This is a genomic window from Pseudomonas sp. KB_15 (assembly GCF_052114525.1).
GTDB lineage: Bacteria > Pseudomonadota > Gammaproteobacteria > Pseudomonadales > Pseudomonadaceae > Aquipseudomonas.
Window position 1 is genome coordinate 1 of sequence record NZ_JBFREX010000019.1, and the last position, 94,284, is coordinate 94,284.

82 protein-coding genes are annotated in these 94,284 nt (G+C 59.8%); 40 read left to right on the forward strand and 42 right to left on the reverse strand.

Features of this window, described 5'->3' with window-relative positions; translation table 11 throughout:
• Window positions 1-484 precede the first annotated feature (484 nt).
• On the reverse strand, window positions 485-1,453 hold the full coding sequence (locus tag AB4Z35_RS16870; RefSeq protein ID WP_007972623.1) for a LysR family transcriptional regulator: 969 nt from the start codon (window positions 1,451-1,453) through the stop codon (window positions 485-487).
• Window positions 1,454-1,784: 331 nt separating this feature from the next.
• Between AB4Z35_RS16870 and AB4Z35_RS16875 the strand changes: the two genes are divergently transcribed.
• The 4 genes from AB4Z35_RS16875 to AB4Z35_RS16890 all read left to right on the forward strand — a co-directional run bounded on the left by AB4Z35_RS16875 (window position 1,785) and on the right by AB4Z35_RS16890 (window position 6,693).
• Window positions 1,785-3,284, forward strand: coding sequence for an efflux transporter outer membrane subunit (locus AB4Z35_RS16875; protein WP_442098219.1), 1,500 nt, complete (start codon window positions 1,785-1,787; stop codon window positions 3,282-3,284).
• A 138-nt stretch (window positions 3,285-3,422) separates the two neighbouring features.
• Window positions 3,423-5,615 carry an FUSC family protein gene (locus tag AB4Z35_RS16880; RefSeq protein WP_442098220.1) on the forward strand — a complete coding sequence of 731 codons (2,193 nt, stop codon included), beginning with the start codon at window positions 3,423-3,425 and terminating at the stop codon, window positions 5,613-5,615.
• Window positions 5,605-5,805 carry a DUF1656 domain-containing protein gene (locus AB4Z35_RS16885; protein WP_442098221.1) on the forward strand — a complete coding sequence of 67 codons (201 nt, stop codon included), beginning with the start codon at window positions 5,605-5,607 and terminating at the stop codon, window positions 5,803-5,805. The genes AB4Z35_RS16880 and AB4Z35_RS16885 overlap by 11 nt, the downstream gene beginning before the upstream one ends.
• A 24-nt stretch (window positions 5,806-5,829) precedes the next feature.
• Complete coding sequence (locus AB4Z35_RS16890) at window positions 5,830-6,693, forward strand: efflux RND transporter periplasmic adaptor subunit (protein ID WP_442098222.1); 864 nt, start codon at window positions 5,830-5,832, stop codon at window positions 6,691-6,693.
• Window positions 6,694-6,888: 195 nt separating this feature from the next.
• Here AB4Z35_RS16890 and AB4Z35_RS16895 read toward each other — a convergent pair whose 3' ends face one another.
• The 16 genes from AB4Z35_RS16895 to yaaA form a co-directional block, all read right to left on the reverse strand.
• Entirely contained in the window at window positions 6,889-7,278 is a 390-nt protein-coding gene (locus tag AB4Z35_RS16895) for a DUF4440 domain-containing protein (RefSeq protein WP_442098223.1), read from the reverse strand.
• A 147-nt stretch (window positions 7,279-7,425) separates the two neighbouring features.
• Window positions 7,426-8,250, reverse strand: a complete 825-nt coding sequence (locus tag AB4Z35_RS16900) for an SDR family oxidoreductase (protein WP_442098225.1) — start codon at window positions 8,248-8,250, stop codon at window positions 7,426-7,428.
• A gap of 33 nt (window positions 8,251-8,283) precedes the next feature.
• Window positions 8,284-8,748, reverse strand: a complete 465-nt coding sequence (locus tag AB4Z35_RS16905) for a hypothetical protein (RefSeq protein WP_007998302.1) — start codon at window positions 8,746-8,748, stop codon at window positions 8,284-8,286.
• A 295-nt stretch (window positions 8,749-9,043) separates the two neighbouring features.
• Window positions 9,044-10,495: a mannose-1-phosphate guanylyltransferase/mannose-6-phosphate isomerase gene (locus tag AB4Z35_RS16910; RefSeq protein ID WP_007998306.1), complete on the reverse strand. Its 1,452-nt coding sequence runs from the start codon at window positions 10,493-10,495 to the stop codon at window positions 9,044-9,046.
• Window positions 10,496-10,730: 235 nt separating this feature from the next.
• Window positions 10,731-11,393, reverse strand: a complete 663-nt coding sequence (locus AB4Z35_RS16915) for an alginate O-acetyltransferase AlgF (protein WP_442098226.1) — start codon at window positions 11,391-11,393, stop codon at window positions 10,731-10,733.
• Between the two features lie 14 nt (window positions 11,394-11,407).
• Window positions 11,408-12,583, reverse strand: a complete 1,176-nt coding sequence (locus AB4Z35_RS16920) for an alginate O-acetyltransferase (RefSeq protein WP_442098227.1) — start codon at window positions 12,581-12,583, stop codon at window positions 11,408-11,410.
• 11 nt (window positions 12,584-12,594) lie between these two features.
• On the reverse strand, window positions 12,595-14,160 hold the full coding sequence (locus AB4Z35_RS16925; protein ID WP_442098228.1) for an MBOAT family O-acyltransferase: 1,566 nt from the start codon (window positions 14,158-14,160) through the stop codon (window positions 12,595-12,597).
• 217 nt (window positions 14,161-14,377) lie between these two features.
• A complete protein-coding gene (locus AB4Z35_RS16930) occupies window positions 14,378-15,499 on the reverse strand; it encodes a mannuronate-specific alginate lyase (protein ID WP_442098229.1) in 1,122 nt (373 codons plus the stop codon).
• An 8-nt stretch (window positions 15,500-15,507) separates the two neighbouring features.
• The gene (locus tag AB4Z35_RS16935; protein WP_007994054.1) at window positions 15,508-16,956 is read right to left on the reverse strand and encodes an alginate O-acetyltransferase; all 1,449 of its coding nucleotides are present in this window, start codon (window positions 16,954-16,956) and stop codon (window positions 15,508-15,510) included.
• Between the two features lie 10 nt (window positions 16,957-16,966).
• Window positions 16,967-18,556: a mannuronan 5-epimerase AlgG gene (gene algG, locus AB4Z35_RS16940; RefSeq protein ID WP_442098231.1), complete on the reverse strand. Its 1,590-nt coding sequence runs from the start codon at window positions 18,554-18,556 to the stop codon at window positions 16,967-16,969.
• Between the two features lie 26 nt (window positions 18,557-18,582).
• Entirely contained in the window at window positions 18,583-20,070 is a 1,488-nt protein-coding gene (locus AB4Z35_RS16945; protein WP_442098233.1) for an alginate export family protein, read from the reverse strand.
• Window positions 20,067-21,512 carry an alginate biosynthesis TPR repeat lipoprotein AlgK gene (gene algK, locus AB4Z35_RS16950; RefSeq protein ID WP_442098234.1) on the reverse strand — a complete coding sequence of 482 codons (1,446 nt, stop codon included), beginning with the start codon at window positions 21,510-21,512 and terminating at the stop codon, window positions 20,067-20,069. Before algK ends, AB4Z35_RS16945 begins: the two co-directional genes overlap by 4 nt.
• The gene (locus AB4Z35_RS16955) at window positions 21,503-22,633 is read right to left on the reverse strand and encodes a PilZ domain-containing protein (protein ID WP_442098235.1); all 1,131 of its coding nucleotides are present in this window, start codon (window positions 22,631-22,633) and stop codon (window positions 21,503-21,505) included. The genes algK and AB4Z35_RS16955 overlap by 10 nt, the downstream gene beginning before the upstream one ends.
• A gap of 36 nt (window positions 22,634-22,669) precedes the next feature.
• Window positions 22,670-24,151 (reverse strand): mannuronan synthase, encoded by a 1,482-nt coding sequence (gene alg8, locus AB4Z35_RS16960; protein ID WP_007989947.1) that lies wholly within the window; start codon window positions 24,149-24,151, stop codon window positions 22,670-22,672.
• Window positions 24,152-24,246: 95 nt separating this feature from the next.
• A complete protein-coding gene (locus tag AB4Z35_RS16965; protein ID WP_442098237.1) occupies window positions 24,247-25,563 on the reverse strand; it encodes a nucleotide sugar dehydrogenase in 1,317 nt (438 codons plus the stop codon).
• An 812-nt stretch (window positions 25,564-26,375) separates the two neighbouring features.
• Window positions 26,376-27,155 (reverse strand): peroxide stress protein YaaA, encoded by a 780-nt coding sequence (gene yaaA / locus AB4Z35_RS16970; protein WP_007994043.1) that lies wholly within the window; start codon window positions 27,153-27,155, stop codon window positions 26,376-26,378.
• A 269-nt stretch (window positions 27,156-27,424) separates the two neighbouring features.
• On the opposite strand from yaaA, the gene AB4Z35_RS16975 reads away from it, so the two are divergent.
• The 6 genes from AB4Z35_RS16975 (at window position 27,425) to AB4Z35_RS17000 (ending at window position 32,757) form a co-directional block, all read left to right on the forward strand.
• Window positions 27,425-28,549, forward strand: a complete 1,125-nt coding sequence (locus AB4Z35_RS16975; protein WP_442098238.1) for a polysaccharide deacetylase family protein — start codon at window positions 27,425-27,427, stop codon at window positions 28,547-28,549.
• A gap of 337 nt (window positions 28,550-28,886) precedes the next feature.
• Complete coding sequence (locus AB4Z35_RS16980; protein WP_007972659.1) at window positions 28,887-30,281, forward strand: PhoH family protein; 1,395 nt, start codon at window positions 28,887-28,889, stop codon at window positions 30,279-30,281.
• A 245-nt stretch (window positions 30,282-30,526) separates the two neighbouring features.
• The gene (gene moaC, locus AB4Z35_RS16985; RefSeq protein WP_007972660.1) at window positions 30,527-31,000 is read left to right on the forward strand and encodes a cyclic pyranopterin monophosphate synthase MoaC; all 474 of its coding nucleotides are present in this window, start codon (window positions 30,527-30,529) and stop codon (window positions 30,998-31,000) included.
• Entirely contained in the window at window positions 30,997-31,239 is a 243-nt protein-coding gene (gene moaD, locus AB4Z35_RS16990; RefSeq protein WP_007989957.1) for a molybdopterin converting factor subunit 1, read from the forward strand. Before moaC ends, moaD begins: the two co-directional genes overlap by 4 nt.
• A gap of 3 nt (window positions 31,240-31,242) precedes the next feature.
• Complete coding sequence (gene moaE, locus AB4Z35_RS16995) at window positions 31,243-31,695, forward strand: molybdopterin synthase catalytic subunit MoaE (protein ID WP_007989960.1); 453 nt, start codon at window positions 31,243-31,245, stop codon at window positions 31,693-31,695.
• Between the two features lie 285 nt (window positions 31,696-31,980).
• Entirely contained in the window at window positions 31,981-32,757 is a 777-nt protein-coding gene (locus AB4Z35_RS17000; RefSeq protein ID WP_442098240.1) for an ABC transporter substrate-binding protein, read from the forward strand.
• Window positions 32,758-32,870: 113 nt separating this feature from the next.
• Here AB4Z35_RS17000 and AB4Z35_RS17005 read toward each other — a convergent pair whose 3' ends face one another.
• The 5 genes from AB4Z35_RS17005 to AB4Z35_RS17025 form a co-directional block, all read right to left on the reverse strand.
• Complete coding sequence (locus AB4Z35_RS17005) at window positions 32,871-33,512, reverse strand: helix-turn-helix transcriptional regulator (RefSeq protein WP_108228525.1); 642 nt, start codon at window positions 33,510-33,512, stop codon at window positions 32,871-32,873.
• A gap of 90 nt (window positions 33,513-33,602) precedes the next feature.
• Window positions 33,603-34,730: an NAD(P)/FAD-dependent oxidoreductase gene (locus AB4Z35_RS17010; RefSeq protein ID WP_442098241.1), complete on the reverse strand. Its 1,128-nt coding sequence runs from the start codon at window positions 34,728-34,730 to the stop codon at window positions 33,603-33,605.
• 148 nt (window positions 34,731-34,878) lie between these two features.
• Entirely contained in the window at window positions 34,879-35,823 is a 945-nt protein-coding gene (locus AB4Z35_RS17015) for an ornithine cyclodeaminase family protein (RefSeq protein WP_442098242.1), read from the reverse strand.
• A gap of 137 nt (window positions 35,824-35,960) precedes the next feature.
• Complete coding sequence (gene rhlB, locus AB4Z35_RS17020; RefSeq protein WP_442098243.1) at window positions 35,961-37,451, reverse strand: ATP-dependent RNA helicase RhlB; 1,491 nt, start codon at window positions 37,449-37,451, stop codon at window positions 35,961-35,963.
• Window positions 37,452-37,549: 98 nt separating this feature from the next.
• Complete coding sequence (locus AB4Z35_RS17025; protein WP_442098244.1) at window positions 37,550-38,206, reverse strand: alpha/beta hydrolase; 657 nt, start codon at window positions 38,204-38,206, stop codon at window positions 37,550-37,552.
• 467 nt (window positions 38,207-38,673) lie between these two features.
• On the opposite strand from AB4Z35_RS17025, the gene AB4Z35_RS17030 reads away from it, so the two are divergent.
• From AB4Z35_RS17030 to AB4Z35_RS17055, 6 genes are all read left to right on the forward strand, one after another.
• Window positions 38,674-39,705: an amino acid ABC transporter substrate-binding protein gene (locus AB4Z35_RS17030; RefSeq protein WP_007998584.1), complete on the forward strand. Its 1,032-nt coding sequence runs from the start codon at window positions 38,674-38,676 to the stop codon at window positions 39,703-39,705.
• Window positions 39,706-39,770: 65 nt separating this feature from the next.
• The gene (locus tag AB4Z35_RS17035; protein ID WP_442098245.1) at window positions 39,771-40,952 is read left to right on the forward strand and encodes an amino acid ABC transporter permease; all 1,182 of its coding nucleotides are present in this window, start codon (window positions 39,771-39,773) and stop codon (window positions 40,950-40,952) included.
• Between the two features lie 10 nt (window positions 40,953-40,962).
• The gene (locus AB4Z35_RS17040) at window positions 40,963-42,060 is read left to right on the forward strand and encodes an amino acid ABC transporter permease (RefSeq protein WP_442098246.1); all 1,098 of its coding nucleotides are present in this window, start codon (window positions 40,963-40,965) and stop codon (window positions 42,058-42,060) included.
• A gap of 28 nt (window positions 42,061-42,088) precedes the next feature.
• Window positions 42,089-42,853, forward strand: coding sequence for an amino acid ABC transporter ATP-binding protein (locus AB4Z35_RS17045; protein ID WP_442098247.1), 765 nt, complete (start codon window positions 42,089-42,091; stop codon window positions 42,851-42,853).
• 276 nt (window positions 42,854-43,129) lie between these two features.
• Entirely contained in the window at window positions 43,130-43,789 is a 660-nt protein-coding gene (locus AB4Z35_RS17050) for a FadR/GntR family transcriptional regulator (RefSeq protein ID WP_007998576.1), read from the forward strand.
• Complete coding sequence (locus AB4Z35_RS17055; RefSeq protein ID WP_442098248.1) at window positions 43,779-45,080, forward strand: CynX/NimT family MFS transporter; 1,302 nt, start codon at window positions 43,779-43,781, stop codon at window positions 45,078-45,080. Before AB4Z35_RS17050 ends, AB4Z35_RS17055 begins: the two co-directional genes overlap by 11 nt.
• A gap of 14 nt (window positions 45,081-45,094) precedes the next feature.
• Here AB4Z35_RS17055 and AB4Z35_RS17060 read toward each other — a convergent pair whose 3' ends face one another.
• From AB4Z35_RS17060 to AB4Z35_RS17080, 5 genes are all read right to left on the reverse strand, one after another.
• Window positions 45,095-45,745, reverse strand: a complete 651-nt coding sequence (locus AB4Z35_RS17060; protein ID WP_442098249.1) for a DUF1120 domain-containing protein — start codon at window positions 45,743-45,745, stop codon at window positions 45,095-45,097.
• An 85-nt stretch (window positions 45,746-45,830) separates the two neighbouring features.
• Window positions 45,831-46,442: a DUF1120 domain-containing protein gene (locus AB4Z35_RS17065; protein ID WP_442098250.1), complete on the reverse strand. Its 612-nt coding sequence runs from the start codon at window positions 46,440-46,442 to the stop codon at window positions 45,831-45,833.
• A gap of 81 nt (window positions 46,443-46,523) precedes the next feature.
• Window positions 46,524-47,666, reverse strand: a complete 1,143-nt coding sequence (locus AB4Z35_RS17070; protein WP_442098251.1) for a DUF1120 domain-containing protein — start codon at window positions 47,664-47,666, stop codon at window positions 46,524-46,526.
• 10 nt (window positions 47,667-47,676) lie between these two features.
• On the reverse strand, window positions 47,677-50,160 hold the full coding sequence (locus tag AB4Z35_RS17075) for a fimbria/pilus outer membrane usher protein (RefSeq protein ID WP_442098252.1): 2,484 nt from the start codon (window positions 50,158-50,160) through the stop codon (window positions 47,677-47,679).
• Window positions 50,161-50,294: 134 nt separating this feature from the next.
• Entirely contained in the window at window positions 50,295-51,029 is a 735-nt protein-coding gene (locus AB4Z35_RS17080) for a fimbria/pilus chaperone family protein (protein ID WP_442098254.1), read from the reverse strand.
• A 458-nt stretch (window positions 51,030-51,487) separates the two neighbouring features.
• On the opposite strand from AB4Z35_RS17080, the gene AB4Z35_RS17085 reads away from it, so the two are divergent.
• The 4 genes from AB4Z35_RS17085 (at window position 51,488) to AB4Z35_RS17100 (ending at window position 54,081) form a co-directional block, all read left to right on the forward strand.
• Entirely contained in the window at window positions 51,488-52,114 is a 627-nt protein-coding gene (locus AB4Z35_RS17085) for a response regulator (protein ID WP_442098255.1), read from the forward strand.
• Window positions 52,115-52,234: 120 nt separating this feature from the next.
• Window positions 52,235-52,705 carry a nuclear transport factor 2 family protein gene (locus tag AB4Z35_RS17090; RefSeq protein WP_442098256.1) on the forward strand — a complete coding sequence of 157 codons (471 nt, stop codon included), beginning with the start codon at window positions 52,235-52,237 and terminating at the stop codon, window positions 52,703-52,705.
• Window positions 52,706-52,745: 40 nt separating this feature from the next.
• On the forward strand, window positions 52,746-53,057 hold the full coding sequence (locus AB4Z35_RS17095; RefSeq protein ID WP_442098257.1) for a GIY-YIG nuclease family protein: 312 nt from the start codon (window positions 52,746-52,748) through the stop codon (window positions 53,055-53,057).
• Between the two features lie 88 nt (window positions 53,058-53,145).
• Window positions 53,146-54,081: a glutathione S-transferase family protein gene (locus tag AB4Z35_RS17100; protein WP_442098258.1), complete on the forward strand. Its 936-nt coding sequence runs from the start codon at window positions 53,146-53,148 to the stop codon at window positions 54,079-54,081.
• A 107-nt stretch (window positions 54,082-54,188) separates the two neighbouring features.
• Here the strand turns inward: AB4Z35_RS17100 and AB4Z35_RS17105 are convergent, their stop codons facing one another.
• Together AB4Z35_RS17105 and yejK are read right to left on the reverse strand one after the other, a co-directional pair.
• Entirely contained in the window at window positions 54,189-54,539 is a 351-nt protein-coding gene (locus AB4Z35_RS17105) for a glutaredoxin family protein (protein WP_108228542.1), read from the reverse strand.
• The gene (gene yejK, locus AB4Z35_RS17110) at window positions 54,539-55,543 is read right to left on the reverse strand and encodes a nucleoid-associated protein YejK (protein ID WP_442098259.1); all 1,005 of its coding nucleotides are present in this window, start codon (window positions 55,541-55,543) and stop codon (window positions 54,539-54,541) included. The genes AB4Z35_RS17105 and yejK overlap by 1 nt, the downstream gene beginning before the upstream one ends.
• A 396-nt stretch (window positions 55,544-55,939) precedes the next feature.
• Here yejK and AB4Z35_RS17115 point away from each other — a divergent pair, with 396 nt between their 5' ends.
• Together AB4Z35_RS17115 and AB4Z35_RS17120 are read left to right on the forward strand one after the other, a co-directional pair.
• A complete protein-coding gene (locus AB4Z35_RS17115) occupies window positions 55,940-56,221 on the forward strand; it encodes an HU family DNA-binding protein (RefSeq protein ID WP_007905514.1) in 282 nt (93 codons plus the stop codon).
• A gap of 333 nt (window positions 56,222-56,554) precedes the next feature.
• A complete protein-coding gene (locus tag AB4Z35_RS17120) occupies window positions 56,555-56,992 on the forward strand; it encodes a DUF3757 domain-containing protein (protein WP_442098261.1) in 438 nt (145 codons plus the stop codon).
• Window positions 56,993-57,159: 167 nt separating this feature from the next.
• Here AB4Z35_RS17120 and rlmF read toward each other — a convergent pair whose 3' ends face one another.
• The 5 genes from rlmF to AB4Z35_RS17145 form a co-directional block, all read right to left on the reverse strand.
• Window positions 57,160-58,191 (reverse strand): 23S rRNA (adenine(1618)-N(6))-methyltransferase RlmF, encoded by a 1,032-nt coding sequence (gene rlmF, locus AB4Z35_RS17125; protein WP_442098262.1) that lies wholly within the window; start codon window positions 58,189-58,191, stop codon window positions 57,160-57,162.
• A gap of 246 nt (window positions 58,192-58,437) precedes the next feature.
• A complete protein-coding gene (locus AB4Z35_RS17130; RefSeq protein WP_442098263.1) occupies window positions 58,438-61,284 on the reverse strand; it encodes a valine--tRNA ligase in 2,847 nt (948 codons plus the stop codon).
• A 244-nt stretch (window positions 61,285-61,528) separates the two neighbouring features.
• On the reverse strand, window positions 61,529-62,845 hold the full coding sequence (locus AB4Z35_RS17135; RefSeq protein ID WP_442098264.1) for an MFS transporter: 1,317 nt from the start codon (window positions 62,843-62,845) through the stop codon (window positions 61,529-61,531).
• Between the two features lie 220 nt (window positions 62,846-63,065).
• The gene (locus tag AB4Z35_RS17140) at window positions 63,066-64,298 is read right to left on the reverse strand and encodes a transporter associated domain-containing protein (RefSeq protein ID WP_442098265.1); all 1,233 of its coding nucleotides are present in this window, start codon (window positions 64,296-64,298) and stop codon (window positions 63,066-63,068) included.
• Between the two features lie 12 nt (window positions 64,299-64,310).
• On the reverse strand, window positions 64,311-65,123 hold the full coding sequence (locus tag AB4Z35_RS17145; protein ID WP_007998538.1) for a cytochrome C assembly family protein: 813 nt from the start codon (window positions 65,121-65,123) through the stop codon (window positions 64,311-64,313).
• Between the two features lie 210 nt (window positions 65,124-65,333).
• Here AB4Z35_RS17145 and ffh point away from each other — a divergent pair, with 210 nt between their 5' ends.
• The 11 genes from ffh to AB4Z35_RS17200 all read left to right on the forward strand — a co-directional run bounded on the left by ffh (window position 65,334) and on the right by AB4Z35_RS17200 (window position 75,852).
• Window positions 65,334-66,710, forward strand: a complete 1,377-nt coding sequence (ffh, locus tag AB4Z35_RS17150) for a signal recognition particle protein (protein ID WP_442098266.1) — start codon at window positions 65,334-65,336, stop codon at window positions 66,708-66,710.
• A 250-nt stretch (window positions 66,711-66,960) separates the two neighbouring features.
• Complete coding sequence (gene rpsP / locus AB4Z35_RS17155; RefSeq protein WP_442098268.1) at window positions 66,961-67,212, forward strand: 30S ribosomal protein S16; 252 nt, start codon at window positions 66,961-66,963, stop codon at window positions 67,210-67,212.
• Between the two features lie 5 nt (window positions 67,213-67,217).
• Window positions 67,218-67,754 (forward strand): ribosome maturation factor RimM, encoded by a 537-nt coding sequence (gene rimM / locus AB4Z35_RS17160; protein WP_442098269.1) that lies wholly within the window; start codon window positions 67,218-67,220, stop codon window positions 67,752-67,754.
• Between the two features lie 2 nt (window positions 67,755-67,756).
• Window positions 67,757-68,509 (forward strand): tRNA (guanosine(37)-N1)-methyltransferase TrmD, encoded by a 753-nt coding sequence (gene trmD, locus AB4Z35_RS17165; protein WP_007998533.1) that lies wholly within the window; start codon window positions 67,757-67,759, stop codon window positions 68,507-68,509.
• 45 nt (window positions 68,510-68,554) lie between these two features.
• A complete protein-coding gene (gene rplS, locus AB4Z35_RS17170; RefSeq protein ID WP_003440273.1) occupies window positions 68,555-68,905 on the forward strand; it encodes a 50S ribosomal protein L19 in 351 nt (116 codons plus the stop codon).
• Between the two features lie 133 nt (window positions 68,906-69,038).
• The gene (gene xerD / locus AB4Z35_RS17175) at window positions 69,039-69,935 is read left to right on the forward strand and encodes a site-specific tyrosine recombinase XerD (RefSeq protein WP_007998531.1); all 897 of its coding nucleotides are present in this window, start codon (window positions 69,039-69,041) and stop codon (window positions 69,933-69,935) included.
• A 306-nt stretch (window positions 69,936-70,241) separates the two neighbouring features.
• Window positions 70,242-70,973: a bifunctional protein-disulfide isomerase/oxidoreductase DsbC gene (gene dsbC / locus AB4Z35_RS17180; RefSeq protein ID WP_007990033.1), complete on the forward strand. Its 732-nt coding sequence runs from the start codon at window positions 70,242-70,244 to the stop codon at window positions 70,971-70,973.
• A gap of 132 nt (window positions 70,974-71,105) precedes the next feature.
• Entirely contained in the window at window positions 71,106-72,410 is a 1,305-nt protein-coding gene (locus AB4Z35_RS17185) for a homoserine dehydrogenase (RefSeq protein ID WP_007998527.1), read from the forward strand.
• 109 nt (window positions 72,411-72,519) lie between these two features.
• Window positions 72,520-73,929: a threonine synthase gene (gene thrC / locus AB4Z35_RS17190; protein ID WP_442098270.1), complete on the forward strand. Its 1,410-nt coding sequence runs from the start codon at window positions 72,520-72,522 to the stop codon at window positions 73,927-73,929.
• A gap of 119 nt (window positions 73,930-74,048) precedes the next feature.
• A complete protein-coding gene (locus AB4Z35_RS17195; protein ID WP_442098272.1) occupies window positions 74,049-75,404 on the forward strand; it encodes a transporter substrate-binding domain-containing protein in 1,356 nt (451 codons plus the stop codon).
• 160 nt (window positions 75,405-75,564) lie between these two features.
• A complete protein-coding gene (locus AB4Z35_RS17200) occupies window positions 75,565-75,852 on the forward strand; it encodes a DUF3509 domain-containing protein (RefSeq protein WP_007998520.1) in 288 nt (95 codons plus the stop codon).
• A gap of 170 nt (window positions 75,853-76,022) precedes the next feature.
• On the opposite strand, the gene AB4Z35_RS17205 is transcribed toward AB4Z35_RS17200, so the two are convergent.
• The gene (locus AB4Z35_RS17205; RefSeq protein WP_442098273.1) at window positions 76,023-76,979 is read right to left on the reverse strand and encodes a TIGR02285 family protein; all 957 of its coding nucleotides are present in this window, start codon (window positions 76,977-76,979) and stop codon (window positions 76,023-76,025) included.
• Window positions 76,933-78,132, reverse strand: coding sequence for a CaiB/BaiF CoA transferase family protein (locus AB4Z35_RS17210; RefSeq protein ID WP_442098274.1), 1,200 nt, complete (start codon window positions 78,130-78,132; stop codon window positions 76,933-76,935). The genes AB4Z35_RS17205 and AB4Z35_RS17210 overlap by 47 nt, the downstream gene beginning before the upstream one ends.
• Window positions 78,133-78,280: 148 nt before the next feature.
• Here AB4Z35_RS17210 and AB4Z35_RS17215 point away from each other — a divergent pair, with 148 nt between their 5' ends.
• The 3 genes from AB4Z35_RS17215 to AB4Z35_RS17225 all read left to right on the forward strand — a co-directional run bounded on the left by AB4Z35_RS17215 (window position 78,281) and on the right by AB4Z35_RS17225 (window position 82,010).
• Window positions 78,281-78,823 carry a YaeQ family protein gene (locus tag AB4Z35_RS17215; RefSeq protein WP_108228554.1) on the forward strand — a complete coding sequence of 181 codons (543 nt, stop codon included), beginning with the start codon at window positions 78,281-78,283 and terminating at the stop codon, window positions 78,821-78,823.
• Between the two features lie 55 nt (window positions 78,824-78,878).
• The gene (gene recJ / locus AB4Z35_RS17220) at window positions 78,879-80,588 is read left to right on the forward strand and encodes a single-stranded-DNA-specific exonuclease RecJ (protein ID WP_007998513.1); all 1,710 of its coding nucleotides are present in this window, start codon (window positions 78,879-78,881) and stop codon (window positions 80,586-80,588) included.
• A gap of 315 nt (window positions 80,589-80,903) precedes the next feature.
• Complete coding sequence (locus tag AB4Z35_RS17225; RefSeq protein ID WP_442098276.1) at window positions 80,904-82,010, forward strand: NADH:flavin oxidoreductase/NADH oxidase; 1,107 nt, start codon at window positions 80,904-80,906, stop codon at window positions 82,008-82,010.
• A 67-nt stretch (window positions 82,011-82,077) separates the two neighbouring features.
• Here AB4Z35_RS17225 and glpD read toward each other — a convergent pair whose 3' ends face one another.
• The 4 genes from glpD to AB4Z35_RS17245 all read right to left on the reverse strand — a co-directional run bounded on the left by glpD (window position 82,078) and on the right by AB4Z35_RS17245 (window position 87,225).
• Window positions 82,078-83,616: a glycerol-3-phosphate dehydrogenase gene (gene glpD / locus AB4Z35_RS17230; protein WP_442098277.1), complete on the reverse strand. Its 1,539-nt coding sequence runs from the start codon at window positions 83,614-83,616 to the stop codon at window positions 82,078-82,080.
• Window positions 83,617-83,942: 326 nt separating this feature from the next.
• Complete coding sequence (locus tag AB4Z35_RS17235) at window positions 83,943-84,698, reverse strand: DeoR/GlpR family transcriptional regulator (protein ID WP_007971301.1); 756 nt, start codon at window positions 84,696-84,698, stop codon at window positions 83,943-83,945.
• A gap of 95 nt (window positions 84,699-84,793) precedes the next feature.
• The gene (glpK, locus tag AB4Z35_RS17240) at window positions 84,794-86,299 is read right to left on the reverse strand and encodes a glycerol kinase GlpK (RefSeq protein ID WP_442098278.1); all 1,506 of its coding nucleotides are present in this window, start codon (window positions 86,297-86,299) and stop codon (window positions 84,794-84,796) included.
• A 74-nt stretch (window positions 86,300-86,373) separates the two neighbouring features.
• Complete coding sequence (locus AB4Z35_RS17245) at window positions 86,374-87,225, reverse strand: MIP/aquaporin family protein (RefSeq protein WP_442098279.1); 852 nt, start codon at window positions 87,223-87,225, stop codon at window positions 86,374-86,376.
• A gap of 348 nt (window positions 87,226-87,573) precedes the next feature.
• Here AB4Z35_RS17245 and ybaK point away from each other — a divergent pair, with 348 nt between their 5' ends.
• Both ybaK and AB4Z35_RS17255 read left to right on the forward strand, forming a co-directional pair.
• Complete coding sequence (ybaK, locus tag AB4Z35_RS17250; protein WP_310054135.1) at window positions 87,574-88,044, forward strand: Cys-tRNA(Pro) deacylase; 471 nt, start codon at window positions 87,574-87,576, stop codon at window positions 88,042-88,044.
• A gap of 106 nt (window positions 88,045-88,150) precedes the next feature.
• Complete coding sequence (locus AB4Z35_RS17255; protein WP_310054137.1) at window positions 88,151-88,933, forward strand: PhzF family phenazine biosynthesis protein; 783 nt, start codon at window positions 88,151-88,153, stop codon at window positions 88,931-88,933.
• Between the two features lie 114 nt (window positions 88,934-89,047).
• On the opposite strand, the gene AB4Z35_RS17260 is transcribed toward AB4Z35_RS17255, so the two are convergent.
• Entirely contained in the window at window positions 89,048-90,157 is a 1,110-nt protein-coding gene (locus tag AB4Z35_RS17260; protein ID WP_442098281.1) for an ABC transporter ATP-binding protein, read from the reverse strand.
• Window positions 90,154-91,074, reverse strand: a complete 921-nt coding sequence (gene argF, locus AB4Z35_RS17265) for an ornithine carbamoyltransferase (protein ID WP_033063257.1) — start codon at window positions 91,072-91,074, stop codon at window positions 90,154-90,156. Before argF ends, AB4Z35_RS17260 begins: the two co-directional genes overlap by 4 nt.
• 576 nt (window positions 91,075-91,650) lie before the next feature.
• Here argF and AB4Z35_RS17270 point away from each other — a divergent pair.
• Together AB4Z35_RS17270 and grxD are read left to right on the forward strand one after the other, a co-directional pair.
• Window positions 91,651-93,759: a molybdopterin oxidoreductase family protein gene (locus AB4Z35_RS17270; RefSeq protein ID WP_442098283.1), complete on the forward strand. Its 2,109-nt coding sequence runs from the start codon at window positions 91,651-91,653 to the stop codon at window positions 93,757-93,759.
• A 97-nt stretch (window positions 93,760-93,856) separates the two neighbouring features.
• Window positions 93,857-94,198, forward strand: a complete 342-nt coding sequence (gene grxD, locus AB4Z35_RS17275) for a Grx4 family monothiol glutaredoxin (protein ID WP_007985871.1) — start codon at window positions 93,857-93,859, stop codon at window positions 94,196-94,198.
• Window positions 94,199-94,284 lie beyond the last annotated feature (86 nt).

A 94,284-nucleotide genomic window follows, 5' to 3' on the forward strand; every position in this document is an offset into this window, starting at 1 on the left:
TTTACAAGCGCCTAAAAAAAGTAAGCAAAAAAACGCTCGCCCCTTACGTACGGCCCCTCGCTTAGGCTCGGGGTTCCTTCGCTCCGGCATTCATCCGGGGGCATCGCCTCCGGTCGGCTTCGCTCGACCTCCTCTCGATGTGTTCGGCTGCGCCGAACGGCGCTACGCGCCCACCCCCGGTTGAACGCCTCCACTCAGCCTGCCGAGGGGGCGGGTGGATCAAGATCAAGAGCTGCAGGCGAGCTAACGCTCGGCCTGATGAGTGGTGAAGAGCGAAGGTGTACGCCGACCCATTGTAGGAGCGAGCCTGCTCGCGATGGCGGCCTGCCAGCCGACCAATTTCTGGCAGATTTATGCAAATCCAATTGTGGGAGCGAGCTTGCTCGCGAAAGCGGTGTATCTGCTCACAGTGATGTTGAAGGTGAGAGCGCCATCGCGAGCAAGCTCGCTCCCACAAAGGATCAATCTGTGAACTGAGAGATTTTCAGTTCGCCACCCGAACCCCGCCCAGGCTCCCGCTCAATTCATACGCCGCCAACTCCGCCTGATGAGCCGCCAGCAATTCCGGCAACGATCCGCGCAAGTACTCGACCCAGGTCTTGATCTTCGCATCCAGGTACTGGCGCGAAGGGTAGATCGCATACAGGTTCAGTTCCTGCGAGCGGTATTTGGGCATCACCCTCACTAAGGTGCCATTGCGCAGGCCTTCTATCGCGGCGTACAGCGGCAGGACACCAACGCCCATGCCACTGATGATCGCGGATTTCATCGCGTCGGCAGAGTTCACCAGAAACGGCGAGCTGTTGATGGTGACCATTTCCTGGCCATCAGGGCCGTCGAACGCCCATTTTTCCAGCGGAATCACCGGGCTGACCAGGCGCAGGCAGGCGTGGTTGAGCAGGTCGCTGGGTTTTTGTGCGCAGCCGTTGGCTTTGACGTAGGCCGGCGAGGCGCAAACGATGCTGTAGGTGATGCCCAGGCGCTGGGAGACGAAGCCCGAGTCCGGCAGTTCGCGGGCGAGGACGATGGACACGTCGTAGCCTTCGTCGAGCAGGTCCGGCACGCGGTTGGCCATGGTCAGGTCGAAGGTCACGTCCGGGTGCGTCTTGCGGTAGCGGGCGATGGCGTCGATCACGAAGTGCTGGCCGATGCCGGTCATGGTGTGCACTTTCAGTTGCCCGGCCGGGCGTGCGTGGGCGTCGCTGGCCTCGGCTTCGGCTTCTTCGACGTAGGCCAGGATCTGTTCGCAGCGCAACAGGTAGCGCTTGCCGGCTTCGGTCAGGGCGATGCGACGGGTCGTTCGGTTGAGCAGGCGGGTTTGCAGGTGGGCTTCCAGGTTGGAGACCGCGCGCGAAACGTTGGCCGTGGTGGTGTCCAGTTGCACGGCGGCGGCGGTGAAGCTGCCGGCCTCGGCCACGTAACTGAAGGCGCGCATGTTTTGCAAAGTGTCCATGGGGTGCTCTCGGGTGCGATGGCAAATTGTGACACGAAGTTTCGGGGGCGGTGACCCCTACCTACGGATTATCTCGTTAACGGTAACAAAGATTCACAGGAATCCCAGCTTATCGCCCTTCTGGCTGCCCCATAGAATTGCGCAACTTGGGCAACCGGGGCTCGACCCACCGCATAACCTGTGGGAGCGGGCTTGCTCGCGAAGAGGGAATCACATTCAACAGAGATGTTGACTGACAGACCGCTTTCGCGAGCAAGCCCGCTCCCACAAAAGCGGATCTCCGGTTTCCAGAAAATCTCATGCCTTCCCCCTATTTCAGGAAATCGCAGCAGTGCCGCGTCGCATCAGCAGAGCGCTTCAGCCGCTCAGTGTTTTGGCTTTAACCCTGGCAATCAGCGGCTGCATCGGAACCGGAGGTATTGCCCCGCAGGACAAGGCGCTGGAGGCCAATTCACTGGCCACCGACGAAGCGATCCAGAGCGCCGCGCATGATGCGCACTGGCCCACCGCGCAATGGTGGCAAGCCTATGGCGACCCGCAGCTGAATCGCTGGATCGACCTCGCCCTGCAAGGCAGCCCGACCCTGGCCATGGCCGCCGCCCGGGTGCGTCAGGCCAGGTCCATGGCCGGCGTGGCCGAAGCAGCCGAGTCGCTGCAGATCAATGGTGATGCCACCCTCAAGCGCCACAACTGGCCCACCGACCAGTTCTACGGGCCGGGTGAGTTGGCCAACTCCACGACCTGGGACAACAACGCCGCGCTGGGTTTCAGTTATGCCCTCGACCTCTGGGGCCGCGAAAGCAATGCCACCGAGCGTGCGGTGGACATGGCACACATGACGGTCGCCGAAGCGCGTCAGGCCCAGCTCGAATTGCAGGACAACATCGTGCGTGTCTACATCGAGTTGTCGTTGCATTACGCCCAGCGGGACATCGTCGAAGCGACCTTGAAGCAGCAACAGCAGATTCTCGAGCTGGCGCAGAAGCGCCTGAACGGTGGCATCGGCACCCATTTCGAAGTCAGCCAGGCCGAGACGCCGCTGCCGGAAACCCATCGCCAGATCGATGCCCTCGACGAAGAAATCGCCTTGAGCCGCAATCAGCTCGCGGCCCTCGCCGGTAAGGGCCCGGGGGAAGGCGCACAGTTGCAGCGGCCAACGCTGTCGCTGGGTGCGCCACTGAAACTGCCGTCTTCGCTGCCGGCGCAATTGCTCGGTCAACGCCCGGACGTGGTCGCCAGTCGCTGGCAAGTGGCGGCGCAGGCGCGGGGTATCGAGGTTGCCCATGCCGGTTTCTACCCGAACGTCGATCTGGTCGGCAGCCTCGGCTACATGGCCACCGGCGGCGGGGCCCTGGAGTTCCTGACCGGCAAGAAACTCAACTACAGCGTAGGTCCGGCAATTTCGTTGCCGATCTTCGATGGCGGACGTTTGCGCTCGGAACTGGGTGAAGCCTCGGCCGGCTATGACATCGCCGTGGCCAAGTACAACCAGACCCTGGTCAACGCCCTGAAAAACATCTCCGACCAGTTGATCCGCCGCGAGTCCATGGACAAGCAACAGGCGTTCGCCGCCGAGTCGGTGGCCACCGCGCAGAAGACCTACGACATCGCGATGATCGCCTACCAGCGTGGCCTGACCGACTACCTCAACGTGCTCAACGCCCAGACCTTGCTGTTCAAGCAGCAGCAAGTGCAGCAGCAGGTACAGGCGGCGCGTTTGAGCGCCCATGCCGAACTGGTGACGGCGTTGGGCGGTGGCCTCGGTGCCGGCAACGACGTGCCGAAAGACAGCCAGACCCAGGCGCCGAAAACCCCGAGTCTTTTGCGTTGAACACAACACCTGTGGGAGCAGGCTTGCTCGCGATGAGGGCGTGTCAGTCAGCAATCATGTCGCCTGACACACCGCTATCGCGAGCAAGCTCGCTCCCACAGGTTCCGGTTTTCACTGGAATTTATTGAGCAGGATTTGATGACTCCCTTGCCCGCACCCTTGCGCTGGCTGTACTCCCTTGAATGGCGCCGGGGTTTCTTCGACTGGGCACGCAGCGATGGCGTGACCTGGGTCTACATTTTCAAGGTGTTGTTCGCGGCATTCCTGACGCTATGGCTGGCCATGCGCCTGGAGCTGCCGCAACCACGCACGGCGATGATCACCGTGTTCATTGTCATGCAACCGCAAAGCGGCCAGGTGTTCGCCAAGAGTTTCTATCGTTTTCTCGGCACCTTGGCCGGGTCGTCGGTGATGGTCGCGTTGATTGCGCTGTTTGCACAAAACACTGAACTGTTCCTCGGTTCGCTGGCGATCTGGGTCGGTATCTGCACCGCCGGTGCCGCCCGCTGCCGCAACTTTCGCGCCTACGGTTTCGTACTCGCCGGATACACCGCAGCGATGGTCGGCTTGCCCGCGCTGGCTCATCCGGATGGTGCGTTCATGGCCGCGGTCTGGCGGGTGCTGGAAATCTCGTTGGGCATTCTTTGCTCGACACTGATCAGTGCCGCCATCCTCCCGCAATCGGCCAGCGCGGCGATGCGCAATGCGTTGTATCAGCGCTTTGGCGTGTTCGCCTTGTTCGTCACCGACGGTTTGCGCGGCCGCAGTCAGCGAGAGGCGTTCGAGGCCGGCAACGTGCGTTTCATCGCTGAAGCGGTGGGCCTGGAAGGCTTGCGCAGCGTCACGGTTTTTGAAGACCCGCACATGCGTCGGCGCAATGGCCGGCTCAGTCGCTTGAACAGCGAGTTCATGAGCATCACCACGCGCTTCAACGCCTTGCATCAATTGCTCGAACGCTTGCGCAGCAGCGCGGCGGACCAGGTGGTGGCGGCGATCAAGCCGGGCTTGCAGGACCTCGCCGAGTTGCTCGACGGCTTCAGCGGTCGAGCCCTGACCAGCGCCGATGCGGCGCGTCTGGTCGCGGTGCTTACCGCCTACAAGGAAGGTCTGCCGGCGCGGGTGCGCAGTCTTCGGGCGACGTTCCAGCAGAGCAATCCGGGCGATGCCGAGCAACTGGATTTCCACACCGCGTACGAGCTGCTCTATCGCTTCGTCGACGACCTGCACGGTTATGCGCAGACCCACGCGTCCCTGGCCGATCACAGTCACGAACGGGAGCGCTGGGACGAGCCGTACACCCCGCAAACCAACTGGCTGGCCGCTGCGGCGTCGGGCATTCGTGCGTCATTCATTCTGGTGGTGCTGGGCAGCTATTGGGTGGCCACGGCCTGGCCGAGCGGGGCGACCATGACCTTGATTGCCGCCGCTACCGTTGGCCTGGCCGCGGCGACACCGAACCCGAAACGCATGGCATTCCAGATGGCTTGCGGGACGCTGCTCGGGGCATTGATCGGCTTCGTCGAGATGTTCTTCATCTATCCGTGGATCGACGGTTTCCCATTGCTGTGCATGGTGTTGGCCCCGGTGATCGTGCTCGGTTCGTTCCTCAGTTCACGGCCACAATACGCCGGGGTTGGCCTGGGGCTGCTGATCTTCTTCAGCACCGGTTCGGTGCCGGACAACCTTACGGTCTACAACCCCTACACCTTCATCAACGACTACATCGCGATGGTGATGGGCATGCTGGTGTGCGCAGCGGCCGGGGCGATCATTCTGCCGCCCAACAGTCGCTGGCTGTGGCGCCGGCTGGAGCAGGATTTGCGCGGTCAGGTGGTGTACGCCATCAGCGGCAAGCTCAAGGGGCTGGCGTCGGGTTTCGAAAGCCGTACCCGCGATCTGGTGCACCAGGCCTACGGCTTTGCGGCGGGTCAACCGCAAGTGCAGCGGGACTTGTTGCGCTGGATGTTCGTGGTGCTGGAAGTAGGCCACGCGATCATCGAGTTGCGCAAGGAACAGGCGATTCTGCCGGTTCATCCGGCCTATGCCGAATCCCGGCCGTGGCGCCAGGCGATCCGGGTGATGGGACGCGCACTGGTGCGGTTGTTCCTGCAACCGAACAGCAGCAACCTCGAACGCGCACTGATCGCCGTCGATCACGCGATCAGCCGTGTGCAGTCCACCGACGAACCCTTCGCCCCGCATTTCGATACCTCGGCGTTGCGCCGGGTGAAGAGCTACCTGCACTTCATCCGCACCTCTCTGCTCGATCCGCAATCACCGCTCGCCGCCTTCGTAAGCAGCCAGCCCCAAGGACTTGAACATGCCTCGTGAAATCGCCTTCCACGGCGTGTACATGCCGACCATGACCCTGATGTTTTTCATTGCGGCTCTGCTTGCCTGGGCGCTGGACCGGTTCCTGTCCGGGTTCGACCTGTACCGCTTCTTCTGGCACCCGGCGTTACTGCGCCTGAGTCTGTTTGCCTGTCTGTTCGGCGCCATGGCGCTGACTGTCTACCGTTGACTCTCTATCACTGAGAATGCCCCGATGAAAAAGTTTTTCAGCCTGCTCGCGACCTTGCTGGTGCTGGCCCTCGCGCTGTGGATCGGCCGCTCCTTGTGGGAGCACTACATGAACACGCCGTGGACCCGTGACGGTCGCGTGCGGGCCGACATCATCAACGTCGCCGCCGACGTCACCGGCGAAGTGGTGGACGTGCCGGTGCGCGACAACCAACTGGTGAAGAAGGGCGATTTGCTGATGCGGATCGACCCCGAGCACTACCGCCTGGCGGTGAAACAGGCACAAAGCCTGGTTGCCTCGCGCAAGGCGACGTGGGAGATGCGCAAGGTCAACGCCCATCGTCGTGCCGATATGGACAACCTGGTGATCTCCAGGGAAAACCGCGACGACGCCAGCAACCTCGCTGACTCTGCCCTGGCCGATTACCAGCAGGCCCAGGCGCAACTGGAAGCCGCCGAACTCAACCTCAAACGCACTGAAGTCCGTGCGGCGGTGGACGGTTATGTGACCAACCTCAACGTGCATCGTGGCGACTACGCGCGCATCGGCGAGGCGAAAATGGCCGTGGTCGACATGAACTCGTTCTGGGTCTACGGCTTCTTCGAAGAAACCAAACTGCCCCATGTGCGCGTCGGCGATAAGGCCGACATGCAACTGATGAGCGGTGAAGTGCTCAAGGGGCACGTGGAAAGTATCTCGCGCGGCATCTACGACCGCGACAACCCGGAGAGCCGCGAATTGATCGCCGACGTCAACCCGACCTTCAACTGGGTGCGCCTGGCGCAGCGGGTGCCGGTGCGCATTCACATCGATGAAGTGCCGGAGGGTGTGGTGTTGGCGGCCGGGATTACTTGTACGGTGGTGGTGAAGCAGGATAGTGGGGCATAGCCGGTAGACCGAGTCGTCTGCTTCGCGAGCAAGTCGGATCGCCGCACCGCCGCTCCCACATTTTGGAATGCATCCCCCTGTAGGAGCGAGCCTGCTCGCGATGAACCAGAGCGCGCCGCGTGTATTCAGAATGCACGCGTTATCGTTGACGTCCATCGCGAGCAGGCTCGCTMCTACAGTTGATCGTCGTCGTGTTCAGCAGAAGGTCTCTTGCAGATGCCGCCAAAGAATTCTGCCTTCCACCTTCTCGAACACCACGGTTGAGCGACGATCCGAGTGCAGTCCGGTCGCATCGGTCTGTTGCTCGCGGTAACTCACGATCGCGCCGCCGTCGTACAACGCAATACCACGCAACTCGCTGAGCTCGATCCGGAACCCGAGCTTCTTGCCGCCCGCCAACGTGAACAACTCGTTCAGCGCGTCAAAATCCAGCACCCGACCGAGCGGCGAGATCATGGAAAACCGCGGCGAAAAACGGGTGAGCAGTTTTTCGAGTTCGGATACGTCCTGTTCTTCGGCCAGCCATTGTTCGATGGCCACGTGGGCCTGGATCACTTCGTCGAAGTACTCGGTGTAGTCGGTCATCAACTCATTCCTGAAATTTGCAGTGTCTGTTCCGGCGCCATCGCGAGCAGGCTCGCTCCCACAGGGTTCTGCTGGATGGCATAAATAGCATTCACACCAAAAATCCTTGTGGGAGCGAGCTTGCTCGCGATTGCAGGCGAYGCGGTGTCAGAGCTGCCCACGCAACCCGAACCGCCTCATCAGCCCGGATTCGAGCAAACCCTTGGGCAACAAACTTGCCATCAGCGGCAACGCACGGCTGCCATTGCCCAGGCGTATCAATCGTGGCGGTTTGGCTTGCTGCACGGCCTTGAGCAATCCGGCGGCAAACTCACTGGCCGGGGTCGGTTTGTCCTGGGAAGCCTTGGCCCGGGCGCGAATGCCTTCACGCAGCGGAAACCACGGCGATTGCTCGCTGATCAATTGCTCGGCTTCGTGCCCGGCATTCTTGGCAAAACTGGAAGCGATGGCCCCCGGCTGGACTTCCATGACCCGCACGCCGAACGGCGCCAGTTCCATGCGCAAGGCATCGCTCAAGGCATGCACGGCGGCTTTTGAAGCGCAGTAGGCACCCGCAAAAGGCGTGACCAACACCCCGGAAACGCTGCCGATATTCACCACCATCCCTTTGGCCCGACGCAGCACCGGGAAAAAGGCGCGGGTGACGCCGACGATGGCGAACACGTTGGTTTCGAACTGGCGTTGCATGGCCGGTACACCACCATCAAGCAGTGGCCCCATGGCGCCATATCCTGCGTTGTTGATCAGCACATCGAGGCCGCCGGTTTGTTGGTTGATTCGCTCGCTCAAGGCTTCGAGCGCAGCTGCGTCGTTCACATCCAGTTGCACGGCGGTGAACCCCGCGGCGGTGAGTGCCGCGACATCGTCCGGCTTGCGCGCACTGGCCCAGACTTCATAGCCGGCACCCTTGAACGCATCGGCAAGGGCGCGGCCAATGCCGCTGGAACAACCGGTAATCAACGCGACGGGCATGGCGCATTCCTTGTGCAAAAAATGGAGGAGGGATCAGTCGGAAAAACTACCCTGCAATCGCTCGGCGCGAAACTCCAGGGTTTCCGGACGGTAGCCAGGGCGCAGTGGTGGCAGCGGCAAGCAATCTTCCCAGTTGCCACCGGCCTGCAATTCGCCGGGGCCACGATAGCGCGGGGCGGTGTATTGATTGTCGGCCAGGTTCACCGTATCGCCCGGCGCATAGGCCGCGACCCGCCAGCGCAGCTCGGTCAGCGGCACGTCATTGCCATTGTTCAGGGTCAACTGCAGTGGCCGGTCGGCGGGACACTGCTGCGGCGCGTAACTGATGCGCAACTCCAGGCGTTGCAGCTGCTTCAGTTCGCGGTGGTCCATCCAGATAACCCAGGTGGCGACGATGCCCAGCCCCACGGCAGCGGCCATGGAAACGGGCAAGGCCTTGGCCGGATAGCGCAACAACAGGATCAGCCAGGTGATGACCAGCAGGACGCCGATGAACATGACGCGCAAACCTCGGGAACAGAGAAGAGCATCCTACCTAAGCGTAGGTGCGATTGGCGATGGGAGAGATTTCCGCGATGACTGTGGGGGCCCCTTCGCGGGCAAGCCCGCTCGCACAGGTTTTTTGGTTGTTCACGAATGTTGCATTCCACCCGGTCCTCTGTGGGAGCGGGCTTGCCTGCGAAGAGGCCAGTCGAGGCACTACAAAAAACTCAGTACAAAAAAAAGCCCGCGAACCACCCACTGCGGATAGGGAACGCAGCGGGTGGCTCGCGGGCTTAGGATTTACAGATGCTTACTGCGCGATTGTCTTCACCGCAACCCCACGCTCAACCGGCGTAGACCGACCATAGATATCTTCAAACCGCTCGATATCGTCCTCACCCAGATAGCTCCCCGACTGCACCTCAATGATCTCCAACGGAATCTTCCCCGGGTTACGCAGGCGATGCACCGAAGCAATCGGAATGTAGGTCGACTGGTTCTCGGTCAGCAGGAACACGTTTTCATCGCAAGTCACCTCGGCGGTGCCGCTGACCACGATCCAGTGCTCGGCGCGGTGGTGGTGCATCTGCAGCGACAGGCATGCGCCCGGTTTGACCGAGATGTGCTTGACCTGGAAGCGGCCGCCCATGTCCACCGAGTCGTAGGAGCCCCACGGACGGTAGACCTCGCAGTGGTTCTGGGTTTCGCTGCGGCCCTGTTCGTTGAGGGTGTTGACCATCTGTTTCACGCCTTGGACCTTGTCCTTGTGGGCGATCATCATGGCGTCCTTGGTTTCGACCACGACGATGTTTTCCAGGCCGATCACCGACACCAGCTTGCCGTTGCCGTGGATCATGCAGTTTTTGCTGTCCTGGATCACCACGTCGCCCTTGGTGACGTTGCCGTTGGCGTCTTTTGCATTCACTTCCCACAGCGACGACCAGCAGCCGACATCGCTCCAGCCGGCGGTCAGCGGCACGACGCAGGCGCGTTGGGTTTTTTCCATCACCGAGTAGTCGATGGAATTGTCCGGGCAGCAGGCGAAGGTGGCTTCGTCGAAGGTGATGGTATCGGCATCCTGCTTGCTGCGTTCCAGAGTCAGCAGGCAGGTGTCGTAGATGTCCGGATCGTGCTTTTTCAACTCTTCCAGGAAGCGGCTGGCGCGGAACAGGAACATGCCGCTGTTCCAGAAGTAACCACCGGACTGGACGAACTCGGTGGCGCGCTTCACGTCGGGTTTTTCGACGAAGTGCGAGACGCGGCTGACGCCTTCCGGCAGCAGCGAGTCGTTGGTCGACTTGATGTAGCCATAACCGGTTTCCGGCTTGGTGGCCGGTACGCCGAACAGCACCATTTCACCGTTTTCGGCGGCGACGGTGGCCAGGGCCAGCGCGCGTTGAAGGGCTTTCTGGTCTTCCAGGACGTGGTCGGCCGGCAGTACCAGCATCAGTTCATCGCGACCTTCGTTGACCAGCATCATCGCAGTCAGGGCCACGGCCGGCGCGGTGTTGCGACCGAACGGTTCCATCAGGATGCGTTGGGTTTCCAGTTTGCGCGCGGCCAACTGCTCGTTGACGATGAAACGGTGGTCCTTGTTGCAGACCACGATGGGCGTGTCCATACCTTCGAACACCAAGCGTTCCAGGGTTTGCTGGAAGAGAGTGTGTTCGCCGGTCAGGGCCAGGAACTGCTTAGGGAACTGTTTACGGGAAAGCGGCCAAAGACGTGAGCCACTACCACCTGACAAGATCACCGGAATCATGTTGTTACTCCTTTAATATCGATTGGTTAGAGCTACTGCGTTCTGTCGTTTCACTCTTGTTTTTGTTTCGTAGCCAGATCGGGTCACCTGTAGCAGCTGCCGAGCCTGCGAGGCTGCGTTCGGCGGCGGAGCCGTCGTCAATCCAGACAAGAAGGCGCCTGGATTGACGACTGCTGCGCAGCCGGACGCAGGCTTCGCCAGCTGCTACAGGGGCATCATCGACCTGACGAATTCATCAGCGCGTCGATACCGGGCGTTTCACCCAGACCGGCGACAGGCTGCTGCCGCTGCCGCTGCCGGTGACGTACAGCACTGCGGCTTCACCGCGTTCCAGGGCGACCGGTTTCACGTCGCCGACTTTGGTGGCGCCGTCATAGAGGGCCAGGCTGACTTTCACCGGGTTGATTTCACGCTCGCCGCGACCCTTGGGCGCAACGTTCGGGACCACGTCGGTCTTGCCGTCGGCGGTCTTCAGGGTCAGCGCCTTGTCGCTCAGGTTTTGCACGCGTACCAGGGACTTCTGCTTGTTCTTGAACGGCGGCTCCTCGATCAGTTGCGGTGCGCCGCTGGCGTTGTTGACCAGGGTGTAATAGTGGTCGCCGGCCAGTTTCACCGGCAGGGACTGGCTACCGACCTTGGCGCTGTAGTCGCCGCCCGGCATGAAGCTGAAGTCACTGCTGGACAGTGGCGCGACATCGCTCAGGTTGGTGCTGCCAACGGTGGCGCTGACTTCGGCGTTGCTGGCGTTGTAGATACGCACGAAGGTCGAGCCTTTCGGTGCGGTCGGGCCGTACAGGGCGGCGTCGCCAGCGGCGAAAGCCTGCACCGACATCACGCTGAGGCCGGCAACCAGGGCAAAGCGTTTAGCGAGACGACGCGGAGTTGTAGTGAAAGTCATGGTGTACCTCTCTTTCAGTTTTGCGCCCGGTCGGGCGTCTCGGATTTGTTGTTGATGGCTACGTTTTGTTGGCGCGCGCCGGCTTGTTTAAGCTCTGCGACCCACTGCGGGTCGGCGTCGCCGATTTCGTTGTTCACAGGCAGATATCGTTCAGGGAACTCCCAGATCAGCACCTGTGGCGGGCTGTTCTTGAAGGCGTCGCTTTTGAGGTAACTGAGCATCGGCAGAATCGGGCCGTGGCCGTCTTCGGCGTAATTGACCACGTCGCTGTGCAGCGCTTGCTTGAGCGCACCGACGAAGTTCCAGTTGGGGTTGGCGCTGTAACTGGTGCCGATCAGGGCCACCGGCACTTCGGTGTTGGCGAACAGGGCGTCGTCACCGGCCGGCTGGTCGTCCGCCGCCACGGTGTTGCGCTTTTGCAGTGGCTCTTGCGCCGGCATCAGGTTTTCGAACAGTGGGTCGAGCGGCAGGAACAACTGCAGATCACCCTTGTGTGTCACGGTTTCCGCAGGTTCAGTCACAAAGCGCTGCGGCTCGCCGCTCAGCGGGTACTTGTCGGCGATGGTTTTGGCCAGGCGGTCGGCGGCAATCTCGGCGCCTTCCGGGGTCCAGTGGGTGTCGGTGCGCAGGAACACTTGCTGGCCGTTCTGTTTGGCCTGTTGCAGCGGGCCGAGCAGGTCCGGGGCCGGAATCCGGTCGGCGGCCAGGCGCTGGTGGAAGTCCTTGTAGAGGTTGGCATGGATGCTCGCCGGTTTCACTTCACCCAAGTGCTCCGGGTACAGGCGCACCTTGGCCGGGACCACCGCCATCACCAGTTGCACGCCTTTTTCTTTCAGGGTCTGGCGCACGCCTTCGACCAGCGCGTAGTTACCTTGCAGGTTCAGTTCTTCGTTGACCACCGGATGGAACTCTTCATCGCTGTACAACCACTGGTCGCGACCGAGCACTACACCCGGACGACCTTCGTTGAACAGTTTGAAATCCAGTGCGGCCCAAAGATTGGTGCCCAGGCGCTTGATCGGAAACTCGTCGTCGTAGTGGGTTTCCACGGCCTTGGTCCAGCGGCCGTTGAGTACCGTCGCATCGGCGTTGGTGCTGAAGCCGAAGAAGCTGCGCACCGACCACAGACCGAGCACCAGCAGGGTCACCAGGAACAGCGCGATGTAGAAGATACGTAATGAGCGGGTCATGGTCAGATCCCTCAGAACTGGAAGTAAAGGAACGGCGAGAAGCTTTGCGCCGAGAGTTTGAGAATCGAGGCGATGAACAACAGCAGCACCAGTGCACGCATCACGTAGCGCGACCAGTCAGCAGTCCAATAAGCTGGTTGCACCTGGGCTTCGACGCCGACGGTGTAGCCAGGCTGATGGATGCTCGCCGGGTTATCCCCAGGCACGGCCTTGATCGTTCCGGTTGTCGCGGCGGCCGGGCCGTCGGCGTCGACGTTCACTGCAGGCTTGGTCTTGACCGGAGGCTGATTGGTGTAGAAGTCGCGCAGGCCGAAGAACGCCAGGGTCACGTAAGCCACGATCAGGGTCGCCACTTGCAGGCCGGTGAGGCTGGCCTGGTTGAGTTCCGACAGCGACCAGTCGCCGAAGCTGAACATCGCGCCGTACATGCGACCGGCGACGTGCAGGTTTTCCGCGCGGAAGATCACCCAGCCCATCACCACCAGCAGGAAGGTCATTACCCAGCGGATCGGGTTGAAGCTGCGTGGCGAGGTGTTCAGGCCGATGGCTTTTTCAATCGCCAGCCACATGCCGTGCCACGCACCCCAGACGATGTAGGTGATGTTCGCGCCGTGCCACAGACCACCGAGCAGCATGGTCAGGAACAGGTTGCGATAGGTCATCAGCGTGCCTTTGCGATTGCCGCCCAGCGTGATGTACAGATAGTCACGCAGCCAGGTCGACAGGCTGATGTGCCAGCGCCGCCAGAACTCGGTGATCGACTGGCTGACATACGGCTGCTTGAAGTTTTCCATGAAGCGGAAACCCATCATCAGGCCCAGGCCGATGGCCATGTCGCTGTACCCGGAGAAGTCGAAATACAGCTGCGCGGTATAGGCCAGCGCACCAAGCCAGGCATCGCCCGTGGTCGGGTTTTGCAGGGCGAAGCAATGGTCGGCCACCACCGCGAGGGTGTCGGCGATGAAGACTTTTTTGATGAAGCCCTGCATGAACCGCGTGCAGCCCTCGGAGAATTTGTCGAGGGTGTGGGTGCGATTGTTGAACTGGTCGGCCAGGTCGCGAAAACGCAACACGGGACCGGCGATCAAGTGCGGGAAGATCGCCACGAACGCCGCGAAGTCGATCAGGTTGCGGGTCGCCGGAGTGTCGCCACGGTAGACGTCGATGATGTAGCTGATGGACTCGAAGATGTAGAACGAGATCCCGATCGGCAGCAGCACGTGGGTCAGGATGAATGGTTCCAGGCCCACTGACGTCATCATTGCGTTGATGCTGTCGACGCCGAAGTTGGCGTACTTGAAGTAGCCGAGGATGCACAGGTCGACAGCCACGCCGAGCAGCAGCCAGCGCTGCGCCGGTTTGGTCTTGACCCCGGCGGCACCGACTTTCAGGCCGATCCAGTAGTTCCACAGCGTGACGCCGGCGAACAGCGCGAGGAAGTCCACACGCCACCAGGCGTAGAACACGTAACTGGCAATCAGCAGCAGCAAATTGCGATAGCGTTGCCCGCTCAGGTAGTACAAGCCGAGAAAGATCGGCAAGAACAAAAACAGGAACACGTTGGACGAAAAAACCATCCCGATCTCTCCTTGTTTGAACCAACAGTCAAGGGCCAACGGCCCCCCCAAACCCCCCACCGAAAACCGGGGGGCATCACACAAAAAACTCACACCTGACATCGACCCTGTAGGAGCGAGCCTGCTCGCGATTGCGGTCTGACATTCAGCATCGATGTCGACTGACACTCCGTCATCGCGAGCAGGCTCGCTCCTACAGGGGGATCTGTGTTTGTCTCTAAGAACCTTTGCCCTTTTCATTGGCCGGGTCGTAGACCTTGGTCAGGTCACCGCCGAGGCGGAAGGTCTTGAACGGTTGCATCTTGTGCTTCTTCGCCAGCACCTCGGGCGAGCAGGTGTAGAGCGAGCAGTACGGTTCGAGCCAGGCGAATTTCATGTCCTCTTTCAGGTCGGTCATGTCCTGTTCCTTGCCGTTCTTTTTCTCGAACTGGTCCGGGTCTTTCACCCCGGACAACACCCGGTCACCCAGGCGTTTGAGCGCGGCGTTGTTTTCCTGACGCAGATCCACACCGTTGACCTGGGCGAAACTGGCGATCATCGCCAGCGGCGGCAGGGCGTAGTTGTGGTAGGCCAGCGCCCGTTGCTGACGCTTGAGTTCGTTGGGCAGGTAGCCGTCGGCGTCGACCTGACTGGCGCCGACCTTGTATTCCTTGACCGCCCAGTCGAACAGGTCGCGGCGGTTGGTGGCGACGGAAGTGGCCATCACCGACCACGCCGCCCAGTACGAGTGGTTGTTGGTCTGGTCGAGCGGCAGGTTGTCCCAGTCGCTGACCACCTGGTCGGCCATCTTGCTGAACCAGGCTTCGATCACTTGCGCTTCCTGTTGATGGGTGGCCAGCGGGTGGGAGTCGGAAAACTTCAGGCGGATATACGCCGAAGCCATGCTGCCCAACGCCCATTTGCGCATCGACTTGCCGGTGTGGTTGAAGTCCTTGGACATCAGCGCGTCGGCCTGTGCCCAGGCCGTCAGCCAGCTCAACGTGCATTCCAGCTGTTCCGGGCGACCGTCACGCATGAACTGCATCACGCGCTTGCTGGTGCCGCGCTCGATCTTGGTGATGTCGGCGGTGCTCTCGCGGAAGGCTTTTTCCGACTGCACGTTCAGGGTCGCGCGGGCCTTGTCCGAACCTTCGTACTTGCTGCGAAATTGCAACGAGCCGGTGTACGGCGTCGGCATTGCATCGCAGCCTTCGCTCTTGTCGCCCGTCTTGAATTTATCCACAGGCGCAAAATAGCCCTGGGGTGGACGCAGTGGCGCCGCCGCTTGCGTGGCCCCGGCGAACATCGCCAGGCTCAAGAGCGTTGGTGCCAACAGTGTTGAAAATTTCGGATAGCGCATAGCAGACCTCATTGCCCGACCGAAGCAGTACGCTGTTCGGCGCCCGGGAATACGTTGCGTTTGCAGATTTTCGCTTCGACTTTCTGTGGCGCGGCACCGGCTTCGGGGCCCTGGACTTCAACGGCCAGCAGGTTCTGCGAGGCCCAGTCTTCGTCCGTGCGCAATTCGAAAGCGAAACGCCCGTCAGTCTCGGAGGTTTCCGGTTTGTCGATCTTGATGTCCTCGTGGCGACCGTTCATGTACCAGAGGGTGGCTTGCAGGGTTTTCACCGAGGTATCGGCGAAGCGGATGTCGACCTGGTGGCTGCTGTTGCGCAGGTCCATGTTCTTGCTGTTGACCATCAGTTCGTTTTTGCCCGGCTTGAGCGTGGCGCTGCCGGACATCTGTGCATCCTTGCCTTCGCAACCGTTGTCCAGCAACGCCATCATCTGGCGGTAGATGGTTTCCTGGTCGAGGCGGTACAGCGGCGAGAATTCCCAGATGAGAATCTTCGGCGGGTTCTTCTGGAACTCGTCACTGCCCAGGTACTGCAGCATCGAACCTTCGAGGCCGCCGCCGGGGAACGCCACGTTGAGGATGTCGGCGCCGATGGCCTCCTCGAGGAAACCGGCGAAGTTGTAGTTCTTGCCACTGTGGGAGGTACCCACGAGGGTGATTTGCGGGTTGCCGGAATCGCCGAACAAGTCGCCATCACCCGCTTCGCCTTTCGGCTCGGTGGTGAATTGATCCATGTACTGGATCGCGTAGCTGGTGCCACAGAGTTGACCGGCCATGTTGTGCAACGTTCCGGTCTTGCCCATGCGCCCCGATTTTTTGGTCTCGAATTCGCGCTTGGGAATGTCGGCGAATTCAGGCAATTGCTTGACCTTCTCGGCGACGATTTTCGCCGTGCGCTGGGCACCGTACGGGGTCCAGTGCTGGTCGCCGCGGAAGTAGAAATCGTGGGCGGGCAGGGTGTCGGGCAACGACTCGTTGGTCAGCGGCGACAGGTCCGGAACGACGTAGCCCATCTGCGCGAAACGGCCCAGCATGGACTTGTAGTTCTTCAGCGCCTTGTCGAAGTCGAAGCTGGCTTTCTCCGCCGGGTTGAGCTTGTTGCGGTTCACCAGGCCACGGGTAGGTTGATAAACCACAACCAGCTCCACGCCTTTGCTCTTGAACGCATCGTGCAGTTGCTTCATGCGTTTGTAGCCGGCGGGCGTGGTGTCGAACTCGGTGCGCAAGTCTTCTTGCGTACGGAACAGCCAGTCGCCCTGGGCCTGTACCAGTGTGGTGAAGTTCTGCTGATAACGGGTGGTGTAGTTCTTCGCATCGTGAGCGGCCGGGCACAGGCTGCAGCACGGTTCGGCGCTGAACTTGGGCGCTTGAACTTCATCGGCACGCGCGCCAGTGCTGGCCGCGAGAATGCCGGCGGTCAGGGCCGACAGGCTGAGTAATTTGATCAAGTGTGGGTGCATAAGATTATCCTCAGTCCCGCATTTCGGTCTGGCGTTCGACAGGGTCGATCAGCACGGCTTTCTGCTGGCGCACCAGCAGGTCGAGAATTTCATCCTGGCGCTCGCCAAGGATGCCGGTGAAGCTGATGCCGCTGGCCTTGGCTGGCGCGAGCATGGACACGCGATACAACTCGACGCTCAGCGGCGAGTCGATGGACAGCGGTCCGCTGCCGTTGGCTGCCAGTTCACCACCGACCACGATCAGCGACACCTGGGCGTCGAACGGGTCGAGCTTGATGTCACGGTCGGTGTTGCTCAGGTCCTTGATGTGGCCGTAGACGCCGGTCAGGCCGTTGGCCATGGCGACGTTTTCGTAGAGGCGAATGTTTACGCTGTTACGAATGCGGATGCCGTGGCGCTTGTTGCTCAGCACGCGATTGCCCCACAGCAGGTTGTCGGCACTCTCGTAGAGGGTGATGCCGTCGGTGTGGTTCTGGTAGATCTCGTTGTGGGCAATCAGGTTGTTCACACTGTTACGGTCGATCACCAGCCCCGAGAGGTGGTTGTCGTAGCTGCGGTTGTTGAAGATGAAGCTGTCGTTGACCTCACGGGAAATAATGATCCCGTGCTTCTTCTTGGTTCCGTACACCGTGTTGTCGGCAATGATCAGACCGTGGGAGCGGTCATGCGGGTCGATGCCGTAGACGATGTTGTCTTTGTAGGTGTTGCCCTTGACCACGAAGTCGCGGGTTTCGTAGCAGTAGAAGCCGTACCACATGTCCGAGAACTCGGAACCGACGATCCAGCCGGTCGGTTCAGGGCGCTTGAGCACCTTGGCCATGTTCGGCGTGTACTGGGAAATACTCACGCCGTAGGACTTACTGTTGGCGTAACCGAAACTGGCGATTTTGCTGTTGGCGATGTAGGTCTCGGTGCCGCCCCAGGACAGCAGGAACGGACGGAATTCCTTCGGCGAATTGAATGTCGCCGGGCCGTTGTCCTTCTCGCGCCAACCAGTGATTTTGGTGTCACGCACGAACAACTGGCCGTCGTTGACCAGGAACGCACCGCCCTCCTGGGACAGGCGCAGTTCCTGGGTCTGCTTGTCGATTTCGAGGATGCCGTGACGACCGACCACGATCGGCAACCGGGACAGGAACACACCCGGCGAGGTTTCGCTGAAGTACTGCTTGGGGACCTTTTTCGCCAGGTCCTTGAGGTTCATGTAGCCGTCGTCGACGAAGATCGCCTGGGGGATGCCGTGCTGACGCACCACCCACTCGGCCATCTTGTTGTCACCGCCGATGAAGTCCTTCAAGGCGTCTTCCTGCATCATCCGGCGCAGGCTGATCTTGCCCGGTTTGCTGCGCACGATTTTTGCCGCGATGGCCTCGGCTGTGTAGCCCGAAATGTCCGGCAATTTCGGCGTTTCAAGCTCCAGTGGTGCGGTCGGTGCGCTGCTGACGGTGTAGGTCTTGGCTTGTTGTAGTTCCTTGGCGATGGTGGCCGGACGCGCCGGTTTGGCAGGCGCTGCCGGCTCCACGTTGGCGAAGGCGACCGAGCTTGCCAGCAGCATCGCGCCGGCCAGCAAGGTGAGCGAACCTCGCTTCGAATTGTTCATGTCGGGCACTCCCTTCGCGGTTTGCATCAGAAGCGCCAGATCACGTCGATGAACGCACGGTGCATGTACGAATCGACCTGACTGCCATAGGCATCGCCCGGCTTGAACACGCCGCCACGGAAGCGCACCAGGGCCGAAGGCTCGTCGATCGACTGGCTCAGTGCCGCCGGCAACAGGCCTTGCTTGAAGTACTTGGTGACCACCAGGTCCATCTCCTGACCGAGGTCTTTTTCGCCATCGTTCAGCGGCAGGGACGTGGTGGAAAGAATTGCGCCGGTGGCGTCGTCGGTGTTGTTTTCGACCGCGTTGATGCCATTGCTGCCGATCGGCTTGTTGCCGTCGACGCGCCAGAATTTGTGGTAGATCAGGCTGGCGTCGTATTCGTCGTTGAGCATCCACGAGCCGAACAAAGTCGCGGTCTGCATGTTTTGCATTTCGCCACGGAAGGCTTCGCCGAAACGGTGAACCCGCGAGCGCGTACCGGTGTAGTTCGAGCGGTTGCTTTCCAGGCCGTTCTGTTCGTACTCGGCGCTGGCGCGGGCATAGGCGGCACCGACTTGCCATTGCGGATCGAGGCGCAGGCGCACGCCGATATCGGTGGCCCAGCCGTTGAGGTCTTCACCGCGCTTGGCTTCGGCCGGCGACGTGCCATCGGCGTTCAGCGGGTTGACCTTGTCGATGTCGCCGCTCATGCCGGTGATGCTGCCCCAGTAATTGACGGTGTTGGTGTTGCGCCAGTTGTAGGCGTCACTGTCGGCAGTCAGGCCGATCCAGCTGATGTCACCGTTCTGCTTCTTGTCCAGCGAATCAGCCGGCACACCCGGCTCCGGGAAGTCGAGCTTGCCGTTGTCATGGGTGTGATGACCGCGAATACCGACCCAGTTGCCCGGTGTCCACTGATACGACGCATCGGCGTAGGCGTGCAGGCGATCCTTGTCTTTCGGGGCGAGTTCCGTGAGGTCGGTGCGGTACTCGCTGAAACGTTCGGCGACCCCGACGTTGGCGCGCAACAGGGTTGTGTCGAACGTCCAGTTCAGGGCTTCGATGTTGGTGTCACGCCATTGGCCGTCGGCGTTGTGCAGGCGTTGGCGACCGAGCTTCAACTGCTCGCCCGGATACGGTGTGAGTCCGCTGTAACCGATCCAGAATTCGCGCATGGCCAGGTAGTTTTTCTTGGTCTTGCGATCATCGTTGTTGGTGGGCGTGGTGCCATCGCTGGCGGTCCCTTGCAAGGTGTCCGTCTCGATGATGTCGGTGGCAGTCACGGCTTGCCCCATGGCATAGGCGCTCCACGCGCCGCTTTCGCCATAGATCCATGGACGCAAGTCGAGGCCGACGCCGTTGACGTCGCCACCGCTCTGGGTACCGAGGTCACTGTCGTCTTCGGACTGGCCGGTAACCTTAACCTCGAGACCAAAGTTCTTGGTTTCAGTCATCGCAGCAAGCGTCGGGCAAGACCAGATCAGCGCGAATGTCAGGCCAATGCCGGCCTTCATGAATGGATTCAACTTCATTGGGATTCCTCGCTGACTTCTTCTTGCAGGGTGTGCAGTTCCGGCGTGTTCGGGCTCAGGGCACCGCGCACGGCCTGTTCTTGTTTCAACAGGCGTTGGGCTTCGGCCAACCGGTCGGGCGGCAATTGCGTTTGGATTGTTTGCGCAAGCTCGGTGGCTTGCGGAGTGTTCTGGGCCAGGGCCAATTGACTGAAGACATACGCATTGACCGGGTCAGGCCTGGTGCCCTTGCCTTGGGAAAACAGTTGGGCAATGGCGAAGTCGGCGCTGTTCTGGCCGTTGCGTGCAGCGGTCAACAGATGGTCGAGGGCCTTCTGTGGATAGACCTTGCCCAGGTAGCCACGGCGATAGATCTGGCCGAGGTAGTAATCGGCAGCGACTTCGCGGCCGACGGCTTTCTGGAAGTGCGCTTCGGCGACCTTGGCGTCAGCCGGCACCAGTTTGCCTTCGAAGTAGAGCTTGCCCAGCAACAGCTCGGCGCGGGGCTGGTCGGCGGCGCGGCCGTTGTCCAGGTACTTCATCATCTGGTCGACGTCTCCCAGTTCAGGGAAGTCGTAGAGCAGCTGCGCGAGGCTGACCCACGACGCCGGGTAGCCCGGGGCGATCGGCTCGAGCAGCGACTGCGCGGTTTTTTCGTCGGTCTTGCCCAGGGTCGAATCGGCGAGCACACGGGCGACGCTGTCGACGCGCTGCGCCGAAACGCTGCCGCGAGCGTGAGCCGCTTGCATCTGCTTGATCAGCTCGGCCTGTTGTTCTGGCTTGGCCTGTTTCTGGTAGACCGTGGCCAGTTCGACGTAGCAGATGTCGCTGGTGTTGAGCGCGGCTTTGCAGATTTTTTCCACGTCATCCAGGTGCTGGTCGTAGGTGCCCTGGGTGCGATAGAGCAGCACTTGCGCCAAACCGGCTTCCGGTTTGTTTTCGGCACGCCATTGGCTGATCTGCTGCTGCGCATTCACGTTGGGAAAGCTGTGCGGGTATTGCAGGTACAGCATCGCCAACGGGATCAGCGTGTTGCCTTCGCCCGCGGCGGCGGCTTTTTTCAACAGGGTTTCGGCTTCGTGTTGCTCGGCTTCAGTGGAACCGGGCTTGGCCACCAGCAAGCGCCCGAGGCGCGCCTGGGCACGCGGCGAAACGCTGGCTGCGGCGCGGTAAGTCGCCTCGGCTTGTTTCATCTGCGCCGGGTCGCGGCTGTCGACCTGGATATCGGCCAGTCCGACCTGTGCTTCGCTGTAGCCCAGGTCTGCCAGCTGCCGGTAGTTCGCCGCAGCGGTGGCGGTATCGCCGCGCTTGAGGGCTTCGTTGGCCAGGCGCTGGTCGGGGAGGCCGGCGCAACCGGCCAGGCTCACCGCCATTGCAATGGCACACAGAGAACCCATGTGGGAGCGGGCTTGCTCGCGAAAGCGGTGTGTCAGCGAGCATTGATTCTGAATGTTCAACCGCATTCGCGAGCAAGCCCCACTTCCGCCGGGCGGCCGGCGAGGGAGCTGTCCAGGGTTTCGTCCGGCTGGATCAGGACGCGGATGTCCGAGGACAGGTCGGCGCTTTTCAGGCTGGTGCTGCTGACGATTTTGCCGGTGCGGGACTTGTCCTCGCCGGCGATCTGGAAGCGCACCGAAGTACCCGGGCGCACGTCGCCGAACTGGCGATAGGAGAAGCGCGCTTCAACATTGGCTTCGCTGTTGCGCGGCACCAGTTGGAAGATCACGTCGCCCTTGCTGGCGTACTGACCGTTGGCGACCATTTGCTGGGCCACGGTGCAATCGCATGGCGAGGTCAGGGTGCCGGTCATCTGCTTGCCGAACAGTTCTTCAACCTTGGCCGGTTGCAATTGGTCTTCATCCAGATGGCCCTTGAGCACGTCGAGCATGCTGGTGCTGAAGGTCGCCAGCGGTGCGCCCTTGGCGGCCACGCCGTCGGCTTTCACCAGGCTCTGCACGGTACCGTCGCGGGGCATGGTGATGTTCACGCCCGGCACGCTGACCAGACCGGCCTGGGCGTGGCTGACGAAGTACATGCCGTACACCGATTTGAAAACGAAGCCGAAGGCGGCCACGCCAACCACGAAGATCCCCAGGCTGAAGGTCACGGCTTTCAGGCGTCCGAACGCAGACATGCCGTGGCCGCCGTCCTTGACCTTGCGCGCCTTGGTGAAGTTGTCGCGCTGCAGGGTCGCCAGCATTTCACCCACGCTGACGATGTCGCCGGCCAGGTGCGAGGTGATCAGGTGGCGCAGGGTGGAAATGTCCCGTGGTTCCAGGTTCTGGAACTGGCAGCCGGCGCGTCCGGTCTCGCGATCGAAGGAGCGGACCTGCAACTCGACGTCCATGGCCAGGCCGAGGTTGTCGATGACGAATTGCAGGCGGGCCTTGTACACATCGCCAATTTTCAGCGGCAACTGACCGGCGTTGAACGCCAGGCCACCGGCGGACAGGTCGATCACCCGGGCTTCGACCGGTGTCCGGTCAGGGCCGAAGAAGCGCAACTTGGCCGGGATTTTCACTCGGGCGTGTTGGCGCTGGGCTTCGGATTCATGCACTACGTTGGCGTTGACGGCGGTATTCATAAGGGCGATTTCCTGGTTAATTCAATAAGGGGGCGGTCAGACCATCAACAGCAGCACGGCGACAAAAATGCTGCCGGCAGAGAAGGTCATGGTCCGAGACGACCAGGTGTTGAACCAACGTTGAAAGCTGGCGAGATCACGGGTCAGGTGGGTGGGCTGGCGGGTCCAGGACTGTTGGTCGAGGCGGAAGAACACGTAGATCTTCACCAGCGCGCCGACGATCTGGTTGTAATAGAGAATCGCCGGGTAGGCCGGGCCGATCCGGTGTCCGGAGCACGACAGCAACAAGGTCAGGATGAACCGGGTGATGCCGATCCATAGCAGGTACACCAGGATGAACGCGGTGCCGTACTTGAAGCTGGCGATCAATGCCACGGTCAGGCCCAGCAGCGAGGTCCACATCGACACGCGCTGGTCGAACAGCACCACTGAAGTGAACACGCCGAGGCGTTTGATCCCCAGGCCCAGGGCCCGGGAGTTCTGCCGCAGGTTGTTGCCGTACCAGCGGAACATCAGTTTGCGGCTGGCCTTGATGAAGCTCTTTTCCGGTGGGTGTTCAACGGTGTTGATCGCTGCGTCGGGCACGTAGAACGTGTCGTAGCCCAGACGCATCAGGCTGAACCAGCTCGACTTGTCATCGCCGGTAAGGAACTTGAAGCGACCCAGGCGCCAGTGTTGCAGCGAGTCGCTTTCCACGTCGGCGATGAAGTCCGGGTTGGTGACCACGGTGGCGCGGAACACCGACATGCGACCGGTCATGGTCAGCACGCGCTTGGACAGGGCCATCGAGCACATGTTGATGTGGCGCTGGGCGAAACGCAGCTTGTGCCATTCGCTCATGATGTAGCCGCCGCGCACTTCGCAGAATTCGTTGGTGGTCAGGCCACCGACGTTGCCGAACAGCTGGAACCACGGCACGGTCTTGAGCACCACGCCTTCGCCGAGCACGGTGTCGCCATCGATCACCGCGACCACGGCACGATCATCCGGCAGGTGCCGGGAGATGGCGCGGAAGCCGTAGGCCAGGCCATCGCGTTTGCCGGTGCCGGGAATGCGCACGAAGTCGAGCTTGACCCGGGCCGGTGGGTTCATCCGGTTCCACAGGCTTTTCACCAGCAGCTCATCGGACATTTCCACGATGGAGCAGACCACGGTGGTCGGCAGGCCGCAGTCGATGGCTTCGCGAATCACCGAGCTGTAGACCTGCGCAGTGGTCAGGGCGTCGATGCGGAAACTGGTAACCATCAGGAACACGTGGGACGGGTCCGCCGCTTTACCCAGCTTGCGCACTTTGCGCCGCAGGTGCGGGTAGACGATGTACAGAAAAATCATGCCGCGCACAAAGTGAGTGGCACCCATGGAATAGCGCCAGATACCCACGGCGCCAATCAGGAAAATGAAGTCCTTCGACTCGGAGTCGAACGTGGACACGGGCAACGCCATGGCGAGGCCCATCAGTAAACTCAGGTAGAACAGCCAACCGGCGGCCTGGAGTAGGCCGTGTTTTAGCCTGTGCATAATCGGAATCCTAAAGTCAGTTGCAAGCCCCAAGCTTCAAGCCCCAAGCGAGGAGCTTTGAACTTGCGGCTTGGAGCTTGAAGCTTGCGGCTGCCTTACCAGCAGATACCTTCGGCCCGGCTATTGGTGCTGGTGGCCTTGGACATGAAGCCAACCAGGTCAATTACCTGCTTGCCGTGTGGAACGTCCTGCACCAGAGCGCGGAACTTCTCGTCGCGGTTGCCGAGGATGATCACGTCGGAGTTGTTGATCACCGCGTCGAAGTCGGCGTTGAGCAAGGACGAGACGTGAGGGATCTTCGACTCGATGTAGTCCTTGTTCGCGCCGTGAACGCGGGCGTACTCGACGTTGCTGTCGTAGATGCTCAGGTCGTAGCCCTTGCCGATCAGCATTTCCGCCAGGTCGACCAGCGGGCTTTCGCGCAGGTCGTCGGTGCCGGCCTTGAAGCTCAAGCCCAGCAGGGCGACTTTGCGTTTGTCGTGGCTGGAAACGATGTCGAAAGCGTTCTGCACCTGGGATTCGTTGCTGCGCATCAGCGAGTTGAGCAACGGGGCTTCCACGTCCAGGGAACCGGCGCGGTAGGTCAGGGCACGCACGTCCTTTGGCAGGCACGAGCCGCCGAAGGCGAAGCCCGGGCGCATGTAGTACTGGGACAGGTTGAGGGTCTTGTCCTGGCAGACCACGTCCATCACTTCGCGACCGTCGACGCCGACCGCCTTGGCGATGTTGCCGATTTCATTGGCGAAAGTGACCTTGGTGGCGTGCCACACGTTGCAGGTGTACTTGATCATCTCGGCGACCGCGATGTCCTTGCGGATGATCGGTGCGTCGAGCTCTTCGTACAGCGATTGCAGAACGTCGCCGGACGCTTTGTCGAATTCGCCGATGACGGTCATTGGCGGCTGGTCGTAGTCGGCGATGGCGGTGCTTTCGCGCAGGAACTCAGGGTTCACGGCCACGCCGAAATCAACACCGGCCTTCTTGCCGGAGCAGTCTTCGAGAATCGGGATGACCACGTTGGCCACGGTGCCCGGCAGCACGGTGCTGCGCACGACGATGGTGTGGCGGGTAGATTTGTCACGCAGGACAAAACCGATTTCAYGGCACACCGCCTCGATGTAGTTCAGCTCCAGATCGCCGTTCTTTTTGCTCGGCGTGCCCACGCAGATCATCGACAGGTCGGTGTCGCGAATCGCCTCGGCGAAGTTGGTGGTACCACGCAGACGACCGGTCTGGATGCCCTGGGACAGAAGTTCGCCCAGGCCCGGTTCAACGATCGGCGATTTGCCGGCATTGATCATATCGATCTTGTCTTTGGCCACATCGACGCCGACGACGTCATGACCCCGTGCAGACAGGCAACCGGCACATACTGCGCCGACGTAACCCAAACCAAAAATGCTGATGCGCATCGCAATTACCTCTGTATTGATCAAGCCATTAGATGGCCGGAGTTAATGGTGTTCAGCGGTGATAGTGCACTCGCAAGTACGCCTTACAGGCGCAACGATGCCGCGTGCTGGCATATAAGTTACGAGTGTCTAAATAAATGCACTCAAAGTGTGCGCAACTAGGCCTTGTAATTATTATTTGCCCTGTTATGCAGCCGATCCTCCTTTCAGGGGATGCAGGTGCAAAAAGGTGTCGCACGCTTGATCTCAGGCCGAAAGCCTGTGGATCAAGCGGTTGGGTGCTCGGGTGAGCACGTTTATAGGGGCGCTGCCGTGGCCTTGTAGGGGATAGTCATACCGCTTTATCTCCTGTCCGCTTGCTGTTGTCCAAATCAGTGATTAGTCAGCGCAAGTTAGTATTACAACTTCGCTACAAGAATCGCTTATCTGCGTAAGTTATCTCGTACACGCTCGGCGAGAATCGTTACGGGTGGTATGAGCGGCGCGTTTGGACATAGTTCCAGTCCGCCCATCGTGAAATCTGAAATTTTTTGAAATATTGAGAAAGATGGCACTGCTCTCAAACTGATAGCACTTGCCGTTTCTCCCTTTATATATAGGCGGATAATTGAGGTGGATAGTTTTTTGCCACTACTGTTAAAAAAAATCAGTGCCACTACGCAAAAAAATGATTGAAGTCGAGTGAAACTAAAGTTAGAAAACCAGGTGGTGTATTTTTGGCGCCATAAAAATGGCGTAATTGGCGGGAAAGTCTGAAGTGAATCCAAGGTCGGCGCACGAGGGTTGTGGGAGTCGTGCGCCGACTGGATGCATCACTCTGGTGCGTGATCGCGCAGGAACACCAGATTGTCCGGTTTGGACTGCTCGGCGCTGTAGCGATAGCCCTGAATGTCGAATTGCTTGAGGGCGGCCGGATCGTTGATGCGTTCTTCGATGACGAAGCGGCTCATCAAGCCACGGGCCTTTTTCGCGTAGAAGCTGATGATCTTGTACTGGCCGTTCTTCAGGTCCTTGAATTCGGTATTGATGATGCGCGCGTTCAACGCATTGCGTTTGACCGCCGAGAAGTACTCGTTGGACGCCAGATTGAGCAGCACGTCATCGCCTTGATCGGCCAGGGCTTCGTTCAGCCATTCGCTGATGCGTGTACCCCAGAACGCATACAAGTCCTTGCCCCGGGCATTAGCCAGTCGGGTGCCCATTTCCAGGCGATAGGGTTGCATCAGGTCCAGCGGGCGCAGCAGTCCGTACAGACCGGACAACATGCGCAGATGCTGCTGGGCATAGTCGAAATCGGCTTCGCTGAAGGTTTGCGCATTCAGGCCGGTGTACACGTCGCCCTTGAAGGCCAGCAACGCCTGCTTGGCGTTTTCCGGGGTGAACGCGGGGGTCCAGCTGCCGAATCGCGCGGCGTTGAGCCCGCCGATTTTGTCGGAGACGTGCATCAACTCGCTGATTTGCGCGGGCGTCAGTTCGCGCAATTGCAGGATCAACTCCTGGGAGTGGTCGAGGTACTGCGGCTGGGTGAAGCGCTGGGTCGCCGGCGGTGTTTCATAGTCGAGGGTCTTGGCGGGTGAAATCACCATCAGCATGAAGTCGTCTCCTTTAATCGTGGCGGCGATTCTAGGGGGTTGTCCTCGTTGACTCCAGCTATCGCGTCCATAGGTGATGGCCGGTGGCTTTGCACAAAGCCCTGTGGGAGCGAGCTTGCTCGCGATAGCGGTCGGACATTCGGAAAAGATGTTCGCTGATGCACCGTCATCGCGAGCAAGCTCGCTCCCACAGGAGATTGGGGTTGCTGCGGGAATGAGGGCCGCGATCAGCTATAGTGCCGCGCGGGTTTTGTTATGGAGACATCCCATTGCGTATCGCTTTACTCATCTCGATCTGGCTACTGAGCGTCGCTGCCATCGCGGCACCGGGCGATGTGGCGACGCTCGATCGCAGCACCTGGCCAGAAAAACTCGGCAACCCGACGCTGTTCGACGTGGCGTCGAGAGCTGAGATCCTCATGTTTTCCAGTGTACTGCTGACCAGCGAGTCGCTGGATGAACCCGCCCTGGCCCAGCGCCTGGGCCTGCGCACGATCAATCTGGAGTCGGTCAACCGGGTTCGCCAGCGTATGTGGCAACGGCTGCTGGCCAGCTACAACTTCGCCCAACAGAGTTGCGATCAGGATGCCTCCTTCTGTTTTCTGGTCGAAGACATGCCCACCTTGCACGAGCAAGCTGCCAGGTTTCAGGTCAGTGCAGACAGCTATTACATCAAGTGGGCCGAGCCGAGCCGTGTGTTCCACACCCAGTACCTGGACGAGCAGTTGCGCAAGGCCGCGCTGTTCCCGCAAACCAGCAGCGAAGTCGATCGTTTTGGCGACTATGAGCGCACCGGCGACGAGATGCACGACCGGCTGTTTCTACTGACCTTCGACAGCGCCGCCAACGCCGTGCCGGATAACACCGCGTGGGTCACCGAGTACTTGCGCAAGTCGAACATGAGCGGGACGTTCTTCGTCCTCGGCAAGGACATCCAGGCCCGATTGGCCGAGCATTCGGTGAGTGACCTGCATGCGACCTATTCAACCCAGTGCATAGGCATACAAGGCTGGGAGTTTCGCTCCCACAGCCACTGGCAGGACTGGCAGGACTCGGTGCGCCGCAGCGCCGAACTGGTCAAAAGCAAATTGCCGGAGAACTACGTGCCGCTGTTCCGTCCGCCCGATGGCCAGCGCCGTTCCGATGCCGAAGGTTTCTTCAAGGCTCAGGGTTTGCAGGTCGCGCTGTGGGACATCGACGCCCAGGACGGCGCCGGCAAACTCAAGGGCAACCCGAGCGCGCAACGGGTGCTGACCCTGATGCTGCTGTGGCGGCACGGCGTGATCAATTTCAATGTGAAGCAGGACGGGGTGAAAACGGCGTTGCCGTGGCTGGTYACGCAAACGGCGCCGGTCGGGATCGGCTGGGAGGATTGCCAGGATGCGCTTCGCTGAAAACGACAAAAGCCCGTAAACATTGGGGTTTTGGCGATTTTGGAAGGAGATTCGTTGCAGGTGGACTTCCGACTGTAAACGGGTGATGGCAGTCCGCCAAGTGCTATTGGTCATTCTGAAAAATAAACTTCAAAAAAGCGTCAAAGTACTTTTTTCTGTCACACGTTTTGGAGTATTACGAAGACAGACCGCCGAAACCTGCAACACAGGTGGCGTCTCCCAAGACCCAGCTATGTAGGCAGAACACTTGAGTCCCCGCAGGTGTATTCGGCAGTCACTTCGAGGCGCAGCACCGTCAAGGTATTGCGTCGACTGGCTCCCACAAAGGTGACCGAGTATGGATGATCACGGACGTAGCTCTTCTTCCAACCAGCCAATCCTTTATGTACTCGATACCAACGTATTGATTCACGATCCAAACGCGCTGCTTAACTTCGAAGAACACCACGTCGCGATCCCGATGACCGTGCTTGAGGAGCTCGACAAGCTCAAGAGCGGGCATCACAGTGTTGCTGCCGAATGCCGCCAGGCCATCCGCCTGATCGACAAGACCCTGGGCGATGCCTCACCCGAGGATGTCGAGCAGGGTGTGCCGATCCAGCGTGGCAAAAGCGGACCCAAGGGTTTGCTGTCAATTCTGATGAGTAAACATGCCGAGCCGAACCTGATTCTGCCCGAGCACCTGAATGACAACAAAATCATCAATCAACTGATCGATCTGCACACGCGCGACCCGAAGAAGCCCGTGGTGCTGGTCACCAAAGACATCAACATGCGCCTCAAGGCGCGCGCCTGCGGGATCGCGGCCGAGGACTACAGCACCGACCAACTGGTCGATGACGTTTCCTTGCTGCCCAATGGCTACCACAACATGACCGGCTCCTTCTGGGACCGTGTAAGCAAGGTCGAAACCCGACAGGACCACGGCCGCACCTGGCATCAGGTGCAGTTGATCGACAACCTGCCGGCGGTGCATATCAACGAGTTCATCATTGATGAACAGGGCTTTGTCGGCTGGATCAAGGAGATCGAAGAGGACCGGTTGCTGATCCTCGACCTGCACCAGGAACCGCTGCTGCACCAGGAAGCCTGGGGCCTGAAGCCGCGTGATATCTATCAGAGCCTGGCGTTGTACGCCTTGCTCGATCCGGATATCCACCTGGTCAACCTGTCGGGTGCCGCGGGCTCGGGTAAAACCATCCTGGCGCTGGCCGCTGCGATCGAGCAGACCATGGTCAGCAAACGTTATCGCCGCATCATCGCCACCCGCAGCGTGCAGGGCCTGGACCAGGAAATCGGCTTCCTGCCCGGCACCGAGGCGGAAAAAATGGAGCCGTGGCTGGGCGCCATCACCGACAACCTCGAAGCCTTGCACATGGATGATGAAAGCACCCATGGCAGCGTCGACTACATCCTCAGCAAAGTGCCGTTGCAGTTCAAATCCCTCAACTACATCCGGGGCCGCAGCTTCCAGCAGAGCCTGATTTTGATCGACGAATGCCAGAACCTCACGCCGCACCAGATGAAAACCATCATCACCCGTGCCGGCGCCGGTTCCAAAGTGGTGTGCCTGGGCAACCTGGCACAGATCGACACCCCTTACCTGTCCGCGACCAGCTCCGGGCTGACCTACCTCACTGAACGCTTCAAGGACTTCCCGAACGGGGTGCACATCACCCTGCAAGGGGTACCACGTTCGATCCTGGCCGAATACGCCGAATCGCATCTGTAACTGTCCACCGGAACCGGGCGGCCGTAAGGTCGCCCGGTTTTTTATGCCCAACACAAATCCAAATGTAGGAGCGAGCCTGCTCGCGATGGACGTCAACGAAAATGCGTGCTGCCTGAATGGCCGCATTGTCCCTGCATTTTTCGCGAGCAGGCTCGCTCCTACAGGGGATGTGTGACCCGATAATCGTGCGTGCGGAAATCTGACCCACAGGTTTACAATCGATGCTCCTGATCAGGAGTAAATCCGTGCTGACTCATCTCGATTCCCAAGGTCGCGCCAACATGGTCGACGTCACTGAAAAAGCCGTGACGTTCCGTGAGGCGACGGCCCAAGCGCTGGTGCGCATGCTGCCCGAAACCCTGCAGATGATCGTCAGCGGCGGTCACCCCAAGGGCGATGTGTTTGCCGTGGCGCGCATTGCCGGCATTCAGGCGGCGAAGAAAACCAGCGATCTGATTCCCCTGTGCCATCCGCTGATGCTGACCGGCGTCAAGGTCGAGCTCAGTGCCGAAGGTGACGATTCGGTGCGTATCGTGGCGCGCTGCAAGCTGTCCGGGCAGACCGGCGTCGAGATGGAGGCCCTGACCGCCGCCAGCGTCGCCGCGCTGACGATCTACGACATGTGCAAGGCCGTGGACCGCGGCATGACCATCGAAAGTGTGCGTCTGCTGGAGAAGGTTGGCGGCAAGAGCGGTCATTTCCAGGCGGAGCAGCCATGAACGTTACTGTGAAGTTTTTCGCCCGTTATCGTGAAGCGCTGGGGCTGGACTCGGTGAAGGTTCAAGGCGATTTCGCCACTGTTGACGACGTCCGCGCACTGTTGGCTCAGCGTGACGGTGCCGAGGTGTTGAGCGAGCAAAACCTGATGTGCGCCCGCAACGAAGACTTGTGCCAGCTCGACGAGCCGGTCAGCGAGGGTGATGAAGTGGCGTTCTTTCCGACTGTGACCGGAGGCTGAGCCATGGCCATTCGCGTGCAGTCCACAGCGTTCGATCCGGGTGCTGAAGTCAACGCCATGCACGACGCCAATGTCGGCGTGGGTGCCGTGGTGAGTTTTGTCGGTTACGTGCGCGATTTCAATGACGGCCTGGACGTCGCCGGGATGTTCCTCGAACACTATCCTGGCATGACCGAAAAAGCCCTGGGCAAGATTGCCATCGAGGCTGAACAGCGCTGGCCCTTGCTCAAGCTGGAAGTGCTGCACCGCATCGGCGCCCTGGAACCGGGCGAGCCGATTGTCTTCGTCGGCGCGGCCAGCGCCCATCGTCAGGCAGCATTCGACGCCTGCGCCTTTGTCATGGACTACCTGAAAACCCGTGCGCCGTTCTGGAAGAAAGAAAACACCAGCGATGGGCCACGGTGGGTCGAGGGGCGTGACAGTGATCATGCGGCGGCGGATCGCTGGAAGCAGTAACTCCTGCGGCGTCTCTGATTAAGCCATCGCGAGCAGGCTCGCTCCTACAGTAGATCTGTGTTCACAGTTCAAATGTAGGAGCGAGCCTGCTCGCGATGGCGTCATCTGCATCACCAGAAATCTTGATGATTCACCACCCGACCATCGGCCGTCACGGGCTGCATTTGCCTGATTGACGACCAATACATAAAAGTCCAAGATGGAATTATAAGTACAAAAAATTTCCACCCGTTTCAGCTTTTTCTTCTGTCTTGCCAAACCAACAACAACCGCGAGAAAACGAACATGAAGAAGTTCCCCCTCATCACCGGTCTGGCCTTGAGCCTGTTGGCGTGCAGCGCTGTGTTCGCCGCCGAGAAAACCTTGCGCATCGGTATCGAAGCGGCGTATCCACCGTTCGCCTCGAAAACCGACAAAGGCGAAATCGTCGGTTTCGACTACGACATCGGCAATGCGCTGTGCGCGCAGATGAAGGTCAAGTGTGTGTGGGTCGAAGGCGAGTTCGACGGTCTGATTCCTTCCCTGAAAGTGAAGAAAATCGACATGGCGCTGTCGTCCATGACCATCAATGAAGACCGCAAGAAGTCGGTGGACTTCACCCACAAGTACTATTTCACTTCGTCGCGTCTGGTGATGAAGGACGGCGCGGTTGTGGATGACCAGTACGCCAGCCTCAAGGGCAAGACCGTTGGCGTGCAGCGCGCCACCACCACCGACCGTTACGCCACCGAGGTGTTCGAGCCCAAGGGCATCAACGTCAAGCGCTATAGCAACAATGAAGAAATCTACATGGATCTGGCAGCCGGTCGCCTTGATGCGATTTTTGCCGACACCATTCCGCTCAATGACTTCCTGTCGATGCCGCGTGGCAAGGGTTACGCCTTTGTCGGGCCGGAGCTGAAAGACCCGAAGTATGTGGGCGAGGGTGCCGGGATTGCCGTACGCAAGGGCAACACCGAGTTGGTCAGCGAGCTGAACACGGCCATTGATGGCATTCGCAGCAGTGGCGAGTACCAGAAGATTTCCGAGAGGTACTTCAAGTCTGACATCTACGGCGATTGATCAATCGCTATCGCGAGCAGGCTCGCTCCTACAGGGTACGGTGTGCACCGATCCATTGTAGGAGCGAGCCTGCTCGCGATGGCGTCGGATCAAACAACACAAATCTTAGGGCTTTAGCCCTTCAATTCCTTCAAATGCTTGTACACCGTCGCCCGCCCCATGTTCAGCACATTCGCCACATAGTTCGACGCACTTTTGCCCTTGAACGCGCCTTCAGCGTGCAATGCCAGCACCAGTTCACGCTTGTGGTCGCGGGTCAGCAGATTCAGGCTCAACTGACGTTCGCGCAGCCAGGCGTGGAGAAAGGTGTTGATCCGTTCCTGCCAGTCATCGCGGAACAGTGAGTCCGGTTGCGGGATCAACTTGGTCGGCGACAGGAACAGATCCAAAGCGGCCTTGGCATTCTCGAACAGCGAAATATTCAGGTTGATGCACAGCACCGCCAGCGGATGTCCCTCGCTGTCGCGTAGCACCGTGCTGAGGCTGCGAATCTTCTGACCATCCCAGTTGAGCTTTTCGTACGGCCCGATGTTTCGTTCGCTGACATCGTCGCTGAGCATGTCTTCCAGCGCCGAGTCGTCGCCGATTTCCCGCTTGGACAGGTTGTTGGCGATGTAGTCGACCTTTTGCGTGCGCAGGTCGTGCAGCACCACTTCGGCGTGGGGAAAGAACAGCGTGGCGATGGCATCGGCGATCGCCCGGTAGTTATCCAGCGACGTGGTGTCCGGGGTGGAGTCTTTTTCGGGGGCGTTCATACAGTGGAACTCCAGGCAGCGTCAGCGCCCCATCAAAGGGGCGCTGAAAGTGTGCCGTAATCGTGGGGGCTCGTCACCTGAGGATCAGGATCAGCCGAGGCGGGCGGGGGAGAGCATTTCGGCACTCAGGCCGAAGTGGCCGAGCGACTCGGGCAACGCTGCGCCACGTACCAGTGCCGCGCTGGCCTGGCCCATGGCGGGCGAGGTCTGGATGCCATAACCGCCTTGTGCCGCGACCCAGAACAGCCCCGGCACCTGTGGATCGAAGCCGGACAACAAGTCGCCGTCGCTGACGAAGCTGCGCAGGCCGGCCCAAGTCCGGGTCGGGCGGCGAATGGTCAGGGTGGTGGCTTCTTCGATCTGGTAGATGCCCATGGCAATGTCCAGCTCTTCGGGCTGCACGTCGTGGGGCTCCACCGGGTCGGCGTTGGCCGGCGAGCCGAGGAACATCCCGGCGTCGGGTTTCATGTAGAAGGATTCGTCGAGGCTGACCAGCATCGGCCAATGGTGGATGTCCACGCCTTCGGGGCCGGCGAAGATGAACGCGGCACGGCGTTTTGGTTGCAGCCCCAGCGGCTTCGCGCCGGCCAGTTCGCCGATCTTGTCGGCCCAGGCGCCGGCGGCATTGATGATGATCGGCGCGTTGAACGTCTGAGTGCCGGTCTGGACGTGCCATGTACCTTGGTCATCGCGGCTCAGGCTGACGACTTCGCTGTCGGTGTGTACTTCGCCCTGATTGCGGCGGATACCGCGCAAATAGCCCTGGTGCAGAGCATCGGTGTCGATGTCGCTGGCGGTCGGATCGTAGATCGCGCCGTGGACTTTTTCCCGGCGCAGGATCGGCACCAACGCGCAGGCCTCGTCGACGCCGAGCAATTGCATCTCCGGCACCGTGGTTTTTGCGCTCTGGTATTGCCTGTTCAGTTCTTCCGGGTCACCGGTCAAGTCCACGGTCATTTCGCCGCGCGGGGTCAGCAGCGGGTGTTCGCAGAAACCGCTGGGCGGGTTGTCGAAAAAGTCCCGGCTGGCCAGGGTCAACGCCCGCACTTGCGGGGTGCCGTAGGCTGCGGTGTACAGCGCAGCCGAACGGCCGGTGGAGTGATAGGCCGGATGGGATTCGCGTTCGAGCACGATCACGCGGCCATGCTGCGACAGCCAGAAACCGGTGGAAGCGCCGGCAATTCCGCCGCCGATGATGATGAAATCTGCCTGGCTCATGAACGTCTCCTTTAGAGCGCAAATGCCAATGAAGTCGGTGCCTTTGTGGGAGCGAGCTTGCTCGCGATGGCGGTGTATCAGTCAACATCATTTCTGAATGACAGTTAGCTATCGCGAGCAAGCTCGCTCCCACAGGTGACTGTTGGTGTTAGTGCGTGAGGTGGTAGATCGCATTGGCCAGCGCAATGTCTTCCAGGCCCAGGCCAATCGAGCGGAAAAACACGTGGCGATCGTAATCCGGGCGCTGGACTTTTTCGCTGAGCAGGTCGGGCAGGTCGCCGACAATCGCGCTCCTGTCCCAACCGTGCTGCTCGGCGGCGATCAGCATTTCACCGGCCGAGCCCGGGGTGGTCAGGCGATAGTCGCAGTACACCTGCATGTCGTTGAGGCACTGCGGCGGCACTTCGTGGGCGCGCGGCGCGTTGGTGCTGATGGAGGTGATCAGCGCCGGTTTGCGCAGGCTCGACGGATCGATCACCGGACCGGCGGACGAGGTGCAGAGCATGATCACGTCGGCGTCCTGTACGGCGGTTTCGCGACTGTCGACGATGTTCAGGCGTGGCTCGATATTTTTCAGCAGGCTCACGGTCTCGGCATCTTCGCTCAGGCTCGGCGAGTACAGGCAGATGCTCTGCCAGTCGCGCAGGCCTTTCACGTAATGCAGGTGCGCCTGGGCCACTTTGCCGCTGCCGATGATGGTCAGGCGATTGGCTGTTAGTGGCGCGAGGGCATCGACGGCCACCGCTGTGGTCGCAGCGGTGCGTGCCGTGGTCAGTTCGCCTGCATCGCAAAGCAGCAGCGGTTGGCCGGTTTGCATCGACATCAACAGTGTCCACGCTGTCACCAACGGTCCCTGTTCACGGACGATGTACGGCGACGTCTTGATCCCGTACACGCCGTCTTCGGCCAGCACGCCCAGGTAGTTGATGAAGTCGCCGGCGCCCTGTGGAAACTCCACCAGTTGCTGCGCCGGTTGTACGGCTTGCCCGGCGGCCAGGTCACGGAACAGTTTGCGCAGGATCTGCGGCACATCGACCTGCGCCAGTAGCTCGCGAGCCTGGGCTTGGGTAATCACTTGCGGCGTACTGGACATGATCGGCTCCGGAGCTGGAAGTAAACTAATTTGTCTATTATGGACTTTTAGTTGTCTCGAGCAAGCACCTGTTGAAAAAAGCCGGACGAAAAAAAAGCGCAGTCCGTTTCCGGCTGCGCTTGTTCTTGCAACGTCACTCAGTGCGGACGCTTGCGCTCAATCGCCCGCAACAGATGCGTCGGTGGCGTTTCACAGCTGATCTTGCGGCCCAGCAGTTCTTCGATGGACGGTAGCTGGTAGGAGTCGTCTTCACCGGCAAAGCTGATGGACACGCCGTCGGCACCGGCACGCCCGGTACGCCCGATGCGGTGCACGTAGTCGTCCGGCACTTCCGGCAGGGTGAAGTTGATCACGTGGCTGATGCCGTCGATGTGGATGCCGCGACCGGCCACGTCGGTGGCGACCAGGACGCGAATCTTGCCTTCGCGGAAACCTTCCAGAGTCTTGATGCGCTTGTGTTGTGGCACGTCGCCGGACAGTTGCGCGGCGTTGATGCCGTCGCGCACCAGGCGTTCTTCGATGCGCCGCACTTCATCCTTGCGGTTGGCGAAGACGATCACCCGCTCCCAACCATTGTCGTTGACCAGGTTGTAGAGCAGTTTGTATTTGTCGGCACCGGCCACCGCGTAGATGTGCTGCTCGACGTTTTCGCTGGCCACGTTCTGCGACTCGATCTCGACGATCGACGGGTCGGTGGTCCATTGCTTGGCCAGGTTCATCACGTCTTCGGTGAAGGTCGCGGAGAACAGCAGCGTTTGACGCTCGGACTTCGGCGGCGTCTGGCGAATGATCTGGCGCACTTGCGGGATGAAGCCCATGTCGAGCATGCGGTCAGCTTCGTCCAGCACCATCACTTCGACCATGTCCAGATGCACGTCGCCGCGCTGGTTGAAGTCCAGCAGGCGGCCCGGCGTGGCCACGAGGATGTCGCAGTGGCGGGCTTCGAGGTGCTTGAGCTGCTTGTCGAAGTCCATGCCACCGACGAACGTCATGACGTTGAGGCCTGTGTACTTGGTCAGGTCGGCGGCGTCCTTGGCGATCTGCACCACCAGTTCGCGGGTCGGCGCGATGATCAGTGCCCGTGGCTCACCCATGTAGCGCTCTTTCGGCGGCGGGGTTTGCAGCAACTGGGTGATGATCGAGATCAGGAACGCAGCGGTCTTGCCGGTACCGGTCTGGGCGCGGCCGATGGCGTCTTTGCCCGCGAGGGTGAAGCCCAGCACCTGGGCCTGGATCGGCGTGCAATACGGGAAGCCCAGGTCCTGGATGGCGTGCATCAGTTCAGGGGCGAGTTTGAAGTCGTGGAAGCGGGTTTTGCCTTCCTGGGGTTCGACGACGAAGTCTTCGAGTTTCCAGGGGATCATCGGCGCCTTGGGCTTGGGTTCGCGACGCGGTTTGGCGGGTTTCGGCGTTTCGCTGAGCGGCTGCTCCGGGGCTGTTATCGCCGCAGGCTGGGCAGCTTTTGCGGTCTTTGGCTCATGCTTGGGTGCCGCGGTGGTGGCGGCCCGTTCAGACTGATTACCGTCGGTGCGGTGGCCGGGAGCGTGAGACGCAGGGCTGGGAACTGGCGCGAGTTGCTCAGTCTCGCTTTTACCGAACATTTTCTTGAGTGCTTTGAGCACGGTCATCTCATCAATTGGTTAAGGAATGTACGCCGGCCAGTGTAATGCAAGAATCAGGCGCGGCGTAGTGGGATGGATCAAAGGGCGCTTTTAAACAGGAATGCTTAACGCAAGCGCTCGGCGAGCCATGTGCCGATGTCGCGAATTTCTTCGGGTAACACTTCGTGACCCATTGGGTATTCCTGCCATGTCACGGTGACACCACGCTGCTTCAAATGCTCGTAGGCGCTGCGTCCCATCGAGTTTTGCACCACATCGTCATATTGGCCGTGCATCGACAGTACCGGTATGCGCTGCTGGCTGGCGGACAGTTCCAGTTCATTGCTGAAGGTTGGTGCATAAGTAGAAAGGGCAACGATGCCACCCAGTGGTCCCTGCCATTTCAGAAACGCGGTGTGGAACACCACGGCACCGCCCTGGGAAAAACCTGCCAGGAAAATCCGCGAGGCGTCTATTCCGCTGGCGCGCTGCGCCTCAACCAGTTCGATAATCCAGTTGGCCGACTCTTCGAGTTGTTCGCGATTGATCGCGCGTGCCGGGCTCATGGCCAGGATGTCGTACCAACTCGGCATCTCGTAACCGCCATTGATGGTCACGGCGCGGCTCGGTGCCTGGGGCAAAACGAAGCGGGTGCTCAGCAGGCTTTCCTGTAGCGCTTCGGCCACCGGCAAGAAGTCATAGCGGTCGGCGCCCAGGCCATGCAGCCAGATGACGCAGGCGTCTGCGGTCTTGACAGGTTCAAGAATCAAGGGGTTGGTCATGGCTGCTCCAATGTTGTGCGTGCGCGCTCATTAAGTGCGTGATCCAAGTGCGCGTCGGGTTGATCCGTTAAGAAGATGTCGCAAGGGTACAAGTTTTGCTATTGACCTGCTGCTGAACCGCTTTAGTAGGCGGTGTGGTACGGGCTTTGCTATGGAGAAATGGTGCAACACATCTCATGCCCGGCGGTAACACTATCAGTGTACTGCCGACTGTGGGATAGCAATGAATCCGGTGATGGATGTTCGCCAAGGGCCGCTACGGGGCTTCGCGAACGTGAAAGGGCTACCGCCCGTTCGGCCGACTGGTGAGAGTGAGTTTTCCATGACGTGGATTTTCTCCTACTAGACTCATAGCTAACGTCTTACGTCGGTTGACCCCAAAACAAGCCAACACGGGTCGACTACGCCTCAAAAGGGTGCGACAGGACTCACGCTCCGACACAACAAGAGCAAAACTGGAGGTTTGAATGAAGATGTTGAAATCCACCCTGGCTATCGTGACTGCAGCCGCGGTACTCGGTGTCAGCGGGTTTGCCCAGGCGGGCGCAACCCTGGATGCAGTGATGAAGAAAGGTTTCGTGCAGTGTGGCGTCAGCGATGGTCTGCCAGGCTTCTCGGTTCCGGATTCCACCGGCAAGATCGTTGGTATCGATGCTGACTATTGCCGTGCTGTAGCGTCTGCGGTCTTCGGCGATGCGACCAAGGTCAAGTTCAGCCAGTTGAACGCCAAGGAGCGCTTCACCGCGCTGCAATCCGGCGAAATCGACATTCTGTCGCGCAACACCACCATGACCAGCTCCCGTGACGCGGGCATGGGCCTGAAGTTTCCAGGCTTCATTACCTACTACGACGGCATCGGCTTCCTGGTAAACAACAAGCTGGGCGTGAAAAGCGCTAAAGAACTGGACGGAGCGACCATCTGCATCCAGGCCGGTACCACTACCGAGCTGAACGTTTCCGACTACTTCCGCGGCAACGGCCTGAAATACACCCCGATCACCTTCGACACCTCCGACGAAAGCGCCAAGTCGCTGGAATCCGGTCGTTGCGACGTACTGACCTCCGACAAATCCCAGCTTTTCGCCCAGCGCAGCAAGCTGGCTTCGCCGAAGGACTACGTGGTTCTGCCGGAAACCATTTCCAAGGAACCTCTTGGCCCGGTCGTGCGTAATGGCGACGACGAGTGGCTGGCCATCGTGCGCTGGACTGGCTACGCCATGCTCAACGCTGAAGAAGCCGGCATCACTTCGAAGAACGTCGAAGCCGAAGCCAAGGGCACCAAGAACCCTGACGTTGCCCGACTGCTCGGCACCGACGGTGAATACGGCAAAGACCTGAAAGTGAAGAAAGACTGGGTCGTGCAGATCGTCAAACAAGTCGGCAACTACGGCGAAGTGTTCGAGAAAAACCTCGGCAAGAGCACTCCGCTGGAAATCGACCGCGGGCTGAACGCTCTGTGGAACGCTGGCGGCATTCAATACGCACCACCAGTGCGCTGATGGTTCTATCACCCGGTGGGCCAACCGCCGGGTGATGTTCTGTTCCATTATTTCCGGGGCACTTCATGCAAAATTCAATCGGCGCACCAAAGCAGAGGCTCAGCCTCAGCGATCCACGCGTGCGTGCTTGGGTATTCCAGATCATCACGATTATCGGGGTGGTCTCGTTAGGCTGGTTTCTGTTCGACAACACGCAAACCAACCTTCAGCACCGGGGCATTACCTCCGGTTTCGACTTTCTTGAGCGCAGTGCCGGTTTCGGTATCGCTCAGCACCTGATCGACTACACCGAAGCGGACACTTACGCCCGGGTGTTTGTCATCGGCCTGCTCAATACCTTGCTGGTGACCTTCATCGGCGTGATCCTGGCGACGATCCTGGGGTTCATCGTCGGTGTGGCACGACTGTCGAAGAACTGGATCATTGCCAAGCTGGCGACGGTGTACGTGGAAGTCTTCCGCAACATCCCGCCGCTGCTGCAGATCCTGTTCTGGTACTTCGCGGTGTTCCTGACCATGCCGGGGCCGCGCAACAGCCATAATTTCGGCGATACCTTCTTCGTCAGCAGCCGTGGCCTGAACATGCCGGCGGCGTTGATGGCGGACGGCTTCTGGCCGTTTGTAGTCAGTGTCGTGGTGGCCATCGTTGCCATCGTGCTGATGAGCCGCTGGGCCACCAAGCGCTTCGAAGAAACCGGTGTGCCGTTCCACAAGTTCTGGGTCGGCCTGGCGCTGTTCCTGGTGATCCCGGCCTTGTGCGCGCTGATCTTCGGTGCACCGCTGCATTGGGAAATGCCGAAGCTGCAAGGCTTCAACTTCATTGGCGGCTGGGTACTGATCCCGGAACTGCTGGCGCTGACACTGGCCCTGACCGTTTACACCGCGGCGTTCATCGCCGAGATCGTGCGTTCGGGCATCAAGTCGGTCAGCCATGGCCAGACCGAGGCGGCGCATTCCCTCGGCCTGCGCAACGGTCCGACCCTGCGCAAGGTGATCATCCCGCAAGCCCTGCGCGTGATCATTCCACCGCTGACCAGCCAGTACCTGAACCTGGCGAAGAACTCCTCGCTGGCGGCCGGTATCGGGTATCCGGAAATGGTCTCGCTGTTCGCCGGCACCGTGCTCAACCAGACCGGTCAGGCGATCGAGGTGATTGCCATCACCATGAGCGTGTACCTGGCGATCAGTATCAGCATTTCCATGCTGATGAACTGGTACAACAAGCGCATTGCGCTGATCGAGCGGTAAGGAAAAGCGCATGAGTACTCATACTTTCAAACCTGACATGCCTCCACCGAACAGAAGCATTGGTGCGGTGGCGTGGATGCGCGCGAACATGTTCTCCAGCTGGCTCAACACCTTGCTGACCCTGTTTGCGTTCTACCTCATCTACCTGGTGGTTCCGCCAATCCTGCACTGGGCCATCCTTGACGCCAACTGGGTGGGCACGACCCGCGCCGACTGCACCAAGGACGGAGCTTGCTGGGTGTTCATCCAGCAGCGTTTCGGCCAGTTCATGTATGGCTATTACCCGCCGGAACTGCGCTGGCGCGTGGACATGACCGTGTGGCTGGCGATCGTCGGCGTGGCGCCGTTGTTCATCTCGCGCTTTCACCATAAAGCGGTGCACGGGCTGGGCTTCCTGGTGTTGTACCCGATCATTGCCTACTTCCTGTTGCATGGCGGCATTTTCGGCCTGACCAACGTGGCGACCAGCCAGTGGGGCGGCCTGATGCTGACCCTGGTTATCGCCACCGTCGGCATTGCCGGTGCGCTGCCGCTGGGGATTGTCCTGGCCCTGGGCCGTCGTTCGAACATGCCGGCGATTCGGGTGGTCTGCGTGACCTTCATCGAGTTCTGGCGCGGCGTGCCGTTGATTACGGTGCTGTTCATGTCCTCGGTGATGCTGCCGTTGTTCCTGCCTGAAGGCATGAACTTCGACAARCTGCTGCGGGCACTGATCGGTGTGATCCTGTTCCAGTCGGCCTACGTGGCTGAAGTGGTTCGCGGCGGTCTGCAAGCGATTCCAAAAGGTCAGTACGAAGCRGCGGCGGCGATGGGCCTGGGTTACTGGCGCAGCATGGGTCTGGTGATTCTGCCGCAAGCCCTGAAGCTGGTGATCCCCGGCATCGTCAACACSTTCATTGCGCTGTTCAAGGACACGAGCCTKGTGATCATCATCGGCCTGTTCGACCTGCTCAACAGCGTCAAGCAAGCCGCCGCCGACCCGAAATGGCTGGGCATGGCCACTGAAGGCTATGTGTTCGCAGCCCTGGTGTTCTGGATTTTCTGTTTTGGTATGTCGCGCTATTCCATGCATCTGGAACGCAAGCTCGACACTGGCCACAAGCGCTAAGTCGCTACCTAATTTAGGAAGTTTTGTGATGAGCGAAGCAATCAAACAACCTGTGAGCCCTGAAGGCATTATTCAGATGCAGGGCGTGAACAAGTGGTACGGCCAGTTTCACGTACTCAAGGACATCAACCTCAACGTCARGCAGGGCGAGCGAATCGTGTTGTGCGGCCCGTCGGGTTCCGGCAAGTCCACCACTATCCGTTGCCTCAACCGTCTGGAAGAACACCAGCAGGGCCGCATCGTGGTTGACGGCGTGGAACTGACTAACGACCTCAAGCAGATCGAAGCGATCCGTCGTGAAGTCGGCATGGTGTTCCAGCACTTCAACCTGTTCCCGCACCTGACCATTTTGCAGAACTGCACGCTGGCGCCGATGTGGGTGCGCAAGATGCCCAAGCGCAAGGCCGAGGAAATTGCCATGCATTACCTGGAACGCGTACGCATTCCGGAGCAGGCGCATAAGTTCCCGGGGCAACTGTCCGGCGGTCAGCAACAGCGTGTGGCGATCGCCCGCGCGCTGTGCATGAAGCCGAAAATCATGCTGTTCGACGAACCGACGTCGGCACTCGACCCGGAGATGGTGAAAGAGGTACTGGACACCATGATCGGCCTGGCCGAAGACGGCATGACCATGCTCTGCGTGACCCACGAAATGGGCTTCGCCCGCACCGTGGCCAACCGCGTGATCTTCATGGACAAGGGCGAAATCGTCGAGCAGGCCGCGCCGAACGACTTCTTCGACCACCCGCAGAACGAACGCACCAAGCTGTTCCTGAGCCAGATCCTGCATTGATCGAATCCAGGCAGTGAAATAAACCCGGACTGAGTTCCGGGTTTATTTTTGCCTGGAATTGAACATTCGATGGTCTTGCCACAGTCCCTGTGGGAGCGAGCTTGCTCGCGATGAGGCCGCCACCTTCAACACTGATGGTGACTGATCCGCCGCTTTCGCGAGCAAGCTCGCTCCCACAGGTTTCGCGTTGCCAAATCCCCGGTGGTTGCTCTATGGAAACAAGCTGACTACCATGTCAGAAAATTCATCCTATGATTGGATGAAAGGGCGAATTCCATGTCAGAAATTTCTCCATTAGTGAAACGATCCCTGGTCGATCAGGCTCTGGACCAACTGCGCCTGCGCATCAACCAGGGCGTGTGGGTCGTGGGACAGCGTTTACCCACCGAGCCTGAGTTGTCCGCCGAGCTGGGCATCAGCCGCAACACCGTGCGCGAAGCCATGCGGGTGTTGGCGTTTTCCGGACTGATCGAGATCCGTCAGGGCGACGGCAGTTACCTGCGGGCGGTGGTCGATCCGCTCGATACCTTGAAGGCGCTTTCCCGCTGCTCCCTTGAGCAGGCCCGGGAAACCCGGCGCATCCTCGAAGTCGAGGCCATCGGGCTGGCAGCCATGCGCCGCACCGATGAAGACCTGGTGGCATTGCGCGAGGCGCTGGGTGTCAGTGGCAGCCACTACCATGGCGATCTCGATACCTACATCGCCTGCGATCTGGTGTTCCACCGCCGGCTGGTGGACGCCGCGCACAACCCGACCCTCAGTGAGTTGTATCGCTATTTCTCCAGCATCGTTGGTGCGCAGTTGCGCCAGACCCTGAACATCGTCCCGCGCCGCCAGGAAGTGTTCGACCTGCACATCGAGTTGCTCGATGCCGTCGAACAACGCGACCCGGAGCGTGCCAAAGCCCTGTCGAGGCAGTTGATCAATGAACCGTGAAACCGAGAACAGCCTGACCACCCATCACCTTTCACTGTCCAAACGCACGGCGGAGCTTGAAGAGCTGTTGATCGACGCCGAGGCCGATGATGAACAGGTCCAGCAAACTCACCCGGTCCTGCACCGTCCATGGCTGTTGCTGCTGGGACTGATTCTGGTGGCTTTGAACCTGCGCCCGGCGCTGTCGAGCATGGCGCCGATGCTCAGCGAGGTCTCGAAGTCCCTTGGCTTGTCGGCATCGCAGGCCGGTTTGCTGACGACGTTACCGGTGTTGTGTCTTGGCCTGTTTGCGCCGTTGGCGCCGGTACTGGCCCGCCGCTTTGGTGCCGAGCGGGTGGTGTTGAGCATTCTGCTGACACTCGCCGGCGGGATCATCCTGCGCAGTTCGTTTGGTGAGATCGGCCTGTTTGCCGGCAGTGTGCTGGCCGGTGCCAGCATCGGCGTGATCGGTGTGTTGCTGCCTGGCATCGTCAAACGTGATTTCCCGAAACAGGCCGGAACCATGACCGGCGTCTACACCATGGCTCTATGCCTGGGCGCGGCGATGGCGGCGGGTGCAACGGTGCCGCTCAGTGAGCATTTCGACAAGAGCTGGGCGCTGGGTCTCGGTATCTGGGTCATTCCGGCATTAGCGGCGGCGCTGTTCTGGCTGCCGCAAGTCGGCCAGAAACACGGCGCACACAACGTCGCCTATCGCGTTCGGGGATTGCTGCGCGATCCGCTGGCCTGGCAGGTGACCTTGTACATGGGGCTGCAATCGTCCCTGGCCTACATCGTGTTTGGCTGGTTGCCGTCGATTCTGATCGGGCGCGGTCTGACACCGACACAGGCCGGGCTGGTGCTGTCGGGCTCGGTGATCGTGCAACTGGTCAGCTCCCTCGCCGCGCCTTGGCTGGCTACACGCGGCAAGGATCAGCGCCTGGCGATTGTGATCGTGATGGCACTGACCCTCGGCGGTCTGTTCGGTTGCCTGTATGCACCGATCGAAGGCTTGTGGGGCTGGGCAATTGTGCTGGGGCTGGGGCAGGGCGCCACGTTCAGCCTGGCGTTGACCCTGATTGTGCTGCGCTCGCGGGATTCCCATGTGGCGGCGAACCTGTCGAGCATGGCCCAGGGTTTTGGTTACACCCTGGCGTCCATGGGGCCGTTCGCGGTCGGTATCGTGCATGACTGGACCGGCGGCTGGACAGCCGTGGGCTGGATCTTCGGCGTCATCGGCCTGGGGGCGATCATCGCCGGTCTCGGTGCCGGGCGGGCGCTGTATGTGCAGGTCAGCAGTGAGAAAACTTAAATGCAATGGGGCGTCTACAAATAGATAACCTCCAGGGTCGCCGAGCCATCGAGTGTTGCATCGTCAGTCAGGTCCAGCGTTGAGGTGGGTGCAATGACCGTGACGAGATTGACCCGACTGCTCAGGTTCTGAATCGCGACAGGACCTGCGGTGCTGCCCGCCACATCGGTGAAGCCCAGATAGCCTTTGGCGCCGATCGGTATGGGGTTGGACCTGGAGGTGCTCCACGCCCGCCCCCCAGTGGTGGAATCGGTTCGATACACTTGAACCAGTGCGTCCACTACGGTTCTGGCGGGGTCGAAGTTCAGTGAGTACAGACCGATCTTGTTGCCGCTGCGGTCGAACTTCAGGCCGTAAAAGATCTCACTGTTGCCGATGGCCGAGCCTTCCCGGTTGTCCCGCATGATCAAGGCGAAACGGGCAGGTGCCGTGCAGCTGATGTTGAGGTCGAGGGATTCGTCACGCAGTTGCGTCCGTTTGTCGACGTTCAGGTCCTGCCGGGAGATTTTTCCGTAGTCGACAAGACCGTTGTTGGAGAAAGTCGGGGTGCAGGCGACCGGAGTGATGATGCCGTTGACTGTCAGGTCTGCGCTAGACGCCGCAAGGGCGCTAGTCGTAGTGCTCACCAACAGCGCTGCAGTCAGGGCTATAGGGATACGCTTCATCGGTCATTTCCTTTTCGAGAAGAAGGTATGGGTGTTGAACCGCTCGTTCATTCAGGCAACGAACGGTTCAGCACCTTGGCCCTAATTAGTAAACAATTTCGAATGTCGCGGAGCCATTAATGGGGACTTCGCTGGTCAGGTCCAGCCCGTCGGCGCGGGCAATGTATGTATCAACCTTAAAGTCCATGGCGACAACCTGTGCTTCGATCGGATCGGTATCGCCAGTATTGGCAACAGACAGCCAATATCCCGGTTGAGCAGAGTCCGCTTTCGCCCAGGTGGTTCCGCTGTCGTTTGATTCGATAGGATCAGCCGCGGATGCATCTGCTGTGGCTCGCAGAATTTCCGGGTAAAAGAATCCCAGCTTTTTCCCGTCATCGGTCAGGCCAAGGCCAAACCAACCATCAATTGCCGTACCGGGATTATTGTCGATTGGATTGATGGAGAATGTAGCAGCTGCACTGCAGTTCACGGTCAAAGTAAGCGGATGACTGCCAACCAGAGTGTTCTGGTCCTGATTGAGGTCTCCTGACGAGATCTTGCCGAGATCAATCATACCGCCGTCAGAGAAGGTCGGCGTGCAAGCGACAGGCGTGATGAGGCCAGTAACCGTCAGGTCAGTGCTCGAAGCTGCGAGAGCAAAAGGAGCGGCGCTGATCAGTGCCGTTGTGGTGAGTGCTGCGAAGTACTTTTTCATGGGTGAAACTTCCTTGCTGTTGTTGACCTTGAATGGCCCGGAGCGCGTGATTGCACTTCGGGTTCAAAGGCAGGGTGGGTGTTACGGGTATAGAATTTCGATCGTTCCTGAGCCGTCGAGGTGAACGGCGGTGCTCAGGTCCAGGCTCGCGGTGGGGGCAATGACGGCATCGACCGTAACCGTGGTTGTGAGGTTCTGGATCGAGGCCGGCCCTGCGGTGCTGCCGGCGCTGTCGGTAAAGCCCAGGTAGCTTTTCTGGGCGATCGGTATGGGGTTCGAACTGGAGGTGCTCCAGGCCACGCCCAGGGTGGTGGAGTCGGTTCGATACAGGCGGGCAAAGCTGTCGGCGCTGGCGTTGGCGGGATTGACGTTGAGTGAATACAGGCCGATCTTGTTGCTGCGGTGATCCAGACCCAGCCCGTAGTAAATCTCGCTGTCGACCGTTGCCGAGCCTGAGCGGTTGTCATGCATGACCAGGGCAAATTGTGTCGGGGCGTCGCAACCAATCCGCAGGGTTAAATCCCTGGGCGGCAGTCGGGTGCTTTTGTCGGGGTTGAGGTCGTTTATCGATAACCGACCGAACTCCACCTGGCCGCCATTGGACAGTTCCACGTTGCACGCGGCGGGCGCGAAACTGGCGCGCAGGGTTATCTCCCTTGAGCGTCCCGTAGCGACCGCATCCAACAGGCCGGTGGTTTCCCAGACAACGGCGTCACGTACCTGCAACGCTTTTTCCTGCGCCCAGGCTGACAGTTCCAGTTGCGCCGAAAGTTTTTGCCCTTGCACCGCGACACCGCCCCGAACCGGAACGATGGCCTGCTGAGGTCGCCAAAGCAGACTCGAAGCGGTTTCGTCAGGTACCTGGCCGACGGCGGAAATCAGGCCCAGGCTCACAGGTTGCCCATCGAGTACGGCGTCACCCATACGCACCGCATAGCTGCCGCGTTCGGCAAAGCGAAAGCGCTCGGCGGTCGCGGCCATGGCGCGGTAGAACAGGGTCATGTCGGTGGGTTGGGTGCAGCTCAGGTTCAGGCTCAAGCGGCGCTCGCCCAAGGTTCGCTCTGCGGAGGCATCGGCGCGTATAGCCCGATTCGTCAAACCGTAATCGACTACCGGCTGACTCAGGGTGAGCTGGCATTCATCGGCGAGCGCCCAGGCCTGAGGCGTCAGTGCGCTCAACATCAGCGTGGCGAGTGTTAACGACAAATGGGGGCGCTGCTTCATAAGGTCATCCTTAAAGAGTCCGGCACCGGGCGGCGGCGGTCTCGTAATACACCTGGGTATTGGCCTTGGCCGGCAGTTCGAAACGCAGTTCGCAGCGCTCCAGCCCCGGTGCGGTTATCCACAGCTCGCGGTTGTCGAGGACGTTGGGCAGAAACACCAGTCCACCTTCTTGAGCGAGCGTGACGAACTCGCCGTTTGCGGTGCTTACCGTCGCGCCACGGGGCAGAGGGGCACCGTTGTCCGTGGTGACTTTGAGCAAGGCACGACGGGTCAGCGTGATACCGAATTCGACCTTGTCGACGGCCCCGCGCCCCGCGGAAACCACGGCCAGCCCGTTGTTGATATCGAGGTTGCGCGGCAGCGAGCGGGTGTCGACTTCTATCGGGCTGCGACCATAGGCAGCCAGCCGGGGAACCACGGCTCGACCTTGCCAATCGGTCCAGACCGGACCGCTGGGGGTCGAGACTTTGATGGCACTTGCATCGCCTACCGAGAGCAGCGCGAAGGTGTCCCGTACGGGGTATGGCGATAACGTCAAGCCGTCGCCGTGCAGCACCGCACCGCCACGCGCGCCAACCTGGTAGCTGGAGCTTTCGGCATCGGAGCGGGTGTAGTTCAAGTCCAATTGGCTGTAACGCGGCAGCAGGGAAACCCCCGCCGAGGACTGCACTTGCTTGTCTCGTGTGTCGTGCTCAACGCCGACCCGGTAACTCAACTGATCGTTGACCTGCTCGTTCAGGCCGACACCGCTGCGGTAATCGCCAGCGGAACTGCGCACCCAGGTGCGCGCCCGGCGGTTTTCACCTAGAGGAATACTGAGGCTCAGGTAAACGCTGTCATCGCTGCGCTGTGTACCGCTGACTTGCCTTTGCGCTGTGGCCGAGACGGACACGCCTCTGATGTTGGTGCCCCAGGACGCGAGGGCGCGGCTGCTGCTTTGCCCGTTGAATGTCGTTGAGCGGCTGAAGCCACTGCTGAACGCGCCAAGCCCGGGAGTTGACCAGGCCAGTGACAAGCTTTGCTGATCGCGGTAACGCGACTGGCTACGTTCCGATCGAGTGTCAAACACCGCCTCCGACAGTTCGCGATAACCAAAGGTCCGGTGCGAAGTTGCGGCATTGATCGACCACTGTTCACCCAAACGTTGCGAAATGTTCAGGTCGGCCTGAAGCCCTCTGTCGGCTTGGCGGGTCCTGGTGTCGGCCATTTGCAGGGTGGTCTGGATCTGTGTGCCGGACCCTGGCAGCAAGCTCAGGCCTGTGCCCGCAGCACGGTAGTCGGCGGCGCCCGTGGCGCCGGTGCTGAGCAGGACATTCGGGTTGAGTGCTCCACTCCAGCCGCCGCTGATCACCCATGGTTCGGCGCTTTGTGCCGCGCCGAGACTGCGTACCTGGCCGGCGGCCAACGAAAAGCCGGGAGCCGGCAGGCCAACACCGAGCATGGCGACGGGTACCGTGAAGCGTTGCTCGCTGCCATCCGCTTCCTTGACGGTGACTTCAACATCGGAGCGACTGTCGAGTCGACGTACGTTATTCAGGGAAAACGGTCCGGCCGGCACCACTGTCGAGTGGATCAGCGAACCGTTCTGCCGAATTTCGACCTGAGCCTGGCTCTGGGCAATCCCGTCGATGGGAGTGCTTTGGCCTTCCACCTGCAGGGCCTGCTCGGTCATGACTTGCACGCCGGTGATCTGCGCACCGGCCAGTACCGGGTTGTAGAGATTGACCTGACCCGCTTGAAGCACCGTCTCATGGCTGGCAAAGGTGCGCTGGGCGTAAGCCGCCAGGTGAGTGGTGCGGGACACATCGTTCTGCCAGGTCTGCACCTGACGACTGCGCACAATCCAGTCTCCGGCATTGAAACCGACTTCGGTATTGGCTGAGAGGTAGCGGTTCGATTGATTGCCGTATTGGCTGTGAAGGCTGTTGACGTCGTAGTTGAGTAACCCGGCGATGCCTCCGGTTTGATAACCCGAGATATCCCGGACTGTCGGACGTATCGCCTGGGTGGGCACTATCAATGACAGTCCGAGGTTGGCTGGATCCTGTTCGATTCGGGCCTGCGGCCAGGTGGCGAGCACATCGAAACAGCCTTTGTCGTTGACCGGAATTGAAGGCACGGTCAGGTTTGCCGCATCGAGCAGGGCACGGTCAAAGCACAAGTCGCCTTCCCGATTGAACGTGACGTCCACTCGGCCACGGCGCAGGCCATTGACCGTGAGGGTGATCGGATGTCGGCCAGCGGTGAAGCTCGGAGCAGCCAGCAGCAGGGTGGCGAGACTGGGGTCGATACCGCGTTGACTCAGCATTTTCTGGTCAAAGGAGGTCAGCAACGCAGCAGCATTGAGATCTTCGGCATTGGCTTCGAGCCCTGTCAGCACGTTGCTCAGCAGCAACACCATGCCGGTCCGAACCCGCGACAGATGAGGGGACGTGCTGGCCGACCGAATCGCAGGCATGGCTTCGCCATCACGGTATTTCAATACGGTGTTCATGAGGTTCACTTGGGTTATGTCTGGGCGCCGGCTTAATCCGCTACGGCTTCCGTTACGCATGTAGCGACGGCAAAACAGGCCGTCACGTTGAAATGTCTGCGTCTGCTCTTCCCTGTGCGGCGCTATCGGTGGTGTCAGCTCTGGGGCGTGAGCGGTGCGTCATAGGGAGGCACGGCAAAGCCATAGACGGTCGCGGGATGAATTCGAACCTGGGTGGCAGCCTTTGCCGGGACCGAAACACTGATGTGCTCACCAGGCAGCACATAGGTTCGCGGTAGCGTTGCAGCGCCCCCGGAAGGCAGCAGTTGTACCGCCTGAGCCAGGCGTACGACATAAGGTGTTTCGTTGCGTACGGTCAGTTGACCATTCAGCAGCGACCATTTCAGGTCAGTCCACGGTGTGCGGTTGGGCGCCAGGCCTGCGGGGTGAAGGATGATCGGCAGGTTCTGGCGCACCGTTACACCCACACGGGCATGCCCGGCTTCGGGAGCAGATTTGCCTTGGGGGATGCCTTCAAAAATCACCCGCTTCAAACGCTGGGTGAGCAGGGGTTTTTCTGATTGCAGGATGAAGCGCACCAACTGCGTCTTGGCGGCTTCAACGCGTGCCAAGGGTGGCGTCACGAACACCAATGGCTCGGTGTCTTCGGGAATGTCTTCGATGGTGACGTGTAGCAGTGCCAGGGTGGCGTCGGTGTTGGTCACTGATACAGCGGTTTCCCCGTTGGCCTCATTGACGATGACCACGGAGGTATCGGGCACCATGCCGTCGGCGTGGACCTGTGCGGCCCATAACAGAGCGCAGGCACCGATACCCGTATGGGTCAAGCGGCGCACCTGCTGCAAAAACATTGTCTTGAAGTCTCTCATTGAAGTTCCCGGATAAAAGACCGTTGGCTTGGCTCGCAATACAGGCACCGCAGGGATTGTGTGAGCAGGGTCATTGGCGTCTTGTTCATGTATTCGATGGTCAGGCACTGAGTGAGCGCAGTTCTGTACGGGTACGACGGACTGCTTGGCAGGCCACAACTTAGCGGGCAGGTAAGGCGGGAGGAATGCAACAAATACGAAAAGAGAGAGGGGCGTGTATGAAAGAGTGTTGCGGACTACGTAGCGTTTTCTAACGGGGGAGTCCTTTGGTTGTAGTCCTCCCGCGTAGTCGTCATCGCGCTGCAATGTAGGAACCATCTGTTTGTTAGATGGGCAAAGAGTTAGCCCATTGAATTCATTGAGGGTGCGACGTTGGAGGTTTTTTCGGGGCGTTGTGGAAGGGGTAAGAACGGCGCTACTTTCCGCGCCTTCGCGCCATAAGCAGGAGGTATCCCACAATGCGAGTCGTAATTGCTGACGACCATTCCGTCGTTCGTGTCGGGCTGCGCATACTCATCAACGCCAGCCGACGATGCGTGATCGTCGGCGAGGCCGACAGTGCCGACAGCCTGATGAGTCTGCTATCAAGCACATCCTGCGACCTGCTGATCACTGACTTCTCCATGCCGGGAGGACAGCAGGCCGATGGCTTGAAAATGTTGAGTACGATTCAACGCCATTACCCGGCCTTGCCGATCATTCTGGTGACGATGTTTACCAGTGTGGCGACGGCAAGGGCTGCGTTGGCTCAAGGGGTGAAGGCCATCGTTGCCAAAACCGCATCGGCGACGGAGTTGCCCCTGGCAATCAATGCGGTGGAGGAAGGGCGCCGCTACCTCAGCGAGTCCCTGCGCACGTTGCTGGTCAATACCCGCAGTCAGATTCACGAGTCGCCACTGTCAGCCAAGGAACATGAAGTGGTCCGAATGCTCGCCAGTGGCATGACCGTGAGTGAAATCGCCATTCACTTCAATCGCAGCGTGTCGACCATTAGCAAACAAAAGAACATGGCCATGCACCGGCTGGGTATTTCCACGGACGTTGATCTTTTTTCCTACGCCCGGGACAGCGGAATGTCGTACTGAAATGACGGGAATAGTCATTGCGCTATTTTCGTCATGAATGCCGATAGTGTTCGATGCATTTGCAGACTATCGTGCAGGCAATCTTTCGAAGCCATTATGTAAATCCAGGGGAGCCCGCAAATGAGTGAAGCCCATAGCGCCTTGATCACCCGTTTCTACCAGGCTTTCCAGCGCCTGGATGCCGAAGCCATGGCTTCCTGCTACACCGATGATGTGGTGTTCAGCGACCCGGCGTTCGGTGAGCTTCGCGGTCGCGATGCCAGTGACATGTGGCGCATGCTGACCACTCGGGCCAAGGACTTTTCCCTGACCTTCGATCATGTTCACGCCGACGAGCACACCGGTGGCGCCCATTGGGTCGCGACCTATCTGTTCAGCCAGACCGGCAACACCGTGGTCAACGATATCCAGGCGCGTTTTGTCTTCCGTGACGGCAAGATTTGCGAACATCACGACAGTTTCGATCTATGGACCTGGTCGCGTCAGGCGTTGGGTTTCAAAGGCTTGTTGCTGGGCTGGACGCCGCTGGTGCGAAACGCCGTTCGCGCACAGGCATTGAAGGGCCTGAAGGCATTCCAGGCCAGTCGCTGATAAGATTGCGGCTTGTTTTCCTTCAAGCCCTGATCGTTACGTGACCACCCTCAGCGAAAGCCCGGTTGACGCCGAAACACCCGCGAGCAAAACCTGGTTCGTCTATCTCGTTCGCGCGGCCAACGGTTCGCTCTACTGCGGGATCAGCGATGATCCCGTGCGCCGCTTCGCCAAGCATCAAAGCGGCAAGGGCGCACGATTCTTTCTCTCCAGCCCTGCCATGGCTCTGGTCTACACCGAACGCTGTCGCGACAAAAGCGATGCGTTGCGTCAGGAGCGGCTGATCAAAAAACTCAAGAAGAGCGCCAAGGAATGCCTGGTGGCGAACGCCACCCCAGACTTATCACTCTGACTGATCGGTTCCCATCAGGCGGATCTGTAGGCTGCCAAGTGATTGCACGCTAAGCTGCTGGCTCCTGATACTTGCGGCGGAGCCGAGCATGTCCGAGTTGATTCTGCATCATTACCCGACTTCCCCCTTTGCCGAGAAGGCCCGCCTGCTGCTGGGCTTCAAGGGCTTGTCCTGGCGCTCGGTGAAGATTTCACCAGTGATGCCAAAACCGGATCTCACGGCGCTGACCGGTGGCTACCGCAAGACACCGGTGTTGCAGATCGGTGCAGATATTTATTGCGACACGGCATTGATTGCCCGGCGACTGGAACAGGAAAAAGCCTTGCCGGCGTTTTTCCCGGAAGGTCGGGAAATGATCGCCGCGTCGTTTGCAGCTTGGGCCGATTCGGTGGTGTTCCAGCATGCGGTCAGCCTGGTGTTCCAGCCGGAATCGATAGCGGTGCGCTTTGGCAATTTGTCGCCGGAAGCGATCAAGGCGTTTCTGGCCGACCGTGCCGGTTTGTTCAGTGGTGGTAGCGCGACAAAACTGTCCACCGAGCAGGCCAAACATCAGTGGCCAACGATCATGTCGCGCCTGGAGTTGCAGTTGCAGCGCGAAGAGGGTGATTTCCTGTTCGGTGAACCGTCGATTGCCGACTTTGCCCTGGCGCACTCACTGTGGTTCCTCAAGGCCACGCCGGTCACTGCACCGCTGGTCGATGCTTATCCGGCGGTCAGTGCGTGGCATGCGCGAGTGCTGGGCTTCGGTCACGGTGCATCCAGCGAGATGACGTCCGAGGAGGCGCTGGAAGTGGCGCGCACTTCCACGCCAGCGGCATTGCCCGATGAGCAATTCGTCGATCCGAATGGATTCAAGGCAGGTCAGCAGGTAATCATCGCGGCCACGGACTACGGCGTTGATCCGGTGGCGGGGGAGTTGTTGTTTGCCGGCAGTGAAGAACTGATTGTGCGTCGCAAGGACGAGCGTGGCGGCGTGGTGCATGTGCACTTTCCACGGATTGGTTTCCGTATCGAAGCCATCTGACCTATGCAGGAGCGAGCTTGTTCGCGAAGATCGTGAACGATCACGCGTAAAACCGGATGCCCAGCGGCACCCATGGTTTTTTCGCGAGCAAGCTCGCTCCTGCAGGGCTATTTCAACGCGGCCAGAATCGCATCCGGGTCATACCCGCGAATCAGGGTTCCGTTTACATCGATGATCGGAATCCCTGCGCCACCCAAGGCTTCATAGTCCTTGCGCGCGACGGCATCTTTCTCGATATCGAATTCCTTGTACGGAATGCCTTTCTGATCGAGAAAGCGCCGGGTCAGCTTGCAGTAGCCACACCATTCGGTGGCGTAGAGCACGACGTCGGCCTGGGCCTGCGTCTGTGCAGACACCACTTGCGATGGATTGAACACCCGCTCGATCTTGCCCCAGTTCTGATAAACCACGACCACCAGCAGGATCAGCAGGCATTTTTTCAGTACGCCGCCGAGCATCAGTTGCGACGCTTCAGCTGATCGGTGAGCGRAGTGGGCAGGCCCTTGATGATCAACGTGCCGGCTTCTTCGTCGTACTCGATCTTCGAACCCAACAGGTGCGCTTCGAAACTGATCGACAGGCCTTCGGCGCGGCCAGTGAATCGGCGGAACTGGTTCAGGGTGCGTTTATCAGCCGGGATTTCCGGCGAGAGGCCATAGTCCTTGTTACGGATATGGTCGTAGAAAGCTTTCGGGCGTTCTTCGTCGATCAGGCCCGACAACTCTTCCAGGCCCATCGGCTCACCAAGTTTGGCCTGGCTGCTGGCGTAATCCACCAGGGTCTTGGTCTTCTCGCGGGCGTCGTCTTCCGGCAGGTCTTCGCTTTCGACGAAATCACTGAAGGCCTTGAGCAGGGTGCGGGTTTCACCTGGGCCGTCGACGCCCTCCTGGCAGCCGATGAAGTCGCGGAAATACTCCGAAACCTTTTTGCCGTTCTTGCCTTTGATGAACGAAATGTACTGTTTGGACTGCTTGTTGTTCTGCCACTCGGACACGTTGATCCGCGCCGCCAGGTGCAACTGGCCCAAATCCAGGTGACGGGAAGGGGTCACGTCCAGTTGATCGGTCACCGCAACGCCTTCGCTGTGGTGCAGCAGGGCGATGGCCAGGTAATCGGTCATGCCTTGCTGGTAGTGCGTGAACAGTACGTGGCCACCGACCGAGAGGTTGGACTCTTCCATCAGCTTTTGCAGATGCTCCACCGCCACACGGCTGAACGCCGTGAAGTCCTTGCCACCCTCGAAGTATTCCTTCAGCCAGCCGCTGAATGGAAAGGCCCCGGACTCCGGATGAAACAGGCCCCAGGCTTTGCCCTGTTTGGCGTTATAGCTTTCGTTGAGGTCGGCGAGCATGTTCTCGATGGCCGCGGACTCAGCCAGTTCAGAGTCACGAGCGTGGAGAACTGCGGGTGTGCCGTCGGGTTTTTTGTCGATCAGGTGGACGATGCAATGACGGATCGGCATGGGCTTCTCGGCTGAATGAAGAGAGGAGGGCGTGCTCCCCCGAAAAAGCGCTCAGTGTACCGCAACCACTGGTTTTGGCGCGGTGCGAAGGGCAATTGTCGGGCGACCGACGGCGCTTATGCAGTTTTTTACGGTTTTAGCACAATAAAGCTGACCAAATGGGTAGCTAGAGGCGGATATTTCCACGTCTGTGTGCTAGCTTTGCCCGGTCTTGCGCGAAGTCACTGCGTTAAGCGTGCAGTCAGCATTTGTCAGGTCGAACCAAACCCTGATTTCGGTATCTATAACCCCGATCCCGAGGTTATTTGGCCGAGGGTGCCAGATCCAGAAGATCGGGCTCGATGGCTGACATTGCACTCTGCAATCCATATGAATTTGATAGGGAAGGAACACTAAATGGCTCTTACTAAAGACCAACTGATCGCCGACATCGCTGAAGCTATCGACGCGCCGAAAACCACCGCGCGTAACGCTCTGGACCAACTGGGCCAAATCGTTGCCGATCAGCTGGAAAACGGCGGCGAAATCACTCTGCCAGGTATCGGCAAACTGAAAGTGACTGAGCGCCCTGCCCGTACCGGCCGTAACCCTTCGACTGGCGCTGCCATCGAAATCGCTGCCAAGAAAGTGATCAAGCTGGTTGTGGCCAAAGGCCTGACCGACGCTGTCAACAAGTAAGACTTGTTAAAAAAAAACCGTGCGCCGGAGCGATCCGGGCACGGTTTTTTTGTGGGCGTCATAAAGATCCACGCAAGGTAGATCGATACAAGACATTTGTTGTTTCTCTGTAATACATATCTATATCCCGATATTTCATGGGCGATTGTTTGTGGGTTCGGTTTTTTAAGTGCGCACTGAATAAGTCAGTTTTCTCCGTATATCTAGCGAACTTTCCTACAGCGCTGATAGTTGAGTGTCTGCCCTGGATCGGTAGTATCGATCAGGTGTGGCGCTCGGCTTTGCGTAAAAGCTAAAAAACTAAATTCTAGTGGTTAGTTGTAGGGATATTTTATGAAGCTTAAACAGTTGGTGTTGTGTGTGGCGGTTATGTTATCCGGCCAGGCGTGGGCAAATGTCACGGAGTACTGCCCAAGCCCTTCAGACATCAAAGAGGCGGCCCCAGGTGTCTATAAAGCCCCTACGGCCAGTGGCGACGGCGAGTGGTACGGCGTGTCTCAAACCGGACAGGGGCAGGTGGGTGAATTCGAATTGGCGATATTCGCGCCTCACAAGGATGTCGAGGGTGAAACTGTCATAGGTGAAGTCCTGCGTTGTGGTTATAAGCTGCAAAAGGGCGGCGCGGTGGATATGCGCTTCAAGCGGGAAGGGGTCGTCGCCAGTATTGAAACAAATGGACCATGGGAAGAGTGGAATTCACGGTATTACTGTGACAATAAAGAAGTACGTGGCTGCGCATTCAAAGAAGTTGTCAGGGTAACGAAGCGCTGATGCGTGATTCATTCGATCCAGGGTATCGGGTCAATGGTGGCCAATATCCTGATTGAAGCTGTCAGCAAGTAACACTTGTTAAAAAAGCCGTGCACCGAATTAACCCGTGCACGGCTTTTTTGTTCGCAACAACGACTTGGCCCAAGGCCAGGCGCTGCAACGTTCTGTTACTCCGATGAAGCCTTGGCCCAACGTGCCTGGCGCCAGGCCTGTTGCTGCGCTTTGGTCTGGAAAGTCCAGGCGACGAAGCGGCTCTGTTTCTGTCCCTGGGACATTTCCACTATCTGGCTTTCCAGTGCGCCGGCCTTTTTCAGGGCGGTCTGGATCGCGGGAAGATTTGAGGCTTTCGACACCAGGGTGCTGAACCACAAGACCTGCTGCCCCACTTGAGCACTTTCGCCGATCAGTTGTGTGACGAACCGTGCCTCACCGCCCTCGCACCACAACTCTGCGGCCTGGCCGCCAAAATTCAACACCGGCAGTTTGCGTTTCGGATCGGCTTTACCCAAGGCGCGCCATTTGCGCGTGCTGCCCCGTGTGGCCTCGTCCAGCGATGCGTGGAACGGCGGGTTGCACATCGTCAGGTCGAAACACTCGGCACTTTCCAGCAGGCCTGTGAGGATCTGCTTGGGATTGCTCTGTTGGCGCACCTGAATGGCTTTGTTCAAGCCGTTGGACGCAATGATTGCCTTGGCGGCGGCGATGGCGGTCGCATCGATATCGGAACCGAGAAAATGCCAGCGGTAATCACTGTAACCGATCAGCGGATATACGCAGTTGGCGCCCATACCGATGTCCAGCACCTTCACGGCGGCGCCACGGGGGATCACACCGTCATTGCCACTGGCCAGCAGGTCGGCAAGGAAGTGCACGTAATCGGCACGACCTGGCACCGGCGGGCACAGATAGTCGGCCGGAATGTCCCAGTGAGCGATGCCGTAGAACGACTTGAGCAGGGCCCGGTTGAACACCCTCACGGCTTCGGGGCTGGCGAAGTCGATACTTTCCTTGCCGTACGGATTGATGATCACGAACTTCTTCAGTTCCGGAGCGCTTTTGATCAGCGTCGGAAAGTCGTAGCGACCCTGATGGCGATTGCGCGGGTGCAGGCTGGCCTTCTCGCGGGGCTCCACGGCTTTGGCCGGGGTCGCGGGTGAAGGCTTTTTGCGCGCAGGTTTCGGTGGGCGAGGGGCGGTCATGGCGGTGGTCAATTCGGGTATGGCTGAAAGTGGCGGGCATTGTCCCACATCTGTGGGGCAACACCGATCAAATGTGGGAGCGAGCCTGCTCGCGAATGCGGTGGGTCAGTCGCCATCACCGTTGATTGATACACCGCCATCGCGAGCAAGCTCGCTCCTACAGGGGATCTTCATAAGATGTAAGAAAGTGGCAGGCATAAAAAAGGGAGGCCATTACCGGCCTCCCTTTTTCATTGCGATCTGCCGTTACAGGCTGGCAATCCGCGCATGCTGCTCGGCCAGCTTGCCCAGGGCCTGTTCGGCCTCGGCCAGTTTGGCGCGTTCTTTCTCGATGACTTCGGCTGGCGCCTTGTCGACGAAACCTGCGTTGGACAGCTTGCCGCCGACTCGTTGCACTTCACCTTGCAGACGCTGGATTTCCTTGTCCAGACGCGCCAGTTCCGCACCTTTGTCGATCAAGCCGGCCATGGGCACCAGCACTTCCATCTCGCCAACCAGCGCGGTGGCGGACAGCGGCGCTTCTTCGCCGGCAGCCAATACGGTGATCGATTCGAGGCGCGCCAGCTTCTTCAGCAGGGCTTCGTTCTCGGTCAGGCGACGCTGATCCTCGGCGCTGACGTTCTTCAGGAACAGCGGCAGCGGTTTGCCCGGGCCGATGTTCATTTCGCCACGGATGTTACGGGTGCCGAGCATCAGGCCCTTGAGCCATTCGATGTCATCTTCGGCCGCCTGATCGATGCGTGTTTCGTTGGCCACTGGCCACGGTTGCAGCATGATCGTCTTGCCTTCGATACCGGCCAGCGGCGCGATGCGCTGCCAGATTTCTTCGGTGATGAACGGCATGAACGGGTGCGCCAGGCGCAGGGCGACTTCCAGCACGCGAACCAGGGTGCGACGGGTGCCGCGCTGGCGCTCGACCGGTGCGTTTTCGTCCCACAGCACAGGCTTGGACAGTTCCAGGTACCAGTCGCAATACTGGTTCCAGATGAACTCGTACAGGGCTTGTGCCGCCAGATCGAAACGGAACTGGTCAAGCTGGCGGGTCACTTCGGCTTCGGTGCGTTGCAGCTGCGAAATGATCCAGCGATCAGCCAGGGACAGTTCATAGGCTTCGCCGTTCTGGCCGCAGTCTTCGCCCTTGTCCAGCACGTAGCGTGCTGCGTTCCAGATCTTGTTGCAGAAGTTGCGGTAGCCTTCGACGCGGCCCATGTCGAACTTGATGTCGCGACCGGTGGACGCCAGCGAACAGAAGGTGAAGCGCAGGGCGTCGGTGCCGTAGCTGGCGATGCCTTCGGCGAACTCGTCGCGGGTCTGCTTCTCGATCTTCTTCGCCAGTTTCGGCTGCATCATGCCGGAGGTGCGTTTCTGTACCAGCGCTTCGAGCTCGATGCCGTCGATGATGTCCAGCGGGTCCAGGACGTTGCCCTTGGACTTGGACATCTTCTGGCCCTGGCCATCACGCACCAGGCCGTGAACGTACACTGTCTTGAACGGGACCTGCGGCGTGCCGTCTTCGTTTTTCACCAGATGCATGGTGAGCATGATCATCCGGGCAACCCAGAAGAAAATGATGTCGAAGCCGGTTACCAGGACGTCGGTGGAGTGGAACTTCTTCAGGAACTCGGTTTTCTCCGGCCAGCCGAGGGTGGAGAACGTCCACAGGCCCGAGCTGAACCAGGTGTCGAGAACGTCGTTGTCCTGTTGCAGGGCAACGTCCGGGCCGAGGTTGTGCTTGGCACGTACTTCGGTTTCATCGCGACCGACGTAGACCTTGCCCGACTCGTCGTACCAGGCCGGAATCCGGTGACCCCACCACAGCTGACGGCTGATGCACCAGTCCTGGATGTCGCGCATCCACGAGAAGTACATGTTTTCGTATTGTTTCGGCACGAACTGGATACGGCCGTCTTCAAYGGCAGCAATGGCAGGCTCGGCCAAAGGCTTGGTGGACACATACCACTGGTCGGTCAGCCACGGCTCGATGACGGTGCCGGAGCGGTCGCCTTTCGGCACTTTCAGGGCGTGATCGTCAACGCTGACCAACAGACCGGCAGCGTCGAACGCGGCCACGATCTGCTTGCGCGCTTCGAAACGGTCGAGGCCGGCGTATTCGGCCGGGATCTTGCCGTCGATGGTCTCGTTCAGCGTGCCGTCGAGGTTGAACACCTGGCACGCTGGTAGAACGGCCGCGTTCTTGTCGAAGATGTTCAGCAGCGGCAGGTTGTGACGCTTGCCGACTTCGTAGTCGTTGAAATCGTGGGCCGGGGTGATTTTCACGCAGCCGGTGCCGAATTCAGGGTCGCAGTAATCGTCGGCGATGATCGGGATGCGGCGGCCAACCAGCGGCAGCTCGACAAACTTGCCGATCAGGGCTTTGTAGCGATCATCGTTCGGGTTCACCGCAACGGCGGAGTCGCCGAGCATGGTTTCCGGGCGAGTGGTCGCGACGATCAGGAAATCGTTGCCTTCAGCGGTCTTGGCGCCGTCGGCCAGCGGGTATTTCAGGTTCCACAGGAAACCTTTCTCGTCGTGGTTTTCCACTTCGAGGTCGGAAATCGCCGTGTGCAGCTTGGTGTCCCAGTTGACCAGGCGCTTGCCACGGTAGATCAGGCCGTCTTCGTGCAAACGAACGAAGGCTTCTTTAACAGCTTCCGAGAGGCCGTCGTCCATGGTGAAGCGCTCGCGGCTCCAGTCGACGGACGAGCCGAGGCGGCGGATCTGGCGGCTGATGTTGCCACCGGACTCATCCTTCCACTCCCAGACTTTTTCGAGGAATTTTTCGCGGCCCAGGTCGTGGCGGCTCTGGCCCTTGGCTTCGAGCTGGCGCTCTACCAGCATCTGCGTGGCGATACCGGCATGGTCGGTGCCCGGTTGCCACAGGGTGTTGCGACCCTGCATGCGGCGGAAACGGATCAGGGCGTCCATGATCGCGTTGTTGAAACCGTGACCCATGTGCAGGCTGCCGGTGACGTTCGGCGGCGGGATCATGATGGTGTAGGACTCGCCCGCGCCTTGCGGGGCGAAGTAATTCTCTGACTCCCAGGTGTTGTACCAGGAAGTTTCAATGGCGTGCGGCTGGTAGGTCTTATCCATGCGCGGCGGGACCCTATTGGCATTTATTCAGGAAAAGCCGGGAAGTATAGCGGGGATGTGCCGATGCGCGTAGAGCGAGGTGACAATGGGTGGGGGAAAAATTGTGGTTGGTGTTTTGTCAGAGAGGGCCCCTTCGCGGGCAAGCCCGCTCCCACAGGTTATATGTCGTACAGCTATCTTGTGATCGACACCAACCCTGTGGGAGCGGGCTTGGTCCGGGCGGCGTTCCGACGAAAGCAATCTGTCAGGCGACCTGATTCAAATCGTTATGCCGTGTTTCCTTCAGGCACAGCACTGCAATCAAACTCAGCACCGCCGCCCCGGACACATACCCGCCGACGTAACTCAAACCACCCATCGCCACCAGTTTCTGTGCGAAGAACGGCGCCGCGGAGGCGCCGACGATACCGCCCAGGTTGTAGGCCGCCGAGGCGCCGGTGTAGCGCACGTGGGTGGGGAACAACTCCGGCAGCAGCGCACCCATCGGCGCAAACGTCACGCCCATCAGGAACAGTTCGATGCACAGGAACAGCGCCACGCCCCAGGTCGATCCTTGAGTCAGCAACGGCTCCATCAGGAAACCGGACAGGATCGCCAGCACGCCACCGACGATCAGCACCGGTTTACGCCCATAACGGTCGCTGGCCCAGGCCGACAACGGAGTGGCGGCCGCCATGAACAGCACGGCGAAGCACAACAGGCCGAGGAAGGTTTCGCGGCTGTAGCCAAGCGTTGTTACGCCGTAACTCAGGGAAAACACGGTGGAGATATAAAACAGCGCGTAGCACACGACCATCGCGCCGGCTCCCAGCAATACGGGCACCCAGTATTGGCCGAACAGCTCGAACAGCGGGATCTTCACCTGTTCCTGACGCGCCACGGCGTTGGCGAACACCGGGGTTTCATGCAGCTTGAGGCGCACGTACAGGCCGACCAACACCAGCGCGGCGCTGAGCAGGAACGGAATACGCCAGCCCCATGAGCGGAATTGTTCATCGTCCAGCACTACGGCCAATGTCAGGAACAGGCCGTTGGCCGCCAGAAAACCAATGGACGGACCCAGCTGCGGGAACATGCCGAACCACGCGCGTTTGCCTTTCGGCGCGTTTTCCGTGGCCAGCAATGCCGCACCACCCCATTCGCCGCCCAACCCCAGGCCCTGGCCGAAGCGCAGGACGCAAAGCAGGATCGGTGCCCAGGCGCCAATGCTGTCGTAACCGGGCAGCACGCCGATCAGCGTGGTGCACACGCCCATCAGCAGTAGCGAGGCGACCAGGGTCGATTTGCGACCGATACGGTCGCCGAAGTGGCCGAAAAGGGCCGAACCCAAGGGTCGCGCCAGGAAGGCGATGCCGAACGTGAGAAACGCCGAAAGCATCTGGGCGGTGCCGGATGTCTGTGGAAAGAACACCGGGCCGATCACCAGCGCAGCGGCGGTGGCATAGACGTAGAAGTCGTAGAACTCGATGGCGGTACCGATGAAACTCGCAGTGGCCACGCGGGTGGCGGAGTTCGTCGGTTGCGCAGGTGTGGAGTCGCTGTAAGTCGTGCTGGTCGTCATGCGGTTATCCCTGACAGTCATGTGCTCCAGTGGAGCGAATTATTATGGTCGAGAACCCAGGGATGTGGGCTTAACGCAGAGTGCGGGTGGCACAGGGTGTGGCGGGGCTTGGGTAAGCGGTTCGATTATAGGAAGGTGGCTAACGATCAAACAAGTGGCTTGGGGTCTGGCATTTGTGGCGAGGGAGCAAGCTCCCTCGCCACAGAAGATCACCTCGATCCTAGATAACCACAGGCATCGAGCTGGTTTGCCAGATCAATACTCGCGTGACACGGTTGTCTTCGGTCTCGAGAATTTCCAGGCGATACCGACCAATCCTCAGGCACACCGCGCTTTCGGGAATGGTTTCCAGTGCCTCGGTGACCAGGCCGTTCAGGGTTTTCGGGCCATCGCTTGGCAGGTGCCAGCCTAGGCTCTTGTTCAGCTCGCGAATGGACGCTGCGCCGTCGATCACCAGGCGTCCGTCGGCTTGGGGATGAATGTGCGGGTTGTCCAGGCTGTGTTGGCTTTCGAACTCGCCGACGATTTCTTCGAGAATGTCTTCCAGGGTGACGATGCCCAGCACTTCGCCGTATTCGTCGACCACCATGCCCAGGCGCCGCTGCTGCTTGTGGAAGTTGAGCAGTTGCAGCTGCAACGGGGTACTTTCCGGCACGAAGTACGGCTCGTGACTGGCCGCCAGCAACGCTTCCCTGGTCAGGCTCGCATCGGGCAGCAAGTGAAGGATGTGTCGGGTGTTGAGGACGGCTTCGACCTGGTTGATATCGCTGTGGAACACCGGCAGGCGAGTGCGTTTGTTGTGGCGCAATTGTTCGATGATTTCTTCGAGGGTGTCATCGAGATTGATGCCGTCCACATCACTGCGCGGTACCAGGATGTCATTGACCGTGATGTTGTCCAGCGCGTGGATGCCTGACAGCGGGTGAGGGCGGCTTACGGTTTCCGGCGTGTCCTGCCGCTCCGTCAGTGTTTCGTCCTCACTTCGTTGCACCACTTTGGCTTTACGGGCGAACGGTCGCATCAGCAACTGACTGATGCTGTTGAGCAGCCATGCCGCGGGATAGATGATTTTCAGCGGCACGCGCAGCAGATTGTTGCCTTGGGCCAGGATCGCATCCGGATAGCGGACGGCGAGGGCGCGTGGCAAGTAGTCGGAAAACACCAGCAATATGGCGCCCGCCCCGAGGCAAGCGACCCACGGACCGTTTTCGGCCCAGGTGAAAATGGCCAGCAAGGTGCTGATGACCACCACGAGTGCACGGCAGAGGGTGTTGCAAAAAATCAGGCTGGCCAGGGGGAAGCTGAGTTTCGCCACCGGTTTGTCGCTGGAACGCGTCGCGGTGCGCTGGGCCAGCAAATACTGGTGCGCCGCTTCGACGGCGGTAAACAGCCCCGACCATAAAATCAGCAGGGTCACTACCGCGAGCATCGGCCCTATGGGCAAGTCGTCCATTAATGCCGCCCGTCAGATATGCAGGATGTATTCACGAACCAGTTTGCTGCCGAAATACGCCAGCATCAGCAGGCAAAAGCCGGCAAGGGTCCAGCGAATGGCCTTGTGCCCGCGCCAGCCGAGGCGATTGCGGCCCCAAAGCAGCACGCTGAAAACGATCCAGGCCAGGCAGGCCAGCAGGGTTTTGTGCACCAGGTGCTGGGCGAACAGGTTTTCGACGAACAGCCAGCCGGAAATCAGCGACAGCGACAACAGTGTCCAGCCGGCCCAGAGGAAACCGAACAGCAGGCTTTCCATGGTTTGCAGCGGCGGGAAGTTCTTGATCAGCCCGGATGGGTGCTTGTGCTTGAGTTGGTGGTCTTGAACCAGCAGCAGCAAGGCCTGGAACACCGCGATCGTGAACATGCCGTAGGCAAGGATCGAGAGCAGTATGTGGGCGAGGATGCCTGGCTCCTCATCGATGACCTGTACCGTGCCGGCGGGGGCAAAATGCGCCAGCATCACGGTCAAGGCCCCAAGCGGGAACAGCAGGACCAGCAGGTTCTCTACCGGTATCCGCGAGCAGGCCAGCAGGGTCAGCGCGATGACCGCCACGGCAATCAGGCTCGCGGCACTGAAGAAGTCCAGGGCCAGGCCGGTCGGGGTCAGCAGGTGGGTGAGCAGGCTGACGCTGTGGGCCAATACGGCGAGCACGCCGAGCATGACCAGCAGGCGTTTGTTGACCTTGGCGCCGGACGCCAGGCGAGTGCCCTGGTAAATGGTCGCAGCGGCATACAAGCAGGCGGCGGCGAGGGTAGTTAGCAAGCTGGGTGACAAGGGGAGCATAAATCCTGTTAGGCAAGCCCGAAAGTCGCTGAGTTTGGCATAGAACCCACACCACACGAAAGACCGCGCAACCCGACAGCGAGGTGTCCGCCAGCCACAGTCTTCGCTATAATCCGCGACCTGCCCACGCCGCAGGCTCGCCGAGCACACGTTTAGTCCGGTCCGGGCCGCCATTATCCCGGTCTACACAGGGCCTGAAAGGATCGCGCAATGTTTGAAAACTTAACCGACCGTCTCTCGCAGACGCTGCGCCATGTCACCGGCAAGGCCAAGCTGACTGAAGACAACATCAAAGACACCCTGCGTGAAGTGCGCATGGCGCTGCTCGAAGCCGACGTCGCCCTGCCGGTGGTCAAGGACTTCGTCAATTCGGTCAAGGAACGCGCCGTCGGCACCGAAGTGTCGCGCAGCCTGACGCCGGGCCAGGCCTTCGTGAAGATCGTCCAGGCCGAACTCGAAAGCCTGATGGGCGCGGCCAACGAAGACCTGAACCTGAGCGCCGTTCCGCCAGCGGTCATCCTGATGGCCGGTTTGCAGGGCGCCGGTAAGACCACCACCGCCGGCAAACTCGCGCGCTTCCTTAAAGAGCGCAAGAAGAAGTCGGTCATGGTCGTGTCCGCCGACGTTTACCGTCCAGCGGCGATCAAGCAGCTGGAAACCCTGGCCAACGACATCGGCGTGACGTTCTTCCCGTCGGATCTGAGCCAGAAGCCGGTCGACATCGCCAACGCGGCTATTAAGGAAGCAAAACTCAAATTCATCGACGTGGTCATCGTCGATACCGCCGGTCGCCTGCACATCGACGAAGAGATGATGGGCGAGATCAAGGCGCTGCATGCCGCGATCAACCCGATCGAAACCCTGTTCGTGGTCGATGCCATGACCGGCCAGGACGCCGCCAACACGGCCAAGGCCTTCGGCGATGCATTGCCGCTGACCGGTGTGATCCTGACCAAGGTCGACGGTGACGCCCGTGGCGGTGCCGCGCTGTCGGTGCGTGCCATCACCGGCAAGCCGATCAAGTTCATCGGTATGGGCGAGAAGAGCGAAGCGCTCGATCCGTTCCATCCTGAGCGTATCGCCTCGCGCATCCTCGGCATGGGTGACGTGCTCAGCCTGATCGAGCAGGCGGAAGCGACGCTCGACAAGGACAAAGCCGACAAACTTGCTAAAAAGTTGAAGAAGGGCAAGGGCTTCGACCTCGAAGACTTCCGCGATCAGCTGCAACAGATGAAGAACATGGGCGGCCTCGGCGGGCTCATGGACAAGCTGCCGAACATGGGCGGCGTGAACCTGGCGCAGATGGGCAACGCCCAGGGCGCGGCAGAAAAGCAATTCAAGCAGATGGAAGCCATCATCAACTCCATGACCCCGGCCGAGCGCCGCGACCCTGAGATGATCAGCGGTTCGCGCAAACGCCGGATTGCCATGGGTTCCGGCACCCAGGTGCAGGACATCGGCCGCTTGATCAAGCAGCACAAGCAGATGCAGAAAATGATGAAGAAATTCTCGGCGAAAGGCGGGATGGCCAAGATGATGCGCGGCATGGGCGGTATGTTGCCCGGCGGCGGCATGCCAAAGCTCTAAAGAATCCGCGCCGGTCATCGCACCGGCGCAGACCCCGCAAGGAAGCGGGATCTCCAGCAAACCCGCATTTGGCGGGAGCTGACCGGCCGTTTTCAACGACGGCTCTATAGCAAATCTGCACGGCGGCCGGTAGGCGCCGGAAAAAGTCATTTGCAAAAGTCCGGATATTCCTTAGAATATGCGGCCTTTCGGGCACCCATGCCCGCTGTGCATTTAGATTTGCAGCACCGACTACAGGAACGATGTTCACATGCTAACAATCCGTCTTGCCCTTGGCGGCTCCAAAAAGCGCCCGTTTTACCACTTGACCGTAACCGACAGCCGCAACCCGCGCGACGGTTCGCACAAGGAACAGGTTGGCTACTTCAACCCTGTTGCCCGTGGTCAGGAAGTTCGTCTGTCCGTGAACCAAGAGCRCGTAGCCTACTGGCTGAGCGTTGGTGCACAACCTTCTGAGCGCGTTGCTCAGTTGTTGAAGGAATCTGCTAAGGCTGCGGCCTGAGCAATATGAACGCGACGCCAGCCATTGCTGATGATTTGATCGTTATCGGCAAGATTTATTCTGTTCACGGCGTTCGCGGCGAAGTGAAGGTGTACTCCTTTACTGATCCGATTAAAAACCTGCTGGACTACAAAACCTGGACGCTCAAGCGTGACGGTAATGTAAAGCAGGTAGAGCTGGTCAGCGGACGCGGGAATGACAAGTTCCTGGTCGCAAAGCTCAAGGGTCTCGATGATCGCGAAGAAGCTCGTCTTCTGGCCGGTTATGAGATCTGCGTGCCGCGCAACCTGTTCCCTGAACTGACCGACGGCGAGTACTACTGGTACCAGCTGGAAGGTCTCAAGGTTATCGACACGCTCGGACAACTGTTCGGGAAAATCGATCACCTGCTGGAGACCGRCTCGAACGATGTCATGGTGGTCAAGCCTTGCGCTGGCAGCCTGGATGATCGCGAACGCCTGTTGCCCTATACGGAGCAATGCGTGTTGGCCGTCGACCTGGCCGCAGGCGAGATGAAGGTGGATTGGGATGCGGATTTCTAAGCGTGGCTAACTTGCGCGTAGAAGTGATCAGTCTGTTTCCCGAGATGTTCTCCGCCATCAGCGATTACGGCATCACCAGTCGTGCGGTGAAACAGGGGCTCTTGCAGCTCACCTGTTGGAATCCGCGAGACTACACGACGGATCGACATCACACTGTGGACGATCGCCCGTTTGGCGGTGGTCCGGGCATGGTGATGAAGATCAAGCCCCTGGAAGATGCTCTGGTTCAGGCCAAGGCAGCCGCCGGGGAGGGAGCGAAGGTAATTTACCTGTCCCCCCAAGGCCGTCAACTGACTCAGTCGGCGGTACGCGAGTTGGCGAATCTGGATGCATTGATCCTGATTGCCGGCCGATATGAAGGCATTGACGAGCGTTTTATAGATGCTCATGTCGATGAAGAGTGGTCGATTGGCGACTATGTACTGTCTGGCGGCGAGCTGCCGGCGATGGTCCTGATCGATGCGGTTACACGACTGCTGCCTGGAGCTTTAGGGCATGCGGACTCCGCCGAGGAAGATTCCTTTACGGATGGTTTGCTGGATTGCCCGCACTACACCCGACCGGAGGTGTATGCGGATCAGCGTGTTCCCGACGTATTGCTAAGTGGCAATCACGCGCACATCCGGCGTTGGCGTTTACAGCAGTCCCTTGGTCGGACCTTTGAACGACGCGCCGATCTTCTGGAAAGCCGCTCGCTTTCTGGAGAAGAGAAGAAGCTGCTCGAGGAATACATCCGCGAGCGGGACGATAGTTAACAACGTATCGATGGTAGATCAGACGATTTACCTTAGGAGCACAGCATGACTAACAAAATCATCCTTGCACTCGAAGCAGAGCAGATGACCAAAGAGATCCCTCCCTTTGCCCCGGGCGACACCATTGTCGTTCAGGTGAAAGTGAAGGAAGGCGACCGTTCGCGTCTGCAAGCGTTCGAAGGTGTTGTTATCGCCAAGCGTAACCGCGGCGTAAACAGTGCATTCACCGTTCGTAAAATCTCCAACGGTGTTGGCGTAGAGCGTACTTTCCAGACCTACTCCCCGCAAATCGACAGCATGGCTGTCAAGCGTCGCGGTGACGTACGTAAAGCCAAGCTGTACTACCTGCGTGATCTGTCGGGTAAAGCAGCTCGCATCAAGGAAAAACTGGCTTAAGTCCAGCTTCCGATGCAGAAAAAAGCAGCCTTCGGGCTGCTTTTTTGTTGCCTGCGATTTATGCGTGCGATGGTTCCGCGGGCGCGCGGGCTATGAAAGACTTGCGGTCAGTCTTTCCGCTGCCTGAGTCTTTATGCCCGCCATCGATCATCCCCTGATAGATCAATTCCTCGACGCCCTGTGGCTAGAGAAAGGTCTCTCCGACAACACCCGCGATGCTTATCGCAGTGACCTTGCGCTGTTCAACGGCTGGCTGCAGGAAAAAGGCCTGGAACTGATCAACGCAGGCCGCGAGCTGATCCTCGATCACCTGGCCTGGCGCCTGGAGCAAAACTACAAACCCCGTTCGACCGCCCGATTTCTCTCCGGCGTGCGTGGCTTCTATCGCTATTTGCTGCGGGAAAAGCTGATTGCTGTCGATCCGACCCTTCGCGTCGATATGCCGCAACTCGGCAGGCCATTGCCAAAATCCTTGTCGGAAGCAGATGTAGAGGCCTTGTTAAAAGCGCCGGATCTGAGCGAAGCCATCGGCCAGCGCGACCGCGCCATGCTCGAAGTGCTGTACGCCTGCGGACTGCGGGTGACCGAGCTGATCAGCCTCACCCTTGAACAAGTCAATTTGCGTCAAGGCGTGTTGCGCGTGATGGGCAAGGGCAGCAAGGAGCGGTTGGTGCCAATGGGCGAGGAGGCGATTGTCTGGGTCGAACGCTACATGCGTGATGCCCGCAGCGAACTGCTTGGCGGGCGTCCCAGCGATGTATTGTTCCCGAGCCAGCGTGGCGAGCAGATGACCCGCCAGACCTTCTGGCACCGGATCAAGCATCAGGCCAAGGTGGCCGGGATCGGCAAGTCGCTGTCACCACACACGCTGCGCCATGCCTTCGCCACGCACCTGCTCAACCACGGTGCAGACTTGCGGGTGGTACAGATGCTGCTGGGGCACAGCGATTTGTCGACCACCCAGATCTATACCCACGTGGCACGCGCACGCTTGCAGGACCTGCACGCCAAACACCACCCGCGCGGCTAGCACGGGACTGTGTAGCAGCTGGCGAAGCCTGCGTCCGGCTGCGCAGCAGTCGTAAGATCAGGCACTGAGGTACATCAGTTAAACCGAGAACTCAGGGTTTACGACTGCTGCGCAGCCGGACGCAGGCTTCGCCAGCTGCTACATAAATGCGTCGTGCAACGTGAGCGAAATGTCGTGCATCAGGCGCATTCGGCCCCCACGGACCTTATGTGATAGGCTTGGCCGGTTTGCACGATGGGCGGTTATGACCCGGTGTTTCGGCACGGGCGTTCTGATCGTCCCATATGTTCGCCTTCAGGAGTTCTCATGCGTCTGACCCAGATTTTTGCCGCCGCAGCCATTGCGTTGGTCAGCACCTTTGCCGTCGCCGATGACGCGGCCGACAAAGCCATTCGTAAAAGCCTGGAAAACCTCCAGCTCGAAGTCCCGGTGGAAAGCATCACCGCCAGCCCGTTGCCAGGCCTGTACGAAGTCAAACTCAAAGGCAGCCGTGTGCTGTACGCCAGTGCCGACGGCCAGTACGTGGTTCAGGGCTACCTGTTCGATCTCAAGGACGGCAAGCCGGTCAACCTGACCGAGAAGACCGAGCGCCTGGGTATTTCCAAGCTGATCAACGATATTCCGGTCGCTGAAACCGTGGTGTACCCGGCCATTGGCGAAACCAAGTCGCACATTACCGTGTTCACCGACACCACTTGCCCGTACTGCCACAAACTGCACGCCGAAGTGCCTGAGCTGAACAAGCGCGGTATTGAAGTGCGCTATGTTGCGTTTCCGCGTCAGGGCCTGGGTTCGCCGGGTGACGAACAACTGCAAGCGGTGTGGTGCTCGAAAGACAAGAAAGCGGCCATGGACAAAATGGTCGACGGCAAGGAAATCAAGGCCGCCAAGTGCGATAACCCGGTTTCCAAACAGTTCGCTCTCGGCCAGTCGATTGGCGTGAACGGCACACCGGCCATCGTTTTGGCCGACGGTCAGGTCATTCCGGGCTACCAGCCTGCGCCACAAGTCGCCAAACTGGCGCTGGGCGCGAAGTAAATTCGCATCGTCACGGCAAGCCTTGACGATCATGCTCCGGCAGCGACATCGCCGGGCCATCAATAGAGAACCGCGAGTCTGCGGTTGTTTTCACGGCCGGCCTTGAGTCGGCCGTTTTATGGGGAGTTCACAGTGAAACCGGTCAAAGTAGGCATCTGTGGGTTAGGAACCGTCGGTGGCGGTACCTTCAACGTACTTCAGCGCAACGCCGAGGAAATTGCTCGTCGTGCCGGGCGTGGTATCGAAGTGGCACAAATTGCCATGCGCACGCCAAAGCCTCAGTTCCAAACGACCGGTATTGCGATTACCAACGATGTCTTCGAAGTGGCCACGAACCCTGAGATCGACATCGTTATAGAGCTGATGGGCGGCTACACCGTTGCCCGCGAGCTGGTACTCAAGGCCATCGAGAATGGCAAGCATGTGGTCACCGCGAACAAGGCGCTAATCGCCGTTCACGGTAATGAAATTTTCGCCAAGGCCCGCGAGAAGGGCGTGATCGTTGCGTTCGAAGCGGCGGTGGCCGGTGGCATCCCGGTGATCAAGGCGATCCGCGAAGGGCTGTCCGCCAACCGCATCAACTGGGTGGCCGGCATCATCAACGGCACCGGCAACTTCATCCTGACGGAAATGCGCGAGAAGGGTCGCACCTTCGAAGACGTGTTGGCCGAAGCCCAGGCTCTGGGTTACGCCGAAGCCGACCCGACTTTCGACGTTGAAGGCATCGACGCCGCGCACAAACTGACGATCCTGGCGTCCATTGCGTTCGGCATCCCGCTGCAATTCGACAAGGCATACACCGAAGGCATCACCAAGCTGACCACAGCTGACGTGAACTACGCCGAAGCGCTGGGCTACCGCATCAAACATCTGGGCGTGGCACGCAGCACCGCGGCCGGTATCGAACTGCGCGTGCACCCGACGCTGATCCCGGCCGATCGCCTGATCGCCAACGTCAACGGCGTGATGAACGCAGTGATGGTCAACGGTGACGCTGCCGGTTCGACCCTGTTCTACGGCGCCGGTGCCGGCATGGAGCCGACCGCCTCGTCGGTGATCGCCGACCTGGTGGACGTGGTTCGCGCCATGACCTCCGACCCGGAAAACCGCGTACCGCACCTGGCGTTCCAGCCGGATTCGCTGTCGGCTCACCCGATCCTGCCGATCGAGGCCTGCGAAAGCGCCTACTATCTGCGTATTCAGGCCAAGGACCATCCGGGCGTATTGGCTCAGGTTGCGAGCATCCTCTCGGAGCGTGGCATCAACATCGAGTCGATCATGCAGAAGGAAGCCGAGGAACACGACGGTCTGGTGCCGATGATCCTGCTGACCCACCGAGTGCTGGAGCAGCACATCAACGATGCGATCGCCGCCCTGGAAGCCTTGGCGGGCGTGGTTGGTCCGGTCGTACGGATCCGTGTCGAGCACCTGAATTAATTAAAAGCAGCGGCAAGTTGCAAGCTTCAAGCGGCAAGTCAAAGGCAGATAGGCTTTTACTTGCAGCTTGTAGCTTGAAGCTTGCAGCCCAAACCGAAGGTTTGCCCTTATGCGCTACATCAGTACCCGCGGCCAGGCACCGGCCCTGAATTTCGAAGACGTCCTGTTGGCAGGCCTTGCCACCGACGGCGGTCTGTACGTCCCGGAAAACCTGCCACGCTTCACCCAGGAAGAAATCGCTTCCTGGGCCGGCCTGCCATATCACGAGCTGGCTTTCCGCGTTATGCGCCCGTTTGTCACCGGCAGCATTCCAGACGCTGATTTCAAGAAAATCCTCGAAGAAACCTACGGCGTGTTTGCCCACAGCGCCATTGCGCCGCTGCGTCAGCTGAACGGCAACGAATGGGTGCTGGAGCTGTTCCACGGCCCGACCCTGGCGTTCAAGGACTTCGCCCTGCAATTGCTCGGCCGTCTGCTTGACTACGTGCTTGAAAAGCGCGGCGAGCGCGTGGTGATCGTCGGTGCCACCTCCGGTGACACCGGTTCGGCCGCCATCGAAGGCTGCAAGCACTGCGAAAACGTCGACATCTTCATCCTGCACCCACACAACCGGGTGTCCGAAGTACAGCGTCGGCAGATGACCACCATCTTCGGCGAGAACATTCACAACATCGCCATCGAAGGCAACTTCGACGACTGCCAGGAAATGGTCAAGGCCAGCTTCGCCGACCAGGGTTTCCTCAAGGGCACGCGCCTGGTCGCGGTGAACTCGATCAACTGGGCGCGGATCATGGCCCAGATCGTTTACTACTTCCACGCGGCCCTGCAACTGGGCGGCCCGGCGCGTTCGGTGTCGTTCTCGGTGCCGACCGGCAACTTCGGCGACATTTTCGCCGGTTACCTGGCGCGCAACATGGGCCTGCCGATCAACCAGTTGATCGTCGCCACCAACCGCAACGACATCCTGCACCGCTTCATGAGCGGCAACCAGTACGTCAAGGAAACCCTGCACGCGACGCTGTCGCCGTCCATGGACATCATGGTGTCGTCGAACTTCGAACGCCTGCTGTTCGACCTGCATGGCCGCAACGGCGCGGCAATCGCCGGGCTGATGGATTCGTTCAAACAGGGCGGCGGTTTCAGCGTCGAGCAAGAGCGCTGGACCGAAGCCCGCAAGTTGTTCGACTCGCTGGCCGTGGATGACGCGCAAACCTGCGAAACCATCGCCGAAGTCTACGAGCAGACTGGCGAAGTGCTGGATCCACACACTGCCATCGGGGTGAAAGCAGCGCGGGAATGCCGCCGCAGCCTGGACATTCCAATGGTGATCCTGGGTACCGCCCACCCGGTCAAATTCCCGGACGCCGTGGAAAAAGCCGGTGTAGGAAAAGCTCTCGAACTGCCTGCACATCTTTCTGATTTGTTTGAACGAGACGAACGTTGCACCGTATTGCCAAATGACCTGAAGGCCGTGCAGGCCTTTGTCAGTCAGCATGGCAACCGCGGCAAGCCGCTGTAACCGGTCAGCGCTGTTACATTTTGAAGCCCGTCTCCTGACGGGCTTTTTCATTTCTGCATGCACACTTGTCGTGTTATCGCCGCGAAAGGACAGGCGAGAGGATCACCAAGGACATGGGAATGCGGTTTACAAGTGTGTTCAAGCCAGTCGCGCGCTGGCTGATTTTATTCGGCATCGTGGGAGCCGCCGAATGGGGAGGGGCAAGCCCTGCATCGATTCAGGAGCGTGGGAAGACTGTCGAACGTTCAGTGGTCGTGCTGGATGACCAGGAGGTGCAGTGGATAGCCAGCCATCCACGGGTCGTGGTCACCGCACTGGAATACCCGTTGTACCAGTTCAAGGATGAGTATGGTCAATGGACGGGCCTGAACAGTGACCTGCTCAAGCGTATCAGTGACATGACGGGGTTGCAGTTCGTTTACGAAGAGTCTTTTTCCGTCGATCAGATGCTGGCACGCCTGGAAAGCGGCGCGGCGGATTTGAGCACCACGCTGTCAGTAAATGACGAACGCAAGGCGTTTCTCGATTTCAGCCATGCGTTCGGCGGTGCAGGATGGGTCTTTGTCGGGCAGGCCGGGGCACCGCCAGTGCAGTCGCTGGAGGATCTGGCGAAGCGGGTACTGGTGTTGCCGACCCGGCATGCACTGGAGGCGACGATCCGTCGCGATTATCCGTCCATCGAATTGCGTTCGGTCAAGACCTACGCCGAAGCCCGTGCCTGGGTTGAAAGCGGCGAAGCCTATGTCACCATCGAAAGCGAAATCGGCGCCCAGCTTATTCCGTCGGGCCGGCTGCAGATCGGGGCTGTGGTGCCGGGCAAATGGGATGCGGATTATCTGGCGGTGCGCAAAGGCCAGCCGCAGTTGCTGAGTATCCTCAACAAGGCGCTTGAGGCGTTTCCTGCGCAGGAACTGCGCGACCTTCGCCTGAAGTGGTTCGGTGGCGCTACCGTGCCACAGGCGCCTGGCTTCTGGCAGCGGCTTGACCAATGGGTCTGCTGGGGCATGTTTGTGCTCAGCCTGTTCGGCCTGTTGTCCCTGCTCTGGAACCGGCGGTTGGCGGTGGTGGTCAGGCAGCGGGTCGAGGCCCAAAGGTGCCTGCGCGATCAGCTCGCATTCCAGCATGCCCTGATGGATGCCATGCCTGACCCGATGTTTGTCCGTGATCTGCAAGGGCGTTTGATCATGTGCAACAAAAGTTATGAGGACGCCTTGTCGACTCGTTTTGACCGGATGCAGGGGCGGCAGTTGATCGAGGTCGATGTCATGCCCAGACAAACCGCGGAACTGCTGCATGCCGAGTTCCTGGCTCAGTTGAGTACGCGCAGGACGCGCTTCTTCGAGCGCCAATTGATGTTCAAGGAAGGTGTCAGGGATATCTACCAGTGGACGGTGCCGTTTTACACAGCGGATGGCCAGCTACGAGGATTGCTGGGGGGCTGGGCCGATATCGCCAGGCGTACCCGACAAACGTGACGGTTGCGTTTTTTCTCTGTCATGTTCGCCGTGCATGCTYTCTTGACTGACCTGTAGTTTCATCTGCGGTCAGTATCCAGAACTTTCTTCTCGGGCCAGCGGTCATCTGTTTTAGGCATGCCCCAGGCACGTTGTTTCGGACTATTGAGTGGTGATCGGGATGGAAAGTATCAGTTTGTTGCTCGGTGAGGCGCTGAGCCCGTATCAGGTCACATTGACCCCGTCAGGTATTCGTGGCGAATGCCGGGTGACCCTGAAGAATGCTATCGGCGCGACCGTGGTCGAGCGCGAGTTCAATCAGGCCCAGTTCAATGACAAACGCCTGCTGACGGATGTGGTCGACGGATTGCATCGCGACGTGCTGATCGCTGAAGGACGCCTGGAGCCTTGTGTCATCGCGGCATTGCGCAATGCTGCCCAGGACAAGCTTCTGGCCAGCCGCAATTGAACGGATTTTTGTGGGAACCTTCCCGCGCCCAGGTCAGTCAGACTTTGTAACGGCAGGATCAAGCATTGTGCTCCGGTGCTTGTAGCTTGCTGCTACTGGTCTTCAAGCAGGCCACGTTTAACCCCGGGTCGTCTCCCCACTTCCCGGGGTTTCTTTTTGCCCGGGATTTGTCATGGTTGCGCCAGATTGTCGAAAAACGCCTTGGTGTCTTTCAGGTAATCGCTGCGACTCTCCGGATCCAGCCAGGCGGCGTAGGCCTCGTCAAGGCGTTCGCGGGGAAGGGTGCGCAGCACCTGGTTGATCTCGACAATGGCCTGCCGGCCCTTTGGCGTGTCGGTGCAACCGATGTAGCCGGACAGGTATTTGCCCGTGCCGCGAATCGGATAGAACTGCAATTCATCCTCGGCGATGCCTTGCAGCGAGGCCTGGTAGCGAATTTCCGGGCGATAGCCCAACAGCAGGCGCAAGCGTCCCAGACGCTGCATTTGCAGCAGGCTGCCCAAGGCATCGTTGCCGTAATGAGGGGTCAGCGCTTCGGCTGGCGCTTGCTTGAGCAGCCCGTCGAGGTATTCGCCGTAATTGCGCTCGGCAATGATCCCCAGTTTTTCACTGCCGCTGGCGAGCAGCGCTGCCAGGTCCACTTCGCCGTCCTTGATAAAGGGGGCCAACACTTTCTGGTCAGCACGCCGCACGGCCAGGCCATTGCTCATGGCGCGGAAGACCGGGATGGAAAAGGCGATCCACTGTTCCCTCTCCTTGCTCCAGTTCAGCGCCGCGTCGCAGACGAGAGACGGTTCGTGGAGCATTTGCAGTCCACGCGCGCGATTGACCCTCATCACGCGGTGCTGGTACTGCGGCATGCCGGCAATCAACAGTGGAAGCAGTTGATCGATGACACCCTGGCCTTTTTTCGGCCCATCGAAAATCGTCAGCGGCGGCAGGTCGCGCTTGAGCCAGATCAGGGTTTCCCGGGTTTGAGCCAGGGCTGACGGGAGCGGTTCAAGGAGCAAGAGTAAAATCGCCAGCATGCACAGCAGCCACCCGCCGCGCGACGGGCAGCGTCGAGGCAGGCGCCTGGGTTCAGATGGCTCCGTCTTTGCGCAACTGTGCGATCTGCGTCGCGTCATAGCCAAGTTCCTGGAGTACCTGTGTGTTGTGCTCACCCAGTTGTGGCCCGACCCATTCACATTCACCGGGCGTCTCTGAGAGTTTCGGCACAATGCCCGGCATCTTGAAGTCCTTGCCATCCGGCAGCTTGGCTTGCAGGAACATTTCTCGCGCCAGGTACTGAGGGTCATTGAACATGTCTTCGGCGCTGAAGATCCGGCTGGCCGGCACGTCGGCCTGATTGAGCAGCGCCAGCACCCTGTCCAGCGGCAACGAGTTGACCCAGCGATCGATGACGCCATAGATCTCGTCGCGTCGGGCATCGCGGCCATCGTTGCTGGCAAGCAGAGGGTCGTTGGCCAGGTCTTCCCGGCCAATGATCAGCATGAAGCGTTTGAAGATCGCGTCGCCATTGGCGCCGATCTGCACATGCTTGCCATCGGCACTGGTGTGGATCGAGGACGGGGTGATGCCGGGCATGATATTGCCCGTGCGTTCGCGGATGAAGCCGAACACGTCGAACTCCGGGACCATGCTTTCCATCATGGCGAAGATGGCTTCGTACAGCGCCACGTCCACCACTTGCCCCTGGCCGCCGTTGACTTCGCGATGACGCAGGGCCATCAACGCGCCGATCACGCCCCAGAGCGCGGCAATCGAGTCGCCGATGGAAATGCCGGTGCGCACCGGTGGCCGGTCTTCGAAGCCGGTGATGTAGCGCAGCCCCCCCATGGATTCACCGACCGCGCCAAAGCCGGGCTGATCCTTCATCGGGCCGGTCTGGCCGAAACCCGACAGCCGCACCATGACCAGTTTCGGGTTCAAGGCGTGCAGGACATCCCAGCCCAGGCCGAGTTTTTCCAGGACACCGGGACGAAAGTTTTCGATCAGAATGTCTGCTTCACCCAGCAGCTGTTTCAGGATCGCCTGACCGTCGGGGTGTTTGAGATTGAGGGTCAGAGACTTTTTGTTGCGCGCCTGGACGAACCACCACAACGAAGTGCCTTCATACAACTTGCGCCATTTGCGCAATGGATCACCGCCGTCCGGGGATTCGACCTTGATCACATCGGCACCGAATTCGGCGCAAATGCGCGAGGCAAACGGGCCGGCAATCAAGGTGCCCAATTCAATGACTTTCAGACCGGAAAGCGGTTTGGCGGTGAGCGACATGCTGGATCCTGTGGGGGCAAAGGTTGAGCGAATAGAGGGTTTTAACATAGCCGACTGTCCGACGCTCCAGCTTGATTGTGTTCTATTCGTGGATTGCCCGTCGCATCGGGTAGACTTGCCGACTTTCCTCGTATCAAGAAGCCCGTTCATGGCCCAGCCGTCCACGACCTACAAGTTTGAACTGAACCTCACCGACCTTGACCGCAGCGTCTATGAGAACGTGAAGCAGACCATCGCCCGTCACCCTTCGGAAACCGAAGAGCGCATGACCGTACGCCTGCTGGCCTACGCCCTTTGGTACAACGAGCAGCTGTCGTTTGGCCGTGGTCTGTCGGAAGTGGATGAACCGGCCTTGTGGGAAAAAAGCCTGGATGACCGTGTCCTGCACTGGATAGAAGTCGGCCAGCCGGATGCCGAGCGCCTGACCTGGTGTTCGCGCCGCACTGAGCGCACCAGCCTGCTGGCCTATGGCAGCCTGCGCGTGTGGGAAGGCAAAGTGGTGCCGGCGGTGAAAAACCTGAAGAACGTCAACATCGCTGCCGTGCCTCAGGAAGTCCTGGAGACCCTGGCCAAAGACATGCCACGGGTTATCAAGTGGGACGTGATGATCAGCGAAGGGACGATCTTCGTCACCGACGACCGTGGTCAGCATGAAGTCCAGTTGACCTGGTTGCTCGGCGAGCGCGGCTGAGGCTGCGTCATCCCCCGATTGATCCCACACATTCAAGAGAAGCCCCTGTCACCCCATGCGCATCGAACCTCGCCTGCTGCCCGATACCCTGCCATTCCTCGGTGATATTCCGCCGCTGCTGACCCGCCTGTACGCGGCGCGAGGCGTGCAATCCGAGGCGGAACTGGACAAGAGCCTGGCGCGGTTGATTCCGTTCCAGCAACTCAAGGGTATCGATGCCGCCGTGGACCTGCTGGTGACGGCGCTCGAACAGCGTCAGCGCATTCTGATCGTCGGCGACTTCGATGCCGACGGCGCGACGGCCAGCACCGTGGGCACCCTGGGTTTGCGCCTGTTGGGTGCTGCACATGTTGATTACCTGGTGCCTAACCGTTTCGACTACGGCTATGGCCTGACACCGGAAATCGTTGCGGTGGCGCTGGAGCGCCAGCCTCATCTGCTGATCACCGTGGACAATGGCATCTCCAGCGTAGATGGCGTGGCCGCGGCGAAAAAGGCCGGGCTCAAGGTGCTCGTCACCGACCACCACTTGCCCGGCGACGAACTGCCGTTGGCCGACGCCATCGTCAATCCGAACCAGCCGGGTTGCGCGTTCCCGAGCAAGGCACTGGCGGGTGTCGGGGTGATTTTCTATGTGCTGATGGCCCTGCGTGCGCGATTGCGCGAACTCGGCTGGTACACAAGCAAGCCGCAGCCGAATATCGGCGAATTGCTCGATCTGGTGGCCTTGGGCAGCGTGGCCGACGTGGTGCCGCTGGATGCCAACAACCGGATTCTGGTGCATCAGGGCCTGGAACGGATTCGTGCCGGACGTGCCCGGCCGGGGATCAAGGCGATCCTCGAAGTGGCCAAGCGCGATCATGCGCGCATCACCTCCACCGACCTGGGCTTCATTGTCGGCCCGCGCCTGAACGCGGCGGGGCGCCTGGATGACATGAGCCTGGGCATTGAATGCCTGCTGACCGAAGACTCAGGTCTGGCCCGTGAGATGGCTGCTCAATTGGACGGCATGAACCAGGATCGCAAGTCCATCGAGCAGGGCATGCAGCGCGAAGCGCTGGCACAGCTCAAGGATCTGCCGGTGGAGTCGATGCCGTTCGGCTTGTGCCTGTTCGATCCCGAGTGGCATCAGGGCGTCATCGGTATCCTCGCGTCACGGATGAAAGAGCGCTATTTCCGCCCGACCATCGCCTTTGCCGATGCCGGAGATGGCCTGCTCAAAGGCTCGGGGCGTTCGGTCCAGGGCTTTCACATCCGCGACGCCTTGAGTGTGGTGGCGGCGCAGCATCCGAACCTGATCACCAAGTACGGTGGCCACGCCATGGCGGCCGGCCTGACGCTGCCGGAAGCGAACTTCCCCTTGTTCGCCGAAGCTTTTGACGCTGAAGTGCGCCGGCAACTGCGCGAGGAAGACCTGACCGGCCGCCTGCTTTCGGACGGCACCCTGGCGGTGGAAGAGTTTCACCTGGAACTGGCCCGTGCCCTGCGGCATGCCGGCCCATGGGGGCAGCACTTCCCGGAGCCGTTGTTTCATGGGGTATTCCAGTTGGTCGAGCAGCGCGTCGTTGGCGAACGGCACCTCAAAGTCGTGCTCAAAAGTGAATGTGGTTCGGTGAAACTCGACGGCATTGCCTTCGGGATCGACCGCGACATCTGGCCGAATCCGACCATCAAATGGGTGGAACTGGCCTACAAACTCGACCTCAACGAGTTTCGCGGGAACGAGACAGTTCAGCTGATGATTGCCCACATCGAACCGCGTTGACCCCCTGTAGGAGCGAGCTTGCTCGCGAAAAACCCAATGGCGCCCCTGGGTATCAGGTTTAGCGCATTATCGTTCACGACCATCGCGAGCGAGCTCGCTCCTACAATAACCAAAGCGATTTCCTCTCCACCAAATCCCTCGGAACCCTCCCTGATCCGTCGATGTCGACTAGGCTCTAAACACTGCTTGATTTTAGCCTTGTGACGTCTTGTCGAATTTTTTGCCCGCGGGGGCGGGTGTTGTACCTTTTTCCTGTCACTCGTCGACTATTCAAACAGAACCTGGAGCCTGCCCACTGATTCGAAGAGGTGCCCCATGAGTCTGCTGCTTGAACCCTTTAGCATTCGCCAATTGACCCTGCCCAACCGCATCGCGGTATCGCCGATGTGCCAGTATTCCTGCGCCGATGGCCTGGCCAATGACTGGCACCTGGTCCACCTCGGCAGCCGTGCTGTCGGCGGGGCAGGGCTGGTGTTTACCGAAGCCACGGCGGTCACCGCCGACGGGCGTATCACCGCTCAGGACCTCGGTCTGTGGAATGACGAGCAGATCGACCCCCTGCAACGCATCACCCGCTTCATCAACGCACAGGGCGCCGTTGCCGGCATTCAGCTGGCCCATGCCGGGCGCAAGGCCAGTACCTACCGGCCATGGATTGGCAAACACGGCAGCGTCAAACCCGATGATGGCGGTTGGGTGCCGGTGGGACCTTCGCCGATTGCGTTCGACCCACAGCACACGCAACCCAGACAACTGGATGACGGCGAGATCGCCAAGGTGATCCAGGCGTTTGTCGACGCGGCAAAGCGCTCTCTGATTGCCGGTTTCAAGGTGGTCGAAGTCCACGCGGCCCATGGTTACCTGCTGCACCAGTTCCTGTCGCCGTTGAGCAATCAGCGTCGCGATCAATATGGCGGTTCGTTCGAAAATCGCATTCGGCTGGTGCTGCAGGTCACCGAAGCGGTGCGTGCGGTGTGGCCTGAAGAGTTGCCGGTGTTTGTCCGGGTCTCGGCCACCGACTGGGTGGAAGACGGCTGGAACCCTGATGAAACCGTGGAGTTGGCGCGCCGCCTGAAAGACCTGGGCGTGGACCTGATCGATGTCTCGTCGGGCGGGACCGCGGCGAATGCGGAGATTCCCACAGGGCCGGGTTATCAGACCCGCTTCGCCGAGCGTGTGCGCAAGGAGTCGGGCATGGCCACCGGCACGGTTGGCATGATTACCGAGCCGGCCCAGGCCGAGCACATCCTGCGCACCTGTCAGGCCGATATCATCTTCCTGGCCCGTGAGTTGTTGCGCGATCCGTACTGGGCGCTGCATGCAGATGACGATCTGGGCGGGCACAAGGCCGTGTGGCCGGCACAGTATCAGCGGGCGACCCACCGTGAGCAGCCTATTCACGAATCGGATTTGCGCGACTGAAATCCATCGATACGAAAAAGCCCCTGAATCGTGAGATTCAGGGGCTTTTGTTTATGCCGGTGATCGATCAGGCCGCTTCGATCTTGCTACGGTTCTGTTCGACCTTGTTCAGGTAGTCCTTGAGCTTTTCCTGTTCGGCCACCGTCGTGAACAAACCGAGCTTGCTACGACGCCAGAGGATATCGTGGGCGCTGGTTGCCCATTCTTCGCTGCACAAATAGTCGACTTCACGGGTGTAGAGACCGCCGCCGATGTGTTCACCCAGATCGCTGAGATCCTGTACGCCTTCGAGCATGCGCCAGGTACGGCTGCCGTAGGTGGTGGCCCAGCGGCGAGCGATCTCGCTCGGTACCCAGTCGAATTTGTCGCGGATACGCGAGGTCAAGGCTTGCGGGGTGGTCATGTCTTCACCGCCCGGTAGCGTGGCGCTGGCGGTCCAGCTTGGCTTGATGTGCTTGAAGTACGGTGCCAGTTGCCCCAGCGCCGACTCGGCCAGTTTGCGATAAGTTGTGAGTTTGCCGCCGAATACGGACAGCAACGGAGCTTCTTCGCCAGAGCCCGACAGCGCCAGGGTGTAATCGCGGGTCACGGCCGACGGGTTGTCGGATTCGTCGTTGCACAGCGGGCGCACGCCGGAATAGCTGTGCAGGATGTCGTCGCGGCTGATTTGCTTTTTGAAGTGGGCGTTGACCACGTTCAACAGGTAATCGGTTTCGCCGTCGGTAATTGCAACGGCAGCCGGATCGCCGGTGTACTCGCGGTCGGTGGTGCCGATCAGGGTGAAGCGGTTCAGGTACGGAATGGTGAACACGATGCGCTGATCTTCGTTTTGCAGGATGTGCGCGTGTTCGCCTTCGTACAGTTTCGGCACGATCAGGTGGCTGCCCTGGATCAGGCGGATGCCATATGGCGATTCCATCTTCAAGTCATCACGAATGAACCTGGCGACCCATGGCCCGGCCGCATTGACCAATGCCTTGGAGCGGATCGAAAACAGGCTGCCATCGGCGCGTTCCAGGTGCAGGTGCCACAGGCCCTTGGTACGCCGCGCACTGACGCAGCGGGTCTGAGTGTGAACGTGGGCGCCTTTTTCCCGGGCGGCCATGGCGTTCAGCACCACCAGTCGCGCATCGTCGACCCAGCAATCGGAGTATTCGAAACCCTTGGTGATCTCGCTTTTCAGGGCACTGTCAGGACCGAACTTCAGGCTTTTCGAACCTTGCAGTTGCTCGCGTTTGCCCAGGTTGTCATAGAGGAACAGACCGGCACGGATCATCCACGCCGGGCGCAGGTGCGGGCGGTGTGGCAGCACGAAGCGCATTTGCTTGACGATGTGCGGTGCTTTGGCCAGCAGTACTTCACGTTCGGCCAGGGCTTCACGCACCAGGCGGAATTCGTAATGTTCGAGGTAGCGCAGGCCGCCGTGGATCAGCTTGCTGCTGGCCGACGAAGTATGGCTGGCCAGGTCATCCTTTTCACAAAGGAACACCGATAGGCCGCGACCGGCAGCATCCGCTGCGATCCCCACGCCATTGATCCCGCCACCGATGACGGCGATATCGTAAACCTCGGCGAGAGGGGGCGTAGACAAGGTGGAAGTGGGCATCGGCTCGGCCTCGGAATTCTTTTATGTTCTGTATTTGAAATCGAACATTAATGTTCATTTGCGAAAATACTAGCCCATAAAGAGGCGCGCAGCCAGTCAGCTTCGATTGAAAATACTCATCGAAGGGCCGTTAAAGGAAAATTTACGAACATTTTGATGCGCGTTATGGCGCAAGAGGGGTGCTGTATGTGCGATCGTCTTCGCGGGCAAGCCCGCTCCCACAAGGAATTGAGTCGGTCACAAAACTTGTGTACGCCATCAATCACTGTGGGAGCGAGCTTGCTCGCGATGGCGGCGGTGCAGGCGCCATAGATATAGCGGTGAGGTTAAACGACTTCCAGCCGAACCTTGTGCTGGTTCAGCAGCTGCGCCAGCGCTGGCGAAGGCTGCTGATCGGTGACCAGGCAATCGACCAGGCTGATCGGCCCCAGGCGAATCATGGCGTTGCGCCCGAACTTGCTGGAGTCGGCTGCGAGGATCACTTGTCGGGCATTGGCGATGATCGCCTGGGATACCCGCACTTCCTGATAGTCGAAATCCAGCAGGCTACCGTCCTCATCGATACCACTGATGCCCACCAGGGCGAAATCGACCTTGAACTGGTTGATGAAGTCGACACTGGCCTGACCCACCACACCGCCGTCGCGCCGTACGTTGCCACCGGTCAGCAGCACGTCGAAGTCATCCTTGGCGCTGAGCATCGACGCCACATGCAGATTGTTGGTGATGATCTTCAGGTGACTGTGGTTGAGCAGTGCCCGGGCAATGGATTCGGTGGTGGTCCCGATGTTGATGAACAACGAGGCATGGTCGGGAATCTGCGCGGCAATGGCTTCGCCGATACGCTGTTTCTCGTCGCGCATCTGATCGGCGCGCATGGCGTAGGCGGTGTTTTCGACACTGGAATCATAGGCGGCGCCACCGTGGTAGCGACGCAATAAATTGGCTTCCGCGAGCTGATTGATATCGCGGCGGATGGTCTGCGGTGTAACAACGAACAACGTGGCCATTTCCTCGATGCTGACATAGCCGCGTTCGCGGACCAGTTCGAGGATTTGCTGCTGACGGGGAGGCAGATTCATGGGGCGTCCTTTGGGCTGCCGTGCAAAATTTGCCCATGATGCCGCAGGAATCCGCTCCCTACCAGTTACAACCAGATACGAGTCTGGGGCCTGGCTTATTCAGCCGAGTCTTCAGCCTCCCAATTGCGGGTGCGGCTGACGGCTTTTTTCCAGCCGGCGTAGAGTTTTTCCTTCGCAGCTTCATCCAGGGTCGGCTCGAACTGGCGCTCGATCACGGCCTTGCCACGCAGCTCTTCCAGGCTGCCCCAGAAGCCACAGGCCAGGCCTGCCAGGTAAGCGGCGCCGAGTGCGGTGGTTTCGCGCATTTGCGGGCGCTCGACCTGGGTGCCGAGGATGTCGGCCTGGAACTGCATGAGGAAGTTGTTGGCCACCGCGCCGCCATCCACGCGCAGGGCCTTGAGGCGTTCGCCGGAGTCCTGCTGCATGGCGTCCAGCACATCGCGGGTCTGGTAGGCAATCGACTCGAGCGCGGCACGAATGATGTGATCCACGCGTACACCGCGGGTCAGGCCAAACAGTGCGCCACGGGCGTACGGGTCCCAGTAGGGAGCGCCAAGACCGGTGAAGGCCGGCACCAGGTACACACCGTTGCTGTCCTTGACCTTGTTGGCGAAGTATTCGGTGTCGTGGGCGTCGTTGATGATTTTCAGTTCGTCACGCAGCCACTGCACGGTAGAACCGCCGTTGAACACCGCGCCTTCCAGCGCGTAGGCCACTTCGCCACGGGGGCCGCAAGCGATGGTGGTCAGCATGCCGTGTTGGGATTTCACCGCCTTGTCACCGGTGTTCATCAGCAGGAAGCAGCCAGTGCCGTAGGTGTTTTTCGCCTGGCCTGGCTCGACGCACATCTGTCCGAACAGGGCGGCTTGCTGGTCACCGGCAATGCCGCCGATGGCGATGCCGCTTTTGGTATGGCCATAAATTTCCGAGGACGATTTAACTTCCGGCAGCATTTCGCGCGGAATATCCAGCATCTCCAGCATCTTCGCGTCCCACTCCAGGGTGTGGATGTTGAAGAGCATGGTGCGCGAAGCGTTGGTGTAGTCGGTGACATGCACCTTGCCGCCGGTAAATTTCCAGATCAGCCAGCTGTCGACGGTGCCGAACAGCAGCTCGCCGTTGCGCGCACGTTCGCGGCTGCCTTCGACATTGTCGAGGATCCACTTGAGCTTGGTGCCGGAGAAGTAGGGGTCGGTGACCAGGCCGGTGGTTTCGCTGATGTATTGCTCGTGACCATCGCGTTTGAGCTGCTGGCAGATCTCGGTGCTGCGTCGGCATTGCCAGACGATTGCGTTGTAGATCGGGCGGCCGGTGTTCTTGTCCCACACCACGGTGGTTTCGCGCTGGTTGGTGATACCGATGGCTGCCACCTGGTCGTGGTGCAGGCCGGCTTGCGCCAGGGCCTCGACCATCACGGCGCTTTGGGTGGCGAAGATTTCCATCGGGTCATGCTCGACCCAGCCGGCTTGCGGGTAATGCTGGGCGAACTCCCGTTGGGCGGTGCAGACCACGTTCGCGTCGCGGTCGAAAATGATCGCGCGGGAGCTGGTCGTACCCTGATCGAGGGCAATGATGTAGTTCTTATTCTGTGTGTCGGTCATGTCGATTGCCTTGGGGTGAATAAGGGAGTGAGGTCTGGCGCGCGATCAAAGGGCAGGGGCACGCGCCAACGGTATCAAGAAGTTCTGGGTTTGCCGTCAATGGCAGGTAGTGCGTCATTTGTAGCAGGCACGGCGCTGGGCAGATGGCGGGCAATCAGCCCGCGATAGGCGGCAGCACCGAGGCAGGCACCGACAATCGGTGCAAAAACAGGAATCAGGAAATACGGAATATCGCGTCCGCCGGTGAAGGAAATTTCACCCCAGCCAGCGAAGAAAGTCATCAGTTTAGGGCCGAAGTCCCGCGCCGGGTTCATGGCAAAACCGGTCAGCGGTCCCATCGAGCTGCCGATCACCGCAATCAGCAGGCCGATCAGCAGCGGTGCCAGCGGGCCTTTTGGCAGGCCATTGTTGTCGTCGGTCAGGGACATGATCACGCCCATCAGGATGGCCGTAATGATCACCTCGACCAGAAACGCCTGGGCGGTGGTCAGCACAGGATTCGGGAAAGTGGAGAACACGGAGGCCAATTCAAGGCTTGCCTGGGTTCCGCGAACCATATGGTGCGTTTGTTCGAATTCGAAGAATAGATTGCTGTAAAGCGTGTAAACCAACAGCGCTCCACAGAAGGCGCCTGCCACTTGAGCAAGCATGTAGAAAGGTAGTTTACGCTTTTCGAAGTCCGCGAAAATACTCAGGGCAATGCTGACGGCGGGGTTCAGATGTGCCCCGGAAACTCCGGCGGTGAGGTAGATCGCCATGCTGACGCCGACGCCCCAGATAATGCTGATTTCCCACAAGCCAAAACTGGCACCCGCGACTTTGAGCGCGGCAACGCAACCCGTACCAAAAAAGATCAGCAGCGCCGTACCCAGGAATTCGGCCATGCATTGGCTCGAGAGCGACGGTTGTTGTAAAGCAGTTGTCATTGAAACCTCGGTTTTTTTTGTTGTCTGGCGCTTTTTCCATCATGGTCGAAGCGCGGTTTTCAGCGAGGCAGGATCCCCATCCTGGTCGCGGTTTACTGCTGGGTGCTGCGGTAGGACGTTTCGTACAGTTTCAGAAACGAAAAAATATAGACAAGAAACACTGCTGTCAAAGGTCGAAAGTGAACCATCGGTCATAAATAAACTATTCGTCGCATGAATGAACGAGTCTTTGGGTGCTGGGAAGGCTGGGCAATGGCGTCATGGATGCGCTGCCCTGGAGCCTTTTAACGATCAATGTCCTAGAATCCGCCGCAGTATTTTTCTTCTGCCGCCCACTCTGGAGCTGCCATGACCCCCGCATTGGATTTGTTGAAAAAGGTTCGGGCCGAACATCGCATACACAGTTACGAACATGACCCAAAGGCCGCCTCCTACGGACTGGAAGCAGCGGAGAAACTGGGGCTCGACCCGGCCCAGGTGTTCAAGACCTTGCTGGCGGCCAGTGAAAAAGGGGAGTTGTTGGTGGCGGTGGTGCCGGTTGTCGGCAGCCTGGACTTGAAAGGGCTGGCCCACGCCGCTGGCGTGAAAAAAGTCGAAATGGCCGACCCGGCGGCGGCGCAGCGTTCCACTGGCTATCTGTTGGGCGGGATCAGTCCGCTGGGGCAGAAAAAGCGTTTGCGAACCTTCATTGATAATTCAGCCCAGCCCTTCGCCAGTATTTTTGTCAGTGCGGGCCGGCGCGGACTGGAAGTCGAACTGGCGCCGGCCGTGCTGGCCGAACACACCCAGGCGAAGTTTGCCGATATCGGCCGTACGTGAGCGTCGAAGTGAACGCAGCTCTGTATGGTGAAAATCAGCCTGCTCTGTCACTGGTGCCGGTGCGGTCCGTGCGGCATGCTCCGTGGTCTGACAAAGGGAGAAGGTTATGCAGCTGGAGTTTCATCAGGTCGACGCGTTCAGCAATCAGCCATTCAGTGGCAACCCGGCGATGGTCTATCGGCTCGATAGCTGGCTCGCCGATGAGTTGATGCAAAAGATTGCCGCCGAACACAACCTCGCCGAAACGGCGTTTGTCGTGCGCGAAGGGCAGGGCTGGCACATCCGCTGGTTTACGCCGACCACCGAGGTGCCATTGTGTGGTCACGCAACGCTGGCCAGTGCCTATGTGTTGTTTGAAATCTATAAAGAACCAGTCGAACGACTGGACTTCACCTGCCAATCCGGACCGCTGAGCGTGACCCGTGAAGGTGGGCGCCTGTGGCTGGATTTCCCGGCGATCATTCCCTCGGAAATCGACGTGACCCTGGATGTCGAGCGTGCCCTCGGCGTTGAGGCTGTCGATGTGCTGGGTTCCAATGAACTGTTTGTGGTGCTGGAGTCCGAGCAAGCGGTGCTCGACTGCAAGCCGGACATGGTCGCCCTGGCGAAACTGCCGTGGTTGGGCGCAATCGTGACGGCGCGTGGCAGCCAGCACGATTTCGTGTCCCGCTATTTCGCGCCAGCGATCGGCATCAACGAAGATCCGGTAACCGGATCGACCCATTGCCTTCTGATTCCGTACTGGTCGCAGCGTTTAGACAAGTCGAGCTTGACGGCCTGTCAGCGTTCGGCCCGGGGTGGGGAATTGTTCTGCCGCCTGGAAGGGGAGCGGGTGAAGATTGGCGGGAATGCGACGCTGGTTGCGAGCGGAACGCTGATGCTGGGCTAACGCAAACCCAATGTGGGAGCGAGCTTGCTCGCGATAGCGGTATTACATTCAACAAGTTTGTTGACTGATCCGACGCCATCGCGAGCAAGCTCGCTCCTACAGGGGTTTTGTGTGTCAGCTGGCCGCGCTGTAACGCCGGACACCCGACTCAACAACCGGAATCTGCGCCGCCGTGCTGCCAGACGCCTGGAACAACACCAGGTGTTCAGCCGCGACACGAATACCCACATCCGCCCCAACCTGACGATCGACATGGCTCGGGAAGATCGATTCCAGCTGTGCGCCTGTCGGCAACTGCAAGCGATACAGGGTCGAAGCACCCAGGAATGTCTTGCCGGCGATTCGCGCCTTCAGTGTGCTGTCCGGTGCATAGACGATATCGTCCGGGCGCAGCAGCACGTCCACGGCACCGCCTACCGGCCAGGTGTAGGCCCGATTGCCGCGCAACTCACCCAGCTCGGTTTGTACCGATTCCGGGCTGCTCAACTGACCGCGTATGAAATAACCCTGGCCGATGAAGCTCGCCACAAAAGGTGTCAGTGGTTCGTGATACAGGTTGTAGGGCGTATCCCATTGTTCCAGGCGACCTTCCTTGAACACGCCAACATGGTCGCTGACCGCGAAGGCTTCTTCCTGGTCGTGAGTCACCAGAATCGCGCTGGTGCCACGGGCCTTGAGGATGTCGCGCACTTCATGGCTGAGCTTGCGGCGCAATTCACCATCGAGGTTGGAGAACGGTTCGTCGAGCAGCAGCAGTTGCGGTTCCGGCGCCAGGGCGCGGGCCAGGGCGACACGTTGCTGCTGACCACCTGAAAGCTCGTGGGGGAAGCGCTTGCCGAGGTTCTTCAGGTTGACCAGTTCCAGCAGCTCTTCGGTAACGCGATCCTTTTGCGGATGCTTGCGAATGCCGAAGGCGATGTTGTCGGCCACGCTCAAATGCGGAAACAGTGCGTAGTCCTGGAACACCATGCCAATGCGACGTTTCTCCGGGGCAAGGGTGAAACCGGCGCTGGAGATCGTCTCGCCAGCCAACTGGATTTCACCTTCATGTACCGGCTCGAAACCGGCAATCGCCCGCAGGGTGGTGGTCTTGCCGCAGCCCGAAGAGCCTAGCAGGCAACCGATGTCCCCGGCGTTCAAATGCAGGTTGAGGTTTTGAACCACTCGYTGGTCCTGATAGCCGCAAGCGAGGTTGCGCAGGTTAAGCAGTAATGGCTGGCTCATGCGTGGTGGTACGAAGGCGGAACGAGAAATTCGAGCAAGGCCTTTTGCGCGTGCAGACGGTTTTCGGCTTGATCCCAGGCAACCGAGCGTTTGTCATCGAGCAGGTCGACGCTGATTTCTTCGCCGCGGTGCGCCGGCAGGCAGTGCATGAACAGCACGTCTTCAGCAGCCAGGTCGAGCAGGGCGCGGTTGACCTGATACGGTGCGAACAGCTGCAGGCGCTTGGCGGTTTCCTCTTCCTGGCCCATGGAGGTCCAGACGTCGGTGCTTACCAGGTGCGCACCGCGCACAGCATCTTTCGGGTCGCGAACGATGGTGACCCGATCGCCGGCCTTGGCCAGGAACACCGGGTTGGGCTCGTAGCCTTCCGGGCAGGCAACGCGCAACTGGAAGTCGAACTGGATCGCCGCTTCTATATAGCTGTTGCACATGTTGTTGCCGTCGCCGATCCAGGCCACGGTCTTGCCCTGGATGGAGCCGCGGTGTTCGAGGAAGGTCTGCATGTCTGCCAGCAACTGGCACGGATGCAGATCGTCGGACAGGCCATTGATCACCGGCACGCGGGAGTTGGCGGCGAATTCGGTCAGGTTGCTGTGGGCAAAGGTACGGATCATCACTGCGTCGAGCATGCTCGACATGACAATGGCGCAGTCGCCGATCGGCTCGCCACGGCCCAGTTGAGTGTCACGGGGCGACAGGAAGATCGCCTGGCCGCCGAGCTGGATCATGCCGGCCTCGAAGGAGATCCGGGTGCGGGTCGAGGATTTCTCGAAAATCATCCCCAGGACGCGGTTTTTCAGAGGCTCGAACAGTACGCCGCGGTTACGCAGGTCCTTGAGCTCAACGCCTCGACGGATCACGCTGACCAGCTCTTCGGGCGTGCAATCCATCAGGGAGAGAAAGTGCCTTGCGCTCATCATTGACTACCTTTTTGCTACAAACCGCAGATGCTCAAAGCCTTGTTTAACGGAACAACGGGCGAGACCTGCGGCGTAAGCCGCACGGGGCGACGAAATAGGGGAAGGCGCGATCTTATAATTAAATGTCGCGTCTTACCAATAGGGCTACAGTTTTTAGGGAGTTTCAGAGGTGCTACGGGTTCACCGAGGTAGCGCTTTTGAAGCTTGTTTCCTGACAGCAGCGTCTCATTTGTACACCGGCCTCTCGGGGCTTGGCAATCAGGCGGGGCGGCAATGGTGCACTGACAGTCGGTTTCTGACCTGTCATTCATCCCTGCCAGGCTCGACGAACACGGGCGCCTGATCGGCGAACTGACCGGTGTGCATGGCCCCCCACGGACCGATTGAACCCCTTCAGTAAATCCACTTGCAGGCGCCGCCCAGGCTGCCTTCGAACTCAGCTCTGGCGGCTATCGGCTGGCCTGATGACCCTCGATTCACAAGACGAACGTCGCTGGCGCGGTGACGGGTCTGGCGCCATAGTTTTGCTTCCGTGGCCAACGTTGCCCGCCCATAACAAGACAGAGACTGGCCATGACCAAGACTCTCCATCATCGTGCATGCCATTTGTGCGAAGCCATCTGCGGCCTGACCATCGAAACCACCGAGGTCGAAGGCGGTAACGTCCAGATCACATCGATCAAGGGCGACCCCCAGGATACTTTCAGCCGTGGGCACATCTGCCCCAAGGCCGTGGCCCTGCAAGACATTCAGAACGATCCGGATCGTCTGCATCAGCCCATGCAGCGGGTGGGCAATGAGTGGCAGCCCATTGAGTGGGAAGCGGCATTCAATCTGGTTGCCGAACGCCTCACCGCCATTCAGGAGCATCACGGACAAAATGCCGTGGCGGTCTATCAAGGCAACCCGAGCGTGCACAATTACGGGCTGATGACCCACAGCAATTACTTCCTCGGCCTGCTGAAAACCCGCAACCGGTTTTCCGCCACCTCGGTCGATCAATTGCCCCATCACCTGACCAGTCATTTGATGTACGGCCACGGTTTGTTGCTGCCAATCCCGGACATCGATCACACCGATTTCATGCTGATCCTGGGCGGCAACCCACTGGCTTCGAATGGCAGCATCATGACCGTGCCGGATGTGGAAAAACGCTTGAAGGCGATACAGGCTCGAGGCGGCAAAGTGGTGGTGGTCGATCCGCGCCGTAGTGAAACGGCGGCGATTGCCGATCAGCATCTGTTCGTGCGCCCTGGCGGCGATGCGGCGTTGTTGTTCGGCCTGCTCAATACCTTGTTCGCTGAAGGTCTGACCCGCGACAGTCATCTGCCGGTAGACGGTCTGGAGGATGTGCGGGACGCCGTCGCGCCGTTCACCGCCGAGGCCATGAGCCCATTATGCGCCGTACCAGCGGAACAGATCCGCCAATTGGCGCGGGACTTCGCCGCGGCACCGAGTGCAGTCTGCTATGGCCGCATGGGCGTCTCGACCCAGGCCTTCGGTACGCTGTGTCACTGGGTGGTGCAGTTGATCAACCTGGTCACCGGCAACCTCGATCGCGTTGGTGGGGCCTTGTGCACTGAACCGGCGGTGGACCTGGTGGCGACGACTTCGGGTGGGCATTTCAACTTGTGGCAGAGCCGGGTTTCCGGGCGTCCGGAATACGCCGGAGAGCTGCCGGTGTCGGCGCTGGCCGAAGAGATGCTCACCGGAGGGGACGGGCAGGTACGGGCGTTGATCACCGTGGCGGGCAATCCGGTGCTGTCCACACCCAATGGCCGAAAACTCGAGCAGGCGCTGGACGGTCTGGAGTTCATGGTCAGTATCGATTTGTACATCAATGAAACCACGCGTTACGCCGACCTGATCCTGCCGTCCACATCGGCGCTGGAAAACGACCATTACGACACGACGTTCAACCTGTTTGCGGTGCGCAACGTCAGCCGTTTCAACCGCGCAATCCTCGCCAAACCCGAAGGTGCATTGCACGACTGGGAGATCTTCGTCGGGCTGGCCAAGGCATTTGCCGCCAGGACCGGCAAAGAGTTGAAGCCGACCATCGCCCCGGCGCAAATGATCGATCGCGGCCTGCGCATGGGGATGTACGGCGACACTTCAGAGCACAAGCTGTCATTGGCGACTTTGTTCGATCATCCCCATGGCGTCGATCTGGGAGCGCTCAAGCCCAACCTGGCACCACGCCTGAAGACGGCCAATCAACGCATCCAGGCCGCGCCGGCCGCGATTCTCGCTGACCTTACGCGCTTCGCAGCCTTGCAGGCGCCGGCCGCCGACGAGTTGTTGATGATTGGCCGCCGACATGTGCGCAGCAACAACTCATGGATGCATAACTATCATCGGTTGGTGAAGGGCAAGCCACGTCACCAGTTGCTGATGCATCCGGACGATCTGGCCAGTCGCGGGCTCAGCGACGGGCAACGTGTGCGGGTCAGTTCACGGGTGGGTGTGATTGAGGTTGAGGTGCTTGGCAGTCTGGATATGATGAAGGGAGTGGTCAGCCTGCCGCACGGCTGGGGCCATGCGCGGCCGGGTGTGCAAATGACGATTGCCAGCAGCCAGCCGGGGTCCAGCGCCAACGACCTGACCGACGACTGCCAGATTGACGAGTTGTCGGGAAATGCTGCGCTCAATGGCGTGCCGGTGACCGTGGCGGCGGCTTGAATCAGTCTGACGGAGAGACCGAGCAGGGCGCTCGGCTTTCCGTTACAATGCGCCACCGTGCCGACCCATGAGTCGGAAAGTTCAGCCGAGGTGCTCCATGGATATCATCGAAACGATTAAAGAGCAGATTGCCAACAACACCATTCTGCTTTACATGAAAGGCTCGCCGAATGCCCCGCAGTGCGGCTTCTCCGCGAAAGCCGCGCAGGCCGTGATGGCGTGTGGCGAAAAGTTTGCGTACGTGGACATCCTGCAGAACCCGGAAATCCGCGCCAACCTGCCAAAATACGCCAACTGGCCAACCTTCCCACAGCTGTGGGTTGCCGGTGAGTTGGTCGGTGGTAGCGACATCATGACTGAAATGGCTGCTGACGGTTCGCTGCAGAGCCTGATCAAGGACGCCGCCGCCAAGGCCGCTGCTGCCAAGACTGAAGCCTGATTCGCCGTGTGTGGGAGCGGGCTTGCTCGCGAAGAACGATAACGCGGTTTCCAGATAAATCGTGTCGCCTGCTTCGCGAGCAAGCC

Bases quoted from the DNA above. Each gene is read 5' to 3' on its own strand.
- AB4Z35_RS16870 (WP_007972623.1), bottom strand. From the start codon at position 1,453: ATGGACACTTTGCAAAACATGCGCGCCTTCAGTTACGTGGCCGAGGCC.
- AB4Z35_RS16880 (WP_442098220.1), top strand. From the start codon at position 3,423: ATGACTCCCTTGCCCGCACCCTTGCGCTGGCTGTACTCCCTTGAATGG.
- AB4Z35_RS16885 (WP_442098221.1), top strand. From the start codon at position 5,605: ATGCCTCGTGAAATCGCCTTCCACGGCGTGTACATGCCGACCATGACC.
- AB4Z35_RS16890 (WP_442098222.1), top strand. From the start codon at position 5,830: ATGAAAAAGTTTTTCAGCCTGCTCGCGACCTTGCTGGTGCTGGCCCTC.
- AB4Z35_RS16895 (WP_442098223.1), bottom strand. From the start codon at position 7,278: ATGACCGACTACACCGAGTACTTCGACGAAGTGATCCAGGCCCACGTG.
- AB4Z35_RS16900 (WP_442098225.1), bottom strand. From the start codon at position 8,250: ATGCCCGTCGCGTTGATTACCGGTTGTTCCAGCGGCATTGGCCGCGCC.
- AB4Z35_RS16905 (WP_007998302.1), bottom strand. From the start codon at position 8,748: ATGTTCATCGGCGTCCTGCTGGTCATCACCTGGCTGATCCTGTTGTTG.
- AB4Z35_RS16910 (WP_007998306.1), bottom strand. From the start codon at position 10,495: ATGATTCCGGTGATCTTGTCAGGTGGTAGTGGCTCACGTCTTTGGCCG.
- AB4Z35_RS16915 (WP_442098226.1), bottom strand. From the start codon at position 11,393: ATGACTTTCACTACAACTCCGCGTCGTCTCGCTAAACGCTTTGCCCTG.
- AB4Z35_RS16920 (WP_442098227.1), bottom strand. From the start codon at position 12,583: ATGACCCGCTCATTACGTATCTTCTACATCGCGCTGTTCCTGGTGACC.
- AB4Z35_RS16925 (WP_442098228.1), bottom strand. From the start codon at position 14,160: ATGGTTTTTTCGTCCAACGTGTTCCTGTTTTTGTTCTTGCCGATCTTT.
- AB4Z35_RS16930 (WP_442098229.1), bottom strand. From the start codon at position 15,499: ATGCGCTATCCGAAATTTTCAACACTGTTGGCACCAACGCTCTTGAGC.
- AB4Z35_RS16935 (WP_007994054.1), bottom strand. From the start codon at position 16,956: ATGCACCCACACTTGATCAAATTACTCAGCCTGTCGGCCCTGACCGCC.
- algG (WP_442098231.1), bottom strand. From the start codon at position 18,556: ATGAACAATTCGAAGCGAGGTTCGCTCACCTTGCTGGCCGGCGCGATG.
- AB4Z35_RS16945 (WP_442098233.1), bottom strand. From the start codon at position 20,070: ATGAAGTTGAATCCATTCATGAAGGCCGGCATTGGCCTGACATTCGCG.
- algK (WP_442098234.1), bottom strand. From the start codon at position 21,512: ATGCGGTTGAACATTCAGAATCAATGCTCGCTGACACACCGCTTTCGC.
- AB4Z35_RS16955 (WP_442098235.1), bottom strand. From the start codon at position 22,633: ATGAATACCGCCGTCAACGCCAACGTAGTGCATGAATCCGAAGCCCAG.
- alg8 (WP_007989947.1), bottom strand. From the start codon at position 24,151: ATGCACAGGCTAAAACACGGCCTACTCCAGGCCGCCGGTTGGCTGTTC.
- yaaA (WP_007994043.1), bottom strand. From the start codon at position 27,155: ATGCTGATGGTGATTTCACCCGCCAAGACCCTCGACTATGAAACACCG.
- AB4Z35_RS16980 (WP_007972659.1), top strand. From the start codon at position 28,887: ATGGATGATCACGGACGTAGCTCTTCTTCCAACCAGCCAATCCTTTAT.
- moaD (WP_007989957.1), top strand. From the start codon at position 30,997: ATGAACGTTACTGTGAAGTTTTTCGCCCGTTATCGTGAAGCGCTGGGG.
- moaE (WP_007989960.1), top strand. From the start codon at position 31,243: ATGGCCATTCGCGTGCAGTCCACAGCGTTCGATCCGGGTGCTGAAGTC.
- AB4Z35_RS17000 (WP_442098240.1), top strand. From the start codon at position 31,981: ATGAAGAAGTTCCCCCTCATCACCGGTCTGGCCTTGAGCCTGTTGGCG.
- AB4Z35_RS17005 (WP_108228525.1), bottom strand. From the start codon at position 33,512: ATGAACGCCCCCGAAAAAGACTCCACCCCGGACACCACGTCGCTGGAT.
- AB4Z35_RS17010 (WP_442098241.1), bottom strand. From the start codon at position 34,730: ATGAGCCAGGCAGATTTCATCATCATCGGCGGCGGAATTGCCGGCGCT.
- AB4Z35_RS17015 (WP_442098242.1), bottom strand. From the start codon at position 35,823: ATGTCCAGTACGCCGCAAGTGATTACCCAAGCCCAGGCTCGCGAGCTA.
- rhlB (WP_442098243.1), bottom strand. From the start codon at position 37,451: ATGACCGTGCTCAAAGCACTCAAGAAAATGTTCGGTAAAAGCGAGACT.
- AB4Z35_RS17025 (WP_442098244.1), bottom strand. From the start codon at position 38,206: ATGACCAACCCCTTGATTCTTGAACCTGTCAAGACCGCAGACGCCTGC.
- AB4Z35_RS17030 (WP_007998584.1), top strand. From the start codon at position 38,674: ATGAAGATGTTGAAATCCACCCTGGCTATCGTGACTGCAGCCGCGGTA.
- AB4Z35_RS17035 (WP_442098245.1), top strand. From the start codon at position 39,771: ATGCAAAATTCAATCGGCGCACCAAAGCAGAGGCTCAGCCTCAGCGAT.
- AB4Z35_RS17050 (WP_007998576.1), top strand. From the start codon at position 43,130: ATGTCAGAAATTTCTCCATTAGTGAAACGATCCCTGGTCGATCAGGCT.
- AB4Z35_RS17055 (WP_442098248.1), top strand. From the start codon at position 43,779: ATGAACCGTGAAACCGAGAACAGCCTGACCACCCATCACCTTTCACTG.
- AB4Z35_RS17060 (WP_442098249.1), bottom strand. From the start codon at position 45,745: ATGAAGCGTATCCCTATAGCCCTGACTGCAGCGCTGTTGGTGAGCACT.
- AB4Z35_RS17065 (WP_442098250.1), bottom strand. From the start codon at position 46,442: ATGAAAAAGTACTTCGCAGCACTCACCACAACGGCACTGATCAGCGCC.
- AB4Z35_RS17070 (WP_442098251.1), bottom strand. From the start codon at position 47,666: ATGAAGCAGCGCCCCCATTTGTCGTTAACACTCGCCACGCTGATGTTG.
- AB4Z35_RS17075 (WP_442098252.1), bottom strand. From the start codon at position 50,160: ATGAACACCGTATTGAAATACCGTGATGGCGAAGCCATGCCTGCGATT.
- AB4Z35_RS17080 (WP_442098254.1), bottom strand. From the start codon at position 51,029: ATGAGAGACTTCAAGACAATGTTTTTGCAGCAGGTGCGCCGCTTGACC.
- AB4Z35_RS17085 (WP_442098255.1), top strand. From the start codon at position 51,488: ATGCGAGTCGTAATTGCTGACGACCATTCCGTCGTTCGTGTCGGGCTG.
- AB4Z35_RS17090 (WP_442098256.1), top strand. From the start codon at position 52,235: ATGAGTGAAGCCCATAGCGCCTTGATCACCCGTTTCTACCAGGCTTTC.
- AB4Z35_RS17100 (WP_442098258.1), top strand. From the start codon at position 53,146: ATGTCCGAGTTGATTCTGCATCATTACCCGACTTCCCCCTTTGCCGAG.
- AB4Z35_RS17105 (WP_108228542.1), bottom strand. From the start codon at position 54,539: ATGCTCGGCGGCGTACTGAAAAAATGCCTGCTGATCCTGCTGGTGGTC.
- AB4Z35_RS17115 (WP_007905514.1), top strand. From the start codon at position 55,940: ATGGCTCTTACTAAAGACCAACTGATCGCCGACATCGCTGAAGCTATC.
- AB4Z35_RS17120 (WP_442098261.1), top strand. From the start codon at position 56,555: ATGAAGCTTAAACAGTTGGTGTTGTGTGTGGCGGTTATGTTATCCGGC.
- rlmF (WP_442098262.1), bottom strand. From the start codon at position 58,191: ATGACCGCCCCTCGCCCACCGAAACCTGCGCGCAAAAAGCCTTCACCC.
- AB4Z35_RS17135 (WP_442098264.1), bottom strand. From the start codon at position 62,845: ATGACGACCAGCACGACTTACAGCGACTCCACACCTGCGCAACCGACG.
- AB4Z35_RS17140 (WP_442098265.1), bottom strand. From the start codon at position 64,298: ATGGACGACTTGCCCATAGGGCCGATGCTCGCGGTAGTGACCCTGCTG.
- AB4Z35_RS17145 (WP_007998538.1), bottom strand. From the start codon at position 65,123: ATGCTCCCCTTGTCACCCAGCTTGCTAACTACCCTCGCCGCCGCCTGC.
- ffh (WP_442098266.1), top strand. From the start codon at position 65,334: ATGTTTGAAAACTTAACCGACCGTCTCTCGCAGACGCTGCGCCATGTC.
- rplS (WP_003440273.1), top strand. From the start codon at position 68,555: ATGACTAACAAAATCATCCTTGCACTCGAAGCAGAGCAGATGACCAAA.
- xerD (WP_007998531.1), top strand. From the start codon at position 69,039: ATGCCCGCCATCGATCATCCCCTGATAGATCAATTCCTCGACGCCCTG.
- dsbC (WP_007990033.1), top strand. From the start codon at position 70,242: ATGCGTCTGACCCAGATTTTTGCCGCCGCAGCCATTGCGTTGGTCAGC.
- thrC (WP_442098270.1), top strand. From the start codon at position 72,520: ATGCGCTACATCAGTACCCGCGGCCAGGCACCGGCCCTGAATTTCGAA.
- AB4Z35_RS17195 (WP_442098272.1), top strand. From the start codon at position 74,049: ATGCGGTTTACAAGTGTGTTCAAGCCAGTCGCGCGCTGGCTGATTTTA.
- AB4Z35_RS17200 (WP_007998520.1), top strand. From the start codon at position 75,565: ATGGAAAGTATCAGTTTGTTGCTCGGTGAGGCGCTGAGCCCGTATCAG.
- AB4Z35_RS17205 (WP_442098273.1), bottom strand. From the start codon at position 76,979: ATGACGCGACGCAGATCGCACAGTTGCGCAAAGACGGAGCCATCTGAA.
- AB4Z35_RS17210 (WP_442098274.1), bottom strand. From the start codon at position 78,132: ATGTCGCTCACCGCCAAACCGCTTTCCGGTCTGAAAGTCATTGAATTG.
- AB4Z35_RS17215 (WP_108228554.1), top strand. From the start codon at position 78,281: ATGGCCCAGCCGTCCACGACCTACAAGTTTGAACTGAACCTCACCGAC.
- recJ (WP_007998513.1), top strand. From the start codon at position 78,879: ATGCGCATCGAACCTCGCCTGCTGCCCGATACCCTGCCATTCCTCGGT.
- AB4Z35_RS17225 (WP_442098276.1), top strand. From the start codon at position 80,904: ATGAGTCTGCTGCTTGAACCCTTTAGCATTCGCCAATTGACCCTGCCC.
- glpD (WP_442098277.1), bottom strand. From the start codon at position 83,616: ATGCCCACTTCCACCTTGTCTACGCCCCCTCTCGCCGAGGTTTACGAT.
- AB4Z35_RS17235 (WP_007971301.1), bottom strand. From the start codon at position 84,698: ATGAATCTGCCTCCCCGTCAGCAGCAAATCCTCGAACTGGTCCGCGAA.
- glpK (WP_442098278.1), bottom strand. From the start codon at position 86,299: ATGACCGACACACAGAATAAGAACTACATCATTGCCCTCGATCAGGGT.
- AB4Z35_RS17245 (WP_442098279.1), bottom strand. From the start codon at position 87,225: ATGACAACTGCTTTACAACAACCGTCGCTCTCGAGCCAATGCATGGCC.
- ybaK (WP_310054135.1), top strand. From the start codon at position 87,574: ATGACCCCCGCATTGGATTTGTTGAAAAAGGTTCGGGCCGAACATCGC.
- AB4Z35_RS17255 (WP_310054137.1), top strand. From the start codon at position 88,151: ATGCAGCTGGAGTTTCATCAGGTCGACGCGTTCAGCAATCAGCCATTC.
- argF (WP_033063257.1), bottom strand. From the start codon at position 91,074: ATGAGCGCAAGGCACTTTCTCTCCCTGATGGATTGCACGCCCGAAGAG.
- AB4Z35_RS17270 (WP_442098283.1), top strand. From the start codon at position 91,651: ATGACCAAGACTCTCCATCATCGTGCATGCCATTTGTGCGAAGCCATC.
- grxD (WP_007985871.1), top strand. From the start codon at position 93,857: ATGGATATCATCGAAACGATTAAAGAGCAGATTGCCAACAACACCATT.